General features: G+C 65.4%; 99 protein-coding genes, 1 tRNA gene and 2 pseudogenes (1 of these 102 running past the window's edge). 53 read left to right on the forward strand and 49 right to left on the reverse strand.

What is annotated here, in order from left to right; genetic code table 11:
* Window positions 1–5: 5 nt before the first annotated feature.
* Window positions 6–155 (forward strand): annotated as a pseudogene (locus AUL28_RS22445) (IS701 family transposase); the annotation flags it as partial.
* A 274-nt stretch (window positions 156–429) separates the two neighbouring features.
* Here the strand turns inward: AUL28_RS22445 and AUL28_RS00010 are convergent.
* The gene (locus AUL28_RS00010; protein WP_082640127.1) at window positions 430–1,236 is read right to left on the reverse strand and encodes an SDR family NAD(P)-dependent oxidoreductase; all 807 of its coding nucleotides are present in this window, start codon (window positions 1,234–1,236) and stop codon (window positions 430–432) included.
* 238 nt (window positions 1,237–1,474) lie between these two features.
* Here AUL28_RS00010 and AUL28_RS00015 point away from each other — a divergent pair, with 238 nt between their 5' ends.
* Window positions 1,475–2,320, forward strand: a complete 846-nt coding sequence (locus AUL28_RS00015) for an IclR family transcriptional regulator (RefSeq protein WP_244493359.1) — start codon at window positions 1,475–1,477, stop codon at window positions 2,318–2,320.
* A 23-nt stretch (window positions 2,321–2,343) separates the two neighbouring features.
* Here AUL28_RS00015 and AUL28_RS23635 read toward each other — a convergent pair whose 3' ends face one another.
* Entirely contained in the window at window positions 2,344–2,919 is a 576-nt protein-coding gene (locus AUL28_RS23635; protein ID WP_374701396.1) for a transposase, read from the reverse strand.
* A gap of 545 nt (window positions 2,920–3,464) precedes the next feature.
* Here AUL28_RS23635 and AUL28_RS00020 point away from each other — a divergent pair.
* The 5 genes from AUL28_RS00020 (at window position 3,465) to AUL28_RS00035 (ending at window position 8,577) form a co-directional block, all read left to right on the forward strand.
* Window positions 3,465–4,997 (forward strand): pyruvate carboxylase subunit B, encoded by a 1,533-nt coding sequence (locus tag AUL28_RS00020; RefSeq protein WP_202814868.1) that lies wholly within the window; start codon window positions 3,465–3,467, stop codon window positions 4,995–4,997.
* Window positions 4,987–5,493, forward strand: coding sequence for an acetyl-CoA carboxylase biotin carboxyl carrier protein (gene accB, locus AUL28_RS00025; RefSeq protein ID WP_058634462.1), 507 nt, complete (start codon window positions 4,987–4,989; stop codon window positions 5,491–5,493). The genes AUL28_RS00020 and accB overlap by 11 nt, the downstream gene beginning before the upstream one ends.
* A gap of 28 nt (window positions 5,494–5,521) precedes the next feature.
* Complete coding sequence (gene accC, locus AUL28_RS00030) at window positions 5,522–6,883, forward strand: acetyl-CoA carboxylase biotin carboxylase subunit (protein ID WP_062230082.1); 1,362 nt, start codon at window positions 5,522–5,524, stop codon at window positions 6,881–6,883.
* 461 nt (window positions 6,884–7,344) lie between these two features.
* Complete coding sequence (locus AUL28_RS21915; protein ID WP_082640129.1) at window positions 7,345–7,491, forward strand: DUF1127 domain-containing protein; 147 nt, start codon at window positions 7,345–7,347, stop codon at window positions 7,489–7,491.
* 303 nt (window positions 7,492–7,794) lie between these two features.
* Entirely contained in the window at window positions 7,795–8,577 is a 783-nt protein-coding gene (locus AUL28_RS00035) for a GGDEF domain-containing protein (RefSeq protein WP_062230084.1), read from the forward strand.
* 917 nt (window positions 8,578–9,494) lie between these two features.
* On the opposite strand, the gene AUL28_RS00045 is transcribed toward AUL28_RS00035, so the two are convergent.
* A complete protein-coding gene (locus tag AUL28_RS00045; protein ID WP_058634459.1) occupies window positions 9,495–9,755 on the reverse strand; it encodes a hypothetical protein in 261 nt (86 codons plus the stop codon).
* Between the two features lie 270 nt (window positions 9,756–10,025).
* Here AUL28_RS00045 and AUL28_RS00050 point away from each other — a divergent pair, with 270 nt between their 5' ends.
* From AUL28_RS00050 to AUL28_RS00075, 6 genes and pseudogenes are all read left to right on the forward strand, one after another.
* Complete coding sequence (locus tag AUL28_RS00050; protein ID WP_062230088.1) at window positions 10,026–11,039, forward strand: LacI family DNA-binding transcriptional regulator; 1,014 nt, start codon at window positions 10,026–10,028, stop codon at window positions 11,037–11,039.
* A gap of 38 nt (window positions 11,040–11,077) precedes the next feature.
* A pseudogene (locus AUL28_RS00055) lies at window positions 11,078–12,361 on the forward strand (ABC transporter substrate-binding protein).
* 228 nt (window positions 12,362–12,589) lie between these two features.
* Window positions 12,590–13,537 carry a carbohydrate ABC transporter permease gene (locus AUL28_RS00060; protein ID WP_062230090.1) on the forward strand — a complete coding sequence of 316 codons (948 nt, stop codon included), beginning with the start codon at window positions 12,590–12,592 and terminating at the stop codon, window positions 13,535–13,537.
* A gap of 80 nt (window positions 13,538–13,617) precedes the next feature.
* Entirely contained in the window at window positions 13,618–14,448 is an 831-nt protein-coding gene (locus tag AUL28_RS00065) for a carbohydrate ABC transporter permease (protein WP_062230290.1), read from the forward strand.
* A 5-nt stretch (window positions 14,449–14,453) separates the two neighbouring features.
* Window positions 14,454–16,223, forward strand: coding sequence for a GH32 C-terminal domain-containing protein (locus AUL28_RS00070; RefSeq protein ID WP_062230093.1), 1,770 nt, complete (start codon window positions 14,454–14,456; stop codon window positions 16,221–16,223).
* A 2-nt stretch (window positions 16,224–16,225) separates the two neighbouring features.
* Window positions 16,226–17,317, forward strand: coding sequence for an ABC transporter ATP-binding protein (locus AUL28_RS00075; protein WP_062230095.1), 1,092 nt, complete (start codon window positions 16,226–16,228; stop codon window positions 17,315–17,317).
* A gap of 274 nt (window positions 17,318–17,591) precedes the next feature.
* Here the strand turns inward: AUL28_RS00075 and AUL28_RS00080 are convergent, their stop codons facing one another.
* The 8 genes from AUL28_RS00080 to AUL28_RS00115 all read right to left on the reverse strand — a co-directional run bounded on the left by AUL28_RS00080 (window position 17,592) and on the right by AUL28_RS00115 (window position 26,356).
* Complete coding sequence (locus tag AUL28_RS00080; RefSeq protein WP_062230097.1) at window positions 17,592–18,335, reverse strand: SH3 domain-containing protein; 744 nt, start codon at window positions 18,333–18,335, stop codon at window positions 17,592–17,594.
* 102 nt (window positions 18,336–18,437) lie between these two features.
* Window positions 18,438–18,764, reverse strand: a complete 327-nt coding sequence (gene csgH, locus AUL28_RS00085; RefSeq protein ID WP_153003634.1) for a curli-like amyloid fiber formation chaperone CsgH — start codon at window positions 18,762–18,764, stop codon at window positions 18,438–18,440.
* Between the two features lie 51 nt (window positions 18,765–18,815).
* Entirely contained in the window at window positions 18,816–19,556 is a 741-nt protein-coding gene (locus tag AUL28_RS00090; protein ID WP_062230100.1) for a hypothetical protein, read from the reverse strand.
* A 39-nt stretch (window positions 19,557–19,595) separates the two neighbouring features.
* Window positions 19,596–20,084, reverse strand: coding sequence for a hypothetical protein (locus AUL28_RS00095; RefSeq protein ID WP_058598831.1), 489 nt, complete (start codon window positions 20,082–20,084; stop codon window positions 19,596–19,598).
* Between the two features lie 78 nt (window positions 20,085–20,162).
* Window positions 20,163–21,851, reverse strand: coding sequence for a hypothetical protein (locus AUL28_RS00100; RefSeq protein WP_192843363.1), 1,689 nt, complete (start codon window positions 21,849–21,851; stop codon window positions 20,163–20,165).
* A gap of 63 nt (window positions 21,852–21,914) precedes the next feature.
* A complete protein-coding gene (locus AUL28_RS00105) occupies window positions 21,915–23,546 on the reverse strand; it encodes a hypothetical protein (protein WP_062230103.1) in 1,632 nt (543 codons plus the stop codon).
* Window positions 23,547–24,494: 948 nt separating this feature from the next.
* Complete coding sequence (locus AUL28_RS00110) at window positions 24,495–25,679, reverse strand: CsgG/HfaB family protein (RefSeq protein ID WP_058598834.1); 1,185 nt, start codon at window positions 25,677–25,679, stop codon at window positions 24,495–24,497.
* Between the two features lie 35 nt (window positions 25,680–25,714).
* A complete protein-coding gene (locus tag AUL28_RS00115) occupies window positions 25,715–26,356 on the reverse strand; it encodes a curli assembly protein CsgF (RefSeq protein ID WP_202814770.1) in 642 nt (213 codons plus the stop codon).
* Window positions 26,357–27,276: 920 nt separating this feature from the next.
* On the opposite strand from AUL28_RS00115, the gene AUL28_RS00120 reads away from it, so the two are divergent.
* The 6 genes from AUL28_RS00120 to AUL28_RS00145 all read left to right on the forward strand — a co-directional run bounded on the left by AUL28_RS00120 (window position 27,277) and on the right by AUL28_RS00145 (window position 33,256).
* Entirely contained in the window at window positions 27,277–28,200 is a 924-nt protein-coding gene (locus AUL28_RS00120) for a ubiquinol oxidase subunit II (RefSeq protein WP_156419841.1), read from the forward strand.
* Window positions 28,181–30,253 (forward strand): cbb3-type cytochrome c oxidase subunit I, encoded by a 2,073-nt coding sequence (locus AUL28_RS00125; RefSeq protein ID WP_082640133.1) that lies wholly within the window; start codon window positions 28,181–28,183, stop codon window positions 30,251–30,253. The genes AUL28_RS00120 and AUL28_RS00125 overlap by 20 nt, the downstream gene beginning before the upstream one ends.
* Window positions 30,250–30,873 (forward strand): cytochrome c oxidase subunit 3, encoded by a 624-nt coding sequence (locus AUL28_RS00130; RefSeq protein ID WP_062230106.1) that lies wholly within the window; start codon window positions 30,250–30,252, stop codon window positions 30,871–30,873. The genes AUL28_RS00125 and AUL28_RS00130 overlap by 4 nt, the downstream gene beginning before the upstream one ends.
* Window positions 30,870–31,196, forward strand: coding sequence for a cytochrome o ubiquinol oxidase subunit IV (gene cyoD / locus AUL28_RS00135; protein WP_062230109.1), 327 nt, complete (start codon window positions 30,870–30,872; stop codon window positions 31,194–31,196). The genes AUL28_RS00130 and cyoD overlap by 4 nt, the downstream gene beginning before the upstream one ends.
* Before the next feature lie 109 nt (window positions 31,197–31,305).
* On the forward strand, window positions 31,306–32,166 hold the full coding sequence (locus AUL28_RS00140) for an amidohydrolase family protein (RefSeq protein WP_062230111.1): 861 nt from the start codon (window positions 31,306–31,308) through the stop codon (window positions 32,164–32,166).
* A gap of 238 nt (window positions 32,167–32,404) precedes the next feature.
* Window positions 32,405–33,256: a formate/nitrite transporter family protein gene (locus AUL28_RS00145; RefSeq protein WP_244493360.1), complete on the forward strand. Its 852-nt coding sequence runs from the start codon at window positions 32,405–32,407 to the stop codon at window positions 33,254–33,256.
* A gap of 6 nt (window positions 33,257–33,262) precedes the next feature.
* On the opposite strand, the gene AUL28_RS00150 is transcribed toward AUL28_RS00145, so the two are convergent.
* The 5 genes from AUL28_RS00150 to AUL28_RS00170 form a co-directional block, all read right to left on the reverse strand.
* Entirely contained in the window at window positions 33,263–34,522 is a 1,260-nt protein-coding gene (locus AUL28_RS00150) for a DUF2254 domain-containing protein (RefSeq protein WP_082640134.1), read from the reverse strand.
* Between the two features lie 434 nt (window positions 34,523–34,956).
* Window positions 34,957–35,940: an asparaginase gene (locus AUL28_RS00155; RefSeq protein WP_062230113.1), complete on the reverse strand. Its 984-nt coding sequence runs from the start codon at window positions 35,938–35,940 to the stop codon at window positions 34,957–34,959.
* A 154-nt stretch (window positions 35,941–36,094) separates the two neighbouring features.
* The gene (locus AUL28_RS00160) at window positions 36,095–37,924 is read right to left on the reverse strand and encodes a flavin-containing monooxygenase (RefSeq protein ID WP_062230296.1); all 1,830 of its coding nucleotides are present in this window, start codon (window positions 37,922–37,924) and stop codon (window positions 36,095–36,097) included.
* A gap of 48 nt (window positions 37,925–37,972) precedes the next feature.
* Window positions 37,973–39,046, reverse strand: a complete 1,074-nt coding sequence (locus tag AUL28_RS00165; RefSeq protein WP_062230298.1) for a 2,3-butanediol dehydrogenase — start codon at window positions 39,044–39,046, stop codon at window positions 37,973–37,975.
* Window positions 39,047–39,188: 142 nt separating this feature from the next.
* The gene (locus AUL28_RS00170) at window positions 39,189–41,105 is read right to left on the reverse strand and encodes a sigma-54-dependent Fis family transcriptional regulator (RefSeq protein WP_062230115.1); all 1,917 of its coding nucleotides are present in this window, start codon (window positions 41,103–41,105) and stop codon (window positions 39,189–39,191) included.
* A 258-nt stretch (window positions 41,106–41,363) separates the two neighbouring features.
* Here AUL28_RS00170 and AUL28_RS00175 point away from each other — a divergent pair, with 258 nt between their 5' ends.
* The gene (locus AUL28_RS00175) at window positions 41,364–42,815 is read left to right on the forward strand and encodes a deoxyribodipyrimidine photo-lyase (protein WP_082640135.1); all 1,452 of its coding nucleotides are present in this window, start codon (window positions 41,364–41,366) and stop codon (window positions 42,813–42,815) included.
* 43 nt (window positions 42,816–42,858) lie between these two features.
* Here AUL28_RS00175 and AUL28_RS00180 read toward each other — a convergent pair whose 3' ends face one another.
* From AUL28_RS00180 to AUL28_RS00195, 4 genes are all read right to left on the reverse strand, one after another.
* A complete protein-coding gene (locus AUL28_RS00180; protein WP_062230117.1) occupies window positions 42,859–43,860 on the reverse strand; it encodes a FecCD family ABC transporter permease in 1,002 nt (333 codons plus the stop codon).
* Complete coding sequence (locus tag AUL28_RS00185) at window positions 43,857–44,813, reverse strand: ABC transporter substrate-binding protein (RefSeq protein ID WP_062223601.1); 957 nt, start codon at window positions 44,811–44,813, stop codon at window positions 43,857–43,859. The genes AUL28_RS00180 and AUL28_RS00185 overlap by 4 nt, the downstream gene beginning before the upstream one ends.
* 14 nt (window positions 44,814–44,827) lie before the next feature.
* Window positions 44,828–45,631: an ABC transporter ATP-binding protein gene (locus tag AUL28_RS00190; RefSeq protein WP_062230120.1), complete on the reverse strand. Its 804-nt coding sequence runs from the start codon at window positions 45,629–45,631 to the stop codon at window positions 44,828–44,830.
* Between the two features lie 553 nt (window positions 45,632–46,184).
* Entirely contained in the window at window positions 46,185–47,963 is a 1,779-nt protein-coding gene (locus AUL28_RS00195; RefSeq protein WP_192843364.1) for a GGDEF domain-containing protein, read from the reverse strand.
* Window positions 47,964–48,231: 268 nt separating this feature from the next.
* Here AUL28_RS00195 and htpG point away from each other — a divergent pair, with 268 nt between their 5' ends.
* From htpG to AUL28_RS00205, 3 genes are all read left to right on the forward strand, one after another.
* Window positions 48,232–50,115 (forward strand): molecular chaperone HtpG, encoded by a 1,884-nt coding sequence (gene htpG, locus AUL28_RS00200; RefSeq protein ID WP_062230124.1) that lies wholly within the window; start codon window positions 48,232–48,234, stop codon window positions 50,113–50,115.
* A 457-nt stretch (window positions 50,116–50,572) separates the two neighbouring features.
* Window positions 50,573–50,740, forward strand: coding sequence for a hypothetical protein (locus tag AUL28_RS22450; protein WP_156419842.1), 168 nt, complete (start codon window positions 50,573–50,575; stop codon window positions 50,738–50,740).
* Between the two features lie 94 nt (window positions 50,741–50,834).
* Window positions 50,835–51,053, forward strand: a complete 219-nt coding sequence (locus AUL28_RS00205; protein ID WP_058598845.1) for a hypothetical protein — start codon at window positions 50,835–50,837, stop codon at window positions 51,051–51,053.
* 105 nt (window positions 51,054–51,158) lie between these two features.
* On the opposite strand, the gene ilvD is transcribed toward AUL28_RS00205, so the two are convergent.
* Window positions 51,159–53,003, reverse strand: coding sequence for a dihydroxy-acid dehydratase (gene ilvD / locus AUL28_RS00210; protein WP_062230126.1), 1,845 nt, complete (start codon window positions 53,001–53,003; stop codon window positions 51,159–51,161).
* Window positions 53,004–53,405: 402 nt separating this feature from the next.
* On the opposite strand from ilvD, the gene AUL28_RS00215 reads away from it, so the two are divergent.
* Both AUL28_RS00215 and AUL28_RS00220 read left to right on the forward strand, forming a co-directional pair.
* Window positions 53,406–54,389, forward strand: a complete 984-nt coding sequence (locus AUL28_RS00215; protein ID WP_062230300.1) for an ABC transporter substrate-binding protein — start codon at window positions 53,406–53,408, stop codon at window positions 54,387–54,389.
* A gap of 101 nt (window positions 54,390–54,490) precedes the next feature.
* Window positions 54,491–56,089, forward strand: a complete 1,599-nt coding sequence (locus AUL28_RS00220) for an ABC transporter permease (protein ID WP_082640147.1) — start codon at window positions 54,491–54,493, stop codon at window positions 56,087–56,089.
* A gap of 25 nt (window positions 56,090–56,114) precedes the next feature.
* On the opposite strand, the gene AUL28_RS00225 is transcribed toward AUL28_RS00220, so the two are convergent.
* Complete coding sequence (locus tag AUL28_RS00225) at window positions 56,115–57,227, reverse strand: ABC transporter ATP-binding protein (protein ID WP_062230302.1); 1,113 nt, start codon at window positions 57,225–57,227, stop codon at window positions 56,115–56,117.
* Window positions 57,228–57,490: 263 nt separating this feature from the next.
* On the opposite strand from AUL28_RS00225, the gene AUL28_RS00230 reads away from it, so the two are divergent.
* Complete coding sequence (locus AUL28_RS00230) at window positions 57,491–57,886, forward strand: hypothetical protein (RefSeq protein WP_062223521.1); 396 nt, start codon at window positions 57,491–57,493, stop codon at window positions 57,884–57,886.
* Window positions 57,887–58,144: 258 nt separating this feature from the next.
* On the opposite strand, the gene AUL28_RS00235 is transcribed toward AUL28_RS00230, so the two are convergent.
* The 3 genes from AUL28_RS00235 to AUL28_RS00245 form a co-directional block, all read right to left on the reverse strand.
* The gene (locus AUL28_RS00235) at window positions 58,145–60,151 is read right to left on the reverse strand and encodes a HAMP domain-containing methyl-accepting chemotaxis protein (protein WP_156419843.1); all 2,007 of its coding nucleotides are present in this window, start codon (window positions 60,149–60,151) and stop codon (window positions 58,145–58,147) included.
* A gap of 681 nt (window positions 60,152–60,832) precedes the next feature.
* Window positions 60,833–60,908: transfer RNA gene (locus tag AUL28_RS00240), tRNA-Ala, on the reverse strand.
* A 373-nt stretch (window positions 60,909–61,281) separates the two neighbouring features.
* Window positions 61,282–61,704 carry a TIGR02300 family protein gene (locus AUL28_RS00245; RefSeq protein ID WP_058598850.1) on the reverse strand — a complete coding sequence of 141 codons (423 nt, stop codon included), beginning with the start codon at window positions 61,702–61,704 and terminating at the stop codon, window positions 61,282–61,284.
* A gap of 373 nt (window positions 61,705–62,077) precedes the next feature.
* Between AUL28_RS00245 and aroA the strand changes: the two genes are divergently transcribed.
* The 9 genes from aroA to AUL28_RS00290 all read left to right on the forward strand — a co-directional run bounded on the left by aroA (window position 62,078) and on the right by AUL28_RS00290 (window position 70,885).
* On the forward strand, window positions 62,078–63,430 hold the full coding sequence (aroA, locus tag AUL28_RS00250) for a 3-phosphoshikimate 1-carboxyvinyltransferase (RefSeq protein WP_062230133.1): 1,353 nt from the start codon (window positions 62,078–62,080) through the stop codon (window positions 63,428–63,430).
* Window positions 63,427–63,879, forward strand: a complete 453-nt coding sequence (locus AUL28_RS00255) for a hypothetical protein (RefSeq protein ID WP_062230134.1) — start codon at window positions 63,427–63,429, stop codon at window positions 63,877–63,879. The genes aroA and AUL28_RS00255 overlap by 4 nt, the downstream gene beginning before the upstream one ends.
* A 69-nt stretch (window positions 63,880–63,948) precedes the next feature.
* Entirely contained in the window at window positions 63,949–65,052 is a 1,104-nt protein-coding gene (locus tag AUL28_RS00260) for a serine hydrolase domain-containing protein (protein ID WP_062230136.1), read from the forward strand.
* Window positions 65,053–65,197: 145 nt separating this feature from the next.
* Window positions 65,198–65,827 carry a (d)CMP kinase gene (gene cmk, locus AUL28_RS00265; RefSeq protein WP_062230304.1) on the forward strand — a complete coding sequence of 210 codons (630 nt, stop codon included), beginning with the start codon at window positions 65,198–65,200 and terminating at the stop codon, window positions 65,825–65,827.
* Window positions 65,828–66,072: 245 nt separating this feature from the next.
* The gene (gene rpsA, locus AUL28_RS00270; RefSeq protein WP_058598855.1) at window positions 66,073–67,770 is read left to right on the forward strand and encodes a 30S ribosomal protein S1; all 1,698 of its coding nucleotides are present in this window, start codon (window positions 66,073–66,075) and stop codon (window positions 67,768–67,770) included.
* A 103-nt stretch (window positions 67,771–67,873) separates the two neighbouring features.
* Complete coding sequence (locus AUL28_RS00275; protein WP_156419844.1) at window positions 67,874–69,268, forward strand: helix-turn-helix transcriptional regulator; 1,395 nt, start codon at window positions 67,874–67,876, stop codon at window positions 69,266–69,268.
* 121 nt (window positions 69,269–69,389) lie between these two features.
* Window positions 69,390–69,710 carry a helix-turn-helix transcriptional regulator gene (locus AUL28_RS00280; RefSeq protein ID WP_058636910.1) on the forward strand — a complete coding sequence of 107 codons (321 nt, stop codon included), beginning with the start codon at window positions 69,390–69,392 and terminating at the stop codon, window positions 69,708–69,710.
* Window positions 69,711–69,917: 207 nt separating this feature from the next.
* Window positions 69,918–70,220 carry a hypothetical protein gene (locus tag AUL28_RS00285; protein ID WP_062219729.1) on the forward strand — a complete coding sequence of 101 codons (303 nt, stop codon included), beginning with the start codon at window positions 69,918–69,920 and terminating at the stop codon, window positions 70,218–70,220.
* 77 nt (window positions 70,221–70,297) lie between these two features.
* Complete coding sequence (locus tag AUL28_RS00290; RefSeq protein ID WP_062230140.1) at window positions 70,298–70,885, forward strand: GNAT family N-acetyltransferase; 588 nt, start codon at window positions 70,298–70,300, stop codon at window positions 70,883–70,885.
* Window positions 70,886–70,897: 12 nt separating this feature from the next.
* Here AUL28_RS00290 and AUL28_RS00295 read toward each other — a convergent pair whose 3' ends face one another.
* The gene (locus tag AUL28_RS00295) at window positions 70,898–71,632 is read right to left on the reverse strand and encodes an AraC family transcriptional regulator (RefSeq protein WP_062230306.1); all 735 of its coding nucleotides are present in this window, start codon (window positions 71,630–71,632) and stop codon (window positions 70,898–70,900) included.
* Window positions 71,633–72,150: 518 nt separating this feature from the next.
* On the opposite strand from AUL28_RS00295, the gene AUL28_RS00300 reads away from it, so the two are divergent.
* Together AUL28_RS00300 and AUL28_RS00305 are read left to right on the forward strand one after the other, a co-directional pair.
* Window positions 72,151–73,062: a DMT family transporter gene (locus AUL28_RS00300; protein ID WP_062230142.1), complete on the forward strand. Its 912-nt coding sequence runs from the start codon at window positions 72,151–72,153 to the stop codon at window positions 73,060–73,062.
* 143 nt (window positions 73,063–73,205) lie between these two features.
* Entirely contained in the window at window positions 73,206–73,868 is a 663-nt protein-coding gene (locus AUL28_RS00305) for an OmpA family protein (protein WP_058598861.1), read from the forward strand.
* A 97-nt stretch (window positions 73,869–73,965) separates the two neighbouring features.
* On the opposite strand, the gene AUL28_RS00310 is transcribed toward AUL28_RS00305, so the two are convergent.
* The 3 genes from AUL28_RS00310 to AUL28_RS00320 form a co-directional block, all read right to left on the reverse strand.
* The gene (locus AUL28_RS00310) at window positions 73,966–74,811 is read right to left on the reverse strand and encodes an MBL fold metallo-hydrolase (RefSeq protein ID WP_082640138.1); all 846 of its coding nucleotides are present in this window, start codon (window positions 74,809–74,811) and stop codon (window positions 73,966–73,968) included.
* A gap of 105 nt (window positions 74,812–74,916) precedes the next feature.
* The gene (locus tag AUL28_RS00315; protein WP_082640139.1) at window positions 74,917–76,137 is read right to left on the reverse strand and encodes an MFS transporter; all 1,221 of its coding nucleotides are present in this window, start codon (window positions 76,135–76,137) and stop codon (window positions 74,917–74,919) included.
* Window positions 76,138–76,405: 268 nt separating this feature from the next.
* Window positions 76,406–77,266, reverse strand: a complete 861-nt coding sequence (locus tag AUL28_RS00320; RefSeq protein WP_202814869.1) for an SDR family oxidoreductase — start codon at window positions 77,264–77,266, stop codon at window positions 76,406–76,408.
* Between the two features lie 73 nt (window positions 77,267–77,339).
* Here AUL28_RS00320 and AUL28_RS00325 point away from each other — a divergent pair, with 73 nt between their 5' ends.
* A complete protein-coding gene (locus AUL28_RS00325; RefSeq protein WP_062230143.1) occupies window positions 77,340–77,744 on the forward strand; it encodes a winged helix-turn-helix transcriptional regulator in 405 nt (134 codons plus the stop codon).
* Here AUL28_RS00325 and AUL28_RS00330 read toward each other — a convergent pair.
* From AUL28_RS00330 to AUL28_RS00365, 8 genes are all read right to left on the reverse strand, one after another.
* Window positions 77,741–78,769, reverse strand: a complete 1,029-nt coding sequence (locus tag AUL28_RS00330) for a trans-3-hydroxy-L-proline dehydratase (protein WP_062230146.1) — start codon at window positions 78,767–78,769, stop codon at window positions 77,741–77,743. The genes AUL28_RS00325 and AUL28_RS00330 overlap by 4 nt on opposite strands.
* Before the next feature lie 13 nt (window positions 78,770–78,782).
* Complete coding sequence (gene lhpI, locus AUL28_RS00335) at window positions 78,783–80,468, reverse strand: cis-3-hydroxy-L-proline dehydratase (RefSeq protein WP_062230149.1); 1,686 nt, start codon at window positions 80,466–80,468, stop codon at window positions 78,783–78,785.
* Window positions 80,465–81,466 carry a 4-hydroxyproline epimerase gene (locus AUL28_RS00340; RefSeq protein WP_062230151.1) on the reverse strand — a complete coding sequence of 334 codons (1,002 nt, stop codon included), beginning with the start codon at window positions 81,464–81,466 and terminating at the stop codon, window positions 80,465–80,467. The genes lhpI and AUL28_RS00340 overlap by 4 nt, the downstream gene beginning before the upstream one ends.
* 45 nt (window positions 81,467–81,511) lie before the next feature.
* Entirely contained in the window at window positions 81,512–82,765 is a 1,254-nt protein-coding gene (locus AUL28_RS00345) for an NAD(P)/FAD-dependent oxidoreductase (RefSeq protein ID WP_062230153.1), read from the reverse strand.
* A 1-nt stretch (window position 82,766) separates the two neighbouring features.
* Window positions 82,767–83,489 carry an amino acid ABC transporter ATP-binding protein gene (locus AUL28_RS00350; RefSeq protein ID WP_062230156.1) on the reverse strand — a complete coding sequence of 241 codons (723 nt, stop codon included), beginning with the start codon at window positions 83,487–83,489 and terminating at the stop codon, window positions 82,767–82,769.
* Window positions 83,482–84,135: an amino acid ABC transporter permease gene (locus tag AUL28_RS00355; protein WP_062230157.1), complete on the reverse strand. Its 654-nt coding sequence runs from the start codon at window positions 84,133–84,135 to the stop codon at window positions 83,482–83,484. The genes AUL28_RS00350 and AUL28_RS00355 overlap by 8 nt, the downstream gene beginning before the upstream one ends.
* A 10-nt stretch (window positions 84,136–84,145) precedes the next feature.
* A complete protein-coding gene (locus tag AUL28_RS00360) occupies window positions 84,146–84,811 on the reverse strand; it encodes an amino acid ABC transporter permease (RefSeq protein WP_058598869.1) in 666 nt (221 codons plus the stop codon).
* Between the two features lie 75 nt (window positions 84,812–84,886).
* On the reverse strand, window positions 84,887–85,693 hold the full coding sequence (locus tag AUL28_RS00365; RefSeq protein WP_062230159.1) for an ABC transporter substrate-binding protein: 807 nt from the start codon (window positions 85,691–85,693) through the stop codon (window positions 84,887–84,889).
* A 249-nt stretch (window positions 85,694–85,942) separates the two neighbouring features.
* On the opposite strand from AUL28_RS00365, the gene AUL28_RS00370 reads away from it, so the two are divergent.
* The gene (locus tag AUL28_RS00370) at window positions 85,943–86,986 is read left to right on the forward strand and encodes an Ldh family oxidoreductase (protein ID WP_062230161.1); all 1,044 of its coding nucleotides are present in this window, start codon (window positions 85,943–85,945) and stop codon (window positions 86,984–86,986) included.
* 77 nt (window positions 86,987–87,063) lie between these two features.
* On the opposite strand, the gene AUL28_RS00375 is transcribed toward AUL28_RS00370, so the two are convergent.
* The 3 genes from AUL28_RS00375 to AUL28_RS00385 all read right to left on the reverse strand — a co-directional run bounded on the left by AUL28_RS00375 (window position 87,064) and on the right by AUL28_RS00385 (window position 90,747).
* Window positions 87,064–88,014 carry a dihydrodipicolinate synthase family protein gene (locus tag AUL28_RS00375; protein ID WP_058598872.1) on the reverse strand — a complete coding sequence of 317 codons (951 nt, stop codon included), beginning with the start codon at window positions 88,012–88,014 and terminating at the stop codon, window positions 87,064–87,066.
* A gap of 187 nt (window positions 88,015–88,201) precedes the next feature.
* Window positions 88,202–88,906 (reverse strand): GntR family transcriptional regulator, encoded by a 705-nt coding sequence (locus AUL28_RS00380; protein ID WP_058635879.1) that lies wholly within the window; start codon window positions 88,904–88,906, stop codon window positions 88,202–88,204.
* Between the two features lie 170 nt (window positions 88,907–89,076).
* On the reverse strand, window positions 89,077–90,747 hold the full coding sequence (locus tag AUL28_RS00385) for an AMP-binding protein (protein ID WP_062230163.1): 1,671 nt from the start codon (window positions 90,745–90,747) through the stop codon (window positions 89,077–89,079).
* Window positions 90,748–91,008: 261 nt separating this feature from the next.
* Between AUL28_RS00385 and AUL28_RS00390 the strand changes: the two genes are divergently transcribed.
* Entirely contained in the window at window positions 91,009–92,199 is a 1,191-nt protein-coding gene (locus tag AUL28_RS00390; RefSeq protein ID WP_062230165.1) for a M20 metallopeptidase family protein, read from the forward strand.
* 183 nt (window positions 92,200–92,382) lie between these two features.
* Entirely contained in the window at window positions 92,383–92,919 is a 537-nt protein-coding gene (locus tag AUL28_RS00395; protein ID WP_062230167.1) for a gamma carbonic anhydrase family protein, read from the forward strand.
* Between the two features lie 436 nt (window positions 92,920–93,355).
* On the opposite strand, the gene AUL28_RS00400 is transcribed toward AUL28_RS00395, so the two are convergent.
* A complete protein-coding gene (locus AUL28_RS00400) occupies window positions 93,356–93,556 on the reverse strand; it encodes a heavy-metal-associated domain-containing protein (RefSeq protein WP_062230169.1) in 201 nt (66 codons plus the stop codon).
* A 190-nt stretch (window positions 93,557–93,746) separates the two neighbouring features.
* Between AUL28_RS00400 and AUL28_RS00405 the strand changes: the two genes are divergently transcribed.
* Window positions 93,747–96,224 (forward strand): heavy metal translocating P-type ATPase, encoded by a 2,478-nt coding sequence (locus tag AUL28_RS00405; protein WP_062230171.1) that lies wholly within the window; start codon window positions 93,747–93,749, stop codon window positions 96,222–96,224.
* A 42-nt stretch (window positions 96,225–96,266) separates the two neighbouring features.
* Here the strand turns inward: AUL28_RS00405 and AUL28_RS00410 are convergent, their stop codons facing one another.
* The 5 genes from AUL28_RS00410 to AUL28_RS00430 form a co-directional block, all read right to left on the reverse strand.
* Window positions 96,267–97,088: a potassium channel family protein gene (locus AUL28_RS00410; protein WP_082640140.1), complete on the reverse strand. Its 822-nt coding sequence runs from the start codon at window positions 97,086–97,088 to the stop codon at window positions 96,267–96,269.
* Window positions 97,089–97,595: 507 nt separating this feature from the next.
* Complete coding sequence (locus AUL28_RS00415; RefSeq protein WP_244493361.1) at window positions 97,596–98,501, reverse strand: GGDEF domain-containing protein; 906 nt, start codon at window positions 98,499–98,501, stop codon at window positions 97,596–97,598.
* Window positions 98,502–98,841: 340 nt separating this feature from the next.
* Window positions 98,842–99,984 (reverse strand): AAA family ATPase, encoded by a 1,143-nt coding sequence (locus AUL28_RS00420; RefSeq protein WP_062230173.1) that lies wholly within the window; start codon window positions 99,982–99,984, stop codon window positions 98,842–98,844.
* A 568-nt stretch (window positions 99,985–100,552) separates the two neighbouring features.
* Window positions 100,553–101,272 (reverse strand): SDR family NAD(P)-dependent oxidoreductase, encoded by a 720-nt coding sequence (locus tag AUL28_RS00425; protein ID WP_062230175.1) that lies wholly within the window; start codon window positions 101,270–101,272, stop codon window positions 100,553–100,555.
* 4 nt (window positions 101,273–101,276) lie between these two features.
* Window positions 101,277–102,308 carry an aldo/keto reductase gene (locus AUL28_RS00430; protein WP_058635886.1) on the reverse strand — a complete coding sequence of 344 codons (1,032 nt, stop codon included), beginning with the start codon at window positions 102,306–102,308 and terminating at the stop codon, window positions 101,277–101,279.
* 416 nt (window positions 102,309–102,724) lie between these two features.
* Between AUL28_RS00430 and AUL28_RS00435 the strand changes: the two genes are divergently transcribed.
* Window positions 102,725–103,360, forward strand: coding sequence for a LysE family translocator (locus AUL28_RS00435; RefSeq protein ID WP_062230177.1), 636 nt, complete (start codon window positions 102,725–102,727; stop codon window positions 103,358–103,360).
* A gap of 76 nt (window positions 103,361–103,436) precedes the next feature.
* Here AUL28_RS00435 and hslV read toward each other — a convergent pair whose 3' ends face one another.
* Window positions 103,437–104,000, reverse strand: a complete 564-nt coding sequence (hslV, locus tag AUL28_RS00440) for an ATP-dependent protease subunit HslV (RefSeq protein WP_244493362.1) — start codon at window positions 103,998–104,000, stop codon at window positions 103,437–103,439.
* 353 nt (window positions 104,001–104,353) lie between these two features.
* On the opposite strand from hslV, the gene hisB reads away from it, so the two are divergent.
* Genes hisB through hisA form a run of 4 tightly spaced genes read left to right on the forward strand, consistent with a single transcriptional unit; the run spans window position 104,354 to window position 106,839 of the window.
* Window positions 104,354–104,962 (forward strand): imidazoleglycerol-phosphate dehydratase HisB, encoded by a 609-nt coding sequence (gene hisB / locus AUL28_RS00445; RefSeq protein WP_062219765.1) that lies wholly within the window; start codon window positions 104,354–104,356, stop codon window positions 104,960–104,962.
* Window positions 104,963–104,975: 13 nt separating this feature from the next.
* Window positions 104,976–105,446 (forward strand): DUF2628 domain-containing protein, encoded by a 471-nt coding sequence (locus AUL28_RS00450; RefSeq protein WP_062219767.1) that lies wholly within the window; start codon window positions 104,976–104,978, stop codon window positions 105,444–105,446.
* A gap of 5 nt (window positions 105,447–105,451) precedes the next feature.
* Window positions 105,452–106,105: an imidazole glycerol phosphate synthase subunit HisH gene (gene hisH, locus AUL28_RS00455; RefSeq protein ID WP_062230179.1), complete on the forward strand. Its 654-nt coding sequence runs from the start codon at window positions 105,452–105,454 to the stop codon at window positions 106,103–106,105.
* Entirely contained in the window at window positions 106,105–106,839 is a 735-nt protein-coding gene (gene hisA / locus AUL28_RS00460; protein ID WP_062230181.1) for a 1-(5-phosphoribosyl)-5-[(5-phosphoribosylamino)methylideneamino]imidazole-4-carboxamide isomerase, read from the forward strand. The genes hisH and hisA overlap by 1 nt, the downstream gene beginning before the upstream one ends.
* Before the next feature lie 90 nt (window positions 106,840–106,929).
* Here the strand turns inward: hisA and AUL28_RS00465 are convergent, their stop codons facing one another.
* Window positions 106,930–107,472 (reverse strand): DUF4142 domain-containing protein, encoded by a 543-nt coding sequence (locus AUL28_RS00465; protein ID WP_062230183.1) that lies wholly within the window; start codon window positions 107,470–107,472, stop codon window positions 106,930–106,932.
* A gap of 386 nt (window positions 107,473–107,858) precedes the next feature.
* On the opposite strand from AUL28_RS00465, the gene AUL28_RS00470 reads away from it, so the two are divergent.
* From AUL28_RS00470 to AUL28_RS00490, 5 genes are all read left to right on the forward strand, one after another.
* A complete protein-coding gene (locus AUL28_RS00470; RefSeq protein WP_062230185.1) occupies window positions 107,859–108,314 on the forward strand; it encodes a hypothetical protein in 456 nt (151 codons plus the stop codon).
* Window positions 108,315–108,619: 305 nt separating this feature from the next.
* Entirely contained in the window at window positions 108,620–109,450 is an 831-nt protein-coding gene (gene hisF / locus AUL28_RS00475; RefSeq protein ID WP_058598909.1) for an imidazole glycerol phosphate synthase subunit HisF, read from the forward strand.
* 77 nt (window positions 109,451–109,527) lie between these two features.
* Window positions 109,528–109,857: a phosphoribosyl-ATP diphosphatase gene (locus AUL28_RS00480; protein ID WP_062230187.1), complete on the forward strand. Its 330-nt coding sequence runs from the start codon at window positions 109,528–109,530 to the stop codon at window positions 109,855–109,857.
* Window positions 109,858–109,862: 5 nt separating this feature from the next.
* Entirely contained in the window at window positions 109,863–110,822 is a 960-nt protein-coding gene (gene coaA / locus AUL28_RS00485; protein WP_058635894.1) for a type I pantothenate kinase, read from the forward strand.
* A gap of 148 nt (window positions 110,823–110,970) precedes the next feature.
* Window positions 110,971–111,315, forward strand: a complete 345-nt coding sequence (locus AUL28_RS00490; RefSeq protein ID WP_062219781.1) for a PilZ domain-containing protein — start codon at window positions 110,971–110,973, stop codon at window positions 111,313–111,315.
* Between the two features lie 37 nt (window positions 111,316–111,352).
* On the opposite strand, the gene AUL28_RS00495 is transcribed toward AUL28_RS00490, so the two are convergent.
* Entirely contained in the window at window positions 111,353–112,483 is a 1,131-nt protein-coding gene (locus AUL28_RS00495; RefSeq protein ID WP_062230189.1) for an epoxide hydrolase family protein, read from the reverse strand.
* Between the two features lie 227 nt (window positions 112,484–112,710).
* On the opposite strand from AUL28_RS00495, the gene AUL28_RS00500 reads away from it, so the two are divergent.
* Window positions 112,711–113,564, forward strand: the 5' portion of a protein-coding gene (locus AUL28_RS00500; protein WP_062230191.1) for a glucan biosynthesis protein. 706 nt of this gene lie beyond the right edge of the window; 854 of the gene's 1,560 nt are visible here — the first part of the coding sequence; its start codon is at window positions 112,711–112,713; its stop codon lies beyond the right edge, outside the window.

Below are 113,564 nucleotides of genomic sequence, written 5' to 3' on the forward strand. Positions count from 1 at the left end.
CCTAGCGATGGGCGATCGTGAACAGCTGCGAGACGGTCAAGACCGAACTCGGCCTCGACCACAATGAAACGCGTCCCTGGCACGGCTGGCACCGCCACGTCTCGCTCGTCATGCTGGCCTTCGCCCTAATGAGTGCGATCCGTCACAAGGCCGATGGTGTGATAGCGGTTAAAAAGGAGCTCAAAGCCAAAGCCTTGAACTCCTCGATGATCCGCTGGTCCGTCCAGGAAATCCGCCGCGTCGCCTGTCGCCTGGCGAGGCGACGTATCAACGTCGGCCACGCCGCCGCGAGGGTCGCTCTGGGGAGGAACACCAAGTCGTCGCGCGTGCATCTCATATCAAACATGAAACGCAACTGTAGTTCCAACCGTCCTGCGGGAGCATCGTCCCATCAGACTTCTGCGGCAGGGGCTTAAAAGGGGTGTCGGCCTACGCGCCAGACATCTTGCCGAAGACCCTATTATCCGCGCCTGGAACACCCCCATAAGGAGCCCAGCTTCCCGCTAATGCAAAGCCCACATCGACGGGAATGGAAACACCAGTGACAGCTGACGATGCACTCGAGATTAGAAAGGCCACGACGTTTGCGACCTCGGTCGTTTCCACCATTCGGCCCATCGCCGTGTTGGCAGTCATGCGCGTCTCATCGCGCATTCCGCTGTCGATCTGCGCTTGCAGCGCGGGGGTGCGGGTGTACCCGGGCTCCACGGAATTGACACGCAATCCGCCTCTGCCCCATTCGACCGCTAGGCCCGCAACAAGGTTTGATATCGCGGCTTTACCGGGACCGTAGGAATACAGAGGTGTGGAACATCTTGCAGTAATCGAGCTGATCGCTACAAGGCTACCAGAGGCGCGCTTCAGCATATGACGCCCCATCTCTCTCAAGCACAGGAATGTGCCCCGTGTATTGATGGCATGGACGCGATCATAGATGTCCAGGGGTAACGTTGCGGCAGGAAAGGGCGGCTGAACAATACCGGCCGAGGTAACACCACCTGCAATCGGTCCGAACTCACGTTCCACCGCTTCGATGGCAGCGATAACGCTTTTCTCGTCGGTCACATCGACTTCGAAGGCACGGCCGCCCAATTTCTTCGCGACGGCTTCCGACAGATCAAGATTGCGATCCAGGATCGCTACCTTCGCTCCGGACTGCGCAAGAACGGATGCACACGCCTCGCCAATGCCGCTCGCGCCACCCGTTACGACTACTACATCGTCAGAAATATTCATTCTCCTCCCCTATTTCTTTTTCGATTGGATCAGCTTCGTTTGCTGGACGCACCCGATCTTGCAGAAACGACTTGCGCTCGCTTGGATGAAACGACAACAGCTGTTTGACAGCACAAGCTCCGAGGCTAATTTTGGGGCTGACAGTATTCGGCGAGCATATGATCAATCGATCGGGCGACCGCTTCACATTCCAACCTCTAGCTTGCTTGGTTCACCATATTGAACTATGATCGACCAAATGAACTATACTGAGGAGAAAATGACGATGTCAAGAGAGGCTCCCACAAGCCAGATCGAGGGTCGCACGGAGGAAAATGTTCCCGCACTGCGCCGAGCGTTCCAGATTCTTGACCTCGTAGCCGGCTCCGACGGATCACTGAACGCTGCGGAGATAACCCGAGGTCTTTCCTTACCCAAAAGTACCGTGCATGGACTTTTGAAAGTCATGGTTGAACTCAACGTCCTCGTGAAAAGTTCAAATGGCTCATTTAAGCTTGGCCCTCACCTGATGCGCTGGGCACACGGTTTTCTGGCAGAGGTCGATGTTGTATCGGCATTTCAAGAATTCTTTGCCGTGGATACAGCCCTTTCGCAGTATACGATTACGCTGGCGGTTCTGGATGGCGATCACGTCGTCTACATCGGATGTCGAAACTCCAATCAGCCCTTGGGTTTGACATTCAGGATCGGCATGCGTCTGCCTGCTCCCTTTACGGCAACGGGCAAGATGCTTCTCTCACAGCTGCCCGACGCAGACCTGGTTGAGATGCTGGATGGTCGTTTTCCAGCCCCCATGACGACGCAAAGCGTTTCCTCGCTTGATGAACTCAGGAAAGAATTGCAGATCATACGCCAACGCGGCTATTCTATTGATGATGGCGAGGTGCGTGCCGGAATCATCTGTATCGGCTCTGTTATCCGCGATCATTCTGGCAAGGTGATTGCAGGCATAGCGACCAGTCTGCTTCGCAGCGATTCGACACAGGACATCATTGAAGAACTCGGCGCCCGAATGATCTCGATCGCCGGCAGATTGTCACAACGCATGGGTGTTGCTGCAGGTCCAGATAGGCCAGTGGCGTAAAACGCTCCCTCTCGGGCTCTTCTCTATTCGGTGTGTCGAGGTCGAGCGCCCCTGAGCTGACGCCTCGCCTTGGCTGATGTGTGATCCCTTGGCTGTCGCGCTTCTCTTCGGATCGAACCGGGTGGGCTCTCCCCTGATGGGATCGGAATGAGCGAGGCAGTTCCATCTGTTGCGCTTCCCTGTTCAGCGTTGGGGATGATCGGCCTGTTCCTGAAGGCGCTTGTTCTCGCCAAGCGCAGCTCCTGCCGTTGCCCGTGTCCATTGGAATTTGCTCCCATCCCCAGAAGCGGTGAACGGTGACGGCCAAGCGCCGCGATAGTGCGACGATGGCTGGTTTCGTCCCGTGCCGCTTGGGGCAGGTTCGCTGCCCAGGCCCTCAGCCCTGACCATCCGCAGCCATGGGTCAGCAGCATCGGGGCCGCCTCGGACAACAGGCCGCGCATCATCGCGTGGCCGTAGTGCGAGATGCGCTCGATCCGCTTCATTTCCCCAGATGGGTTGAGCCGAGGCACCAGAGCGGACCCGACGGCCTTCCAGTTCGAGAACCGGTCGGGATCGTCGATTATGACGACAAAGGCCGGCGACAGCATCGGCCCGATGCCCCGGAGCGCTCACCAACCGGCGGCACCAAGACGAGACGCCTGCTCAGGAGCGCTAGAACCGCAGCACGCCGAATAAAGGGGAGACACCGAACACGGCATCGAGCGCTGGCGCTTCAAAAATCCACTCCGACCCAGCGCTCCCCAATTCCCCCGCCCCGGCCCGTACCCGCTGCAGGCGCTTCTCGGCGGCAGCATCCTTACCCAAGATTGGCCTCATCCGTCGCTATGCGCGAAACCACGGAAAGCCCGACCGACCAGCTTGACAATCAAGCGGCCCGCCGTATCATTCAACCTAATGATCTAAGTTCAATATATGGAACAATAACGAGAGGCGTCTTTGCTGAAGGACATTGCTCATCGGTCATATCCGCGTGCGCAATGCGGGGCGCAGCTGTCACCAATATAAAATTCAGTATCATGTAATATTAAGTGGCGTTTTTCTCCGATGCGCAGGCCGGAAAACTCCCGCTTATTCGTTAAAATTTCGGCGTCTCAGTAGTCGAGTAGCAACTCAAGACACGAGAATCTTAGAAAGGCTGCACGTGCGCACTTCGGAAACAATCGCATCGCTCATGAGCAAGGGGGGGCGACCAGCGGGGAGTCGCCGTGAGATCAAGATCGTTGATACGACGCTGCGCGACGCTCACCAGAGCCTTTGGGCTACGCGGATGCGAACCGATCACATTCTGTCCATGACAGAAGATTTCGACGCAGCGAACTTCCATCAGGTGGACCTGATGGCACCGATTCAGTTCGATGTCGCGGTTCGTTATCTCAAGGAGGATCCTTGGGAGCGGGTTCGCCTGGCTCATCGGCATGCGCCAAATGCCAGATTCCGGGCGCTCATCCGGTCGAAGAATATCGCCTCGTTCGACTTTCTGGCCGATGATGTCATTGAAGCGTGGGTGGACCGACTCTACGCTAATGGATTCCGAGTCATCGGATCGTTCGATGGGCTGAACGATATCGACAATATTGCGCCGGGTCTAATTCAAGCGAAAAAGTTGGGCGCATCAACCTTCGGTGCACTCGCTTTTTGCGAAAGTCCGGTCCACACCGATGCCCTTTATATTGAAAAGGCAAGGGAGTACCTGGAAAAGACGGATGTCGATGCGATCATGCTGAAGGATGCCGGGGGTCTTCTGACGCCTGAGCGTATTCGGACCTTGGTTCCCGCCATCAAGGACGTCATCGGTGACCGACCGCTTGAGATCCACAGCCATTGCCTGACGGGACTTGCTCCTCTTGTCTATCTCGAGGCGGTCGAACTCGGCGCTGATGTGCTTCACACGTCGATTGCGCCTCTCGCCAATGGTAACGGGCAGCCTGCAACTCAAGCCATTGTGCGCGATCTGCGTGCGCTCGGTTATGTGGTCCATGTGGATGACGCACGGATCGATGCTATCGGTAAAAGACTGACCGAGATTGCCGAGACCGAGGAGAAGCCCCTCGGAAGGCCGGTGGCCTATGACGGCCTCCACTACATGCATCAACTACCCGGCGGGATGCTATCGAATTTTCATTCGCAACTCGCGACAGCCGGGCTCTCGCATCGTTTCGACGAACTTCTTCACGAAGTCGGGCGTGTACGAGAGGAACTCGCCTATCCAATCATGATCACGCCATTCGCCCAGTTTGTGGGGACGCAAGCTGTGATGAATGTCATTTCAGGCGAGCGCTACGGCATTGTTCCAAACGAGATCAAGAAATACGTGCTTGGTTACTATGGCAAGCTGCTTGCGCCTATCGCGCCTGATCTTCGTGCTCGCATCATCGCCAACGGCGCCTCGGATATCCCGCTGGAGCCGTCGCTTATAGAGCCGATGTTGCCAAGTCTCAGAAAGCAATATCCGGACGAGGATATAGATCATCTTTTGCTGCGCGCAATGTTCCCGGGGTCGCAGGTCGATGAGATGAAGAAGACTGTAGCCTCGTACGTTTCCGGAGGCGAGCGGCAATATCCTCTGCTTGAACTCGTCCAATCGCTCTACGGGAAAATGAGCGTGGGAACGACCGCCGTTCGGTCCGCAGAGCTTTCAATCAGCCTGAAGAAGGGGTTAGAAAATGCCGGATAAGTCGCCTGATCTGAAAGAACTCAAGGCTATCGTCGACTGGATCAGCGTAACGGAAAATATTTCGCAGTTCTCACTGAAGTTCGCCGATGTCGAGATCTTTCTGTCTCGCGAGCAGCGAGTAGACTCACCACCCATCCATCAGGTAGCCGCTATCCCCCCTTCGGCGCCTGCGCCGGTCGCGCAGCCTGCCCCTGACACGAATCCGATGCCCCAAGCTGCCAAGCAAGCGGTCAAAGACGCGCTCGCCGACGACGAGGTCATCGTCAAAGCGCCTATGGTTGGAGTTTTCTACGCCAAGCCAAAACCCGGGGCGGAAGACTTCGTGGCAGTCGGCGACAAGGTCCGCGCGGATACGGTGGTGTGCATCGTCGAAGTCATGAAGCTGATGACCAATATCGAGGCGGGTGTTTCAGGAACTGTGACGCGCATTTTGGTCGAAAACGAGCAGGCGGTTGAGTTCGGGCAGTCGCTCATTGTCATCAAGCGTGATGCGTGACGGGTTCCAGGCGCAGAGGAAAGACGGAATGCCGCAGCTTTTGAAATCCGTGCTGATCGCCAACCGGGGCGAGATCGCGCTGCGCATCATCCGAGCCTGCAAGGAGCTTGGGATTCGAAGCGTGTTGGCCCATTCGGAGGCGGATGCGAACTCCTTGCCGGTGCGACTTGCCGATCAGGCCGTCTGCGTCGGCACTGCACATCCGAAGTCGAGCTATCGCAATCCGCAGGCCATTCTGGGTGCGGCGCTCGCCTTCAAAATCGATGCCATTCATCCCGGTTACGGCTTTCTCTCCGAGAACGCCGATTTCGTCGAGATGTGCGAGAAGGAGGGCGTAGGCTTTGTAGGCCCGGCCAGTCACGTCATCCGCAGCATGGGCGACAAGATTGAAGCCAAAAAGATCGCTCACCGCGCGAAGGTTCCAACGGTGCCCGGTTCCATCGGTGCTATCTCCGACTATCAGGAGGCCTTGGCGGTCGCGAGCGACGTCGGTTATCCATTGCTGATCAAGGCGGCCGCCGGCGGGGGCGGTCGCGGTATGCGCGTCGTGCGTTCGCCCGATACGCTCAAGAAAGACCTGTCGGAGATCATGTCAGAGGCGGAAGTCGCCTTCAACGATCCTTCCGTCTATATCGAGCGTTACTTGGTCGACATTCGCCATATCGAGATCCAAGTGATCTCGGATGGCGAGCAGACGTTGCATTTAGGCGAGCGTGACTGCACGGCGCAGAGACGGAACCAAAAGCTGATTGAAGAGTCGCCTTCCTTCGCCCTCAATCCCGAGTTGCGAGAAGGGTTGGCCGCGGCTGCCGTTGCTCTCTGCCGCGAGGTTGGCTATCGCAATGCAGGAACTGTCGAATTCGTCTTCGATAATATAGAGCGTCAATACTACTTTATCGAGATGAACACCCGTATCCAGGTGGAGCATCCCGTCACCGAGATGGTCACGGGTGTCGATCTCATAAAACTTCAGCTGCAAATCGCCAGCGGCATTCCGCTTGCACTGCGTCAGGAGGACATCCGTCTCAGAGGTCACGCCATCGAGTGTCGGATCAATGCGGAGGATCCCGACCATGCGTTTGCACCCAGCCCCGGGACAATTCATAATTTTCGTGCGCCCGGTGGTTTCGGCGTCAGGCTGGATACTCACATCGAGACCAACTATGTGATCCCGCCGTTCTACGACAGTATGGTCGGCAAACTCATTTGCTGGGGAAACAACAGAGACGAGGCCATCGCCCGGATGCTGCTCGCACTCGATGAACTTGTTATCGATGGCGTCACGACGACAGCGCAGTTCCACAAGCGCGTCCTTGATCATCCTCGTTTCAGAGACGGCCAGTTCAACACGGCGTTCGTTGCCTCGCTTCTCGAGGGCTCCCCGGCGTGACGAAACTCACAAGAAGTGAGTAGGTCTCTCTGTTGGAACTGGGGCTTAACCCTCGAGCGGACCGAGTGAATCAACGGCCCGCTGAGGTTTCAGCCCCAGTCCTTTTGCCGCCGCGTCTCTGCATGAACCTGTTGCAAGTATGGGTTTGCGGAGAGGGATCGGATGCGCTCCGGCACGCTGGCAAGGGATTTGCCGACATGGCAGGATGAGTCCATGGCGGCGCCGAGATCGGCGGATAGCCGAGCGAGAGGAAGCACCTTTTGCGAGATGGGATACGTGGCCCGATCCATGCGCCAGCCGCATGTCGGACGTGCGGGCACTCGATAGCGAGGGACTGCAAAGCTCCTCTTCGAGCTTTGCGCTACTGCCCGATCAGCGGAAGGCGTAGGTTCTGCGCATCGGAAGAACACGCACATGCCGGCCACCACCGATGAGAGGCCGGACACGAAAGGCAAGACATCATGTCCCTCGCTCGCTCCTTCAGCACCTGGCGCCAGTATCGCAACACGGCCGCCGAGCTGAACCGTCTCTCGCAGCGCGAACTCGCCGACCTCGGCATCGCCCGCTCCGACATCCCGGCCATCGCCCGTCAGGCGGTCCGCTCTTAAGTTTCCCCCTTTTTGCTTCAACTGGTCCTCCCCATCTGAAGCGGACTGGCCGAACGGTTCCTCCCACCTTCGGCTTCTCTCAACGCCCTTGCCGGTCCTCCCCCGGCAGGGGCGTTTTCGCTTCTCTGCCATATGAGATCGAACTTTCTCCGGACAGGCACCATCGGTTTCATGCCGTCGAAGCCCTGATCGCACGATCCCGTTCCGGCAACCCGGGTTCCCCGCCAAGACACAGCATGTCAGCGCCATTCAGGGTTCAGAAAGAGGCATGGCCTAGGATCCCTCAAACGGGGATTTCGGATCATGGCATTCAGCTTGACGGAACTGACGGCGATCCGAAGCCGCCGGGAGATGCGAGCCAAGGTCGCGTTTGCGACGTTAGTGATCGTCGCGGCGACAGACGGCGCGGATGCCTTGATCAATCTTTATACGCAGCCCGATCGGATCTGGCCGTCGTTCGTCCAGACAACTCTGCTCGCGTCAGCAATGTCGCTCTTGTTCTTGAGCCTCCTGGCACGCGCGAACCTTCGTTTGTTCGAACTCAAGGACCGTCTCGAAACGCTGGCTGTCACGGACATCCAGACAGGGCTGCTGAACCGTCGGGGCTTTTTCGCTCTTTTGGATCAAGCTCAAGCGTCGGGTGCCGACATGACGCTCGGCATCGTGGATATCGATCATTTCAAACGGATCAACGATACCTACGGTCACCTCGTTGGCGATTTCGTGATCGCAGAGGTCGGTCGCTCCCTGAGCGAAGCACTCAAGGCCCCGCATTTCGTGGGACGCGTCGGCGGTGAGGAGTTTGCTATCGCGCTCAATGGTGTGACGCCGATTGAGGCGCTTCACATATCGGATCGCTTGCGTGGACGGGTTTCACGGGTCGGCGGACCTCAATTGCCAACCAATCTTTCGGTGACCGCGAGCATCGGCCTTGCAAGGATCGGCGAAGGGGAAGTCATGGCCTCCTACGCTCGGGCGGATCGGGCGCTGTATGAAGCCAAACATGGTGGCCGCAACGTTTCAGTGAGCGCCGATTTGGGAAAGCGACCCAAGGTCGTCCTGTTGCCGCTTCAGAGCCAATCGTGACCGTCGAGGTCGGGCGATGAGGCGATAGCGTGCCGATCCTGGAAGGCTGATTTGCATGACTCTGCCCCTTTCAGCGCGGCCGCATCCACCCCGGTGCCTTCCACTGCGCCAAACTCTCACGCTCCCAATCGCCTAGAAGCGTGTAACGGACGTAGGCGGCCCGAGTCCGGCAACCTGAGCACCGCCAGTTCAACGCCTCGATGTCGGCGCCCGGCGCGATGAACCCTTGGAAATCGATGCAGCGATAGATGGTCCGCGCGTTGCACGGATCGCAGCGTATGACGAGGCCCAAGCCCTTGCGCAGCCCTTCCTCGAAACTCCGTATCGCCTGCAACATACGCGGCCCCTGTTCCTAAGCTTATGAACAACATAGGAACATGGTCTTTCCAGCAAGGCCGTTAGGCGTCATGGTCAGCGTATGGATTCATGAGGCGGGGCCATGTCGAGAATTGCGGAACGGCTCACGGTCCTTTCGTTGAAGCACGATCTGGACAAGGCGATCGATGAGGCTATCCGCACTTGTGGCGGTGACGCTCGCGTTGCGGTCGGCACGTTGATGCTGACGCGACCCCAGTCTTTCATTCAGCGGCAACCAAAGACCGACTGGTGTTGTCGCGCATGAGCGCAATTGAAGCAACGGGCGGGGTTAAACCCGCCCGTTGCTGTTCAAGTCAGGCAGCGAATGCGGCCGGGGTAGCGCAGCCGAGCGAGGAGTGCGGCCGCGCCAAATCTGAAGCGTTACGCAGCCGGTCCAAGGCGCGTTGCCGTGAGAGATGCCCTCAAAGATCGCCGCCAGCGCCAGAAGCCTGAAAGATGCGGAATGGGCCTCGCTATGGCGAGGCTCCGTTTGCCATCAGGCTTCACATCGGAACGGACTCGGGACGCCGATACGCGTCCCATGTGAGGGCCAAAAATTTCTACTTGTTGGGCACCGGCTGATTGGGAGCCTGCTGAGCAGCCTGCGCCTTTTGCTGCTGCGCCTGCTGGCGCGCATCGACCTTGGCCCGATGATGGCCGACGGCACAGCCCAGTGCCGCACCGGCCACCGAATGTCCCTTGCCGACGAAATGACCGCCAACGGCACCCACCGCCGCGCCCTTGAGGCAACCTGCGGCGTAAGACGGGCCAGCCGCGAGTGTGAGGGCGGTGAACAGAGCGATCGTCGCAGTCTTGCGCATGGGAACCTCCAAATGAAGCAGGTGTGGTTTCGTCGCACTGGAAACTCGGATGGGTTCTCCGCAGTTCCCGAAAAGTTGATGACGCTCTCCTTATGTTGATTTGTGGGCCGCATCGGTCGGCCGCTCTTGCACTCCGCTCCCCCTCATCCGACTCGGAAACACTTGCACCCCGGATCGCGAGCAGCCGGCCATCGCGAGAGGGCCTATCCATATTGACGGACATTCCGTACTCGGCTATCGAAATGAGTAATCGATAACCCAAGTTATGATATGACCCGATCCCGTGTTTCCATGCAGGACATAGCGACCCGCCTCGGCGTGTCGGTGAAGACGGTGTCGGGGGCGCTGCACAACCCGTCGATTCGCATGTCGGATGAAACGCGCCACCGCATCCGGGCTTTGGCCAACGAACTCGGCTATGTCCCGAACCTCGTGGCGCGCGGAATGCGGCAGGGAACTTTGCCGATCGTCGGCATGGTGGCGGAAGGCGTCATCACCCAGCCCTTCGCGACCGAGATCGTGCGCAGCTTCGACAATGTGCTGCGCCTCGGCGGCCTGCGCCTCATCGTGTCGAACCTGCGCGGACGGGACGATGTCGAGGCGGAGGTGGCCGAACTCAAGCGGCTCATGCCTCAGCGCATCGTCTATGCCAGCATGTACCATCGCACGGTGACGCTGCCTCCTTCGCTCACCGACACGATCGCGCTGATGGTGAACTGCCGCGAGGCGAGCGACGCCGTGCCGGCTCTCGTGCCGGCCGAGCGCGCGGCGGGGCGCATGGTGACGGCGCATCTCCTGTCGCGCGGGCGGCGTCGGATCGCCTTTCTGAACCTGCCGGGCCTCGTCGCCGCCAGCTTGCGCGAGAGCGGCTTTCGCGACGCGCATGGCGAGGCGGGTCTCCAGCCCAACGAGACATGGCTGCGCCCGGCCACCGCCGAGCTCTATTCCGACCGCGCCCCGAGCCTTGTTGGCAGCCACATCGCGGACTGGTTCGCGGGTGCGGGCGAGCGGCCCGACGCGATCCTGTGCGGCAACGACCGCGTGGCGCTCGAAACCTATAATGCGCTGCGCCGCGCCGGGCTGGATGTGCCCGGCGATGTCGCCGTCGCGAGCTTCGACAATCAGATGGAGATCGCGGCTCGGCTCGACCCGCCGCTGACCACCATGGCGCTGCCCCACCGGGAGATGGGACGGCTTGCCGGAGAGATGCTGTCCGGGCAGCGCGCGCTGCCCGCGACCGTGGAGGAAGTGCCCTTTCGCCTTGTGGAACGCGCCTCGGTCTGAGGCCCAAGCGAAAGCCTGATGGGAGAAAACCGATGCGCATTCATCAAAAGGCTCTTGCCGTCCTGGCGGGTGCCGCTTCGCTCGCGGCGCTGGCGTCAGGCGCGGCTGAGGCTGCCGACCTGAAGATCATGTTCCAGGGCGACCCGTTCGAGATCGCGGCGATCCAAGGCGCGGCCTCCCGCTTCGAGGCGGCCCATCCCGGCACCAAGATCGAGCTGATCAACACGCCGCACGACGCCTAGAACGAGAAGTTCGGCGCCATGGCCTCGACCGGCAATCTGCCGGATATCATCCAGCTCGACGCGCCCTTCCTCGCCAATTACGTCTGGTCCGGTTATCTCCAGCCCGTGACCGGCCTCGTGGAGCAGGCCCTGATCGACGACATGACGCCCTCCAACGTCTCGCAGGGCACCTACCCGCCGGACAAGGGCCTCTACGCCATCGGCCTCACCGACTCGACCGTGGTTCTCTACGGCAGCCGCAAGCAGCTGGAAGCGGCCAAGATTCGCATTCCGACTTCGGTCGCCGACGCCTGGACGCGCGAGGAGTTCGAGGGCGCGCTGAAGACGCTTTCCGCCTCTTCGAAATGGCCGATCGATCTCTTCCGCGGCTATGGCACCAAGACGGAGTGGATCACCTACGCCTATGAGCCGATCCTGGAATCCATGGGCTGCGACCTCATCGACCGCACGACCTGGAAGTCGGAAGGCACGCTCGACAGCCAAGCCTGTATCGATGCCGCGACCATGATGCAGAGCTGGGTCAAGGCCGGCTGGGTCGTGCCGCAATCGGCGGGCACCAACCAGTTCTATGCCGAAGGCCGCCCCGCTGCGCTCGCCTGGGGCGGGCACTGGGTCTATGCCGAGGCCAAGGCCACGATGGGCGACGATCTCGTGGCGATGCCGCTGCCCAAGTTCGGGCAGAAGAGCGCCAGCCCGAACGGCACCTGGATCTTCGGCATCAACAAGGCATCGGCCGAGCCCAAGCTCGCGGGCGAGTTCGTCAGCTTCATGCTGAAGGACGCCGACTACCGCAAAGCCTACGAAGAGCACACGGGCTTTCCGGGCCTGAAATCCTTCGCCGCCGCCTCGCCGGTCTATGCCGCCGGTGGCCCGATGGCGGTCGCCTTCGCGCAGGCCAGCGAAAGCGCCGTTCCGCGCCCGCCGCACCCGGCCTATCCGACCATCACGCTCGCCTTCCAGCAGGCCATGACGGACATTTTCGACGGGGCCGACCCGAAGGACGAGCTGACCAAGGCGGCCAAGAAGATCGACGCCGATATCGAGGACAATGACGGCTACGCCCCGTTCGGCGGCAACTGACGGCATCAGGACCTCACCCCCGCGCATTGGATGCGCCGGGGTGAGGTCGCGATCACCGATCGCACCGGACGATCCCAAGGCCGAACGCACCCCGTTCCGCCTGACAATGCTTCGAAAATCCAAACGGCTGGCGCGTGCCCGGTGAACCCTCGTTTCACCGGAGGCTCGCCAGTGGGCAGACGATCCCGCCGCCTGGTTCGCCGGCGGGGCGATCCACGGGGAGGAACCATGGCCAACCAGATCACAGCGGCCGGCGCTGCGCCCGGTGGGGCGCGGCCCGTCCCCAGACGCCGCAGCCGGCGGGCGAAACGGCGTCTTCAGGAAATCGGCATGTTGGCGCCCGCCTGCCTGCTCGTGGCCGGCTTCCTGCTTCTGCCATTTCTGTCGTCCTTCGAACTCGCGCTCACCAACCAGCGCCTGATCCCGCGCCCGGTGCCGACGCGCTTCGTCGGCATCGAGAACTTCACGCGCGTTCTGACCGACCCCGATTTCTGGCAGGCGCTCTGGAACGTCGCGCGCTTCACGCTGATGGTGCTGCCGATCCAGTGCGGTCTGGCGCTCGGCCTCGCGCTCCTGATCAACCAGCGCCTGCCCATGCGCAACTTCTTCCGGGGCGTCCTGTTTCTGCCCGCCATCACCTCCATGGCGGTGGTCTGCGTCATCTGGGCGACCTTGTTCCAGTACCCGTCCGGGCCGCTGAATCAGATCCTCTCCTTCGTCACCTTCGGCGCGGTGGAGCCGATCGACTGGCTGGGCGATCCACGCTGGGCCATGGTCTCGATCGTGCTCCTGTCGGCCTGGCAGGCTTACGGCTTCCAGATGGTGGTGTTTCTGGCGGGCCTCCAGAACATCCCGGAATCGCTCTACGAGGCCGCCCGGCTCGACGGCGCCAATAGCTGGCAGCGCTTCTGGAACGTCACCTGGCCGGGCCTGCGCCAGACCAATATCTTCGTGCTGATCATCACCACGATCCAGGCCTTCAAGCTCTTCGTGCAGGTCAACATCCTGACGCAGGGCGGGCCGCGCGGCTCCACCAACACGGTGGTCCAGTACATGTATTCCGCCGGCTTCGTGGATCAGCGCCTCGGCCTCGCCTCGGCCGTCTCGATCATCCTGTTCCTGATCGTCCTCGTCATCTCGCTCGTTCAACGCGCCATCGTGAAGGACCGGACATGAGCCTCGCGCAGCCCAGCCCCACCCGCCCGGCCACCGCCCCCCGCCGCAGGCCCAAGCGCGCGACGCTCTTCGGCAAGCCGATGGTCGATCTCGTCAAGCTCGCCTCGGTGGTCGTGATCGCGCTGGTCGTGGTCTCGCCGCTGATCCTTCTGGCCGTCGCCAGCCTGAAGCCCGACCGTTTTCAGATTCTGGCCGACATGGGCAGCTTCCGCGCCTTCTGGGTCGCGGACCCGACACTCCAGAACTACCGCGAGGTCGCGACCTTCGACGGGCCGCTGCCCATGGCGCGCTATCTCCTGAACTCGGTGGTGATCCTTGGCCTCACCGTCCTCGGCGGCATCCTCGTCAACTCCATGGCCGCCTTCGTGCTCGCCTGGGGCCGCTTGCCCGGCCGCGCGCTGATCCTCACCCTGATGATCGGCCTTTACATCGTGCCGCAGGAATCCATCGTCCTGCCGCTTCTGAACATCGTCATCAAGATGGGCTTGGCCGACACGTTCACGGCGCAGATTCTGCCCTGGCTCGCGAGCCCGCTCTATATCTTCCTGCTCTACCAGTTCTTCATCCAGATCCCGCGCGAGCTTTACGACGCGGCGGTGATCGACGGCGCCTCACCCTTCCGCATCTACTGGTCGGTCTTCCTGCCGATGAGCGCGCCCGCGCTCGCCACCGTCGCGATCCTGCTCGGAATCGAGACCTGGAACCAGTATCTCTGGCCGCTGATGATCACGCAGTCCAACTGGTCGCGCCCAATCTCGGTCGGCATCGCCAGCTATTTCGGCAGCGATTCCATCTACTGGAATCATGCGATGGCCTCCTCCGTGCTGATGATGGCCCCCGTGCTTCTCTTCTACGTCCTGTTCCAGCGCTGGTTCGTGAGTTCGCTGATCAGCTCGGCCGTGAAGGGCTGAGCGTCATGACCCTTCACACCGCCTCCCTCTTCCAAACCGCTCCAGCCGGCGAGTCCGTCATGATGCATTTTACCGCCCCTGTCCGTGGCGGAGACGTTCTGGACCTCTGGCTCCGGCCCGCGAAGGGCTCCCAGCGCTCCCGGCTTCTCGTCGAGCTCGGGGATATCCGGCGCGAGATCGAAGGCGGAGCGAGCGACGACTTCCAGCGCCAGACCTGCCGGCTGGAACAGAGCGGCGAGGCGCGCCTGTCCTATGACCCGGCGACCACCGAGCTCTCGCTCGCCTATGTCTACACGCCGGCCAGCGTCATGGAGGAGGGCATCCGCCTTCTCTTCACGACCGAGCGCAACCACAACGAGGGCCGACGCTTCCCGCTTCATCTCCAGCCGCCCTTCGGCTGGATGAACGATCCGAACGGCCTGTTCGAGCGCGATGGCGTCACCCATGCCTTCTTCCAGCATTATCCGCACGGAAAGCGCTGGAACACGATGCATTGGGGCCATGCGGTTTCCCGCAATCTGGTGGACTGGGTGCATCTGCCCATCTTTCTCGACCCGCCCGCCCATATGCTGGCCGACGACAGGAAGGTCGGCGGCGCCTTCTCGGGCTCCATCCAGCCGCAGGCGGACGGGAGCGTGTCCGTCTTCTTCACCGATCGCGACGACGACCGCGCGCCGCGCATGGAATGGCAGATGGGCGCGTCCTCGCGCGATCTTCTGACCGCCAGCCCGGCCGAACCCCTTCTCACGGACGCGCCACCGATCGAAGCCTTCGGCCGTGACCTGCGCGATCCCTATGTCTTCCGGGGGCCGGACGGGCTTTGGAAGATGCTGCTCGGCGGCGCGGACGCCAAGGGCGGCCTCGTGCTGCTCTATGAGAGCGAACACGCGGAAGGTATGGCCGACTGGCGCTTCGTGGGCGCGATCCATGCCGAGCCCTCCTCGCCCAGCCTGCCGGTCGAGTGCCCCTGCATGGTGCCGCTGACGGGCGAAGGCGAAGGGCTCTTCGTTCTGATCTTCGGCCTGATCGGCTATCGCGACGGGCCGACGCGCCGGCGCAATCTCTCCTTCGCGCTCACCGGCCGCTTCGACGGTCGCAGCTTCGAGCCGATCGCGCGTCAGGAACTCGATTTCATCGCCGACGCCTATGCGTTCCAAGGCTTCGTTCATGGCGAGCACGGGCCGATGGGCCTCGCCTGGGCCGCGAACTGGACCGACTTCTTCAAGGACCGCGACTTCCCGAGCGCCATGGCCTTTCCGCGCCGGCTCGTCTGGCAGGGCGGCGCGCTTCTCACCCCCCCGGTCGAAACGGTGGCCGAGCTGCGAGGCCCACTGCTTACCGAAAGCCCCGCCGCCCTTGCCGAGGGCGTCGCGCTGCCGGCGGGCCTTGGCGAAATCCTGATCGAACTCGCCGAGCCCGGCGCGCCCTTCCAACTGGAGCTGGACCATCCGACCCATCGCCTCGCCCTCATCGGCGACGGCGCGAGCCTGGAACTCCTGTTCGAGCCGCCGGGCGCGCGTGTCGTGCCGCGCTATGCGACGCCGGTCTCGAACCTGTCGCGGCTGCGCGTCTTCGTGGATGTCGGGCTGGTCGAAATCTATGCCGATGACGGGCGCAGGTGCGGCACCAAGCGCATCGACAGCGACGAGCCGGTAAGGGCCGTGCGCCTCGCTTCGGGGACCGCTGCCAGCGCGCGCGTGTTCGCGCTGCGACCGGCGCGGGCGCTGCCGCACCTGGAGACGCAGATGAGCGCAGAGCGCGCCGGGGAGGAATAATCATGGCCGACGTCGCACTGCGCAATGTGCGCAAATCCTATAGTGGCGTGGAAACGGTCCACGGCATCGACCTCGACATCCAGCACGGCGAGTTCTGCGTCTTCGTCGGCCCGTCCGGCTGCGGAAAATCGACGCTTCTGCGCATGATCGCGGGACTGGAGTCGATCACCAAGGGCGAGTTGTCGATCGACGGCGAAGTGGTCAACGATGTGGATGCCGCCGACCGAGGCGTCGCCATGGTGTTCCAGAACTATGCGCTCTACCCGCATATGAGCGTGCGCGAGAATATGAGCTTCAGCCTGCGCATGGCGGGCCGCAACAAGGCGGAGATCGCCGCGCGCGTGAACGAGGCCGCCCGCATCCTCCAGCTCGACGCGCTGATGGACCGCAAGCCCTCGCAGCTTTCGGGCGGCCAGCGCCAGCGCGTGGCCATCGGCCGGGCCATCGTGCGCGATCCCAAGGTCTTCCTGTTCGACGAGCCGCTGTCCAATCTCGACGCCGAGCTTCGCGTGCAGATGCGCGTCGAGATCGCCAAGCTGCATCAGGCGCTCGGCAACACGATGATCTATGTCACGCACGACCAGACCGAGGCGATGACGCTCGCCGACAAGATCGTGGTCCTGCGCGCGGGGCAGATCGAGCAGGTCGGCACGCCGCTGGAGCTGTACGAGAACCCGTCCAACCTCTTCGTCGCCGGCTTCATCGGAAGCCCGAAGATGAACTTCCTCAAGGGCCGCCTCACCAGGTCCGACCGTCCCCTCCTGGAATGCGGTGGGGCCTTCCTGTCCATGCCGGCCTGGCTCGCGCAAAGTTCGCAGAGCGGCGGCGAGATCGTGCTGGGCATTCGGCCGGAGCATTTCGACCGCGTGCCGGAGGCTGCGGCCCATCTTATGATCGTCGTGGATGTCGTGGAAAATCTCGGCGGCACGAGCTTCGTCTATGGCCGCACCTCCACCGGCGAGGCGGTCGTGGTCGAGAAGCGCGAAGGGCCGGCGCCCCGCGCGGGTGATCGCCTCGAGGTCGGCTTCCAACTGGACGACGCGCGCTTCTTCCATCCCGAAGGCGCGCGTCTGCGCTCGGATCAGCCCAACTGACGGCACCAGCCGGCGCATCTCGCCTGAAAGCCGGATCGGCTTTCAGGCCCGCCTCTCGCGCGAAGGCAAGGCGGCGAAACTTGAGCGGATCGAGCGGATACGCTTTCCCGGCGGATCATGCAGTCAGAGCGGTCGGCCAGAGCCCGTCCCGCCGCAGCGCTTTCGCTCCGGTTTCCAGGCCGTAGCCCGTTCACCAGAACAGCACGAAGCGCTCCCTGTCCGGCACGGGCGTGCCGGGTCGAGAGCGCTCGTCATCGTGTCGGACGAGAAACGCTCAGCGCTGGGCTTGGGGCGCGGAGCAGCCGGGGGCGTAGGTCAGGACGGGCCAGCGATTGCCGCGCATGGCCTGCTGCCGGATCCAGCCCGAGAAATTCGAAACCGAGGCCTTGCACCAGTTTCCATCAGACGCGGTGGTGCATTGATCGATCACGACGCAGGTTCCGGCGGGAATCGTCGCGACGACAGGCGCATCCGGGCGCGCTTCGGCGCGCGCGTTGAGCTGCACCAGAACGGAGGCGCGCGCCTTCTCGTCGCTGCCGCTCGGCACCGGCGTCTGGCGCGCTTCGGCCGGGGCGCAGCTGGCCGTATAGCCGTAGAAGACGCAGGTATTGGGATTGGACGCGACGGCTGCCGCCGTCGTCGCCGTTCCCGGCGCGAGGCGCTCCAGCACCAGCGTGCCACCTTTGGCCAAGGAGCCGCTCACGCGGATCTGGTTGCCGCCGAGGCGCGCCAGAACGGCCCCGTCCGCGCCGATCAGGCCCAGTTGACTGTCGACGATCTTCCAGTTGGCGAGATCCGCCAGCGCGCCGGCGCAATGGCTGGCTTGCACCTGATGCCCCGCCGCGTTGGAAGCGGCCTCGAGCGTCACCCGGCAGGCCCCGTCCTTGGATAGCGCTGGATCGAGCGTCTGCCATTCGCCCGCAAACGCGCGAACGAAGTCCGACTCGCTCTGGGCCCAGGCCGGACCGGCCAGCATCATGGCCCCTACAAGGATCGTCGCGGCTGATGTCTTGCGCATCGTGGTCCTTTGAAAAGCGCTTTGGGTCCGAGAGGCTGCCCGCCATCAGGGAGCCTTGCCGGCAAATGGTCGAAGAGAGCGCGCGCGAATGGCGCGGCGGGGTCAGGAACCGACGCTGAGCCGGCTGCGCGAGACCTCGCGCTCGCCATCCATCAGCACCAGATCGACCGTCAGATGATCGCCCGCGCCGATCGACAGGCCGACCGAGGCGACCGTGGCATCCTGCCCGGCGGCGAGATCCAGCGCACCGCCCTGCGTGGTGGAGGTCCGGCCCGACGCTCCGCCTTTTTCGATCGTCATGCGCGCATCGACATGCCCGGCGGTGACGCCCAGCGCATGGCCGGTGAGACGCACCATGCCCGCGCCGCCCTCGACCGCGATCGAGGCAATCGCGACAGGCGCATCCTGCGCGTGAAGAGGGCTAGCCATCAGAAGACAGCCGATCAGACAGGACGCAGCCGACAAACGCATGGACGCCCCTCACATCTTGCTCTGCGTGATGGTGACGCTGGCGCCGTTCGACTGCACGGTGACGGGCGTCGAGGTGCCGTTGCTGACCCCATTGGCGATCAACGCCGCGCTCGTGTTCGCGCCGGTGACGGAAAGACTGTTGTTCAACCCATTGCCGATCTGGTTGATCTGTCCGCTGGCATTGCTGCCGGTGACGGAGAGATCGGCGAAATTCCCGTTGCCCTTCTGCAGGATCGCCGCTTGGCTCGCGCCCGCGCCCAGAATGGCCTTGGCTTCGTTGTTGCCGCCGAGCTGGCCGACCAGCGCCTGACCATTGCCTGATACGTTGACCGTCGCCCGGTTGCCGGTCCCGTTCAAGGGAGATTGCTGGAGCAGCCCGACGAAACCATTCGAGCCGGAAAGGGTCACAGTGGCGCTGTTGTTCGAGCCGTCCTGCACAGCCGGCAGCTCGGCCTTTGAGGTTGCGCGCAGCACATCCATCTGCCGGGAGCCGGACGTGATCAGGGTCCCGTTCGACGTTCCCAGCGCCCCTGCATCGAGCTGCCCCGTCAAGGACAGGCTGTCCAAAGTATTGCTGATCGAAAGGCCGCCGACCTTACTATCCGATGCTTGCGACTGATCCACCGTCAGCGTATTGCCGCCGCCCTCCTGCAGGATCGACAGGATGTTCGAGTCGGCCATCGCCTGCGCTGCGGGGAGGATCGCCGCGAGAGAAGCGATCGCCAGCGTCCTGCAGATCAGAGAAGGCATACTTATCTCCCTTAGCGACATGTCGCGACGACGTGGTTCTTACCAAGATCTTTGCGTGATCGCGATCATATTCCCATTCCCGGTCTGAGAAAAGGACGCCAGATTGTTTTGTCCTGTTTGACTGATTGCCGCCCAGTTGGCATCACCCGAAATGGACGTTTTCATCACGTTGCTGGAGCCACGCTGGACGGCCGCCAGCAAATTGTCTGATCCGGTGATGGAAACATCCATCACGTTGGAGTTTCCGCTTTGGGTCAGCGTTCCCCATGGCAGATCGGCGATCAGCGTTGCTTGGCCGCGCCCCGTGCCGTTGCGATGGCCGTTGACGCGCACGTTGATCGTGTTGGCCTCGCCCTCCGAAGAGATCCGGGTCTGGGACAGAGTGAGGCGGTTGTCATCGCCCGTCAGCAAGGCATCGATCCGGTTGGCGGCGCTCGGATCGGCTGCGATCGTCAGGACGTTGCCGGAGCCAGCCAGAGCGGGCGACGCGAGCAGAAGAGAAACGACGGTCGCTGCAAGAAGGCGCATGGAACTCTCCACTTGAATGTGTTGAGTTGCAGCTTGGCCGCCGGATATTTCCAGTTTCTGTTTATTTAGACTTGTCTGCTATTGTTGCCGAACGGTCAGGTAATTCAGATCACCGAATTGTCTAAAAATTGTAACTTGATTGGCGCCCGTCTGGCTCGTATTCGCTGTGTTGGCCGTGCCTTTGACCGTGCCGGACACGATGTTCCGAGTGCCGGTCTGGCGCATCAGCGCGACATTCTCATCGCCCGTGATGTCGAGGGATGCGACATGGCCGATGCCCTCCTGCACGATCGACCGCACCAGCGCATCGCCCCTGGTGGGTAGGCGCCCCGCGCGCGGCTCGGGCCGCAGATTGTCCGAACCCTCGATGCGCAGATCGATGCGATGGCCGGAGCCGGTCTGTGAGGTCGCCAGAAGGTTGCGGTCGCCGCCAATCTCCATATCCAGGCGATGGCCCGCCCCGGACTGCTTGAGATCGGCGAGATTGTTGTCGCCGATCTGCTGAAGATGCGCCGTGTTGCCGGCGCGGGTGCTGTCTCCGGTCGAGCGGATCACACTGCTGGCCTGCGTGATGTCGAGCTGGTTTCCATCGCCATCCTGCGACAGGGCAAACTCGTTTCCGTCTCCGGTCATCAGCCCATAGGCGGCATTGTCGGAGCCGCGCTGCGCGGAGGAGAAATAGTTGCCGTCGGCGCGGCCGATCCCTTCGGCGCCGATGGTCAGCGACAGGGCGTTCCCGTCGCCATATTGTTCGAGCGACGATGCAAAAGCGCCCGCCACCGTTTCTTGCGCGCTGAGCGCGCGGTAGCCGCCCGTGCCCTCGCCGCCATTGTCGTCGCCGACGATCGACGCGGTGATCACGTTGCCGCGCCCCGCCCCCACGCCGCCGAGGCCCGCCTGAACCGTCTGGTCGATGAAGTTTCCCGAGCCGTCCACACGCAGGCTCACGCGGTTGGACACGCCGTCCTGCTCCGCATTGCCGAGCGTATTGCTCTGCCCGGTCAGCCGGATGCTGGCGAGGTTATTCTCGCCGATCTGCTTGCTGATGCGAAGACTGTTGGCGAGTCCCTCCTGCGTCAGGGTCAGGCTGTTGCCGGTGCCGGCTTGGCGCAACTGGCCGACCTCCTGCCGCTCGCCGGTCTGTGACACGTCGATGGTATTGGGCGCGACATTGATTGCCGTCGGCCTATAGGTCTGGGAAATTTCACGGATCACATGCCGCGCAACACCCGTCGATTCCCCCCGGTCGCTGCTGAGGGGACGATACTCGCCGCCGGTCTGGCGGATGGTCGCCCGGTTGGCGCTGCCGTCAGCGGGCGTCAGATCGCTGCGCGATGGCGCGTTCTGTTCGATCGCGCCGATCTGGCTTCCCTCCGCATCGCGTCGGGAGCGTTGGATAATGTCGAGCCCATTGTTGTCGCCGCGTTGGAACAGGCCGGTCGCCGTGCCCACGAGACCCGTGAGCCCGCCAGGCTGGCCGATCATGTTCCTGCGGCCGATGCCGCTATCGGCGCCAACCTGAAGAATGGTGACCGTATTACGATCGCCCAACTGGTTGAGCTGCAAGGTGTCGCTGTTTCCGCCGACCAGATGGCCGCTGCCGGTCTGAGTGATGGTGACGGTGTTGGTATCGCCCGTCTGGCCGAGAAAGACCTCGTTGGATGCCGTGCCCGTTTCGCTCGCGGCGCTCTGCGCCAGAGACGGATGGGTGGAGACGAGCGTTGCCACAAGGCCGACGCTTCCCAACAAGACCAGATGACGGCTCATGCGCATGCCCCTCAAACGGGAAAAAACCGGCCGCGATCGCTCGCGGCCGGTCGGCCTGGTATCTTACAGGGCGGGACGAGCAACCGTACCCTGGACAACGCCAAGGCTGTTGCCGTTGCCGTTCTGCACGAAGGTCGCCACGTTGCCGCCGCTCACCTGAGCGACGAAAGCCGTGTTGCGGTTGCCGCCGATCGTGCCGTCGATCTTGTTGCCGTTGCCATACTGAACGGTCTGGAAGGCGTTGTAGCTGCCCTTGACGTTCAGATCGACCTGGTTCCCGTTGCCTTCCTGGTAGACGATGCCCTTGATGGGGCTCAGGCCGAGAGAGTTCGCCGCGAACTCGGCCTGCGTACCGCTGAAGCTTGCGGAGCTGGCATCGGAGTTGTTGTAGCTTCCCGTCAGCATTGCGGTGACGCGGTTGCCGGCGCCGTTCTGAATCGTACCGAGAAGGTTCGAGTCGCCACCCTTGATGGTGATGGTCGAAGCGTTGCCCGAGCCGAACTGGGCGGCGGCCACAATGTTGCGATCCGCGCCGTTCGTGGCGTTGATCGTTGCGGTATTGTCGCCAACCTGGGTAACGCCGACCTTGTTGTATGAGCTGCCGTCGAGATTCACAAGGGCGACGTTCTTACCGTACTGGTAGGAATAGACATCATTGGAGTTGGCGTTATCGAGCGTCAGCGTCAGCTTGCTGTCCTTGAACTGCGTTGCGTTCAGCGTGTTGTAGGAGCTATTCTTGCCCTCGACCGTCGCGATGCTGGTCAGAGCCGAACCACCGAAGTTCTGGTTGATATACAGCTGGTTCTCACGCCCACCCGACAGCTGGACCTGGGTATCGTTGGCGCCATCCTGGCGAAGATCCACTTTGTTCCGGTCGCTGCCGTACAAGCCGATATAAGCCTTGTCGCCCGTTCCGTTGGCGCCCTGATCGATGCGAACGATGTTGTTGTTGCTGGCAAGACCCACGTCTCCAGAAGTAACGTAAGCGTCACCACCTCGGCCGTACTGAAGAACCGTCGTTTCGTTCGCATTGCCGAGCGCCTGAATGTCGGCGGTATTATCGGTACCGGTCTGGGTCACGATGTCGGTATTGTTCTTTCCGATCTGATATTCGTAGATATAATTTCCGGTGCCGGACTGGTCGAGGGTCGAGGTGTTGCCTGCACCCTTCTGCTCGATATGCCAAACGATATTCTTGCTGCCGTTCTGAATCACGCTCGAACGGTTCTCGTTGCCGTATTCGCTCTTGCGCTGCAGAACGTCGAGAACCTTGTTCTCGCCCGAACCCTGCTGGATGATGTTCAGCCGGTTGCGGGTTTCGTTGCCGCCCAACGTGCCTTCCTGGATGACCTGACCGACTTCGTTCGAGTTGGACGATTGGATGACGCCGAGTTCGTTGCGGGCGCCATACTGCTCCACACCCCGGCCCGACACGCCGACGAGGTTCTCATTGCCCGACTGGTCGATCGAGATGTTGCTGTCGCGACCATTCTGCAGCATGTAATTGGCTTCGCTACCAGCCTGGTTGTTGCCGCCCTGCTGGGTGATGAACGCGCCATTGTTCTGGACGGTCGCGCCGCTGCCGACCGCATCGCCCTGGTACACGAAAGTCTTGTTGTTGTCGCCGGCCAGCGCCGCGCCGGTCAGGAACGTCAGCGCCGTGGCCGCGAGAAGCGTCGTCTTGAAAACGGTCATGTGTCACCCTTTGGTATGCGTCTCGCGGGCCGCACGGGCTTCACGCAAGATCGAAGCTTCCCTCCGGCGGATCGAACGATCGCGCCAGCCTGCATGGCAATCGCCCACAATCGGGCGTTGCAAATTCGTGATGGATGGACGCTTCGGCCAAGCTTGTCCGTGGCGCGTTCGATGCGCGCATCCAGACAAGTTGCTCCTCTGCGACTAACCCTCCCTATGACAACCACTCGTCTGGCTTCGGCGGCACCGATCCGGCGAAAACCGGGAACGGGACCGTCGCGCGATCGTCCAATCCGCAACCTGGGGGAGCATCCTGAACTTAGCGGGTCGTCTTAACAATTCATTTACGATAACATAGCCGCTTACGTCAATGCATAAGGGATCACGCAGCGCGACAACGAAATCATAACGTTAACAGTGGCCCTAAAGCCATGACCTTGCGTCATCCTGATCATTAAAATGCAACCTGAATCGAGATGGCGCGACAAAGCTTCCCGCGACTGGAAACCCCGGCACAGCGGGCTTTTCAGGAACCGGGTTCCTTCGAATTTTCTTCAAAACGAGGTGGCGGTCGATTCCGGCAAATTGTCGGCGCGCCTGTCGCCCCCGCGCCGAATCACCCAATCGAGGCGTGTGTTCGATGGGGGGAGCGCAGGAATGCCGGCGTCAGCTTGCCGGTGAACGGAGATACGCTGAATCGCCATGAGGGCTCGGCGCTGACCGAACCCTCGCGCCTTCCATGAAGTGAATCAGGCAAGCACGTATCAGCTCTCCAGGGAGCGAGGCCCCCATGCCCCGGTAGTCTGCCCGCGCCGCTCGCTGCAGCACCGACCGGCCAAAGCAAAACCGCGCCGAAACCCGTTGTGGATTTCGACGCGGCGGAAGAACGGGCCGATGAGGCACTGACGGGCGAGGCGCGGCGAGATCGCCCGCTTCGGCTGGACGAACTTAAAGGCTGGCGACGCTCTTCGTGTCCGTCGACGGGATCGAGCCCAGCGAGGGTTCGTTCGGTGTGGGAGCCGGCGGGAGTTGTGGCGGCTGGTTCTGATCGGTCGGAACGGGGCCGACGCCTGGAACCTGTCGGATGCCGGTCTGCCCTGCGGGCTGGGGCGCAGCGCGCGACACGGGCCGCGTCGTGCTGGTGACCGCGCCGGGCGACAGGGTGCGGACGGTGACCTGCGGGGGCTTGGAGGGCACGGTCGGGGTTATCTTCGCGGCGTTCTCGGTTGCGGGACGGGGCGGTGGCGGGGCCGTCGGGTCGAGATAGTCGCCATATTTGGACGCGCGGTAAGCCGCGACCGCCTCAGCGCCGGCCTGCGGGTTCGCGAAGGACCAGATCTTGAGTTCCGACCCTTCCACGATCAGCGACAGAACCGCTTGCTCGATGGCGGATTGGACGGCGATCTGCTTGGGCTCGTTATAGGTCACGCCTGCTTCGGCTTCCAGAAGGCTGTCCAGCTTGACGTAGCGGAAGGTCCCGCCTGTCAAGGAATAGGACACGACCGCCTTGCGGCTGGTCACGCTGGCCAGGACTTCGCCGGTCTTGGTGGACACCGCGCGCAGGGTCACGGTCACGACATCGTTGATATATTTGGCGTCGCCGCCGATCCCCAAGAGACGCGCGCCGGCGCCGCCTGTCGTGATGTTGGTGTCGTAGCCGATAATGCCGCCTTCGATGATGATGCCGGCATGAAGCAGAGGCGGGAGGGCCGAAGGGTCCACCGCCGTTTCGTTCTTGTAGATGCGGCGCATCTCGGTGACGATCTGGCGCTCGCGCAGGAGGTTTTCCAGCGCCTTGCGCTCCAAGACGGTGAACCAGCGGCGCTCGCCGGCATCCTGCATGGCCTTGATGAGAATCGCCGCGCCGCCTTGCGTGACCGCCCGCGAGAGCGACTGAACGTTGTCGCGCTCCTTGAACTGGCCTGTCAGGTCTTCCATGTCGTAGACGGCGACCACGGTCTTCTCGCGCGGCGGCGGCAGGCTGCGCAGGAGGTCGCCTTGCTTGGTCACCGGAGCCACGATGGGCGCGGGGTCCAGCTTGGACTCGTTTGTGACGCAGCCCGACAGCGTAACCGCAGACGCACCCAGAAGAAACGCACGCGAAGCGAGCGCCAAGCGGAAACGCATGGCCATCAGAAGATTCCTACAAAGCCGACTGAACGCGTGGCTTAATTGATGCCGAGCGGCGTGAGAGCCGATTGGTTCAAGAGAGATGAGACACTGGACCGCGACGACGTGCCCGTGCCTGTTCCCGTCGATGACGTGCCGGTTGACGATGTCCCCGTCGAAGCCGTCGTCGTGGGAGAGGACGTCACGAGCTGCGGAACCACGATGTCCGTAACGGTGCCGTCCGTCGAATTCTCGATGCGAAGACGAATGGACGTCAAAGTGCGCTCGAAGGTCACCTTCGTATCGCCGAACTGAACCGTGCCATTGTCCTGCGGATTCTGGCCGAAGATCGCGTCCGTCACCTGGCTGGCGAGGGCCGAAAGGAGGCGCCCCTGAAGTTGGCGCACGAAGAGATCGGCATCCGAGTCTCTTGAATTGGTCAGCCCGGACCCGGTCGTGCTCGAGGTATCGACCGGCTTCTTGTAATCGCTCGCCGTCGCGTTCTTCTGCGCGCCAGCAATTGATAAGAGATGCGAAGAATTCAACGGATTGCCGCCGAAGGAAGGATTGATCGGCGTGTAAACCAAATCTCCCGCCAAAGCCGGCCCAAGACAGAGGCAGGTTACGGAAAGCAAAACAAAAGATTTTAAATACAGGTGGGGCATAGCTTTCCCTTCCGGAAACGCCGCGAGATTAGACATCCCAGTGTGACCGTCGCAAGATCATGCAACAGAAACCTTGCGGAAACATGCCCGGTGCGACTTTGAGGCCACGGTTCCCTTGGCTTCTCTTTTCGGTGTTCTAAAGTCAAGCTTTCCCAAACCTATCCGCGCACCATTTCACCGCCGATGCTTTCGGGTTTCACCCGTTTTCGGCCTAGACTCTCGATGATCGCCGCACCGGGATCGCAGAAGAGACTTGCGTCGTCATGGGGTTCGGTTGCGCGCACCGCCCCTCATGGCTCTGCGATGAGCAGGGGCTCGGTCCCTGCGTTCGGGTGACAGACTCTGGCAGCCAGGCCTTACCTGGGCCTCACAAGACCGCAGCGGGTCCGCGAGCCAAGGAAGGGCTCCGTACCATTCAGGCACTATTCGATTGCTATGGATACTAACTCAGCAAACCATGGGAACTCTCAAAGCCGGTATCCACGCCCCGCCTCATCAAAGGGCGGAGCGATCATGTCGCACCATCGCCGCTCACCAAATTTTCGCGATACCTTCTCACTATCTACATGATGTATATATGAGGAAATATATTTATTTATCCATTATATAACTTGCTTTGGCCTACAAAAGGGCAATCAAACCGATCCTGCTGCAATCGGGTTCCATCATTTTTGCTCGACCTTGAAAACGCATATGCCCAGCCAAGTTAGGCACGGGGTCGGTCGCACTTATGGATCGGGTCGGGCAGAGAAGATGACGCGCGCCACTTTACCTCAAATTGTCCATGACATCAGGCAGCCGAGATTGCGGCGATCGCCGTTGGATGCGCTCCGGCACTGTCCGGCGGCAGGTCCCATACGGCTGTGCTCACCCTCCCTGCCCTGCATGTGCCCCAGGCGCGCCCGAGTATGACGGCGAAGGATCGGTATCGTCCCAGGTTCTGGCGCATCGACCCATTGCGGTCTCTCTGGGCGTTGGCGCTTCTGGCGCCCTTGGTGCTCCTGTCGGGCTGTGGCTCCGGCATCAGCTTTCTCGACCCCCATGGACCCGTGGCCGCCACGCAGCGCGATCTCTTCTTTGAGGTCACGTTCTGGATGATGGTGGTGGTTCTGCCGGCACTGTTCCTCGTGCCTTTTGTGGCCTGGCGCTACCGGCGCAAGGCGACGCGCTCGGCCTACAAGGCGGACTGGCAGTTTTCCTGGGGCCTCGAGATCGCGGTCTGGGTCATTCCGATCGCGATCGTGGTGATGCTGTCCGGGCTGATTGCCGGCAAGGCGCGCTCGCTTGACCCTTACGCTCCGATTTCTTCCAGCCAGCCGCCGCTGGACGTTCAGGTGATCGGCCTCGATTACAAATGGCTCTTCATCTACCCCGAACAGAAGATCGCGAGCCTCGGCGTGATGGCGCTGCCGGTAGGCCGGCCGGTGCGCTTCCACCTGACGAGCGATACGGTGATGCAGTCCTTCGCCATTCCCGCGCTCGGCAGCCAGATCTACGCCATGGCCGGCATGGTGACGCAGTTGAATCTTCTGGCCGACCGGCCGGGTGTGCTTCTGGGGCAGAACACCCAGTTCAACGGCTTCGGCTTCCAGGCGCAGAAATTCGACGCGCTCGCCCTTCCCCCGGCCGATTTCGACCACTGGGTGACAAGCGCACGAGAAGCCGGCCGTACGCTGGATCAGGGCGCCTACGCCATCGTCTCGCAGAAGGGTGAACTCAAGGACCTGCGCTCGCGCTTCCCCTTCGACCCGGTCAAGGGGCTCCTCTTCTCGGACCTCGATCCGAACCTCTTCTCTAGCACCGTCGCGCGCTATCGGCCCGAGGCCGCCCATCGCCACGAAAACAACGACAACAAGGGACATGCTCATGCCGGCCCATGACGGATGGTGGGGCTTCGTGTTCGGGCGTCTGTCCTATGACGCCTTGCCCTTCTACAGCGCCATCGCCACGACGGCCGCCTCGCTGGTGGTGATCGGCGCGCTCGCGGTGGCCGGTCTCGTGACCTGGGCCGGGCGCTGGGGCTGGCTCTGGCGCGAATGGCTGACCAGCCTCGACCACAAGAAGATCGGCATCATGTATGTCGTCCTGTCGCTGGTCATGCTGTCGCGCGGCGTGATCGAAGGCGCGATGATGCGCGCGCAGCAGGCCATCGCGCTCGACAATCCCGGCTATCTCCCGCCCGAGCATTTCGCGCAGCTCTTCTCCACCCATGGCTCGATCATGGTCTTCTTCATGGCGATGCCCTTTCTCACGGGCATCATCAATTTCGCGCTGCCGCTTCAGATCGGCGCGCGGGATGTCTCCTTTCCGCTGCTGAACTCCATCTCGTTCTGGCTGACGGCGGGCGGCGCGGGCCTCATCATGATCTCGCTGGTGATCGGCAAGTTCTCGACCGGCGGCTGGACCGGCTATCCGCCCTATACGGACATCACCTACAGCCCCGGCGTCGGCCCGGATTACTGGATCTTCGCCATCACGCTCGGCTCCATCGCCTCGACCATGACGGGCATCAATGTCGCGGTGACGATCTACAAGAAGCGCTGCGGCGGCATGACGCTGTTCCGGATGCCGCTCTTCTGCTGGACCTCGCTCTGCACGGCGATCCTGATGATCTTCGCCATGCCGCCCCTGACGGTCGCCACCGGCCTGCTCGCGCTCGACCGGTATGCCGGAATGCATTTCTTCACCAATGACGGTGGAGGCAATATGATGAACTTCGCCAACCTGTTCTGGCTGTTCGGTCATCCCGAAGTCTATATTCTGATCCTACCGGCCTTCGGCGTCTATTCGCAGGTCATCTCCAACTTCTCGTCCAAGGTTCTTTATGGCTACGATTCGCTGATCGTCGCCACCATGTGCATCGCCGTCCTGTCCTTCACGGTCTGGGTGCATCACTTCTTCACCATGGGCCAGAGCGCCGATCTCAACGCCATTTTCGGCATCGCCACGATGACGATCGGTATTCCGACCGGCGTGAAGATCTACGACTGGATACTCACCATGTTCCGGGGCCGGGTGCGGTTCTCCGTGCCCATGCTCTACTCGCTCGCCTTCATGGTTCTCTTCACCATCGGCGGCCTCACGGGCATTCTCCTCGCCAACCCCGCGATCGACTATCAGGTGCACAACTCGGTTTTCCTGGTCGCGCATTTCCACAACATGCTGATCCCCGGCGTGCTCTACGGCATGATCGCGGCCTATACCTACTGGTTCCCCAAGGCCTTCGGCTTCCAGCTGGACGAATGGTGGGGGCGTGTCTCTTGCGGCTGCTGGGTCACGGGCTTCTGCCTCGCCTTCCTGCCGCTCTATCCGCTGGGGCTTATGGGTATGCCCCGGCGCTCGCAGGAATTCTTCGAGCCGGCCTATCTGCCCTTCACGATCGTTGCCGGCATCGGCGCCCTGTTTCTTCTGGCGGCCTTGGCGAGCCTCTTCATCCAGCTCGTCGTCTCTGTTCGTCGCCGCGCGGAACTCGCCGTGCCGGCGGGCGATCCCTGGAACGGCCGCACGCTGGAATGGGGCATCCCCTGCCCCGCGCCCGAATATAATTTCGCGGTCCTGCCGATCGTCGATGCGCGCGACGCCTTCCACGCCGCCAAGAAGGACGGCACGGCCTATCCTGCGCATCGCTTCTATTCGCCGATCGAGCTGCCGAAGAATTCGGGCATCGGCGTCGTGTTCGGGCTGGCGCTGGCCGCGGCCAGTTTCGGCCTGATCTGGTGGATGTGGTGGCTGGTGGTGGCGGGCGGCCTTGTGGCGCTGGGCGCGCTCGTCGCGCGCTCCTTCAACCTTGATACGATGCGCGTCATCCCGGCCGAGGAAATCCGGCGGCAGGACGAAGCCTTCCTGGCGCTCGTCCATCGCACGCCGCAGGTCTCGCGCGATGACGAAGCCACAGCAACCAATATGGGCCTCGCGGAGCCAGCCGGCGTATGAGTTCCTCCCTCAACCGGCATCCCGGCATCAATCTCGGCGCGACCGATCCCAAGACCCACATCGACGCGGAAGAAACCGTGTTCGGCTTCTGGGTCTTCCTGATGAGCGATCTCGTCCTGTTCGCTCTTCTGTTTGCCACCTATGCCACCATGCTCGGTGGGACGGATGGCGGCCCCGGCCCGCGCGACATTTTCGAGATCGGTGGCGCGGCGCTGGAAACCGGCGTTCTGCTTCTCTCCAGCCTCACCTTCGGCATGGCCTCGATCGCCATGAAATATGGCGAGTCCCGCCAGCGCCTGATGCTCTGGCTGGGCGTGACGCTGCTGCTCGGGCTGCTCTTTCTGGGGCTGGAACTCAAGGACTTCGCGCAATGGGCCGCGCAAGGCGCCGTTCCCTCGCGCAGCGGCTGGCTGTCCGCCCTCACCGCGCTTCTGGGAACGCACGGCCTGCATGTGGCGGCGGGCTGCCTCTGGATCGTGGTGATGATGATTCAGGTTCAGGTCTTCGGCCTGCGCAGCGAGGTCAAGCTGCGCATCATCCGGCTGGCCCTGTTCTGGCACCTTCTCGACATCGTCTGGATCGGCATCTTCTCGGTCGTGTATCTCGGAGGGCTCGCATGAGCGCGACACAAGACGAGACGCGGGCCGAGAAGGCGCGCGAGCTTCGCTCCTATATCACCGGCTTCGCCGCCGCCGTGGTGCTCACCGTGATCCCGTTCTTGTCTGTGGCGACGGGCTGGGCCTCCTTCGACACGGTGGTGCGCGTCATCGGCGTCTGCGCCTTGGTGCAGGTCGTCGTTCATTTCCGCTTCTTCCTCCATATTGGCTGGAACCGCTCGACGCGGGACGATCTGCAACTGATCCTCTTCACGACGCTGATCATCCTCCTGATGGCGGGCGGGACGATCTGGGTGCTGGCCAATCTCCATCACCGCATGATGTGAGCCGGCCAAGGCGCGCGGGAGTTCTCAGGCCCCCACATCTCATGTGCGGGGGCTTGCGCCGGGGCGCGCGGCGGTTTCAAAGGGAGCATCCAGACTGGGAGGTCCCCCGATGCCGAGTGTTCCGATCATCGACACGCATGTCCATCTCTACGATCCGGCGCGGCTCGACTATCCCTGGCTGGCCTCCGTGCCGGCCATTCAGGGTGCGTTTCTCATGCCCGAGTTCGACCGGGCGCGCGGCGCCATCGCGGTCGAGGGAATCGTCTTTGCGGAAGTGGACGCAGCACCCGGCCGGGAGTTGGACGAGGCGCGCTTCGTCGATGAACTGGCCGAGGCGGACAACCGCATTCGCGGCATCATCGCCTCCGCGCCGGTGGAGCGGGGCGCGGCCGTGGCCGAGGATCTGGAGCGTCTTGCCGCGATCGGCCGGGTCAAGGCCGTACGCCGGTTGATCCAGGGCCATGCCGACCCCGCCTATTGCCTGACGCCGGCTTTCGTGGAGGGCGTGCGCGAGGTCGGCAAGGCGGGCTTCGCCTTCGACATCTGCATCTACCATCATCAGCTCGCCAGCGCGACCGAGCTGGTGCGCCGCTGCCCCGACATGCAGTTCGTGCTCGACCATATCGCCAAGCCGCCGATCGCGGCGGGCGGGCGCGAGCCCTGGGCGAGTGAGATGCGCGCCTTGGCCGAGCTTCCCAATATCACCGTCAAGATCAGCGGCGTCGTGACCGAGGCCGATCATGCCAACTGGCGGCCGGACGACATCCGCCCCTATGTCGATCACACGATCGAATGCTTCGGCTTCGAGCGCGTGATGTTCGGCAGCGACTGGCCGGTGGTCAATCTCGCCTCCAGCTATCAGGCCTGGGTGGAGATGCTGGACGGGTTCCTCGCCGGCGTCTCCGACGCGGACCTCCGCCGCTTCTACCGCGAGAACGCGCTCAAGACCTACGCGCTCGCGAACGCTTGAGTCTGTCCAGCGAAAGACAAGAGCCAGAAGCGTTTGGGGCGGGCCTAAAGCTCGGCCGAAACGCTCCGGCCGCGAGCCAGCCAAGGACTCGCGGCCCGCTTGGGGCGACGAACATGGATCGTATGGCCCGGCAGGGGCGTTGATGTGAGCCTGCCCGGCTGCCCCTTCTTTCCTGAGGGGCAAAGCCGCCGCAGGAGCCGGCTGGGTTGAAACCGGCCCATCCGAAAGCGATCCCCCTTTGTCAGACCCCGCCTCCAGCGCGCCGACGCAGCCCTCCGGCACCCTGTCCGAAACCGAGAAGACATCCGTGAAGGCGCTAGGCTCGGGCTCCGCCAAGGTGGTGCACGAGGTCGTGCGCCTGCGAGGCGAGGAAGAACTGGACCGCCCGCTCCGCTCGCTTCTCCTGTCGGGCTTCGCGGCAGGCGTCGCGATCAGCGCCTCGGTCCTGACGGAGGCCTTCCTGCACCAACGCCTGCCCGACGCGCCCTGGCGCGAGCTCATCGTCTCGCTGGGCTACACGGTCGGCTTCGTCATCGTCATCCTCGGCAAGCTCCAGCTGTTCACCGAAAGCACGGTGACGGCCGTCCTGCCTGTCGCCACACGCCCGAGCGTGCGTAATCTGGCGCGGCTCCTGCGCCTTTGGGCGGCCGTCTTCACCGCCAATATGGCCGGCACGCTGCTCGTCGCCGCGCTGATCGCGCACCGCGTCATCATCGGACCCGAAACGCTCGGCGCGGCGCTGGACATATCCCGCAGTCTTCTCACGCATGGGCCGGGAGAGACCGTGCTCTTCGCCATGCCCGCCGGCTTCCTGATCGCTTCGGTCGCCTGGATTCTGCCCAACGCGAAGGGCAGCGAGTTCTGGGTGATCGCGCTGATCACCTATGTCATCGCGCTCGGCGGCTTCAGCCATGTCGTCGCCGGCTCGGTCGAAGCCTGGCTCCTGTTTCTTGTCGGCGAAACCGACCTTACGGCGGCCCTGACCCAGCTCATCCTGCCGGCGCTTCTCGGCAATCTGATCGGCGGCACCGGCCTGTTCGCGGTGGTGGCGCATGGGCAGGTGCGCGCCGAGATCGAAACGGGGGCGTAGTCGCCCTCAGGCGCGCTCCGCCCCTGCGTCCCAGAGCGCTTCATGCACCTGATGAAAGCGCAGGAGCGCGTCGCGATCGTCCTGCCGCGCTTCGACGCGCTCGCTCAAGCGCCGCGCCATGGCGCGGACCGGCTCGCGCGCATGGGGCAGCGCGTCGGCGAGCGCCTTGAACGTCTTGGTCAGGCGGAGCGACACCTCGACCTCGACCACGCCTTCGCGCAGGATCGGGTCGAAGGCATCGCGAAGGAAATCCTCCATCACCGGCCGCGCGACATGAACGCTCGGCGCATCGCGCAGCGCCTCCGCGTCCGGCTCTTCGGCGGGCAGATGAAGCAAGACACGCAGCAGCGCGTTCGACACCTCGATCGCCGTTCCCGGATCGTTGGTGGCTGGGGCCAGCGCCCGGCTCGCCACTTCCGACAGGGCGATGAGCCCGAGGCGCGGGTCATGGTCGAAGGTGCGATGCCGGTCGATCGTGAACGCGTCGAGCAGAGCGGCCATATCGGCCTCGTCCAGCTCGCCCTCCACATGGAGCACCGGCCGTCCGGGATGAACGAGCGTGCCCGGCAAAGCCGCGACATGAAGAACGAGGCCGCGCTCGGTCGATATCTGCCCGAGCGTCGGGACATCCAAATGGTGCACATAGCCCGTGCGCTTATGATAGAGCACCCGCGCTTCCGGCGGCACCGGCACCGCAGGCCGCCCGCCTAGGTGCGGTGCTTGCGCAAAGCGCTCCATCGCACTGGCGGCCGCATCCTCCAGCCGATCGATCACGTCGGACATGCGCCCGAACGTGGTGATATGCGAAATCCAGCGCAGCAGCGTCAGCACCACGACGAGGATCATCATCAGCGTGCCGGCGAACAGAACGAAGCGCCCTTGGCTGCCGTAGATGCCCGCTTGAAGCCCGATAATGCCGACCACCGAGAAGACGAAGGCGCCCAGAAAGGTCGAGAGGGCGTTCTGCGAGGTCGGGTCCTCGCGCAGCAGCTGCGTGGCGCGGGGCGTCGCGAGCTGGGTCGCCGAGCCATAGGCCGTGACCATGGCGGTCAGCGAGAAGGTGGTGACCGCCAGCATGCTGGAGGCCAGGATTTCAAGGATCGTTCCGACCGCGTCCTGCCCGACATCGGCTGGAAACTGATAGGGAAAATAGCGCCCGACGAGACCCGACACCGCCGCCGTCACGATGCCCGCGGCGCTGATCACGGCCGCTCGAAACCAGATTTGGCGGCGCAACCGTTGCAGAACCCAGGACCAACGTCGCATCGCATTCCCCCTTCGCTCGTCCCGTCCCAATTGGATCAAGGCGGGGCAAAGCAAAGGGAGGCGAGAGATAGCGAGGGAAGAGCGAGGCGATTCAGTCCGTCTAGGGCAGCACCTGAATCAGAGCAGAGGACAGAATCTTGGGTCGCAGGGCTGTCAAGGGATTTGGTTTTAGCTCGAGGAGCGGAGCACAACCCTATGCAGCGCAGGGCCAAGCATCGGCAACGACGCCATGGAGCCGAACCACCGACAGACCGACCCTGCGAGATTCTGTGAGACGCTCGAAGCCTTCCTCACGAGATGGGCTGCGGAGGCGATCCGAGATCGGCGGCAGAGGGCGAAGCGCCGACCGGCCCATAATCGAAGGAGTTCGCCCCGCCGACTTTTATGCCAGGAGACGGCATGATTGCCGTCGCCTGCCGGCTCCGACAGCGGTCTCACCCGCCGAAGAACTCCACGTCCGCGCGCAGCCGCTCCGGCCCTTCGCCAAGGCCCAGCAGCACGGCGGCGAGAATGCGCGCTTTGACGCCCGCCAGATCGCCGGCGAAGATCCCGCCATTGCGCGCCACGTCCTTGCCCGCGCCATTGCCGTAGATCGGCTTCACGCGCCCTTCCGGGCAACGCGAGCACATGATGACGGGCACGCCGCCCTGCACGATCTCGCCGATCGCCTCCGTCACGACAGGCCTGCAATTGCCGCGCCCAAAGCCCTCGATGACGAGCGCCTTCGTGCCGCCGGCCACCAGCGCGCGGATCAGCCGGTCGCCCGTGCCGATACCGAGCTTCACGAGATCGACCTCGCTTTCGAGCCGTGCGGGCATGGGATAGGTGCGGCGGATCAGCGGGCGGCGGTGGACAATCACATCCTCCCCGTCCACCTCGCCGAGCTTGCCGTGCTCGCCCGAGCGGAACGTATCGGTGCGCGAGGTGTGCGTTTTCGATACGTCGCGCGCGGCGTGGAACTCGTCTTCGAAACAGATCATCGCGCCGAGCCCGCGCGCCTGAGGGGCGGCCGCGAGGCGCACGGCGTTGGCGATGTTGCGCGGCCCGTCCGTATCGGGCGCATCGGCGCTCTTCTGCGCGCCGGTGAAGACGACGGGCTTGTCGCCGGGCACCAGAAGATCGGCCAGAAAGGCGCTTTCCTCCATCGTGTCCGTGCCATGGGTGACGACGACGCCGTCGCAATCGGGCCGCGCCACATGCTCGGCGATGCGCCGCGTGAGCGAGAGCGCGAGCGGCAGATCGATGGCGGACGATCCGACGCGACAGAAATCGTCCACCGCCAGCTCGATCCCCTCCAGCGGATCGTGAAGGCTGGCGCGCAGGTCCGCGCCCGTCATCTCGGCCACGACATCGGCCCGCGCCCCGCCCGGCCGCGAGGCGATGGTGCCGCCGGTGGTGATGAGTTGGATGCGCGCCATGCCCTGCCCTTTCGCCCTGTCGAAGCAGCGTGAGGGATAGGGTCAAACGCCCGCCGCGTCCATGCGCGGCGGGCTGGTTTCGATTGGCCTCGGTCAAGACCCGCTGAGTCCGAAGGGGCCGGATCGCCGCCCCCCTCTCTTCCTCTTTGCCGGCTTATTTCAGGTGATGGACCTCTTGCAGCCCATAGACCGGCGTCTCCAGACCCTCCATCCGCGCCTTCAGCTGCAAGGCGAGATAGAGCGAATAGTGGCGGGACTGGTGGAGATTGCCGCCGTGGAACCAGAGCGCTTCCTGCTGCGTCGGCTTCCACATGTTGCGCTGCTCGCCTTCCCAGGGGCCGGGGTCCTTCGGCGTGTCGGAGCCGAGGCCCCAGACCTTGCCGACCTTGTCGGCCACCTCCTGGCTGATGAGATCGGCGGCCCAGCCGTTCATCGAGCCATAGCCCGTGGCATAGACGATCAAATCTGCGGGCAGTTCGGTGCCGTCGTCGAGCTTCACTCCGGTCTCGGTGATCTCATCCACCTGCCCGGCCTTCAGCTTGATGCGCCCGTCGATGATCATCTGGCTGGCGCCGACATCGATGTAATAGCCCGAGCCGCGACGCAGATATTTCATGAAGAGGCCGGACCCGTCCGCGCCCCAGTCCAGCCGGAAGCCGGCCTTTTCGAGGTCGCGGTAGAAGTCCGCGTCCACCTCGGCGATCTTCTGGTAAACCGGAATCTGGAACTCGTGCATGATCCGGTAGGGCAGCGAGGCGAAGATCAGGTCGGCCTTCTGCGTCGTCACGCCATTGGCGAGCGCCCGCTCCGAGTAGAGATCGCCGAGCCCATGTTCCATCAGCGATTCCGAGCGCACGATATGGGTGGTCGAGCGCTGGACCATGGTGACGTCCGCGCCCACCTCCGCCAGGGCGGCGCAGATGTCATGGGCGGAATTGTTGGAGCCGATGACGACGACGCGCTTGTCCTTGTAGGCGTCGGGGCCGGGATGATCAGAGGAATGCTGCTGCTCGCCCCGGAACCGGTCCATGCCCGGAAAGCTCGGCCAGTTCGCCTTGCCCGACATGCCGGTGGCGAGCACCAATTGCTTGGGGCGCAGCGTCACCTCCTCGCCATGGCGGTCCACGACGACGGTCCACTCGCCCTTGGCCTCGTCGTAGCGGGCGGATTTGGCCGTGGTGGAGCCCCAATAGTTCAGCTCCATCACCTTGGCATACATTTCCAGCCAGTCACCGATCTTGTCCTTGGGGGCAAAAACCGGCCAGTTCTTGGGGAAGTCGATATAGGGCAGGTGGTCGTACCAGACGGGGTCGTGCAGGCAGAGCGACTTGTAGCGCTTGCGCCACTGGTCGCCGGGCCGCTCGTGCCGGTCGATCACGATGGTCGGCACGCCCAGCTGGCGCAGGCGCGCCGAGAGAGCGATGCCGCCCTGCCCGCCGCCGATCACCAGGACATAGGGCTGCTCGCTATAGCCGAGATTGCGCGCCTCCGCCTCGCGCCGCTCAGCCCAGGTCTGGCGGTCGGCATGGACGCCATGCTCGGCGCCTTTCGGGCGCCGCTCGTTCATCGGCTCCTCGAAGCCTTTCAGCTCATGCAGCGTCGTCAGAAAGGTCCAGGCCTTGCCGTCCTTGAGGCGCAGAAGGCCTCGGCCCCGGCCCTGATCGGTCTCGAAGCTGAACCAGGCGGTGACGACCCCGCCGTCCTCGCTCGGCTCCTCGTCCAGCTGAAAGTTCGAAGCCGCAATATGCGGCAGCTGCTCCTCTAGCATCTCCCGCACGCCCTCCGGCCCCTCCACCGTCTTGAGGTTCCAGGTGAAGGACACGAGATCGCGCCAATAGCTTTCGGTCGCGAACAATGCGGCGGCGGCTTGTGCGTCCTTGGCGGTGAGCGCGGCTTCGAAGCGATAGAACCAGTCTTCCGCCTTCTGGCGGGCTGGAGCCTTGGCGGCGCGCTCCGCGGCGGGGCGTTCCAGAGTTTCGCTCATATCGGTCATTCCTCCCAAAACGAACCAATGCAGAAAATATAAGCCGGCTTACTTCGTGAGATCGATCATGATCTTCAGCTGCGTTCCGGCGGGGTCCAGCAAGGCGTCGAAACCCTCGCGCACGGCGTCCTTCAGCTGGATGCGCTTGGTGACGACCTTCGAGGCCGGCAGGCGGCCCGTCGCGATCAGATCGATGACGCGCGGCCAGGACGTCGTCGGATAGGCCCACGATCCCCGGACATCGATATCCTTACAGGTGACGGAGAACCAGTCGAGCTTGGAGGGGCCGGGATGCAGGCCGACCTGCACCACGACGCCCTGCCGGCGCACGGCCTCCACGCAATTGCCGAGTGCCCGCTCGTTGCCGACGGCCTCGATCGCCACATCGACGCCGACGCCATCGTCCGTCCCCGTGCGCACACGTTCGGCGACGCTCTCCTTGGTCGGGTCGATGGTCACGAGATCGGGGTCGATGGTACGGGCCAAGTCCAGCCGCTTGGCGTTGGGGTCCGACAGGAACACCCGCGTCGCCCCGGCCGCGCGGGCGGCGAGCACGGTGAGAAGGCCGATCGGCCCAGCGCCGGTCACGAGAACGCTGGAGCCGGCGCGCACGCCGCCCCGGTCGCAGGCATAGACCGCGACGGCGGTCGGCTCCACCAGCGCCGCCTCCTCCTCACTCATCGCGTCGGGAATGCGATAGACATTGTAGTCATTGAGGATCGACGCCTCGGCCATGCCGCCCCATGGCCACGAGAGGCCCGCCAACGCCAGCTTCTCCGACAGGAAAAACAGGCCGCGATCGGCGTAATATTCGTTGTCGCGCGGCATGATCAACGGTTGGACGGACACGCGGTCGCCCACTTTCACCTTGGTCACGCCCTCACCGATCTCGGTGACGGTGCCGCCGAACTCATGGCCGAGGATCTGGGTGCCCGAAACGCCGGTGAAGGGATGGGGCTCCTTGGGAACGAAGATCGGGCCATAAGCATATTCGTGCAGATCGGTGCCGCAGATGCCGACGCGCGTGTTGCGGATGCGGACCTGGCCGGGGCCGGGCCGGCCCGGCGCCTCGATCTCCTCGACGCGCAGATCCTTGGCAGCATGAAAAATTAGGGCTTGCATGGTCATGGCGTTCCTCCCGCCGCAGGGTTTGCAAGCGCGATGCCAAGTGGCGAAAGCCGGGTGCGCCGGGCCTTTGCCGCGAATCCGGGCTCTGCTGCGCGCCGCAGCCTGTGGCGGATGCCGCAGGTGTGGCGCACCAACGCTATTGCGGCTGCGCGAGGCCGAGCCGGCGCATCCGGCGATGAACCGTGGTGCGATCGCAGCCGAGCCGGCGGGCCGCTTCGGAAACGTTCCAGCGGCAGGCGAGAAGAAGCGCGCGCAGCGTCTCGGCGTCCTCCGCCTCGCTTTGTGCGGGCGGCGCATCGGAGGCGAGCGAAGGCACAGACCATGGCTGTGGCTGTGCCTCGCCCAAGGCTTCGGGAAGATCGGCCAGACGGATCGTGCCGTCTTCTGCCAGCGCCGCGCCCAGCTCCAAGGCGTTGCGCAGCTCGCGCACATTGCCCGGCCAGACATGGCGCAGGAGCGCCGCGCGCGCGGCGGGGTCGAGCTTCGCGCCGCCGCCCAGCCGCTCGATCAGCCAGCCCAGATCCTGTCGCTCGCGCAGCGGCGGCAGGCGCAGGGTCGCGGCGTTCAGGCGATAGAACAGGTCCTCGCGAAACGCGCCCTGGCGCACCAGCGCGCCGAGATCGCGATGCGAGGCGGACATGACGCGGATATCCAGCGAAATCGGTTTGAGCGCGCCGACCGGCACGATCTCGCGCTCGGAGAGAACCCGCAGGAGGCGGGATTGGAGCGACAGCGGCATGTCGCCGATTTCGTCCAGAAACAGGGTGCCGCCATTGGCCGCCTCGATCAGGCCGGGCCGCCCCTTGGCGCTGGCCCCGGTGAAGGCGGAGGGCGCGTGGCCGAACAGCTCGGCCTCGATCAGGCTTTCGGGCAGCGCCGCGCAGTTCAGCGCGACGAAGGGCTTGGCGTCGCCCCGGCTGCGATGAATGGCGCGGGCGAGAACCTCCTTGCCGGTTCCCGTCTCGCCTTGGAGCAGGATGGAAAGCGGCGCGCGGGCGAGCCGTGCGGCCTTGGCCAAGAGCGTATCCATCGCCGGGTCGCCGCCGCTGAGGTCAGCCAGCGCCGGGGGCAGCGCACCGGGCGAGGGCTTCAAGGCGCGGGGCGAAGCGCGCGGCGGCGCGATGGCATGGGCGAAGACGCGGTTTCCGTCCCGCCCCGCCAGAAGCCGGCTTTCGCTCGGCCGGTCGCGCGTGAGATCGGGCAGGTCGTCGAGGCCGAGTTGGAGGAAATCGCCGATCGGGCGGCCGAGCACGGCGCCGGGATCGCGCCAGTCGACCCCAACCGCGCCGGCCAGAAGCTTCTGCGCGGCATGGGTCAGCCCCGCCACGCGGCCCGAGGCGTCGAGCGAGACCGCGCCGTCGGGGTCGACGTCGAGGAATTCGGGCGAGCGGCTGAAACGGATCACCCATTCGCCCCGCGCGCTCGCCATGAGATTGGCCAGTTCGATGCGCCGCGCGGTGGCGGAAACGAGATGCAGGACGAGGTTCTGGCTGATCTTGGCTTCCGGCGAGCGCAGGGCCGAAATGTCGAGAACGGCGGCCAGCGTCCCGTCCGTGTCGTAGATCGGCGCGGCCGAGCAGGTGAGCGGCGTGTGCGTCAGGTCGAAATGGTCGCTCTGGTGGATGCAGAGCGCCTCGCCCGTCGCGAGGCAGGAGCCGACCGCGCAGGTGCCCGCCCTCGGCTCCGACCATTCCGAGCCCAGATAAAGGCCAGCGCGGCGCAGCTGGTTGTCGAAGGTCGGATCGCCGATAAAATCCACCGTGACGCCAAGCGCATCGGCCAGGAGCAGGACATAGCCCTGCCCCGCCATCTGCCCGTGCAATGTTTCGAGGCCGAAACGAGCGGTGCGGATTAGATCTTCCGAGCGCTGTCGATGCTCGCGCAGGCGCAATTCCGGCAGGATATAGGCCTCGCAGGCGCGCGAGGGGTCGAGACGATAGGTCTCGATGCAGCGGCGCCAGGAATGGCTGACCACCTCATCCCGCCGCGAGGCCGCGCCGAGCGCAACGGTCTCGATCTCGTGGATATGCTGATGCGCGGCCGCAATTGCCATGCTCGAACGCGGCGCCGGTCGCTCAGGACAGGACCGCCGGCCACCCCATCGAGGGCCTCCCGCGACGATCCCGGGCCAAGTGCCGATACGCCGTCCTCCCGTTTTGCCCGGTAGTCTGGCACGGGACCAAGCCAGCGCCAAGAGGCGGGCGGCGAACGCGATGGGCCTTGGAAAGCGACAGGTCGCCGCGAGGCCTGCCGCCGGTCCCGAGCCGCCCTACAAAGATCGCGAGGCCCTGATTCAGCGAGACTCCTGCCCATGACGATCGAGCCGGCGCGCATTCGCGTTCTCAACGAAGCCGATCCGAACGCGGCGGGGCGCTATGTCCTCTATCTCCTGCAACAGGCGAACCGCTCGCGCTTCAACCCGGCGCTGGAACTCGCCATCGAGGAGGCGAACCGGCTCGGCCTGCCAGTCGTGGCCTGCTTCGGCCTGCTGGACGGGTCCAACGGATTTCCCGAGGCCAATGCGCGCCACTATGCCTTTCTTCTGGAAGGGCTGGCTGACGCAGCGAAGGGCCTTGCCGAGCGCGGCATCGGCTTCGTGTTGCGCAAGGCCTCACCCGCCGCGATCGCGCTGGACCTGTCGCGCAAGGCCGCGCTTCTCGTGCTCGACCGGGGTTATCTGGCGATCCAGAAGCAGTGGTACGCCGAGATCGTGAAGGGCGCGAAGACCCGCGTGGTGCAGGTGGAGGGCGATGTCGTCGTGCCTGTGGATCAAGCCTCCACCAAGCACGAGCACGCCGCGCGCACCCTGCGCCCCAAAATCCGCAAGCAGCTGGACGAGTTCGTGAACCCCCTGCCGCATCACAAGGTGAAGCACTCCGCCGAGGGCTTGAGCTTCGCCCACGCCATCGACATCTCGGACCCCGAGCAGGTTCTGGCCGGCATGAGCCTCGACCGTTCCGTGCCGCCGGTGAAGCGCTTTCGCGGCGGCGAGAGCGAGGCGCGGCGGCGGCTCAAGGCCTATCTCGACGGCCCGTTCGCGCGCTATGGAGCCGAGCGCGGAAAGCCGGAAGCGGGCGCGGCCTCGCATATGAGTCCCTATCTCCATTTCGGCCAGATTTCGCCGGTCGAGATCGCGCTGGCCGTGCGCGCGGCCAAGACCGGCAGCGCCGAGGACAAGGACGCCTATATCGAGGAGATCGTGGTGCGGCGCGAGCTGGCGATGAACCATGTCCACCACACCGAGCATTACGACCGCTACGAGAGCGCCGTGCCGGCCTGGGCGCGCCAGACGCTGGAGGAAAAGAGCGGCGACATCAGGCCCCATCTCTATAGCGACGACGAACTGGCGGAAGGGCGGACCCACGACCATGCCTGGAACGTCGCCATGGCCGAGATGCGCGAGACCGGCTTTATGCACAATCACCTGCGCATGTACTGGGGCAAGAAGATCCTCGAATGGTCGAAGACGCCGGAGGAGGGCTTCCAGCGCACGCTGCGCCTCAACAACCGCTACTTCCTCGACGGGCGCGACGCCAATTCCTTCACCAATGTCGCCTGGGTCTATGGGCTGCACGACCGGCCATGGGCACGGCGACCGATCTTCGGAACGGTGCGCTATCAAAGCGAGAACTCGATCCGCAAGATCGACGCCAAAGCCTATGAGCGCACGGTCGAAGAATTATGCGCAGCGGAGCGGGACGACGCATCAAGCAAGCCAAAGACGCCGCCCAAGCCGAAGCGAACGAAAGCCAAGGCTATCTGAAAGCAGCCGCCGCGCGTTTCACGTGAAACAAAAGGCGACCCGCCTATCGCCGTAGGACGAGAGCGAGAACAAAGGCGGCGCCCAGAGCCGAGGTGACGATGCCGACGGGGAGTTCCTGCGGAGCAAGAACGACCCGGCTGGCGAGATCGCTCGCCAGAAGCAGGATGGCCCCGATCAGCGCCGAGGTCGTGATCAGACAGGCATGGCGCAGGCCCACCAAGGCGCGGGCGAGATGGGGCACCATCAGCCCGACAAAGCCGATGACGCCGGACAGGGCGACCAGCGCGGCGGTGGAGAGCGCCGAAAGCGCGAAGATGATGAGGCGCAGGCGCGCCACATCGATCCCGAGCGAATGGGCCGTTTCCTCGCCAGCCAGAAGTGCGTCCAGCCGGTTGCGGCAGGCCAAGCCGGTTCCGAGCGCCAGCGCGGCGCCGAAGAGGCCCAGCGGCAGATTGCTCCAGCTGGCGAGCCCCAGGCCGCCCGCCGTCCAGAACAGAACGGAATAGGCCGCGCGCTGGTCTCCGGCAAAGACGAGCCAAGTGGTGAGCGCGCCGAAGAGGAAGGAGACGGCAAGGCCCGCGATCACCAGCCGCTCCGGGGCCTTGCCGCCCTCGCGCGCCAGAAGCGCCAGAACCGCGGCGGCCGAGAGAAGTGCGCCGGCAAAGGCCGCGACCGGCAGCGTCCAGACGCCGAGCCGATCCCCGAACAGGGTGATGACCGAGACCGCCCCCGCCGCCGCGCCCGACGACAGGCCGAACAGGAACGGGTCGGCCAGATCGTTGCGGGTCGTCGTCTGAAGCAGCGCCCCGACCACCGCCAGACCCGCGCCGACGCAGATCGCCAGAAGCACGCGCGGCAGGCGCAGGTCGAGAACGATGCGCGCCACCGGCCCCGATGCCTCGGAGCCCAGCCCCACCGCGCCGGCGAGCGCGCGCGCCACGTCAGCCAGCGGCAGCGGCGTCGAGCCATAGGCAATGCCGGCGAGCGCCAAGGCGAGGAGGAGCGCCGTCCCGACGCCCCAGAGGCCGATGACCCGGCGCGTCATTTCGCGGGGAAGCGCGCGGGATGCAGCGCCTTGGCCAGCGCTTCCACCGCGTCGATATTGGCGGGACCCGGCGTGATCTGCTCGTAGCGCAGCGGCAGGAAGCGCTCGTTTTTCACCGCGTCGGTTTCCTTCATCGCCGGATGAGCCTTGAGGAAGTCCAAAAGCTTTCGGTAGCCCGCGCCGTCCTGATAATCGAGAAGGATCAGGAATTGCGGGTTCTTGACGGCGACATCCTCCCAGGAGGTCGTGCCCCAGCTCATGTCGAGATCGCCAAGGATATTGGTGCCGCCCGCCGCCTCGATCAGCGCGGTCGGCATGGCGAACTTGCCCGCCGTGAACGGCTTGTCCTCGCCGGAATCGTAAAGGAAGACCGAGACCGGCGCTTCGCCCTTCACAGCCTCCTTCACCTTACTGATGCGCGCTTCCCAGCCGTCAACGAGTTCCTTCGCCTTGGCATCCTTGCCGAAGATCGTACCGAGGGCCAGTTCGTCCGTGTAGAGAAGGTCCATCGAGGCGCGGGGCCGAGCCTTGTCCACCTGCGCGCAGCTTTCGGTCAGGACATAGGTCGGAATGCCCTTGGCGCTCAGCGTGTCGGGCGTCACTTCGCCGCCGGGCTTCATGCCGTAGTACCAGCCAGCGAAGAAGAAATCGGCCTGGGCCGCCAGAAGGGTCTCCATCGTCGGATATTTGGGCGCGAGTTCGGGGATCGAGCCCTTGGCGGCGTCGAAGGCCGGCGTCGTCTTGTACCAGCCCGAAACGCCGGTGACGCCAGCCATATTGGGCTGGAGGCCCAGGGCGAAGGCCATCTCGCTCATGTTGAGATCGTGAACGACGGCGCGTGTCGGCGCCTTGTCGAATGTCAGCGTGCGCCCGCAATTCTCGACGCTCACAGGAAAGGCGTAGGCAGAGGTGGCGGCGAGCGCGGCGGCAAGGCCGGTCAGAAGGGCGGAAATCTTCATGCGTCGTCCTATCGTGAGGAAGCGTCGGGCGGCGTGTCGAACACGAGGAGCGACCGGCCCGTCGCGGGATTGGTGAAGGGAAAGCAGTCCATGGCGAAGACGGCGCGCACCGTCTCGGCCGACAGCGCCTGCATCGGGGGGCCATGGGCGACGAGCCGCCCGGCGCTCAGAACGGCAACCCGATCGGCAAAGGGCGAGACAAGCGCGAGATCGTGCAGAACGGCGACCACGGTGATGCCGAGGTCGCGCGCCAGCGCCAACATGTCGGCCCGCGCGCGGGGGTCGAGATGGTTGGTCGGCTCGTCCAGAACGAGGATCGAGGGGCGCTGGGCCATCGCCCGCGCGATGCCGGCGCGCTGGCGCTCGCCACCCGACAAGCTGTCCAGCCGCCGGCTCTCGAGACCGGACAAGCCGACCAGCGCCATGGCATCGCCCACCGCCGCCCGATCCTCGCGCGCCGTGGCGCGAGCACGATGGGGGATGCGGCCAAGCCCGATATAGTCGGCGAGGGTCAGCCTCCCGTCCGGCAGGTCGCTCTGGCCGACCACCGCGATCCGCCGCGCCCGCTCGAGCGGCGCGATCGCCTGGAGGTCGCGCCCGTCGATCGAAACCCGGCCGCGCGTCGGCTGAAAGCGCGCAAAGACGAGGCGCAGAAGCGAGGTCTTGCCCGCGCCGTTGGGCCCGACCACGGCCAGCCGCTCGCCCGGTTCGATCGCGAGATCGAGACCTTGTAGGATGCCGCGCCCGTCTCGCGCGCAGAAGTCGATACCGGCGAGATCGATGCGGCCGGGCGCGAGCGGGCTGGATGACATGGCACTGCGAACTTCAGATTTTCGAGCCTGAACGAGAGCGCGTCAGGGACGAACAGGGGGGTGAGGCTGGGTGCGAGGAATGAACCTCGACCGGCAAAAGGGCTTTACGATGTTATATTATAACATTGCAAGCCCCTGCTCGGTGCGAGGAGACCACGCCTTCGGCGAGAAACCTGCCCCACGCAGACGGACGCCGCATGGGGGAACCGCAGCATCGAGGGAATCGAAGCCATCAGGGGGGATCGCGAAAGAATCTCTGGGAAGCCGATCCTTTCGGCGCTGGGGGTCGGTCGGCGCAGAGCCGGGTCGGATGAGCGAAGCCGAGTGATGCCTCTCACCCGGCAGGCTCTATCCCAGAGGTCGCGCGGCGCAAAGCGCGGCCCGATCACGGCTTCGTTCGAGAGCGGCGGAAACGCTCGGCAACGGGCCGGAAAGAGGACGCCGACGTCGAGCGTCACCTTTCGCCGTCCGGTCGGGGAGACGCGCTCGGGCAGGTCCGGGGAGTGTCGACGAACCCGATGCAATCCTGTTCGACGCTGATCGGGGCCAAGCGTCACGCGGCGGCGTTGAGGCCGCCACGCTCGTGCTCCATTCGTGCCGCCTGTTCGATCGCTCGTTCGCGAAAAGCCATCTCCATGCGCGGATGGAAGACGCGGAACCCGTTGCGCCCCTGTGCCTTGGCCTCGTAGAGCGCCATGTCGGCCTGCCGACAGAGCGTTTCGAAATCGAGATGCGCACCGCGCCAGATGGCGATGCCGATGCTGACGCCGATATGCGTGCGATGGCCGTCGATCTCGAACGCTTCGGCCAGTCGGCCGACGATGCGCTTGGCGAGCCCGCGCTGCTCGCCCTCGTCCAGCCCCTGAACCAGGGCGGCGAACTCGTCCCCGCCGAGGCGAGCCAGGCACACGCGGGCATCGCACTGGCTGCGCAGCCGGTTCGCCACTTCGACCAGAAGCGCGTCGCCGGCTTGATGCCCCAGCTTGTCGTTGACGCTCTTGAAGTGATCGAGATCGAAATACATGATCCCGAGATGCCCCGCCCTGCCATGGCGCAACGCATCTTCCGTCATGCTGTCGAAGCCCCGGCGGTTGGCGAGTTCCGTCAGCCGATCCGTTTCGGCCTGGACGCGCAGATCCTCCATCAACCGCCGACGCTCGTTGATCTTGGTGGCCAGCACGGACACGGCTGAAAAGAGCGTGCGCATCTCGCTGATCGAACTGTCGAGGCTCATGCGTTCGATCGAACGATTGCCGGCCAGCGAGACGACCGCCTCCTGCGCGGTCAGAAGCGGCAGCAGGATCTTGCGCCGAACCGAACCCAGGAACCAGAAGGCCGCGCCAAGGCACAAGAGCGAACCCAGAAGGGTCAAGCCGAGGCGGCTCAAAGCCGTCGCGCGGCGCTCCTCGAACATGCCGATCATGTGCGACAGGTAGAGATTGCGCATGTCTTCGAGGGGTTTGAGATGCGGCACGTAAAGCGCCGTCAACTGGCTCGGTTCGATGGAATAGGACGCCCCCGCCTTCCCTTCCGCCACGATCCGCCGCAGAAGTCCCAACCCTTGCCCGAAGAACTGCTGGCCGATGTCCTGGGCCAGCGGCTGAAACTCGGGATCGGCAGAAAACAGCCTTTGCGTACCGAGCAGGCGATTGATCTCCAGAAGCCGTCCCTCAGCGCGATAGAAGCGTTCGATCTCGTCTTCCGTCAGCCTTTCGCCGCGGGAGACGGATGGAATGATATGGGAGGCGATGCGCCCGCCGAACTCGCGCAGGTCGCTGACGCTTTGGGCCACCATCGTGGAACCGGCCACGATCGGTCCCAGAAGCGCAAGGGCTTGCGCCCCCGTGTCGAGCGCGGTCTGGTAATGGTCCACCACCTCGATCATGCCATTCACGGCTTGGCGCACGTCCTCGCGCGAGCGGCTGCCGGCTGGCATGGCGGCGATCCGATCGACCTCGGCACGGGCGGCCACCAGTTCGTCACGGGCGTCCGAAATGGTCTGAGCGATCGCCTGGAAGATGAAGGGCTCCGCCCACTGCCGATCCATACCGAGCGCGGTGTCCAGCGACAGATCGGTCACGGCACGAAACTCGGTCAGTCGACGGGTTGCGGCGGCGTCCGATCCCGGTTCGATCGACATGACGACGTTGGATGGGCCCCGCTCGGCCGAGATGCGATTGGCGGTCGTCAGAAGCAGATGGTAGGCTTTGATGGCATGGAGATTGCGCTCGCCCTCCTGAAATTTCAGCAGAAGGGGCCAAACGCCCCAAGCCATAGCCAGGATGAGACTGGCCGCAAAGCCCGACAGCGACAGCCGAAGCCATCTCTTCAACGATACGGGCTTGCGGGAAGGGCCGAGCGGCATACCACCTTCGAGGTCTAGAGAGCGTTCGATAATTTCAACAGCAGGCTTGAAATTTTCCTGAATCCAAGCGGGCCCGAGCGCCATTTCCCCAGAATGAGAAGCCCGCGCCGCCTTTGCAACATAGGCCTTTCGGCGCGACGACGCGGGCCGCGCCTCGCGCCCCCGCTTGAAAAGCGCGCTCCGTACCGCCATCTCGCGCCACGACCCCCCATTCGGAGGCTATTGGAACGCGACCATGACTGTTGAAACCGCTGCGCCCGAAACCCGCCCGTTCGAGGCCGATGTCGCCAAGCTGCTGCACCTCATGGTGCACTCGGTCTATTCCGACAAGGATGTCTTCTTCCGCGAGCTGATCTCCAACGCGGCGGATGCCTGCGAGAAGCTGCGCTTCGAGGCCCTGAGCGACGCATCGTTGATGCCGGGCGAAGCGCCGTTCCGGATCGATGTCACGCTTGACCCCGAGGCCAAGCAGTTGACCATCGAGGACAATGGCATCGGCATGAGCGAGGCGGACCTGTCGGAGGCGCTCGGCACGATCGCGCGCTCGGGCACCAAGGCCTTCATGGAGCGGGTCGCCGGCTCGAAAGAGGCGGAAGGCAGCCATTTCATCGGCCAGTTCGGCGTCGGCTTCTATTCCGCCTTCATGGTGGCGGACGAGGTGGAGGTCGTGACGCGGCGCGCGGGCACGGATCAGGCGTGGCGCTGGCGCTCGGACGGGCTCGGCACCTACACGATCCAGCCGGTGGACGTGGCGGAGGCGCCCGCGCGCGGCACCCGCGTCACGCTGCATCTGAAGGAGGACGCGGCGACCTACGCGGACGCCTACACGGCCGAATCCACGATCAAGTCGCAGTCCGGCCATGTGCCGGTGCCCATTTGGCTGAAGGAGAAGCCCGATGCCGAGCCGCGCCAGATCGCGGACGGCGCGGCGCTTTGGATGCGCCCCAAATCCGAATTGAAGCCGGAGGATTACACCGACTTCTACCGCTCCTTCGCCGGACAATACGACGAGCCCGCGCTGACGCTGCATTACCGCGCCGAAGGCCTGCACGAATATTCCGTGCTCGCCTTCGTGCCGGAATCGAAGCCCTTCGACCTGTTCGACCCCGACCGCGCCGGGCGCTTGAAGCTTTATGTCCGGCGCGTCTTCATCACCGACGAGGCGGAGATCCTGCCGCGCTATCTGCGCTTCGTGCGAGGCCTCGTGGACTCGGCCGACCTGCCGCTCAACGTCTCGCGCGAGATGATCCAGGAAAGCCCCGCGCTCTCCGCCATCAAGAAGGGCGTCACCAACCGCGTCCTGTCGGAGCTGGAAAAGCTCAGCGACAAGGAGCCCGAGCGCTACCTGAAGATCTGGGACACATTCGGCCCGGTGCTGAAGGAGGGCCTCTACGAGGATTACGGCCGCCGCGCGGCGCTGCTGTCGCTCGCCCGCTTCAAGACCACGGGTTCGGGGAGCGAATGGCGCTCGCTGAAGGATTACGTCGCCAACCTGAAAGAAGGTCAGGACGCGATCTACTACGCGGTCGGCACCGATCTCGACCGGCTTCTCGCCTCGCCGCAGCTGGAAGGCTTCCGAGCGCGCGGCATCGACGTACTACTCCTGCCCGATCATGTCGATAGTTTCTGGGTCACGGGCGGCATCGAATACGAGGGCAAGCCCTTCCGCTCGGTGACGCAGGGTCTCGCCGATCTCGGCAAGATCAAGCTGACCGAGGGCGAGGCGGACAGCGCCGATATGTCCGACGAGGTTGGCGGCTTCATCGCCTTCGCCAAGACGGTGCTCGGCGACAGCGTGTCGGATGTGCGCGCGTCCGAACGCCTGCGCGAAAGCGCGGTCTGCCTCGTTGCGCCCGACACGGGGATGGACCGGCAGTTGGAGCGCCTTCTGGCGAGCGCCGGTCGCGCGCCCGCCCCGTCGAAGCCCGTCCTGGAGATCAACCCGCGCCACGAGCTGGTGGAACGACTGAGCCGGCTCAGCGAAAGCGAGACAAGCCTTCGCGAGGACGCGGCCCATCTCCTGTTCGACGAGGCGCGCATCGCGGACGGCGAAGCGCCCCTCGACCCGCGCGGCTTCTCGGCCCGTCTCGCCCGCGTTCTGACCCGCGCTGCGGGCTGAGGCGGATCAAAGAGACGAAGCCGGCTAACGGCCTCTCCATAAGCGGCGAGCGCTTCGATGCGCTCGCCGTTTCAGCATGTAAGCGTTGCGCAAGATGCCGTTGGACGGGAGCGCCCTTTTCATGGCGTGCGCATTCGAAATCTTGCATGACCCCGCCCGCTTCGACGCAGGAGGCAGCGCGTCTTATACACCAGACCGGATTGAATGATTCTCCGCGGCGCCGAGTTGAACATGCGGCGAGCCTGACCGACCGTCGCGCCATAGGCCGGGCTTATGCTCCTCTCGACGCCGAGATCACAACCGCCCCGGACCGCAAGGCGAAAGCCCGTCCATCATCCCGCACGATACGTCGCAGCCTGGGCGGATGATACGATCCGCAGCGGGATGTTCGATTCGAATAGCAGGTCCGCGTCCGCGATCTCCGCTTTCGCTTCGCGGCGGCGCCAACAGATTTTCAGTGGCCGTACACGACATTGGTGAGCACGGCCTTAGCGACAGGCATGGCTACCGCGACGTCATCGACATCCGCGACACAAAACGGCGCATCAACGGCTCGCATGGCGCGGGCAGGGTCTACCGCATGGCGGATCTCAAGCTGACGCAACGTCACACCGAGAGCTTGTAATCGGTGGCCAACCACCGTCTCGGATCGCAACGATCGGGCGGCATTTTCGTTAGGACATCATGAGGTTAGGGATTCAGAAGGAGCCTTGGAACTCATGTCACGAACTGTTCGCATCGTTCATCGTCCGTCCACCGTCTGGGAACGCAACCAGGCCGAGGGCGGCATCCGGCACCATCAGATCGCGGCCTATCGCGAAGTGACGCGTGTCTTCGTGCATCCTCGCCGATCAGATGCAGCCCTGCCCAGCGCGGCGGTCGCATCGGCGGCCCTCGAAGCCAATGCCACCGAACAAGGGGCCTGCGTCAGCGCCTGATCGAAGCAGACTTATGTCATGCGAAAGGGCCGGTCCACTCGCGGCGGACCGGCCCTTTCGCATATCTCAAGGTAAGCCACGCTCTGTCGGCGCGGCTTTAAGGGGTTAGTCGAGCTGGCGCACCGCGCCCTTGGCGGCGCTGGTGGTCATCGAGGCATAGGCCTTGAGCGCGGTCGTCACCTTGCGCTTGCGGATCTCGGCGGGCTTCCAGGCGTCGCGGCCCTTGGCTTCCATCTCTGCGCGGCGGCGCGCGAGTTCCGCGTCCTCCACCGCGAGATGAATGGAGCGGTTCGGGATGTCGATCTCGATCCGGTCGCCCTCTTCCGCCAGCGCGATCAACCCGCCTTCGGCCGCTTCCGGCGAAACGTGGCCGATCGATAGACCCGAAGAGCCGCCCGAGAAGCGCCCATCGGTGACGAGGGCGCAGGCTTTGCCGAGGCCCTTCGACTTCAGATAGCTCGTGGGATAGAGCATTTCCTGCATGCCCGGCCCGCCACGCGGGCCCTCGTAGCGGATCAGGACGACATCGCCCGGCTCGATCTGGCCGGACAGGATCGCCTTCACCGAGGCGTCCTGGCTTTCGAACACGCGGGCGCGGCCGGTGAATTTCAGGATCGATTCATCGACGCCCGCCGTCTTCACGATGCAGCCGTCCTCGGCGAGATTGCCGTAAAGCACCGCCAAGCCGCCGTCGCGCGAGAAGGCATGCTCGAGATTGCGGATGACGCCCGCGTCGCGGTCGTCGTCCACCGTGTCGAAACGACGGTCCTGGCTGAAGGCGACCTGCGTCGGCACGCCGCCAGGCGCGGCGCGGAAGAAGTCACGAACGGTCTGGCTTTCGGTGCGCTTGATGTCCCAGCGGTCCAGCGCGGCGCCGAGATTTTCGGCATGGACGGAGCCGACCGAGGTGTCGAGAAGGCCGGCGCGGTCGAGCTCGCCCAGAATGCCCATGATGCCGCCGGCGCGGTGCACGTCTTCCATATGGACGTTGGCGATCGAGGGCGCGACCTTGCAGAGAACGGGAACGCGGCGCGACAGGCGGTCGATATCGGCCATGGTGAAGTCCACCTCGGCCTCGTGCGCGGCGGCCAGCAGATGCAGCACCGTGTTGGTCGAGCCGCCCATGGCGATGTCGAGCGTCATGGCGTTTTCGAAGGCGGCGAAGCTCGCGATGGAGCGCGGCAGAACCGAGGCGTCGTCCTGCTCGTAATAGCGGCGCGCGAGATCCACCACGAGATGGCCGGCCTCGACGAAGAGGCGCTTGCGCTCGGCATGGGTGGCGAGCGTCGAGCCATTGCCCGGCAGCGACAGGCCGAGGGCTTCGGTCAGGCAATTCATCGAATTGGCGGTGAACATGCCCGAGCAGGAACCGCAGGTCGGGCAGGCCGAGCGCTCGATGGTTTTGACGTCCTCGTCCGAGATGCGGTCGTCGGCGGCCGCGATCATCGCGTCCACGAGGTCGAGCTTCTTCTCGGTCATGTCGGGCCAGACGACCTTGCCCGCTTCCATCGGACCGCCCGAGACGAAGACGGCGGGGATGTTGAGGCGCATGGCGGCCATCAACATGCCCGGCGTGATCTTGTCGCAGTTCGAGATGCAGACCATGGCGTCGGCGCAATGCGCGTTGACCATGTATTCGACCGAGTCGGCGATCAGCTCGCGCGAGGGCAGCGAGTAGAGCATGCCGTCATGGCCCATCGCGATGCCGTCATCGACGGCGATCGTGTTGAACTCCTTGGCGACGCCGCCGGCCGCCTCGATCTCGCGGGCGACAAGCTGGCCGAGGTCTTTCAGATGCACATGGCCCGGCACGAACTGCGTGAAGGAATTGACCACGGCGATGATCGGCTTGCCGAAGTCGGAATCCTTCATTCCCGTGGCGCGCCAAAGGCCACGGGCCCCGGCCATGTTGCGGCCATGGGTGGTCGTGCGGGAACGATATGCGGGCATGAAAACCTCCTGTGCCCGGGTGGGCGTACCCGCCATTACACCTATTCCTGAATCATTCCAACTGTCTGTGGCCCGATGTTTTTCTTGTCGGCTGAAGGTGACCGGCGCGCGGCGGCGCTCTTCGCGGGGCCGAGGGTGGTTCTGCAAACCCTTTCAAGCATGAGCAGCGCGCTTTAACCCATGCCGGCGCGGTCGTGCGTCCCGACCATGCTGTGTGTAATCGGATGCGGCCCGGACCCAATGGCCTTTCCCCGTGCTATCTCTTGCCTTTGAGTGGACCCGGAGCGCGTCGATCACGCCCGCGTGAGGTTCACGCTGATGTCATGCGGGCTGCGTAAGGCCGCCGAAACGATCCGTTTGCCCCCGCTTTCCGGGTGCATTCGACCTATGGGGGACTTGTCCATGTCACGCCTCTTCGGCCTTGCCGCCAGCCTGTCTCTTGCCGCCCTCGCTCTTGCCGGCCCCGCCTTGGCCGAGAGCAAGCTCACGCTCTACACGAGCCAGCCGAACGAGGACGCGCAGGCGACCGTCGATGCCTTCAAGGCCGCGCATCCCGACATCACGGTGGAATGGGTGCGCGAGGGCACGACCAAGGTGATGGCGAAGCTCCAGGCCGAGTTCGCCGCCGGCGCGCCACAGCCCGATGTGCTTCTGATCGCCGACAGCGTGACCATGGAAGGCCTTAAGCGCGACGGACGCCTCCTCCCCTTCCCCGAGGCCGACACCAAGGGCTTCGACGCCGCGCTGGTAGACAAGGACCATACCTATTTCTCCACCAAGCTGATCACCACCGGCCTGGTGGCCAACACGCGGGCGGGCGAAGCGCCGCGCGCCTGGAAGGATCTGCTCAAGCCCGAGATCGCCGCTAAGACCACCATGCCGAGCCCGCTCACCTCAGGCGCGGCGCTGGTGCATGTCGCGACGCTGGCGCAGAATTCCGAGTTCGGCTGGCCCTATCTGGAAACGCTCGCCAAGGAGGGCACGAGCGCCAGCGGTGGCAATGGCGCGGTGATGAAATCGGTGGCCGGCGGCGAAAAGGCTTACGGCGTGATCGTCGATTATCTTGCCATCCGGGAAGCGGCCAAGGGCGCGCCGGTGAGCTTCGTGTTCCCGACTGAAGGCGTGTCGGCGGTGACGGAGCCCGTCGCCATCCTGAAGACCGCGAAGAACCCGGACGGCGCCAAGCTCTTCGTCAACTTCCTGCTCAGCGAAGCCGGCCAGAAGCTGGCGGCTCGCCAAGGCTATCTGCCCGCGCGCAGCGGCATCGAAGGCCCGGCGGGCTTCCCCGCGCGCGACACGATCAAGCTCCTGCCCTTCGACGCGGCCAAGGCCCTGGCCGACGAGGCCGAGAACAAGAAGCGCTTTTCCGAACTCTTCGGCGGCTGAGGCAAGACGCGTTGAGAGCCACGCCCGCCGAGCGCTGGACGATCGGGGCGCTCGCCCTGATCGTCGCCCTTCTGTCGATCCTGCCGCTCGTCCGGCTGGCGATGGAAGCCGTTCTGCCCGGTGGGCGGGTGGATCTCGGCCCCGCGCTCGGCGTGCTCCAGGCGCGCTCGACCTGGATCGCCACCGGCCACACGCTGGCGACGGCCTCTGTCGGCACGCTGATCGCCGTCCTGATCGGCCTGACGCTGGCGCTTCTCGTCGGGCTGACGGACATTCGCGGTCGCAAGGTGTTGACCTTCTGCGCGCTTCTGCCGGCGATGATCCCGCCGCAGGTGACGGCGCTCGCCTGGGCGCAGCTGTTCGGCCCGGCCAGCCCGCTTCTCAACACGCTGGGCCTTGCCCCCGAACTCGGCTCGCCCAATCCGCTCTACAGCGCGGGCGGCATCATGGTGCTGCTCGGCGTCCAGCACGCGCCGCTGGTCTTCCTGTCGGTGCGCGCAGGCCTGCGCGCCCTGCCGCGCGATCTCGTGGAAGCGGCGCGTGCCTGCGGGGCCGGCCGGGGCCGCGTGCTCGCCACGATCATCCTGCCCGTCATGACGCCGCCGCTGGTGGCGGGTGCGGCCATCGCCTTCGTGTCGGCGGTCGGCAATTTCGGCATTCCCGCGCTTCTCGGCATTCCCGCCGGCTACACCGTCCTGCCGACGCTGATCTACCAGCGCCTTGCCGGCTTCGGCCCCGCGATCATCGGCGAAACGGCGGTTCTGTCCGTTATCGTCGGCCTCGTCGCCTTTAGCGGGCTGGCGCTTCAGGGGCTCGCCCTGCGCGGTCGGGACTATCGCCTGTCCGGCTCGGGCGCGGCGTTGGAGCCATTCCGCCTCGGCCGATGGCGCGGGGCGGTGGAGGCGCTGGTGGTGGCTCTCATGCTGGTGATGGTCGCAGCGCCCCTCGTCGGGCTGCTGGCGACCTCCCTCGTCACGGCCTACGGCGTGCCGCTCGGCCCGGCCACGGCGACGCTCGGCAACTATGCCGAAGTGCTGCTGCGCCAGGACATGACGATCCGCGCCTTTCGCAACTCGGCGGCTTTGTCGCTCGGCGCGGCGCTGCTTCTCGCCTGTCTCACCGTCCCGCTCGGCGTGCTTCTCGTCTGGCGCAGGAGCCGGCTGCTGCGCCTCGTCTCGACCGCCGCGGACATTCCCTATGCCCTGCCCGGCATCGTGCTCGGCATCGCGGCGATCCTTCTGTTCCTGAAGCCGCTGCCGCTTCTAGGTTTCGGCCTCTACAACACGATCTGGATCATCTTCCTGGCCTATCTCGCGCGCTTCCTGGTTCTGGAACTGCGCCCGGTCGTGGCGGGCGTCAGCCAGCTCGACCCCGCGCTGGACGAGGCCGCGCGCATGACCGGGGCGGGCTTCCTGTTTCGCCTGCGCACCATCGTCCTGCCGCTCGTCGCGCCCATGGCGGCGGCGGGAGCCATTCTCGTCTTCATGACGGCCTTCAACGAGCTGACGGTTTCGGCGCTGCTCTGGTCGGCCGGAAACGAGACGCTGGGCGTTGCCGTGTTCAATCTGGACGATGCCGGCCGCGCGCCGCTCGCCGCCGCGCTCGCCAGCGTGACGGTGGCGGTGATCCTCGCCGTCATGGCGCTCGGCTCGGCGCTGGCCCCGCTTCTGCCCAAGGGCGCGCTGCCCTGGACGGATTGAGCGCCGGCTCTTCGAGCCCCGCCGATCAGGCGAGCGCGGCTTCCCGCACCGGCAGGGTCGCGGCCTCGCCGCCCTCCGGCAGCAACCAACCGCCCTTGAGGCCGACGCGCAGGCTCTCGCCTTCCGCGTAAGGCGCGTCGGCATGGACGGCCAAGCGCAGGCCGGGAGCGGTCAGCGGCTCCACCACAAGGCGCGAATGCGCGCCCTTGAAGGTCGAGGACAGAACACGGGCGGGGAACCCGCCCGGCGCGTCGGCTTCCAGATCCTCGGCCCTCAGGCAGACGCGCCCGCGCGCCCCGGCGGGCAGGCGCAGGCCGGGGCGGCAGCGCAGATCGGCTTCGACACCGAGCAGCCGGGCCCGCGCATGGCCCTGCCCCGGCGAGAGAAGGATGTTGGCTTCGACCACATGGCCATGGCCGATGAAACGGGCGACCGCCTCGGTTGCAGGCTCGCGGTACAGGGTCGCCGGCGCGCTGACCTGAAGAATGCGCCCGCGCTCCATCACCGCGACCCGGTCCGCCATGGCCATGGCCTCGGCCTGATCATGGGTGACATAGACCATGGTCGCGCCCGTGCGCCGGTGGAAGGCGCGGAAGGTTTCCTCCATGGAGGCGCGCAGATGCATGTCGAGATTGGCGAGCGGCTCGTCCAGAAGCACGATGCCGGGCTCCATCGCGAGGCACCGGGCGAGCGCCACGCGCTGGCGCTGGCCGCCCGACAGATCGGCCGGACGCCGCCCTTCGAAGCCGGAGAGATCCACCGCCGCCAGCGCCTCGGCCACCTTGCGCGCTCGCTCGGCCCCACGCAGGCCTTTGACGCGCAGGGGATAGCCGACATTCTCGCCGACGCTCATATGCGGCCAGAGCGCATAGGACTGAAACACGATCGCGACCTGCCGCGCTTCGGGCTGCACGAAACAGCCCGGCCCGGCGACAAGCCGTTCGTCGAAAGCGAGCGTGCCGTCGGTCGGCGCCTCGAACCCGGCGATCAGCCGAAGCAGCGTCGTCTTGCCGCAGCCCGACGGCCCGAGCAGAGCCAGGAACTCGCCCGCCTGGATGTCGAGCGACACGTCATCCAGCGCGGCAGGCCCGTTCGGGAAGCGGCGCGTCACGCCGCGAAGGTGGATCGAACGCGCCATACCGGCCTCAAGCGTTTGCATCATCGTGCGTTTTCCCGGCCTGCCACACATCCATGACACAGCGATAACAGAAGCGTCCGCTGTGTCGCTGGCCGGAAACCCATTCGAAGGCCTTTCTCCGAAACGTGATCGGACGCCACTGATGGCCGCGCAAAAAGCTTGCGCACGTCTGGAACCAAGATCGGCTCTCCCGCCTTTTTGTCGCGAAGTTCATGTCGGCGCGGTGACACACCAAGCGCCTGTTTCCAAGATCGGATTTTCCAATGAAGACGCTCGCTCTGACCATTTCGGCCCTCGCCCTCATGGGTGGCGTTGCTTCCGCGCAGATGATGCCGGCTCCTCCGGCTGGCACGCCCGAGTCGGTCAGCAAGGTGCCGGTGCCGGGCAATGATTCCGGTATCGATTCCACCATGCCGGCCGATGCGGCTTCCCGTGTGATCACCCGCATGGATGCGCCGGTCGCGACCGACCAGACCAGCACCAGCTCGGTTCCTGTGCCGGGCAACACTTCGGGCATCGACTCCACCGTGCCGGCTGACGCAGCCTCCCGTGTGATCACCCGCACCGACGCCGTGCCGGCCGACACCGCAGCGGGCCGCAGCAGTGTTCCGGTCCCGGGCAACACGTCGGGCATCGACTCGACCGCTCCGGTTCGCTGAACGCAGCATATCGTCAGCTAAACGAGAAGGGATGCGCTCGAACGGGCGCATCCCTTTTTCATGGACGACGAGACACGCCGCCGTTCGCGTGATCCTCAATGCGCGATCGAAGGTGGGGCCGCCTTGTGGAACCATGGCCCTTTCCGAAAACGGGAAGGCCGTTTCGAAACGCAAAGCCTGTTCTGGGCGGTCCAGTCCGGCAAAACCGGGTCGGTTCGGTGCCCCGCCCTGCCTCAACCGGCCATGCCCCGCTGAGCTTCAGGCCGCTTGTCGAAGCCTCTCGCCATCGTGCCCGCGCTCAGCCGGCGCATTCTGGGCGACCTTCTCCGCCATGGCCGGCATAGGGCGAATGGTGTGGCCGCCCTCCAGCCCCTGCAGCACATCCTGCGCTTCGCTCGTGTTGAGCTGGAACTTGCCGACCTCATGGCGAAGCCGCTCGCCTTCCGTCGAAAGCTGCTCGGCCGTCTCCGCCATCGTACGGGCGCCGCTGGCATTGGATTGCGTCACCTGATCGAGCTTCTGAATGGCCTGGTTGATATGGTCGATGCCGATCGACTGCTCGCGGCAGGCGGCCGAAATCTCGGACACGAGTTCAGCCGTCTTCCGGATATCGGGCACCAGCCGCTCCAGGCGCGAGCCGGCGTCTTCGGCCACCACCAGCGTGCGCATCGACAGATCGCCGATTTCCATCGCCGTCCTCTGGGCCCGCTCGGCCAGCTTGCGCACTTCGGAGGCCACCACGGCAAATCCCTTGCCATGTTGGCCGGCGCGGGCCGCTTCGATCGCGGCATTCAGCGCGAGGAGATCGGTCTGGCGCGCGATCTCCTGTACCATGGCAATCTTTTCGGCGATGTCGCGCATGGCCTGCGTGGATTGCGCCACCGCTTCGCCCGTCGTGCCGGCATGTTGGGCCGCCTGCGCCGCAATCTTCTCCGTGGTCGAAGCGTTGTCGGCATTCTGGCGGATATTGGCGCTGATCTCCTCGATCGCGGCCGAGGCCTCTTCGGACGCAGCCGCCTGCTCGCACGAGCCTGACGACAGCTGTGCCGCCGTGGATGAGGATTTCTGCGAACCCGCCGAAACCTGCGATACCGACATCTGCACGGTATGGATCGTCGCCGACAGGCGGAGGCGCGTATGGCACAGGCGCGTCAGCACATCGCCCAGTTCGTCCGTCCGTCCATGCGCGATGCTCTGCGACAGATCACCCTCGGCGATCAAGTCCAGATTGTCGTTGAGCTGGCGCAGGCCTCGGGTGAGTGAGAGCGCGACCCAGCCGGCCACCCCGATCCCCAGGATCAAGGTCACCGCCAGAGCGGCGATCGCGCCGTTTCGCATGGCGACGTAGCGCGCCTGCGCGTCGGCGGCGAACGCGGTCGCCATCTCGTTCGAACGATCCACCATGTCGTCGATGCGCTTCTTCATGGCGAGCGCGGCGGGCCGCTGCTTGGCGCCCAGGAAGGCCAGCGTATCGTTCAGCGAATTGTCCTCGCCCTTCCGCTCGGCCGCCTGCATGGTGGCGGCGACGCTCGTCCAGGCCTGGGCAAGGGCGTCGACACGCGGCGCGAGGCGCTCCGGCGCGGCGCTGCGAAGCGCCTGGATGTGATTCTGCGCCGCGTTCAGCGAGGCGACGAAGCGGCGCTTGGCCGAGGCGGTAACCTCAGGCTCGCTATGGGTCAGAATGTCCACCATATCGAGCCGCGTGCGCAGATAGGCTTGCTCGGCCTTGCCGAGCAGCAGCGGAAGCTGGCCGGCGGAGCCATCCTTCGGCAGGGCGGCCCTCAAGGCGCCGAGCGCCGTTTCAAAGGCGGCATTGTCGGCTTCGATCCGCTCGACAGCCTCTTCCGTCGAATGAATGTCGGCGGCCTGCGCCAGGTCCAGCGCCTGATCGGACACCGCCCGCAGGGCCGCGACAGCGGCCTTGAGATCGCTGAAATCCTGCTCGGCCTCCGCCGACGTCACGGACGCGGCATAGGAGGCCATCGCCTTGTCGATGCGTGCCCAGGACTCGGCGTAGCGTGCACGCTCCGCCGGCATTTCATCGCGCGAAACGGTGATGGTCGAACGAAGGGCGTTGCGCACGCTTTCGAGCTGCGCCGACAGCTCCTTGAGGTTCTGGACCTGCTGGAACGGGTGCTCGACGAATTGGGAGAATCGGTCTGCGTTTTCGGAAAGCGAGGTGATGCCGAAGGCGCCGAGAGCGCAGGCAAAGACCAGAATTGAGCCAAATCCTGCAATGAGTCGGCCTTTCAATGAGAAACGCATGATCAAGACAACCCAAAGGAGGATACTACGATGCCGTATCCTGACACGCGATCGTTTGACATAACGTGTCCCAAAGCAGCCCCAAGACTCTATCTCTCACGATTTGGTTTTCTCGTAGTAAATAGCTCGGATAGACTGACAGTTCGCAAGAATGTGCATTAGCGCATTCCGAACCGGTACAATCCCAACGTTGGGCCAGAGCCGCTCAAGTGATGGTCGCAGCCTCACCCGCCCTCTCGTACGCGGAACATTCCTACACGAAGGCTAGGAAAGCCGACCGCAGAAATCAGGATCGTCGGGTCGAGCGTCCGCTTCACACGAAGACGACCCCGTCTGTGTTTCTCGTCCGCGAGCTATCGCGTGCAGTTCCCGCAGCGCCTAAAGCCCAGAGGAAACCGACGATCGATGCCGGCAAATCCTGCTGGATGCTTCAAAGCAGCCGACTCGCGACCGCGCCGCGCCCAACAACAAGGGCCACAGCGGACGGTGCGAAAGGCTCGCACCGAAAGCCCTGCTCCCACAGCGGGCAAACCGACAGACAAAGACCAGAGCCCACCACGCCCCGAAGATCGCCGACCCGGTATCAACGAGACACATGAGCGTCGAAACAGGAACAAGCCCGCACAGCAAGCTGGCAGACTACCATCTCATTCGGTGATTATCAGATGCGGAGGTTTAGGGTGGTGGAGCCAATCGGGATCGAACCGACGACCTCTTGAATGCCATTCAAGCGCTCTCCCAGCTGAGCTATGGCCCCAGTGCCACTTTCGTGGCAACCTCGTCAGGGCCGTTGGGCCGGCCCCGCATCTGGTGTGAGCGCTTTCTAGGAGAAGGCCCGGGGGAACGCAAGCGAAAAAATCGAGGCACCGACACGAAAGTGAAATCGGACCGTCAAGCCTCTGTCATGACTTGGTTTTTAGCTGACCGACTGTGAGTCTCCACGGCTCCGCACGCGGCGAATCGCCAGGGATCGACAGGCCTGCCGGCTCGAATCATCGGCCCTTTGGTTTGGCGAGGCCGGGTCAAAAACAAGGAACCGGGTCGAAGACAAGAAAAAAGGGAGGATCGGCCGATCCTCCCTTTCTCGTCGCGTTACGAACCCGCGCCGCGCGCGGCGTCTGCGCCGGAGATCAGACGTCGTCCTCGTCGTCGCGACCGCCGCCGATAATGTCGGTCATGTCGTCGTCTTCGTCTTCGTCGTCGGCCAGGAACGTGTCGTCGTCATCGTCGCTGTCGTCGTCCACGACATCGTCGTCCTCGTCGCCATCGACATTGGGCAGATCGTTCTTGGGTGCGGTCGCGCCGCCCTCCTCGTCTTCCACGTCGTTGATCGAGACCGTCTCCTCATCGGTCTCCGCGACCTCGGTGACTTCCTGCTCTTCGGTCTCTTCCTCCTGCTGGACGCGGCTGCGCGAGGCCTTCACCGTCTCGAAGAAGGACAGGGGATAGGACTTGCCGGTATAGGGAGAGACGATCGGGTCCTTGTTCAGGTCGTAGAATTTGCGCCCCGTTTCCGGGTCGACGCGCTTCGTGCCGAGTTCTTGTTTCGCCATGGGTTCGCCTTTCGAAAGGGAGCGGGATCGCCCGCATGTGTCGGGCGCCGACCGGGCCGGGTCATCCCATATCGCCGCAAGGCCGGCCGGTCGAGGGGTAGGAAAAAGCGGAAGGTCCCATACGGCCTGCGCCGGGGCTTGTCAAAGCGACGCCATTTGCCGCGTGTCCCCGATAGCCGGTCCGCGCCTCCGCGCGGTGTCGTCACGCAGGGCGAGCGTCCGGCCGCCGCCATCGCGCCCGGCCCCTCCCGCCCCGGCGCTGGCCTAGGCTCTTCCCCTGCGCGCGGTTTGGATGGTAGGCGAGCACCAGACAGATCCCAGGAGAAGACGAGCAGGCCCACGCGCCCCGGCTCGCGACGAGGACGAAGCCGCCATGACGGGTCACGCCGCCGCCCCCCGCCCCCTCCAGAGCCGCCGCAAGGGCGCCCTTTCCGGGCGCGTGCGCGTGCCCGGCGACAAGTCGATCTCGCACCGCGCCTTTCTGTTCGGCGGCCTCGCCGCCGGGCGCACCCGCGTCACCGGCCTTCTGGAAGGCGAGGACGTGATCGCCACCGGCCGCGCCATGCGCCAGATGGGCGCGCGGATCGAGCGCGAGGGCGAGGCCTGGATCATCGATGGCGTGGGCAATGGCGCGCTCCTGGAGCCGGACGGCGTTCTCGACTTCGGCAATGCCGGCACCGGTGTGCGCCTCACCATGGGTCTCCTCGGCCCCTATGACTTCACCACGACCTTCGTGGGCGACGCCTCGCTGTCGCGCCGGCCCATGGGCCGCGTGCTCGACCCCTTGCGCCAGATGGGCGTTCAGGTTCTGGCCCGCTCCAAGGACCGGCTGCCGCTCTCGATCCGCGGCCCGCGCGTCGCCGCCCCGATCGAATACCGCGTGCCCATGGCCTCGGCGCAGGTGAAGTCCGCCGTGCTGCTCGCCGGCCTCAACACGCCGGGCGTCACCACCGTGATCGAGCCGGTCATGACGCGCGACCACACCGAGCGGATGCTGGAAGGCTTCGGCGCGAAGGTCTCGGTCGAGACGGATGCATCCGGCATCCGCACGATCCGCCTCGAAGGTCAGGGCGAGCTGAAGGGCGTGCCGGATTTCGTGGTGCCGGGCGATCCGTCCTCGGCGGCCTTCCTCGTCGTCGCCGCGCTGCTCGTGCCGGGCTCGGACGTGGTGATCGAGAACGCGCTGATGAACCCGACCCGCACGGGCCTGATCGAGACGCTGCGCGAGATGGGGGCGTCCATCGAGGCCGTGAACCCGCGCCTGTCGGGCGGCGAGGAGGTGGCGGACCTCCATGTGCGCCATTCCGCGCTGCGCGGCGTCACCGTGCCCCCCGAGCGCGCGCCGTCCATGATCGACGAATATCCCGTGCTCGCCGTCGCCGCCGCCTTTGCCGAAGGCGAGACGCTGATGCAGGGGCTGGACGAGCTGCGCGTCAAGGAATCCGACCGTCTCGCCGCCGTCGCCGCGGGCCTGAAGGCCAATGGCGTCGTGCATGAGGAAGGCGAGGACTGGCTGCGCGTCACCGGCCGCCCGGACGGCTCGGGCCTCGGCGGCGGGCGGGTCGAGACGCATCTCGACCACCGCATCGCCATGAGCTTCCTCATCATGGGTCTGGCCAGCCAGCATCCCGTCAGCGTCGACGACGCCACGATGATCGCGACGAGCTTTCCCGAATTCGAGGGGCTGATCGAAACGCTCGGCGGCGAACTCCAGCCGGCGGAATGACGGCATCCGAAGGGGCCGTTCTCGCGCTCTTTCTCGCGATCTTCGGCCCCCTCGCCTTTCTTTACGGACGAAGCCTCGCGCATCGTGTTCATGCGCAGGCGCGCCGCTACGGCGGCTCGGCCCTCCACATTATGGCGGCCAAACTCGTGCTGCCGGCCCTCGTTGCCCTGTCGCTCGCCTTGCGCTTCTCCGGTTCGGAACTGGACGAATGGCTGGCCTGGACCGCCAGCGGCACCCTGCGCGCTGCGATCTCCGCGCTCTGGTTCATCGGCTCGATCGCGGGCATCCTGTTCTTCGCGGCGATCCCGTTCGTCTTCGGACGATGCTTCGCCTTGATCGCCGTGGCCTTCGGCTGGTTCCAGCATCTGGAGCACCAGCCGTCCCGCTCCGGCGCGGCCGGGTTCCGCGAGCGCGCGGCGCGCGCCGAACCCGAGGACGACGAGGGTTGAGCGCCCCCGCGCAGGCTTGAGCCCCCCGCCCGTCTGGGCTCACAATGAGCGCCGGGGAGGACATCCATCATGATTCGAGCCGAACGCATCGACCGGGTGATCGATGAGGCCATCGCGGCGCGCCGCCTCGTCGGCGCCGTCGTGATGGTGGTCGAGGGTGGAGCCATCACCTATCGCCGCGCAGCCGGGCTGGCCGATCGGGAAGCCGGCATTCCGATGCGCGAGGACACGCTGTTTCGCGCGGCCTCTCTGACCAAGCCCCTGGTGGCGGCCACGATCCTGGCGCTGGCCGAGAAGGGGCGGCTCGCTCTCACCGACCCCGTGACGAAGTCCCTGCCCGAGTTCCGGCCGAAGCTCGCGGACGGCCGCGAGCCGGCGATCACGCTGGCGCAGCTTCTGACCCATACGGCGGGTCTCACCTATTCCTATCCGCGCGACCGCGCGATCACCTCGGGCCTGCCCGACACGGCCGTGACGCTGGAGGAGACGCTGCGCCGCATCGCCGCCCAGCCGCTCGCCTACGAGCCGGGCACGGCCTGGGCCTATTCCATGGCGACGGACGTGCTGGGCGCGGTGGCGGCCGCCGTCCACGGCTCGACACTGGCCGAGGCCGTGCGCGCGCATGTGACCGGGCCGCTCGGGATGGCGGACACGGATTTTCCACCGGTCGACGCCGCGCGCCTCGCGGTGCCCTATGGCGACGGCGAGGATGAACCCGTGCGTATGGGCGAGCCGCATGTGATGGCGAGCCCCTGGGGCGATCGGCTCACCTTCTCGCCGTCCCGCATTCTCAATCCATCCGCCTTCCAGTCCGGCGGCGCGGGCATGGCGACCACCGCGCCCGACTATATCCGCTTCCTCACCGCCATTCTGTCCGGCGGCGGGCCGATCCTCCAGCCGGACACGGTGCGCCGCGCGCTCGCCAACCAAACGGGCGAGATCGAGCAGGCACCGGGCAAGCGCTTCAGCTATCTCGGCTCCACCACGATCGACCCGGCCATGGCCGAGCTGCCTTGGCCGGCGGGCACCAATAGCTGGGGCGGCATCTACGGCCATATCTGGTCGATCGACCCCGCGAGCGACATCGCGATGGTCTCGCTCACCAACACCGCGCTCTATGGCGGCGAAGGCGCCTTTCCGCTCGCGCTGCGCCGCGCCCTCTATGACGGCTGAATGTCAGACCTCTTTTTCAGCCAAAGCCATGTCCGCCTTGGGATAATCCGCGGACCGGGGCCGGGAGCCGTTGAGCTTGACCTTCGTTGACGGCAAGAAGGAGAAGCGCGCGCAGCTGTCGCGCGCAGAAGCATTAAGAGGGACCATGGCGCTCGTGATCGCGATCGACGGACCGGCGGCCGCCGGCAAGGGCACGCTCGCCAAGCGGCTCGCCGCCCATTACGGCCTGCCCCATCTCGACACCGGGCTTCTCTACCGCGCGGTCGGGCGCCTGGCGCGCGAGCGCGGCGTCGATCTGGACGATCCCGAGGCCGCCGGGGCGGTGGCGCGCGATCTCGTGCCCTCGCATCTCGACGACGGCACGCTGCGCGGCCACGAGGCCGGAGAACTCGCCTCGCGCGTCGCGGCCCATTCGCCGGTGCGTCAGGCCCTGGATGCCTTCCAGCGAAGTTTTGCCGCGCAGCCCGGCGGCGCGGTTCTCGACGGGCGCGACATCGGCACGGTGATCTGCCCCGATGCGCCGGTGAAGCTCTTCGTCACCGCCTCGCCGGAGGTGCGCGCGCGCCGGCGCACGGACGAATTACTCGCCAAGGGCCGGCCCGTGGATTACGAAACCATCCTCACCGAGGTGCGCGAGCGCGACCGGCGCGATGCCGGGCGCAGTGTCGCGCCGTTGAAACCAGCGGCCGACGCGCGCTTGCTGGATACGAGCGAACTGGGTATAGAGGATGCGTTCCGGGCCGCTTGCGCAATCATCGACGCTGCGCCACATTAACGGAACACGAAGACGTCAGGCCGCCGCTTTCGAACCTTTAGGGGTTGGAAACGCGCGGTTTTAACGTATTCAATGTGAACGAACCATCGCCGAAGGCCGGTCCACCGCGCCGAAACGGGCCTGGCCCGTCAGCCTCGATGATCGATCCAGAGCGGATCGGCACCGGGGCGGGACCGCCAGCGGTACACGAAACGCGAACCCCGGCGCGCCGCTCCTCTCACGGAGAGGAGCCTCAAGGAGAACGAATGTCCAACGCAGCAGTCTCGCGCGACGATTTCGCCGCGCTTCTCGAAGCCTCGTTCCACGATCAGGATATCGCCGAAGGTTCGGTTGTCCGCGGAACGGTCGTCGCGATCGAGAAGGACATGGCCGTCATCGATGCCGGCCTCAAGGTCGAGGGCCGCGTCGCCCTCAAGGAATTCGGCGGCAAGAGCGGCACCGAGCTCAAGGTCGGCGACACGGTCGAAGTCTATGTCGAGCGTATCGAGAACGCCCTCGGTGAAGCCGTTCTGTCGCGCGACAAGGCTCGCCGCGAAGAGAGCTGGGTCAAGCTCGAAGTCAAGTTCAACGCCGGCGAGAAGGTCGAAGGTCAGATCTTCAACCAGGTCAAGGGCGGCTTCACGGTCGACCTCGACGGCGCCGTGGCCTTCCTGCCCCGTTCGCAGGTGGACATTCGTCCGATCCGCGACGTCGGCCCGCTGATGAACACCCCGCAGCCGTTCCAGATCCTCAAGATGGACAAGCGCCGCGGCAACATCGTCGTCTCGCGCCGCACGGTTCTCGAAGAGTCGCGCGCCGAGCAGCGCTCCGAGATCGTCCAGAACCTCGAAGAGGGTCAGGTCGTCGAGGGCGTGGTCAAGAACATCACCGATTACGGTGCGTTCGTCGACCTCGGCGGCATCGACGGTCTGCTCCATGTCACCGACATGGCGTGGCGCCGCGTCAACCACCCGACCGAAATCCTGCAGATCGGCCAGACCGTCAAGGTCCAGATCATCCGCATCAACCAGGAAACCCACCGCATCTCGCTCGGCATGAAGCAGCTCGAGGCGGATCCTTGGGAAGGCATCGGCGTCAAGTACCCGATGGGCGTGAAGGTCTCCGGCCGCGTCACCAACATCACCGACTACGGCGCCTTCGTCGAACTGGAGCCGGGCATCGAAGGCCTGATCCACGTTTCCGAAATGTCGTGGACCAAGAAGAACGTCCATCCGGGCAAGATCCTTTCGACCTCGCAGGAAGTCGAAGTGGTCGTACTGGAAGTCGATCCGGTCAAGCGCCGCATCTCGCTCGGCCTCAAGCAGACGCTCCAGAACCCCTGGGAAGCGTTCCGCGACCAGTTCCCGGTCGGCACGATCGTCGAGGGCGAGGTCAAGAACAAGACCGAGTTCGGCCTCTTCATCGGTCTGGACGGCGACGTGGACGGCATGGTCCACCTGTCGGATCTCGACTGGAACCGTCCGGGCGAGCAGGTCATCGACGAGTACAACAAGGGCGACATGGTCAAGGCGCAGGTTCTTGACGTGGACGTCGAGAAGGAGCGCATCTCGCTCGGCATCAAGCAGGTCGGCGGCGACACGTTCACCGCTGTGGCCGAGAGCGGCGACATGCGTCGCGGCTCGGTGGTCACCTGCGAAGTGACGGCCGTCAACGAGGGTGGCATCGAAGTCCAGATCGCCGATACCGATCTGACCAGCTTCATCCGCCGCAGCGACCTCGGCCGCGATCGCGACGATCAGCGTCCGGAGAAGTTCTCGGTCGGCCAGAAGGTGGATGCTCGCATCACCCAGTTCGACAAGAAGGCCCGTCGCATCGCCGTCTCGATCAAGGCGATGCAGATCGCCGAAGAGAAGGAAGCCGTGGCGCAGTACGGCTCGACCGACTCCGGCTCCTCGCTCGGCGACATTCTCGCCGCCGCGATGAAGAACCGCGAAGAGCAGTAATCATAAGGCAAGGGCCGCCCACCGGCGGCCCGGCCCGATCGAACGCTGAGCCCGCGCCGAGAGATCGGCGCGGGCTTTTTCGTGGCCACCCCTGAATGATCAGGTGACGGGGCCACGATCGTGCCGACGCGAAGAATGGATCAGTTCGATTTCGAATACCATCCGCGATGGAATCTTCGAGCATCCTTTCTCTGGTGAGTTGCATTCCTGCTCCATCGGGACGACACTGACGCAGGGGCGCGTAAGCAAAACCCCACCCATGCCCGAACGCAATGCGCAGCGCGACCGAAGGGGGATCGGTCGTTTCTGTAACGATCGATCGTTCACCTTAAGGAAATTCATGGCGAGCCATGACGACAGGGAGGACGATCTTCACGATCTGATCGTGGAGGCGTCCGGGAGGCCCGAACTCTGGGACGAGGTTCTGACGGCTTTGATCGAGCAGTTCGGATCACACGCCGGCGCGCTTTATCTTCATTATAATTCCGGCGCTACGCGATCAGCCCCGGTCGTAACAGAGGTCATTCCCTTCCAGGGCTATGGTGCGGGTATGCTCGAACGCTACAACGAGCACTACCACGCCTTGAACCCATTCCATGCCAATGGTTCGCTCTTCACACCCGGCCGTGCCCTCACCGAAGCCAATCTGAAGGAAATCTCGCGAGACTTCGACATCGCCGAAACGGAGTTCTTCGTCGATTGGTGCCGCCCGCAGAACTTCTACTATACGATGGGGGAAATCCTTTTGAAGGATGATACGCCCCTAACCCTTTGGTTGAACCGGGGCCAGCGCTCGCGAGCCTATGGTTTGGATGAGCAGCGGCGTTTCCACCGCCTGTCGCGCAGCGTACTCTCGGCCATTCGCACAGCCGAGCGCCTCGGCGAGGCGCAAGCGGAACTCGCGCTGGCTCATCGAGCTCTGGAAATCCAAAGGGTGGCGGTGCTCACGCTCGACCGCGCGATGAAGCTCCGCGATGCCAATGCGCTGGCCGAGGAGGTGCTGCGCCGCGAGGATGGATTGAGGTCCCGTCAGGGCCATATCGAGCCGACGGACCCGAAAGACGCCATCGCGTTTCGCCAGGCTGTTCATCGGGTCACGATGCCGCTCCATGGCTTGGCCTCACCCGACACCAGCTTGACGATCCGCAGACCAAACAATCAGTTTCCCTATCAGGTTTTCGTAGCGGCAACCCGTGGCCGGAAAGCACTCCTAAGGTTTTCTTCGGCGGAGACGGCCGTTTTGACCTTCCGGGCCACATCACGAAATTGTGCTCCTGATCTCTCCTCGTTCGGGGCGCACTTCCACCTGACGCCCTCCGAACTGCGTTTGGCGGAAGCTTTGCGGGATGGCGCTCCTCTTCCCGTAGCGGCCAAGGCGTTGGGTATCGGCTACGAGACCGCGCGTAGCCAACTCAAGGCTGTTTTCGCCAAGACGGGAACACAACGACAGGCCGAACTAACGCTAATCATAAGCCTATGGTTGAATTCCGGAACGTAGAGAAAACTCAAAGCTCAACCATGAACAACATTTCACCCGATTGGGTGACGACGCATTCACCTCCGGCGTGCACAACATGTTATAGTTCTTTTCCGATAGTTACATATGTAAGGACGCCATAATGGATGCCGCCCCCAACGATGAACAGAGGGTTGCCTTCACCCGTCGCAAGGTTGAACATCGAAAGACCTTTGAAACGTTTCAAATCGATGAGGGATTTGCTCGAAAGCTGCGCGCGTTCGGCGACCGTTACCAGTTGACCATGGCGGAGCTTCGGCTCGTGATCGTCCTGCAGGAAGGGCGTGGCCTGAAAGCGGCGGCCCGGCGCATCGGCGTCGGCTACGAAACCGTCCGCACGCAGGTCAAATCCGTTTTCATCAAAACCGGAACCAAGCGACAAGCGGACGTCGTGACGCTGCTCGCGTCCTTTTCGGAAAGCTGAGCGCTCCTTTCGCCCTTCACGCTCATACGCCGCCTGTTTCGCATGCCGATCGCCGAGCCGGCGGCCTGCGACCTTTTGGACTTTCAACTTGAAGGCGCGGCTTCATTTCTGCAAGTTACACTTACGATTAGCAAAGGACCGATCGCTATGATTCCGTGGCGCTGCGTTCCAATCCGTCTTTCTTTCTCGTGAAGCGAGCCGAAGAGCATGTCACCCCGTCTGGACGATAGACCCCATGTCCTCGGATCGGCCGCCTCGACGCCGAAACTCGGATCCCAAGCGAAGCAGGGTGAGGCGCGGCCGCGCGACCCCCTGGCCGAGGGCGAGCCGCTGGAGCGCTCGCCTTGGCATGTCAGCCTGTTTCTTCGCCGCTTCCTTCTGGCGCTCGCCGTCGGACTGCCGGCCATCTTCCTCGTGTCGGACAGTTGGGGCGAAGCCTTTCTGCTGAGTGCCGTGTTCGTGGTTGCGCTTCAGGCGATCTATCTGGTTCTGGCCTTCCTGTTCATCTGACCCGCTTTGGGCTTGTCGGCGCTGTCAGCCTGTGCGACCTGCGCTCATCGAGCCGCAGTCGAGGGAGCGCCACAGGCATGGAACGGTTTCACGAGATCGGACGCGGCAAGATCGCCGCCATCGCGACCTCGCTCGAGATGCGGCAGCGGCCGCCCTTGCGGCCCGCACCCGAAGCGCTGATAGGCGAAATCGTCCCCTGGACGCAGCCCGATACCGACACCTATCTCGCCCTTTACCGCAAGGTCGGCGCCCCGCATCTCTGGTTCTCGCGCCTCTATATGAGCCAAGCCGAACTCGATGCCGTGCTCCAGAACACGGCGACAGCGATCTTCTCCTGGCGTGTGGCGGGCGAGGACGAGGGGCTTCTGGAACTCGACTTTTCCGAGCCGGAGAGCTGCGAGATCAAATATTTCGGTGTCTCCGAGAGCCAGCAGGGAACGGGCGCGGCGCGCGCGCTGATGAACCACGCGATCGAGACCGCCTTTGCCCGGCCCGTGCAGCGTCTCTGGCTGCACACGAACACGATCGACCACCCCCGCGCCCTCGCCTTCTACCAGCGCAGCGGCTTCGTCCCCATCGGCCAAAGCCTGGAGATCGCCGACGATCCGCGCCTCAACGGCGCGCTCCCGCGCGATGCCGCGCCTCATGTCCCGATCTTCGACTGATCATTCTGTTCATCAGGCTTTGGCTGCCGCGCGATAACAGGCGGGCGTCAAGCCCGTCTCGGCCTTGAAGACACGCGTCAGGTGGCTCTGGCTGGTGAAGCCGCAGGCGAAGGCGATGTCGGCGATCGCGCCCGCGCCCGCAAGGAGGTGCCGCGCCCGTTCCACCCGCCGCCGGCGAACATAGGAATGGGGTGAAACGCCGAAGCTTTCGCGGAACATGCGCTGGAAGTGGAAGGCGCTGAGCCCGGCCGCGTCGGCCAGATCGTCCAGTCGCAGCGCATCCTCCAGCCCCGCCTCGACATGATCCGCCACGCGCCGGCGGAGATGCGGTGCGAGGCCGCCTTTCAAACACGGTCGCGCCCCCACACCGGCCGACAGGCAGAGGCCCAGCGCTTCGCCCATCGCTTCCTCGGCCGCCAGAGATTCGCCAGAGCGGACCGCGCCTGCCAGACGCTCCATGGCCAGTGCCAGACGCGGCTGTTCGGAAAAGGTCGCCTCCGGCAGAACCATCAGCCGCGCATCGCGCTCGAACGCTTCGGCAAAGTAGCGGCGCGCCTCCGCGTCCGGCAGATAGAGATGGACGAATTCGAACGTGTCGGAAATCTCCCATTCCGAGGAATGGCCCTGCGGCAGGACGCAGACCGCGCCTGGCCGACCACTTGCCATCTGACGGCCGAGACGGCGCGTCCCCTCGCCGCCCCTCAGATAGAGGCTGATCGTATGTCCCTGCGGCCGCTCATAGTGCACGCGGTCGCGCGCATTGGTCCAGATCGCAGCCGACCGCCCCGAGCCCAGATCGAGCCGATGCGTCGCGCGGGCGCTGGGCGAGGCCGAAAGCGCGTCGAACACGGAAGGCGGGGCGGAGAGCGACATGGAAGGTGTCCGGGCGATCCCCTCCTGAAGGGGCTTTAGCGCCGATCTTGCGCGCGAGCAGCGGGTTTTCGCAAGCTCGTTCCACCGCAAGAAACGGCAAGAGCGTCGAGTGCGGAGCGCGTAAAGGAGATGGCGAATGAAAGCGCCGAACGATCGCCCGCGTGTGAACGGACAAGGGGGGACGAGCGGCGGCGAGGTTGAGCCGGGGCCGAGCGGGGCCGTGCCGTCCTACACGAACGGGCAGGCATGGGCTGCGTGCGGAACCGGTTCCAGCCTGATGACGCGGGCGGCCAGTCTCGCCGCGTGGCAGGCGCCCCCCGCACCCGTCAACCCGCCCTGCGAACCACGCGGCTCCTTGGGACGCTCCCATTCTTTGCGACCGGAGACGCACCATGAACGCCGCGCTTTTTCTCTCCACCGTCCTGATCTGGGGCACGACCTGGATCGCCATCGCCTTTCAGGTCGGGCCGGTGCCCGTGCCGGTCTCCGTCTTCTATCGCTTCGCGCTGGCCGGGCTCATCCTTCTGGCCGTCCTGGCCGCCATGCGCAGGCTGACGATCCCCAAGCGGCGCGATCAGCCCTTCGTCCTTCTCCAGGCGCTTTGCCTCTTCAGCTGCAACTTCCTCTGCTTCTACAAGGCGGCGGCTTACCTGCCCTCGGGGCTGATCTCGGTGATCTTCTCGCTGGCGACGGTCTATAACGCCGTGAACGCGCGGCTCTTCTTCGGTGACCCGATCACGCCCCGTGCGCTGCTCGCGGCGGGTCTCGGCGCATCCGGCCTTCTCGTTCTGTTCGGGCCGGACATTTTCGTGAGCTTCGATGCCGAGACGCTGAAGGGCGTCGGCCTCGCCGCGATCGGCACGCTGTTCTTCTCCTTCGGCAATATGGCGTCGCGGCGAAACAGCGCGGCAGGCCTTGCCCCGGTCACCGCCAATGCCTGGGGCATGACCTATGGCGCGCTGATTCTGCTTGCCCTCGTGGCTCTGACGGGCACCCCGCTCATCGCCCCGCCTGACAGCCGCTATGTCGCGGCGCTGGCCTATCTCGCCGTGATCGGTTCCGTGATCGGCTTCACGACCTATCTCATGCTGGTCGCGCGCATCGGCTCGGCGCGGGCGGCCTATGCCACCGTCTTGTTTCCGATCGTCGCGCTGACGCTCTCCAGCGTCTTCGAGTCCTATCACTGGACGCTGACGAGCCTGATCGGCCTCGCGCTGACGCTCGCCGGCAATGCCGTGATCTTCTCCGGGCCGAAGGTTTCCGCGCCCGTTTCGCCCCCATCCCCTCGGGCAAAACTCGCTTGATGGAGCCTGTGACGCTTCGGCCACGCCTGTGGAAAAACCGGAGCGTCAGCCCCAATCAAGCCCAGACTGTTTTCTAGCGCATTCCGAACGATCCTGACGGGCGCCCGTAGAATGGCCCCGACCATCGGAAGGCTGGAATTTCCATGAAGAAGCTTCTCCTCGTGCTCGCCGCCGGCTCCCTCCTCGCCGGCTGCACCACCGATCCCTATACCGGCGAGCAGAAGCTCTCCAACACGGCCGGGGGTCTGGGCATTGGCGCGGGCGCCGGCGCGCTCGGCGGCTATCTCGTCGGCCGCGCGACAGGCACCGATCCCGGCCGCGCCGCGCTGATCGGGGCCGGCATCGGCGCCATCGGCGGCGGCGGCATCGGCGCCTATATGGACCGCCAGGAGGCGGACCTGCGCGCCCAGCTCCAGGGCACCGGCGTCTCGGTCACGCGCAATGGCGACCAGATCATCCTGAATATGCCCTCCAACATCACCTTCGACACGAACCAGGATCAGGTGCGCTCGCAGTTCTACCCGACGCTTCAGTCGGTCGCGATCGTGCTCAACAAGTATGATCAGTCGATCGTGGATGTGGCCGGCAACACGGACAATGTCGGCAACCAGAGCTACAATTTCGCCCTGTCGCAGCGCCGCGCCGGCTCGGTCGCGCAGTTCCTCCAGAGCCAGGGCGTCAACCCGCGCCGCCTGAACGTGCAGGGCTACGGCATGTCGCGCCCGGTCGCCTCCAACCAGACGGAAGCAGGCCGCGCCCAGAACCGCCGCGTCGAAATCTCCATCTCGCCGCTCCGCGCTGGCTAAGTCCAAGTCTTGGCCTTGGACGGGCGATTCCGCCCGCTGCCTCGATCCCGAAGGGCCGTCCGTCAGGGCGGCCCTTTTTTCATGCGCGCGTCAGGCGTCAAAGGGCCGTTCGCCGCGCCTCGGGCGGCGCGATCGCGTCGAACCGATCGGCCAGTTGGTCCAGCGCCTCGCGCATCGCAGCGCCTGCCAGGGCCCGCCCATGGCCGGTGACGATCAGCTCCGGCCGCAGCGCCGCGATCTTGCGCACCGAGTCCCGCGCGGCCGTCCAGTCCGGCGTGAAGTAGCGCGGCGGCCCGTGCATCTCGAGCGCCTGCACCGCCACCTCATAGGCCGATTCCTGCCCCGTCGAGATCACGGCATCGCCCGCGATCAGCGTCCGGTCCTCGTCGCGGAAGAGCGAGACATGGCCGGGTGTGTGACCCGGCGTGTGGAGCCAGCGCCAGCCCGGCAGAGGAGGTACGCTGCCATCATCCGGCAACAAACGAAGGTGGCGGGAGATATCGACCGGCGAGCGCGGGAAGAGCGGCGCGAGCTTCGGCATGATCCCGCCATCGGCGCTCGTATCCGGCGGTGGATAGCTTTCGCGCCCGGTCAGGAACGGCGCTTCGAGCGGATGGGCGAAGACCGGCGCGTCCCATTCGGCGGCGAGATCCTCGAGCGCGCCGATATGGTCGAAATGCCCGTGGGTCTGAAGGATGGCGGCGGGCCGCGCCCCTTCCCCGAAGCGCGCGGCGGCGGCCTCCTTGATCTGCCCCTTGGTGCCGATGATGCCGCAATCGATCAGCACCCAGGCTCGGTCGCCCGCCTCGGGCAGGCCGACAAAGGCGACGTTGACGAGGATGGTTCTGAGATAGGCGAGGTCGGGGCGCACCTCGCGCACGTCGTTCGCCAGCACCCGTTCGGGCGCGCGCGCTTCCTCGCCAAGCGGTATTTGGACGGCCATGCCGGGTCTCTCCGTTCGAGGGATGACCCCAGCGCAACGAGAGCCGCCGCTCCTTCGCTCCCGCCCGAGACCGGCTGATCCCTCAGCCGGCCAACGGAAGACGCCTCAAGCCTCCATGGTCCCGCGCTTGTCGGCGCGGTGGCTGATGATCGCGATGAGGCACGCGAGGCCGGCCAGAATGGCCGAGGCCACCGGCAGCATGGCGTAGGAAATGCCGTAGGCGATCAGCATGGCCCCGATCCAGGCGCCGAACGCGTTGCCGAGGTTGAAGGCGCTCTGGTTCACGGTGGAGGCGAGATTGCGCGCGCCCTTTGCCGTCGCCACGATCCGCATCTGGATGGGCGAGGCCAGCCCGAAGACCAGCGCGCCCCAGATCAGAAGCAGCGTCAGCATGGGCACCGTGTCGGCCGCCCAGAAATGCATGGCGACGAGAACGAGGCTCATGGCGGCGAACATGCCGATAATGGCAGGCATCAGCTTCCAGTCGCCCAGCCGCGCGCCAATGACGTTGCCGAAGGTCATGCCGACGCCGAAGATCAGGAGGAGATAGGGCACGCGCTCGGGCGCGATGCCCGTCACCTCCGAGAGAAGCGGCGAGATATAGGTGTAGAGCGTGAAGAGCGCGCTGGAGGCGAGCACGCTAAGGCTCATGGCCATGAGCACTGGCCCCCGGCCGAGCGCGCGCAACTCGTCCTTGAAGCGCACACCGGAGCGCGGATGGCTTTGCGGGGCGAAGAGAAAGAGCGCCAGCGAGGTGAGAAGAGCCAGCGCCGTCACGATGAAGAAGGGCGCGCGCCAGCCATATTCCTGGCCGATAAAGGTGCCCAGCGGCACGCCGAAGACATTGGCGAGCGTCATGCCGACGAACATCATGGCGATGGCCTGCGCCTCGCGCCCCGGCCGGGCGATCTCGGTGGCCAGCACCGCGCCGATGCCGAAGAACGTGCCATGCGCCAGCGCCGTGAAGACGCGCGCAGCCATGAGCAGGCCATAGGTCGGGCTGAGCGCGCAGGCGAGATTGCCGATCACGAAGACCATCGACAGGAGAATCAGCGCCCGCCGCCGCTCCCAGCGCGAGGTAAGAACAGCCAGCAGCGGCGCGCCGAAGACGACGCCGAGCGCATAGCCCGTCACGAGAAGTCCGGCCTGCGGGATGGTGACTTGGAGATCGTTGGCCATGTTGGGCAGAAGGCCCATGATGCCGAACTCGCCGCAGCCGATGGTGAAGGAGCCGAGCGAAAGGGCGGCGAGCGTCAGGCCCGCGCGCGGCGCGGGAGAAGCCGCCGCGCCGCCCTCCCGCACGGAGGAGGGAACGGAAAGGTCCATGAAATGCCGCCTGATAGGGTTCGCGTCTCTCAGCGACACCATGGCGTCGCCGCCTTGACGACCCCGAAAATTGCAAGCCTGCCATGCAGATAGGACGTGGCGGAGCTAAAACTTCGCCAACCTTACCAAAGAGGCGATATGAGCACCGCTGGATCGAAGCCGGAGAACGGAGCACCCACGCCTGCGGCGATCCGTCGCCCCATTGTTTCACGTGAAACCCTTCGCGGCGGGCGCGGCGCGAGGATGTCGCCTCGCGCCACGCCTGATATCACGCAGCCTGCCGCAACGCTTCCGCCACGCTGGCGGAGAGCGGCGTGGTCGGGCGGCCGATGAGGCGCGACAAGACGCGCCCGTCATCGAACAGCGCACCCTCTGCCGCCTTGGCGTCGTAGCTCGCGAAAGCCTCTGCCATCGCGGCAGGCAGCCCCGCGCCGGTCAGGGCGCCGGCATAATTGGCCTCCGGCATGTCGATATAGGGAATGCTGCGCCCCGACTGGCGGGACAGCTCGGCCGTGAGGTCGCTGAGCGTATAGGCTTCGTCGCCGGCGAGTTCATAGACCTGCCCTTGGTGGCCGCTTTCGGTCAGCACCACGGCTGCCGCCTCGGCATAATCCCGCCGCGCCGCCGAGGAAATGCGCCCCTCGCCTGCGCTGCCGATGAAGGCGCCATGGGCCAGCGCCGGGGGCACGGAGGCCATGTAGTTTTCGGTGTACCAGCCATTGCGTAGGATCGTGTGGTGGATGCCGGAATCCCGCAGCGCCGCTTCCGTCGCCAGATGCTCGGCCGCCAGCGACAGGGCCGAGCGGTCGGCATGGAGCAGGCTCGTATAGACGATATGGCCGACACCGGCCGCCTTGGCCGCCGCGATCACCGCGCGATGCTGCGCCTCGCGCTGGCCAACCTCGCTGGAGGATATCAGCAGCAGCGTGGACACGCCCGCCAGCGCCGGGGCCAGCGTCGACGGGTCGCTGTAGTCGAAGCGCCGCGCCTCGATGCCGGCCTCGGTCAGCTTCTCGGGCGAGCGCGCGAGGGCGAGCACCGTCTCGTTCGGGCGGCGGGCGGCGAGGTCTTGAAGGACGAGGCGTCCGAGCGCGCCGGTGGCGCCGGTGATGGCAATGCTCACGATCAATCTCCTTGCTGGATCGATCGCCAAGACCTAAACAGGATGCTTACGAAAGATAAGTACGCACAAAAAGGTTCGTATGGAAATTTCCTCCGAGGCCGGCTCCACCCTGTCCGACAGGATCAGGCGCGGCGATGTCCTGGCCGCCGCCTGCCCGTCCCGCGCGGTGCTCCGTCATCTCACCAGCCAATGGGGCGTTCTGATTCTGATCGTTCTGGAAGAAGGCACGTTCCGCTTCAGCACGCTGCGCCGCCGGATCGACGGCGTGAGCGAGCGGATGCTGGCCCAGACCCTAAAGGCGCTGGAAGGCGACGGCCTGGTGCGCCGCACGTCCTTCGACACGGTGCCCCCGCATGTCGAATATTCGCTGACGGATCTGGGCCGTCAGGCCGCCCGGCGCGTTCGCGATCTGGTGGACTGGGTGGAAACCAGTCTGCCCGCGATCCTCGGCGCGCGGGATGAGTCGGGGCGGCGAAGCGCCTAGCGCGCGCCCCACGTATCCGTCAGGCGATAGCCTTCCGGCCAGGGGTCGGCGGGGTCGAGCATGTGCTGGTGGATGCCCGTGATCCAGCCGCGCCCGGAAATCTCCGGCCGGATGGCGGGTCGGCCGCCCACCTGTGCCGGACCCAGAATGCGGCCCGTGAAGGTCGAGCCGATCAGCGACACGGCGGTGAGGCTATCCGCTTCCGTCATTTCTCCCCGCGCGTGGAGCACGGCCATGCGGGCCGAGAGCGCGGTGCCGGTGGGCGAGCGATCCACCTTGCCGGGTCGGATGGCGACCGCCGCGCCCGCGCGCAGGCCCTCCGCCGTCCGCTCCACGCGCCCGGCAAAGAGGCAGAAGGAGAAATGCCGCCAGTCCGGGTTCTCCGGGTGGTGGAAGCCGAGCTGTTCGTCGGCGGCCTTTGTGATGCGCACGCCGAGCCGCGCGATCTCGTGCGCTTCCTCGGGCACCAGCTTGAAACCCAGGGCCTCGGCATCCACGATCACGAAACTGTCGCCGCCATAGGCGGTATCGACGCGGAGCGTACCCAAGCCCGGCACGTCGAGCGAAGCGTCCAGCTTGTCGGCGAAGCTCGGCAGGTTTTCCACGAAGATGCGCTGCGCCTTGCCGTCCCGGCACTCGGCGCGCACGGGGACGAGCCCGCCCGGCGCTTCCAGCAACAGGCGCGTTTCGGGCTCGGTCATGGGAATGATGCCGCCGTCGAGCAGCACGGTCGCCACGCAGATCGAGTTGGAGCCCGACATGGGCGGCGTGTCCTCCGGCTCCATGATGATGAAGGCGGCATCCGCCTCAGGGTTCTTCGGGGGAACGAGCAAGTTCACATGGCGGAAGACGCCGCCGCGCGGCTCGTTCAGCACGAAATTGCGCAAGCTGTTGTCGCTGGCGATGAAGCGGCTCTGCGCCCAGAGCGTGTCGCCCGGCGGAGGCGCGACGCCGCCGACGATCACGTCGCCGACCTCTCCTTCGGCATGGGCCGAGATGACGTGAACCGTCTTGATGCTGCGCATCGCTTCGCTCCCCTCAATTCAACCAAGCCGGCAGGCGCGGCAGGGCGCGGCCGGTCAGCGCGGCTTCGACGCAGTCTTGCAACGTGCCGAGTCGGACGGTGCAGCCCGACAGGCCCGGCCCGTAATGGGCGTATTTGCCGGAATCCGTCAGCACCACTTTCGCCCGCTCGGGAAAGACCGGCCGCGAAATCGAGCACCAGCAGAGATCGGGCAGGACCTCGACGCCGCTCGACGCGAGCCGCGCCAGCGTGCCGTCGGCGCGGGCGGCCGCGATCGTGTCGCGCCCGGCCGTGACGATCACCGACACACCGTCCGCGCGCTGCCGCCCGTCCAGCGCTTCGGCCAAGGTGCGGCACTCATTGATCGAAGCATGAGGGCTGCCGAGCGCGACGAGATCGATTGTGGCCGGGCCGCCATTCAGGCGCTCCCAGGCTGTCGCCAGATCGGCGCGGGTGATGGTGAGGTGATCGGCTTCGGGCAGCGCGGCACCCTCGGCCTCGGGCGTCACGCCTTCCACATGCAGCATGGGCGCGGCGGATGTCGTGCCGAAGGCGGCGCAAAGCGCCTTCAGATCGTCCGGCGTCGGCGCAAGAGATGCAAGGCCCGTCAGGAGGGGAATGCGGTCGGGCGAGGCGAGCCCCGCGAGATAGCCGACCACGGGCCAGAATGCCCCGCCCGCCCCATCCGGCGCGTCCACATGGAGAACCCGGCGGGCGCGGCGATGCTCGCGGAGGTAGACCCCTGAGAGTGGCGCGCGGCCGGTCAGCGCGATGCAGAGATCGAGAAAGTCCGGGTGCTTGGCCGTGCGCGCGCCGAGCACCGAGTTGGCATAGATCACGGCGTTGGATTCCGACCAGCCGATGGCCTCGCCCTCCTCCGGCGCATCGGGCAGCAGATAGGGCGCGCAGGTGAAGCTCGCTCTAGCCCCCATGCGCACATAGGCGTCGGCGAGGCGCGCGGCGGGCAAGCCGAAGGCATCGGGCACGCCCTGCCGCTGCCAGTTCTCGCGGTCCACCGAAATGGCGTTCATCGTGGTGGGGATGGCAACGCGCGCGCCAAGCGCTTCCATCTTTTCGGCAAAGGTCAGGTTGGCGGGGCTGGCATAGATGCAGCCGTCGATATGGGCGCGCGAGACATTCGTGAGCGCCTCGGCCCCCTGCTGGCGCGCCACCGCGCAGAGAATGCGCATGGCCTGCCGCGCCGCCTCGCCCCGCTCGCCCGCCAAGCAGGATCGGTCATGGTCGCTGAGGGTGAGGTCCGCGGCGGACAAAGGCTCGACCGCAAGGCGAAGCCCCTCGGCCTCGATGCCCTCCGGTCCGAGCCGCGCGCACGAGGCTTTCGCGAGAGCCGCGAAATTGGCCTCGGACAGGCGGAACACCGGTAGCGATCGGCCGAACAGTTCGCCCGCCACCAGCGCGCCCAGCGTCAGCACGTCCTCCGACCCGGAGAACACCAGCGCCGCCGGGGCGCGCCCTTCCAGCACGAGATCGAGAAGCACGCCGGAGCCGGTGCAGGAGCCCCGGCTGGTCGGCATCATCAGGACCGCGCCAGACACTGAGGCGCCATGGGCGGGATGATGGACGTCGATGATGCGGCCCGTCGCCGGGTCCACCCCGCCCCAGAAGCTCAAAGGCTCGGAGAGCGCCAGGACCGGGCCGTCCGCCCGGCCGTCGAGGATGGCGAGGGCCGCGCCGCTCATTTCACCACGAAGCCATGCGCGAACGGATCGCGATCGTCGATGAAGATCGTGTTGATGCCCGTCTGGCGCGCCCAGCCAGCGATGGAGGGGATGATGGCCGGGCGGTTGGCGACCGTCACCGCCGCCTCGACCCGGCCCTTGAACAGCGAGCCGATGATGGATTCGTGGACGAACTCGTCGCCGACTTGGAGCTTGCCCTTGGCCGCCAGTTGCGCCATGCGCGCCGAGGTGCCGGTGCCGCACGGTGAGCGGTCGATCGCCTTTTCGCCGTAGAACACGGCGTTGCGCGCGTGCGCGCCCTCGACCGTCGGCACGCCCGTCCACTGGATATGGCTGAGGCCCTGAATCTCCGGGTGCTCGGGATGGACGAACTCATACTTGGCATTGAGCGCTGCGCGGAGCTTGGGCGAGAAGCCGACCAGCTCGCCGGCCGTAAAATCGGCCATGTCCCGGAAGTTCTTCTGCGGCTCGACGATGGCGTAGAAATTGCCGCCATAGGCGACATCCACCACGATCTCGCCCAGCCCCTCGACCTCGGCCGTGAGCCCTTCGGCATAAAGGAAGCCCGGCACGTTGGTGAGGCGCACCTCCTCCACGAAGCGGCCTTCCTGTCGGTAGGTGATATCCACCTTGCCGGCGGGCGCGTCGATGGAGAGCTTGCCGGGTTCGCGCGGCTGGATCAGCCCGTTCTCGATCGCCATGGTGATCGTGCCGATCGTGCCGTGGCCGCACATGGGCAGGCAGCCGGACGTCTCGATGAAGAGCACGGCGACGTCGCAATCGGGCCGCGTCGGCGGATAAAGGATCGAGCCCGACATCATGTCGTGGCCGCGCGGCTCGAACATCAGCCCGGTGCGGATCCAGTCGAACTCGGCCAGGAAATGCGCGCGCTTCTCCAGCATGGTCTCGCCCTTGAGAAGCGGACCGCCGCCCGACACGAGGCGGACGGGATTGCCGCAGGTGTGACCGTCGAGACAGGAAAACGTATGGTTGGCCATGGGCCGGACCTCAATCGATAATGTGTCGGGCGCGCCGCGCGCGGATCAGAAGCGTTGCGGCGAAAAGGGTGTCGGATCGATGACGGACGGACGCCCCGAGACGAGATCGGCCACCAGCCGCGCCGTGCCGGCCGACTGGGTAAGGCCAAGATGGCCGTGGCCGAAGGCGTAGGTAACGTGCCGCGAAGCGCGCGCCGGCCCGATGGCGGGCAGCGAGTCCGGCAGCGACGGGCGGAAGCCCATCCATTGCTGTCCGCCCTCCGTCCGCAAGCCGGGCAGGAACTGCTTGGCCTTGGCGAGCATGGCCTCGGAGCGCTTGAAGTTCGGCGGTAGCGATAGACCGCCGAGTTCCACCGCGCCGCCGACGCGCACGCCGGAGGACAGGCGCGTCACGACAAAGCCATGGCCGCCGAAGGTGATTTGCGTGCGCAGGTCGAACGCGCCCGCCGGCAGCGTCGTGTTGTAGCCGCGCTCGGTTTCCAGCGGGATGCGCTCGCCGAGCGTCTGCGCGATGCGATGCGAGAAGGCCCCGGCCGCGACCACCACATGGCCGGCGCGCTTCGTGCCGCCTTCGGTCTCGATCGCGACGCCAGCCGCGTCGGGTTTCACCGCCGAAACGCTCGCGCGCTCGATCACGCCGCCGCCCGCCCGAAACCGTTCGGCCAGCGCCAGCACGTAGTCCTTGGGATCGGCGATGGAGAACCAGCCGGGCGTGAACGTGCCATGCGTGAAGCGCGGTGACAGGCCGGGTTGGATCGCCGCCATCTCGGCGGCCTTCATATGCCGGAATTCGATGCCGTGCTTGGCCCGCGCGTCCCAGCCGGGCTGCGAGGCATCCAGTTCGGCTCGGGATTCATAGACCTGGAGATTGCCCTCCTTGCGCAGCATCCCAAGTGTGCCCGTCGCCTCCAGAAAGGGCTCCAGCTCGGCCTTGGAGAAATCCATCAGCGCGGTCTGCGCCGCGGTTGCGGCCTCCACGCGGTCCGGCTGGCAGGCGCGCCAGAAGCGCAGCATCCAGGGTGTGATCTCCAGCGCATAGCGCGGCGGCACGCTGAGCGGCCCGAGCGGGTCAAGCAGCCAGCGCGGGGCCTTCTTGAGGATGCCGGGCGAGGCGAGCGGCAGAATGTCGGTGAAGGCGAAGGCACCTGCATTGCCGGCCGAAGCGCCGGCCGCCGGCCCCTCGCGGTCGAGAACCGTGACGCTGAGGCCCCGCGCTTGAAGCGCCAGCGCGATCGACAGGCCGATGACGCCCGCACCGATGACCGCGACGTCCGGCTGGGCGGAAGAAGGCTGGCTCATGTCAGTGCGTCGCCGCCAGGAAGGTCTGCGTTTCCGGGTTCTTCGGTGCGCCGAACAGCTCTTCGGGCGGCGCGATTTCGGCCATGACGCCCTTGTGGAAGAAGGCGACTCGGTCCGACACTTCGCGCGCGAACTTCATCTCGTGCGTGACGCAGATCATGGTCATGCCTTCGGAGGCGAGCATCCGCAGCGTATCGAGCACCTCGCCGACCAGCATCGGGTCGAGCGCCGAGGTCACCTCGTCGAACAGCATATATTCCGGGCTCATGGCGAGGGCGCGGGCGATCGCCATGCGCTGCTGCTGGCCGCCCGAGAGACGGCCGGGATAGACCTTGAGCTTGTCGCCCAGACCCACATGGCCGAGCTGCTTGACCGCAATGGCCTCGGCCTCGGCCTTGGAGAGGCCCAGAACCTTGCGCGGCGCGAGCATGACGTTCTCGATGACGGTCAGATGCGGGAAGGCGTTCCACTGCTGAAACACGATACCGACCTTCTGGCGCAGCTTGTCGAGATTGGTGCTCCTGGCGTGAACCTCGGTGCCGTCGATATGGATGGAGCCGGAATCGATCGGCTCCAGCCCGTTGATGCAGGTGAGAAGCGTCGACTTGCCCGAACCCGAGCCGCCGATGATGGTCAGCACCTCGCCCTTGGCGACGGTGAGGTCGATGCCCTTCAGCACTTCCAGCGGGCCGAAGGATTTGCGCACGTTCCGGATCTCAATCATGGGGAGACCAGCGCCTTTCGAGATAGGCCCCGAGCCGAGCGACCGGGAAGCTCAGGAGGAAGTAGATGAGGCCGCAGATCATGAGGATGAACAGCGGTTCCTGAAGGCGGGTGACGAGGATCTGCGAGGCGCGCAGAAGCTCGATCAGGCCGAGCCAGAGCACCAGCGCCGAATCCTTCATGACGCCGAGCGTCAGCCCGATCCAGGAGGGCAGCGCGACACGGGTGGCCAGCGGCGCGACGATATAGCGAAGGTCCTGCCCCCAGGTCATGCCCAGCGAGCGCGCCGCGCGGCGCGTGGTGGGCGGCACGGCTGCCATGGCCCCGCGCACGATCTCAGTGCAATAGGCCGCCGCATAGAGCGAGAGCACGACGCAGGAGGTCGTGAAGGGCGGCCAGCCGAGCTTGGCGATGGACTGGAAAGCATTGGCCAGCACGAGCTGGATCAGGAGCGGCACGGAGCGGAAGATGTCGAGGACGAAGGTCAGCGGCGCGAACCAGATGGCTCCCAGCTGAAAGCGCAGGACGCCGAACAGGATGCCGAGCAGCGTGCCCGCCGTGACGGCGACGCCGGTGACGGCCAGCGTCATGCCCGCGCCTTGGGCGAGAAAAAGGAGGTCGTTGAGGGTCAGAGCCGTATCGAACATGGCGCGACCCTCAGGACCGGAACAGGCGCCAGGCGACGAGGCGCGCGGCGAGCGTCACGGCCTTGGCGATGACGTAATAGATGACGGCGGCGATGGCGAAGAACTCGAAGGTGCGGAAGGAGCGCGCGTTCAGCTCCTGCGTGATGCCGGCGAGATCGGTGTTCATGCCGACGGTGACGCCGAGCGAGGTCATGAGAATGGCCCAGACCATCTGATTGGTGATCGGCAGGAAGGCGATGCGCAGCATCTGCGGCAGGACGATGAAGCGGAAGGCCTGAAGCGAACTCATGCCCAGCGAGCGCCCGGCGCGGGCCTGCGTCTCGGGGATCGCCTTCAGCGCGCCCCGGAAATTCTCGGCGAGATAGCCGGCATTGTTGAAGGCGATGCCGGCGAGCAGCGAGAGATAGGGGCTGAGATGGATGCCGAAGGCCCCGAGGCCGAAATGCGCCATGTAGATCTGGAAGAGCGCGGGCGTGTTGCGCGCCACTTCCACCCAGGTCGTCGCGAAGCCCTTGAGGATGCGGCTGTCGGAGCGGCGAAACAGGGTCAGCAGAATGGCGAAGGCGAGGCCGATCGCCATGGACAGGAGCGCCACCTGAAGCGTGACGAGCGCGCCGTCCAGCATCTGCGGCAGGGCCTTGAGGGCCTGATTCCATCGAAACGAATAGTTGAACATGGCCGTCGCGCCCTCGGGAAAAAGCCGGCGGCGCGAGGGGGAGGCCCCCACGCGCCGCCGGGCAGAGGCAAGAGCTTAGCGGTAAACGCCGGGCACGGTCAGGCTCGGAGCCTCGCCGCCGACCCACTTCTCGTAGAGTTCCTTGTAGCGGCCGGTGCGAACCTGCTGATTGATGAAGAGGTTCAGGTAGTTGATCATGCCGTATTCTTCGCGGTTGGTGAAGAGCGCGACATAGTCGATGTCGAAGGGCGCCTTGCCGACCACCGAGATGCCGGGAAAATTGCCGGTCTTCACATTGGCCTGCGCCACTGTGGAGGTGGAAACGGTCGCGTCGAGCTGGCCCTGGCTCAGCGCTAGGAAGACGTCGGCCTGCGTCTGATAGGGGCGGAACGTGCCCGTGCCCCACGCCTTCACCTGCTTCTCCAGCGCGATGGCCTCGTAGGTGCCGGCGGTCGCGCCGACGGTCTTGCCCTTCATGTCCTCGAAGGACTTGACGCCCGACTTGTCGTTGGCGGTCACGGCCATCTCGAAGGCGAAATAGGGAATGGTCATGCCGACCGTCTTGGCACGCTCCAGCGTGTCGGAGGTCGAGGCGACGCCGACATCGACGCGGCCCGACATCAGCGCGGGAATGCGCTCGGGGAACGGGGTCTCGACGATCTCGGCGGTGACGCCGAGGGCTTTTGCCAGATCGTTGCAGTAATCGACGTCGAAGCCGACCGGGTTGTTGGCCGCGTCGCGCGAGCCCATGGGCGGGAAGTCGAGAACCACCGCGCAGCGCAGCGTGCCCGAACCGATGATGTCGTCCAGCTTGTCGGCCTTGGCCGCGCCAGCGAAGGCAGTGGCAGCCAAGAGGCTGAGTACGATGGCCTTGGTCTTCATGCGCTGTCCCCTTGTTGTGTCGGCCTCAGGCGCTGCGGATCGCCGGCCCCCGAATGGGGACATCAAACAGAAAATACAACAAGTGTGCAAGACCCCCTCCCTGCTCGAATTTTTTGCACTTGCGAAGGAAATCGGCAGGGCGGGTTCTTGTGCAGTGCACAGCGCGCCAAAGCTCCCGTTTTCGATATTCTTTCTGTATGCAAGATTCACTGCCGGCGATGTCCGGCCTCAGACGCCAAGGATCGGCCCATGACCGCAAGCCTAGACGCCCTGTCCGTCCCCGCGCTTCTCACCCGCGTCGAGGCGATCTTCCGCAAGGGCGGCTTGAACACTGTACAGGCCGGCGCGCTGTCGCGCGTCATCGTGGCCGGCGAGCGCGACGCCTGCAAGTCGCACGGCATCTACCGGATCGAGGGCGCGCTGCGCACGGTGAAGGCCGGCAAGGTGCAGGCGGACGCCGTGCCCGAGCTCATGCCCGACGATGGCTCGGCGATCCTTCGGGTCAACGCCAAGGGCGGCTTTGCCAACCCGGCCTTCGAACTTGGCCTGCCGCATCTGGCCGAGCGCGCGCGAACGCTCGGAATGGCCGCGCTGGTGATCAACGATTGCACGCATTTCTCCGCGCTCTGGCCAGAGGTGGAGGCGGTCGCGGCGCATGGGCTCGCCGCGCTGGCGCTCTGCCCGAGCTACGCGACCGTCGCGCCGACGGGCGGCAAGGAGCCGCTGCTCGGCACCAATCCCCTCGCCTTTGGCTGGCCGCGCCGGGACGCCGAGCCCTATGTCTTCGATTTCGCAACCTCGGTGGCGGCGCGCGGCGAGATCGAGCTGAAGCGGCGCGCCGGCGAAACGCTGCCCGAGGGCTGGGCGCTCGACGCCGCCGGCCAGCCGACGCGCGACCCCGAAGCGGCGCTCGCCGGCGCGATGCTGACCTTCGGCGGACACAAGGGCTCGGCCATCTCCACCATGATCGAGCTTCTGGCCGGCATCATGATCGGCGATCTGACCAGCCTCGAATCGCTGCGCCAGCTCGGCTCCACCAATCTTTCCCCCAGCCATGGCGAGCTGATCCTCGCCTTCTCGCCCGAGCGTTTCGCGGCGGGCCGCGAGGGCGATCCCTTCGCGCGGGCCGAAACGCTGTTCGAGGCGATTGTCGGCCAGGGCGCGCGCCTGCCCTCGCAGCGCCGCTTCGCCGCGCGGGTGGTGTCGGAGCGGGACGGCATCACGCTCTCATCCAGCGAACGCGCCCAGCTCGACCGGCTCGAAGCCGAAGGGCTCGACGCCGTGGCGCTCTGAGGCAAACGCAAGCGAAACACAAAAAAGGGCGGGCCTCCTGCGAGACCCGCCCTTTCGAATTCACGGTGCAGCGACGATCAGGCCGCGAGGCCTTCGCGCTTCGACCAGTCGGCATACCAGGTGTCGAAGAGCTTCAGCTGCGCTTCGACATAGCCGCGCTGGCTTTCGCTGAGTTCGTCGCTCTCATTGAAGTGGAGCGTGTATTCGGCAAAGCCCTTCAGCACCATCATGTGCTTGAAGTAGAGAACCAGGTCCGGGCCTTCGTCGAAGGAGGAGAGGACGGCGAGCGCCTCTTCCAGCTCCTTGGCCTGCCGGCGGGCGAGCGCGTCGCCGGTGGCCGCCTTCTGGGCGAGGGTGCAGAGCTGGATGACTTCCTTCGGCAGCACATTGCCGATGCCGGTGATCGCGCCCGTTGCGCCGCAATTGATGAAGCCATGGGTCACAGCCGTGTCGACGCCGATCATCAGCGAGACGCCATCGTCGCGGCTGGTGATCGTCTCGGCGGCGTAGCGCATGTCGGCCGGGCCGCCGAACTCCTTGAAGCCGACGAGATTGGAATGCTCGGCGCGCAAGGCGAAGAAGAGATCGGCGCGGGTCGCAAAGCCATAATAGGGGCTGTTGTAGATGACCGCCGGCAGATCCGGCGCGGCCGCGAGGATGGCCTTGAAATGCGCGCGCTGGGCCGGGATCACCGAGCCGCGCGAGAGAACGCGCGGGATCACCATGAGGCCCTTGGCGCCGACCTTCTGCGCATGAGCGGCATGGGCGACGGCCGAGGCGGTGTTGACCGCGCCGGTGCCGACGATCACCGGAATGCCGGCGGCGGTCAGGCGCGCGACGCCTTCCATGCGCTGCTCGTCGGTCAGGAGCGGCCAGTCGCCCATCGAGCCGCAATAGACCACGGCCGACATGCCGGCCGCGATCAGCTCCTGACCCTTGCGCACCAGCGCATCGTAGTCGGGCGTGCGGTCGGCCTTGCAGGGCGTCATCAGGGCGGGAATGACGCCGGAAAAGATCTGAGCCTTCACCTGTAAACTCCTCGTGGGACCCCAGCGGTGAGCTTCAAGCCATCGTTCCCGCCGTTCTGGCGTGACTATCGCGTATTGCATTTTATTTGTCGACAAGATTTTGATGGGTTGCGCAGTCCCCGAAAGCAAAAAGGCCGCCTCGCGAAACGAGACGGCCTTTGTGGCATCCAAAACGGAAGGCAGAGATTCAAAGCGCGATGTCGAGCTGGCCGCCGCGCGAAAACAGCGTCTGCACTTGGCGCACGATCTGCTCGGCGTGGATGCGGGCGAGGCGGTCGGCGCCCTCCTGATCGCGCGCGGCGATCTTGAGGATGATCTCCTCGTGCTCGTCCACGAATTGCTGCGGCAGGCGGTCCTCGTAGGAATTGTAGTAGATGCGCAGGATGCGCCGCCCCTCGTCCAGAATGCGGTTGAACAGGCCGAGGAAATAGGGATTTCGCCCCGCTTCCGCGATCGCGGAATGGAAAGCGGCGTTGGTGGCGATCATGGCGAGCGCGTCCTGATCGGCCACCGCGCGGGCGAACTCGGCCTGGCGCGCGCGGATCGGCTCCAGGTCTTCGGGCCGATGATGCTCGGCGGCCAGCCGCGTGGTGACGCGGTACATCAGCACCAGAGCGTCGAAGAACGTATGCAGGTTCAGAAAGTCGATATGAGCGACGACGGCCGAGCGGTTGGGCAGCGTGTGCACCAGCCCCTCGCCCGAGAGGCGCACCAGGGCCTCGCGGATCGGCGTGCGCGACATGCCGAAGCGCTCGGCCAGTTGCACCTCGTCGATCGGGCTCCCCGGCGGCAGGACGAGGTCGAGGATCTCGTCGCGCAGGAGGTCATAGACCATTTTCACGCCGGAGCCGCGCTTGCGCTCGGGCGCGGGCGTGTCGGCTGGCTCGCTCATGGCAGGTCCTCGTGTGGCGGGTCGCTTCGGGCGGCTCTCCGCCGAACCGGCGCGCAAGGCCCATTCCGCGATAGCCGCTTCGGCGCCTGCATACAAACCTTATCCAATGGATGAAAGAAAGTCCTAGGTGCGTCGTCAGCCCCGTCCGCCGCCGGCCTGCGCAGAAAATGTCAGTCGCGCAGCGCCCGGCGCAGCACCTTGCCGACGCCGCTCTTGGGCAGTTCGTCGCGGAACTCGATCTCGCGCGGGCGCTTGTAACCGGTCAGGTTCTCGCGGCAATATTGCTTCACCGCCTCCGCGCTCAAGCCTTCGTCGGAGCGCACGAGAAAGAGCTTCACCGCCTCGCCCGAATTCTCGTCGGGCACGCCGACCACGGCCGCCTCCGCCACGCCCGGCATCCGCGTCACCACATCCTCGATCTCGTTGGGATAGACGTTGAAGCCCGAAACGTTGATCATGTCCTTCTTGCGATCCACGATGCGGATTGCGCCCGTCTCGTCCATGATGCCGATGTCGCCGGACTTGAACCACCCGCCGGGTGCGAAGGCGCGGCGCGTGTCCTCCGGGCGGTTCCAGTAGCCGATCATGACCTGCGGCCCGCGAATGGCGATCTCGCCGGCCTCGCCCGGCAGCAGATGCGTCTCGTCGTCCGACAGGATGGAGAACTCGGTGGACGGCAGCGGATAGCCGATCGTGCCCGTATAGTCCCGACTGGTCACGATGTTGCAGGCGGCCGAGGGAGAGGTTTCCGACAGGCCATAGCCCTCGCAGATCGTCTTGCCCGTCAGTGCCAGCCATTTTTCCGCCGTCGCCCTCTGCACGGCCATGCCACCGCCGAGCGACATGACCATATGGCTCCAATCGACGCTGGCGGCGTCCTTGTGCCGGGCGATCGCGCCGAACAGCGTGTTGACGGCGGGAAAGAGATGAAACGGCCCGCTTTTGAGCGTCTTGATGACAGCGGGAATATCACGTGGATTGGGGATCAGGAGATTGCAGCCGCCCTGGCGCAGCGACAGCATCATGTTCACGGTGAAGCCGAAAATATGGTAGATCGGCAGCGCGCAGACGGTCACCACCTGATCGCTCGCCGGCACGAGGCGCGTCGCCGGCCGGTTCCAGAGTTCGGACTGGAGCACGTTGGAGACGATGTTGCGGTTGGTCAGCACCGCGCCCTTGGCGACACCCGTCGTGCCGCCGGTATATTGCAGGATCGCCGGCTCCTCGGCCGTGCGCCGGATGGGCATGAAGCGCCCGCCCGCGCCCTGGCTCAACGCTTGGCGCCAGCGAACCGCGCCCGGCAGGCGATAGGCCGGCACGGCGCGCTTGACGTAGCGCAGCACGAAATTGACGAGATGCCCCTTCAGCCCCGGCAGCATGTCGCCGACTGAAGTCACCACCACATGCTCCAGCGCGGGCACCTCGGCGCGGCACTGCTCCAGCGTATGGGCCATGTTTTCGAGCACGACGATCGCCCGAGCGCCCGAATCGTTCAGCTGATGGGCCAGTTCGCGCGGGGTATAGAGCGGGTTGGTGTTGACCACGACCAGACCCGCCCGCAGCGCGCCCGCGACGGCCACGGGATACTGGAAGATATTGGGCATCATCAGCGAGATGCGATCGCCGGGCTGAAGGCCGAGGCCCTGAAGATAGGCCGCAAAGCGCGTGGAGGCGCGGTCGAGGTCCGAATAGGTGAGATCGACACCCATGAGGCGGAAGGCGGGACGCCCGGCGAAATTGCGGAACGCCTCGTTCAGGAGATCGGCCAGCGTCTCGTAGGGCACGGGGCCGAGCTCCGCCGGCATACCCTCGGGATAACGCGCCAGCCATGGCTTGTTCATATCCGCCTCCTCCCATGCCCCGTTCCGTCTCTCGTCTTCTCCCAAAGACATGAGGCGGGGCAAGCGCGAACAGACTACTCTTCCGTAAACGTCAATGTCATCTCCTTTTCTCGTGATATGGCTTCCTTCCTTCTGCCGCTTCGCACTGGAAAGCGCGCGCGAAACGCGGGACAAGAGAGAAGGAGACCCGGCGCGGTGCCGTCATGGCCCGGCGGGGATGCGAGCCCATAGGCGGGCACGAACAGGACTGAAGAGACGCCGATGACCAGCAATCATATCGGACCCCGGATCGAAGCGATCGCCGGCGAGATCGAACCCGCCCTCATCGACATCCGCCGCGACCTGCACGCCCATCCCGAACTCGCCCACGAGGAAGTGCGCACCAGCGGCGTGGTGGCGCGCGAGCTCGCGCGCATCGGCGTGCCCCATCGCACCAAGGTCGGCGGCACGGGTGTCATGGCGACGATCGACACCGGCCGCCCTGGCCCGACCGTGCTCCTGCGCGCCGACATGGACGCGCTGCCGATCCAGGAACAGACCGGCCTGCCCTATGCCTCGACCATTCCCGGCAAGATGCATGCCTGCGGACACGATCTCCACACCGCGACGCTGATCGGCGTCGCCGAAGTGCTCCAGCGCATCGCGCCCGATCTCTCGGGGCGCATCGAGCTGATGTTTCAGCCGGCCGAGGAAGTGTCGGATAGCGGCGCGGCGAAGATGATGCGGGACGGCGCGCTGGAGGGCGTCGATCTGGCGCTCGGCTTCCACAATTACCCCGGCGAGCCGGTCGGCAGCTTCTCCTTCGTGCCGGGCGTTGCGGGCGGCTCGTCGGACGAGTTCACCATCACCGTCTCGGGCCGCTCCGGCCACGCCGCGCGCCCGCATCTGACCGCCGATCCGATCGTGGGCGCCGCGACGCTGGTCCTGCAACTCCAGACCATCGTCTCGCGCGAGATGAACCCGATGCGCCCGATCGTCCTCACCATCGGCGTCATCGAGGGCGGGCTCGCGCCCAACATCATTCCCGACGCGGTGCGCCTGCGCGGCACGGTGCGCACCCATCTGGACGCCGACCGCACGGCCATGGAAGCGGCGATCCGGCGTCATTGCGAGGGCGTCTCCACCTCGCTGCGGCTCGAATGCCGCCTCGACTGGGAACGCGGCACGCCGCCGCTCGTGAGCGACGAGCGCGTGATGCGCGCCACGATGCGCGCGGTGGAGAATCATTTCGGCCGCGAGGCGCTTCTGGAGGCCAGCCCCTCGCTCGGCGCGGAGGATTTCGCGCTGATCGGAGAGAAGGTGCCCGCCTTTCAGCTCGGCATCGGCTCCATGACGCCGGGCCGCCGGGACGAGCTTCACAATTCGGACTATCAGCCGGACGAGCGCGCCATCCGCAACGGCGTCGTCGCCCTGTCGCTCGCCGCCTGCGAGTTGCTGAGCCCCAGCGTCTGACTAAGAGTGCCTAACAAAACCTCCGGGCGGAGGCTGGTGGAGGGATTTTCGTCAGTCCGCGCGGAGCGAAGCGCAGTCGATGCTAGGTCAGCATCGGCGAGCATTCGGGACAAAGCGGCTGACGAAAAGACCCGACAAGCCGACCCCGCGAGGTATTGTTAGGCGCTCTAAAGGGAGGTTTCCATGCCCGTCTATGCCCTCGACGATCTCACGCCCCGCCTCCCCGCGCCCGACCGCCTCTTCATCGCGCCCGATGCGCATGTGATCGGGGACGTCGCGCTGGGCGAGGATGTCGGCATCTGGTTCGGCGCGGTGCTGCGCGGCGACAAAGGCACGATCACGGTCGGCGCGCGCACGAACATTCAGGAAGGCGCGATGCTCCATGTCGATCCCGGCTTTCCGCTCACGATCGGCGCGGACTGCACGATCGGCCATCACGCCATCGTCCATGGCTGCACCATCGGCGACAACACGCTGATCGGCATGGGCGCGACGGTGCTGAACGGCGCGCGCGTCGGCCCCAACTGCCTCGTCGGCGCGGGCGCGCTGGTGACGGAAGGCAAGGAGTTCCCCGAAGGCTCGCTCATCATCGGCGCCCCGGCCAAGGCCGTGCGCCTTCTGGACGAGGCGACGCTCAAAGGCCTCAAGCGCTCGGCCGAGACCTATGTCGAAAACGCCCGGCGCTTTCGCGGGGGCCTGCGGGTGGTCGAGGGGTTTTGAGGGCAGGGCGCGCGGGCAAACACCGCCCTGCGCTGAACGCCGCTCGGGCCTCTGCGTAGCGCTGCGATGACGTGGGGGTGCGGGCGACTGATCTTGAAAGAGCCATCCTGGGTCGGCCCGCGATCCATCACTCCAAAGCAACCGCCGCATAAGCCTGCCGGGACGCGGCTCGAAACAGCGCCGGGAGAGGCCGGCGATAGAGGCCCCCTCTTATCCAGCTTGCAGCGCGGCCGACGCCTGCCATCAGCGCAAAAAGGCAGCCAAGCGGCCAGCCGATACCATCCGGCTGGGCTGGCCACTCTACGCTTCCGACATTGCGCGTATGATCTCATACTCCAACGCAAAGGCCGGATCATTTGCAACGGTGCGAATGGAGACCATTCATTGCCTTTAAGTCTGTCGCCTCAGCGCCCAAACCCAGCCTTCGCCGAGCGTGCTACGCCGCCAGAATCTGCGCGGGATAGCCGGCCTTCGCCAGCGCGCTCACCAGCGCTTCGCCTTCCGCCTGCGTCGTCACATCCGCCGTGCCGCCCGGACGGTCCACCTGTACCTGTGCGCCGGGGTCGAGGCGCTGGATGGTGCGGGTCACCGCGCGGGCGCAGCCCTCGCAGGTCATATCGTCGATCCGCAGTTTCATGATCCGTCTCCTTGAGGCCTGTCGATAGGGGCGGGAATTTCCCCTGACATGGGGCTGCGCGGACGGGCTTGGCAAGGCCGGTCTGTTTTCGACAAGGCCCGGCCTTGACCTTCCCGCGCGGGAGGCTTCCATTTGAGGAAGGCAGCGCTTTTCGAGAGCGTGCGATCGCGACAATGTCGGACGCCCAGCCATGAACGAGACCCTTCCTGCCCGTTTGATATCCTCCAGTCTCACCCTGCCGGTCGAGGGAATGAGTTGCGCCTCCTGCGTCGGCCGCGTCGAGCGCGCGCTTCGCGCCGTGCCCGATGTCACCGAGGCCTCGGTCAATCTGGCGACCGGCGAGGCGGCCATCCACTTTGCCGGCGAGGCCGATGCCGCCGCCGCCGTCCGGGCGATCGAGGATGCCGGCTATGACGTGCCGCCGCGCCGCCTGACACTCTCCGTCGAGGGCATGAGCTGCGCCTCCTGCGTCGGCCGCGTCGAGCGCGCGCTCCGCGCCCTGCCTGACGTGACCGAGGCCTCCGTCAATCTGGCGACGGGGCAGGCGCATGTCACGGCGTCTCCCGCGCTCGCGCCGGCCGATCTCGTCGCCGCCGTGGAAGAGGCCGGCTACGACGCACGTCTGGACAGCGACACGCCACCGCAAGCGAGGCGGGACGAGCGTGCGGCCCGCGCCGAGGCCGAGACTGATGGCCTCAAGCATCGCGCGCTTCTGGCGCTGGCGCTCGCCGCGCCGCTCTTCGTTGTCGAGATGGGCGGCCATCTCGTGCCCGCCCTGCATCACACCATAAAGGGCGCGATCGGCATGGAGACGAGCTGGCGCATCCAGGCCGCGCTGGCGACGCTCGTGCTCTTCGGCCCCGGCCTGCGCTTTTATCGCATCGGCCTGCCGCTCCTCCTCAAGGGCGCGCCCGACATGAACTCGCTGGTCGCGATCGGCACGCTCGCGGCCTATCTCTATTCGCTGGTCGCCACCTTCGCGCCCGCGCTCCTGCCGGCCGAGGCCGTGCATGTCTATTACGAGGCGGCAAGCACCATCGTCGCGCTGGTGCTCATCGGCCGCTGGATGGAAGCGCGCGCCAGAGGGCAGACGGGTCAGGCGATCCGCGCGCTCGCCAAGCTTCAGCCGGCCGAGGCCGAGCGGATCGACTCTGGAGGCCAGACCCAGCGCGTTCCCATATCCACCCTTCGCCCCGGCGATCTCGTCGCCATCCGCCCCGGCGAGCGCGTGCCGGCCGACGGTCGTGTCGAGGAGGGCGCGAGCTTCGTGGACGAGGCCATGCTGACCGGCGAGCCCGCCCCGGTGCGCAAGGAGCCGGGCGCGGCGCTGACGGGCGGCACGGTGAACGGCGCGGGCGCGCTGACCCTGCGCGTCGAGAAGGTCGGCGGAGACACGGTTCTGTCGGGCATCCTGCGCATGGTGGAAGAGGCGCAGGGCGGCAAGCTGCCGATCCAGGCGCTGGTGGACCGGGTGACGCTCTGGTTCGTGCCGGCCGTGATCGCCGCCGCGCTCGCCACCTTCGCGCTCTGGCTGGCGCTCGGCCCCGCGCCCGCCCTGCCCCATGCGTTGAGCGCCGCCGTCGCGGTTCTGATCATCGCCTGCCCCTGTGCCATGGGTCTGGCCACGCCAACCTCGATTCTCGTGGGCACCGGGCGCGCGGCGCGGCAGGGCATTCTGTTCCGGCGCGGCGAAGCCTTGCAGGCGCTCGGCGGCGCGCGCATCGTCGCCTTCGACAAGACGGGGACGCTGACCATAGGCCGCCCCGCGCTGGGCGAGATCCAAGCCGCACCCGGATTCGACACGGACGAGGCGCTGCGTCTGGCCGCCTCCGCCGAGGCGCGCTCGGAGCATCCGATCGCTCATGCGCTGGTGGAGGCTGCCAAGGCTCGTGGCCTCGCGCTCGCACCCGTCAGAAGCGCGGAGGCTCTGCCCGGCTTCGGCCTGCGCGCCGAGGTGGAGGGGCGGCGCGTCGAGATCGGCGCGCGGCGCTTCATGGAGCGGCTTGGGCTCGACCCCGCCCCGTTCGATGCGGAATCAACGGCGCTGGCACAAGGCGGCGCAACACCGCTCTTCCTGGCGCTGGACGGCCAGCTCGCCGCGCTTCTGGCCGTCAGCGACCCGATTCGAGAGGACGCGGCCGAGGCCGTCGCCGCGCTGAAGCGCGAGGGCCTGCGCACGGCGCTCGTCAGCGGCGATGATCGGCGCACGGCCGAGGCCGTCGCGCGCAGGCTTGGCATCGACGAGACCGTGGCCGAGGTTCTGCCCGAGGGCAAGGTCGAGGCCATCCGGCGGCTTCAGCGCGATCACGGGCCGGTTCTGTTCGTCGGCGATGGGATCAACGACGCGCCCGCGCTCGCCGCCGCCGAGATCGGCATGGCCATCGGCTCGGGCACCGATGTCGCCATCGAGGCGGCCGACGTCGTGCTCGTCGCTCCCTCGCCCGGCAACGTGCCCCGCGCCATCGCCCTGTCGCGCTCCGTGCTCGGCAACATCCGCCAGAATCTCGGCTGGGCCTTCGGCTACAATGTGCTGCTGATCCCGGTCGCCGCCGGCGCACTGTATCCCGCCTTCGGCCTTCTGCTCTCGCCCGTCTGGGCCGCCACCGCCATGGGCCTGTCGAGCACTTTGGTTTTGCTCAACGGGCTGCGCTCCGGCCGGGGTGTCTGACGTTTCAGACCGGTTTGACGTTTCACGTGAAACAGGGGGCGCTTACTGCGCTCCCTCGTCGGGAATCGCGAGCATGTGGCCGCAGGCCTTGCAATGCACCGCATCGGGCTCGTGCCGTTGCAGGGCGCATTGGGGGCACGGGAAGAAGACCTTGTAGGGTTTGAACAGGGCCTGCGCCAAGCGCACGAAGAGCGAGATGCCGACGATCATGGTGACGATCGAGGTCAGCTTGCCGGCCGTGCCCGGCAGGGTGATGTCGCCGAAGCCCGTCGTCGTCACCGTCGCCACGGTGAAGTAGAGCGCGTCGACATAGCCCTCCATGCCCGATCCCTCGCGTGCGAAGGCGGTGTAGATGAAGCCGGTGATCAGGAAGAGGCAGGTCAGAAGATTGATCGCCGCCCGCCCGACATCCTCCCATTCCGGGTAGCCGCGCCGGCGCAGCGAGCGCCAGAAGAGATCCTTCTGCGAGAGCGTCCAAAGACGCAGGATGCGCAGGAAGCCGAGATTGGCGAGCCAGAGCGGGGCAAGCAGCGTCGCCAGGACGATGAAATCCACCCAGACCGTCGGCCGGGCGATCCAGTGCCGGAAGGAGCGCGCGGCCAGCGCCCGCGTGCCGAGATCGAGGATCAGAAGCGCGGCGACGGAATAGTCGATCCAGAGAAAGCTCGGCTCCTGCTCCAGCACCGGGGCGAAGATGAAGAAGACGATGATGGCGATATCCACGATCCCGACCGCCCATTGGAAGCGCACGGCTTTGGGCTCGTCGCCGACATAGAGCGCGCGCAGCGTCTCGCGCCAGGCGGCATGGCGAATGGCCGGTTCGGGCGGCGTGGAGGACGGGCGGTGGGTAAGCGGCTTGACCATGGTCTTCCAAGAGAGATGACGACCGGAGACTGTCCGCTCCCGTCCCGACGCGGGTTTGATCATGAAGCGTCGCGGGAGGATAGGGACAGAGAGTTGAGCAATTGCCGAGGTTTCGCGCCGTTCGGCGCTCAGATCGAAGTGTCGCGGCTTCTGATCGCATATGGCGGGAGGAGATCGCAGCCCTCGTTAGCCGGGGCGACAGCCGAAGGGGCTTTTCATGTCCTCGCAAGAGGATCCCTCGTTTTCCCTCCGCCGCCGCGTCTTTGATGGGCCCGTGCGGCTTTGCGCTCGCCTCCTGACGATGGCGGAAAGCTGATGGGCGGCTCGCCCGTACAATGCGCGCGAATGGTATATCAGCGCGCCAAGCGCCGAACGTCGCCCATATCGGCGGCATGGCCGGGCCTGCGAAACGTCAGGCTTGCGCGTTATCCAACAGGACCACGGACGGTTTGCCCTGCCTCGCGCGGTCGGCCTGTCCTGATGCTGCCCCAGACCTCCGGCAAGGCCTCACGATGCCAGCATCAGGCGATTGCGCCCGCCGCGTTTGGCGTCGTAGAGCGCCCGGTCGGCGCGCGAATAGGCCGTGTCCGATCGCTCTCCCGGCTGAAGCTCCGTCGCGCCGGCGGAGCAGGTGAGCACATAGTCGGGGTCCTGCGCGATCTTGCAGGAGTGACTGATGAGAGAGAGCAGCCGGTTCAAGATGGGCTGTGCCGCTTCTGCGCCGACGCCCGGCAGGATCACCATGAACTCCTCGCCGCCCAGCCGCCCGAGCGCGTCGCAGGTGCGAAGCCCCGCGCGCAGGGTCCTGGCGACATCCACCAGAACACTGTCGCCCGTCACATGGCCGAAGCGATCGTTTACCGTTTTGAAGAGGTCGATATCGAGAATGCAGAGGCTGCCGAGAGGGCGGGAAAGTGGGACGTCGGTGGTCAGAACCGTCTCCAGCACATCCATGATATGCCGCCGGTTGGAAATGCTGGTCAGCGGGTCGGTCTGCGAAAACCGAACGGCGATGTCGCGCTCCTGGCGCAGTTCACGTTGCGAGCAGCGCTGGCGCGTGATGTCGGTTCCCACGAACAGCATAAAGCCGTCCGGCATGGTGGATTCCACGATCCAGAGCCAGCGACCGTCCAGCAGATCGGTTTCCGCGCTGAGGCTTGCCACCTTGCCGCGGCGCGACAGGGTGGACTGCAACCAGTCCTCGAAACAGGGATGGGAAATCCGCACGCCCCGGCCCGCATGATAGTTCCGGCGCATGAGGTCGCACCAAAGGGGAGTCTCGCCGGGCTCGATGAAGAAGGCGGTGCAAAAGGCGTCGTTCGCGTAAACCAGCCGCCCCGAGGGATCGTAGATGCCTATCAAAGCCTGCGTGTGGCCGAGAAGAGCCCAAATGTCTGGGGTCAGGTCCTGCATCCCTGTTCCGTTCGGTGCCATGGCCTTTTGGGCCACTGAGCCTGTCTGTGGGCTCTTAGCTGGAAACAGATCAAGTCCTTCCTAACGGCCGATATGCTCTTTGCCGTCAGTCACCATGTCGCAGAGCCGGTCTGGGATGCTCAGCGAAGGTTTCAGACATTCAAGCGGCGAGCGGCGCTGCGTCCTGTTGGAATGCGGCGCCGGCCGCATCGACCCTCTTCCAAAACTGTTCGCTCCTTTGCGGCCGGAGCGAGCCATGGTTCTGCGGGGCGACAAGGACAGACGGTAGCCGGTTCGATGTCTCGAAGGCAGGATGAAGTGGCCAGCCTCCCCCTTGCCCCTATCGCTTGGGCCAGGTCCAGGCAGGGCCTTCGCAGTCCGGGGCGGCCGTTTCGCCGAAGCTTTTTTCCAGCCGCACCTCCTCGCAGCCGCCGGCCTCGCGCAACGCCGCGATCAGTGCCGCGCTGTGGCTGACGAGCACGATCTGCGTCTGCCGCGCGGCGGTCTTCAGGAGATGCGCCAGCGGGGGCATCAGCGACGGGTGGAGGCTCGCCTCCGGCTCGTTCAGCACCATCAGCTCGGGCGGGCGGGGCGAGAGAAGCGCGGCGACGAGCAGGAGAAAGCGCAGCGTGCCATCGGAGAGTTCCGTAGGCCCGAGCGGACGCAGGAGCCCGTGCTGGCGAAGCCGGAGGCCAGCCGGATCGTCCAGGAGGCGCGATCCCGGAAAGGCCGCCTCGATCGTCTCGTCCAGCGTCCGCGCGTCGCCGATCACCCGAATGGTGGCGAGGGCTGCGGCGAGATCCGCTCCGTCGCTCGCCAGAACCGGCGTATAGGTGTGGATGCCGGGGCGGCGGGCCGGCGCGTCCGGGTCGGTGCGCAGCGCGTCGTAGAAGCGCCAGTCGCGCATCCGCTCGCGCATGGAGAGAAGCTCGAACCCGTCGGCCGGATCGGCGCAATGCGTCACCATGGAATCGAAGGGCGACAGCGCATCCATCGCCTCGCGCCAGACGCCGCTGTCGGACATGCGCAGCCGCACCAGGGCATTACGGCGCTCGGCAAAGAGCGAGCTGCGCGACAGGCGCTCGCCCGTCCACATCGCCTCCCCCTTGATGACAGGGTCGAGCGGAAACGGGTTTTCCGGGCTCGGCATTCCGAGATCGATCGCATAGCCATAGGCATCGCTCGCAAAGCCCAGCGCCAGGCTGATCGGCTTCGAGCGCGGGCCGCCCTGAATGGGAACGCGGCCCTGGCGCATAGTCCGGCTGATCGTCTCCGGCCCGGCCCAGAGCGTGGAGGTGAAGCCGCCCTCCTGCGCCAGCGTCGCGATCAGCCGCCCCTGCGCGGTCTCGGCCAGCAGCCGCAGCGCGCGGTAGAGGCTGGTCTTGCCGCTGCCATTGGCGCCCGTCACCAGCGTCAGCCGCCCGAGCGGGATCACCAGATCGCGCAAGGACCGATAGTTGGCGACAGCCAATGTGGTGAGCATCAGGGGACCTCGTGCCCGTCCGTCCGAGCCGGCTTTCTAGAGGCTGTTATGGACCATAGACCAGTTTTGTGCTGCCCACCGCGATCCGCCGGGTAGAAGGCGGGCGCAGCCGGTAGCGGCGCTACCGGCAAGACCGACGACGCCCTCCGGCGGTTCGAGGCGGGCAGCCCGAAGGGTCGGGTGAGCGAAGTCATCCGCAGCGTCGGCCAGAGCGGCCAAGACCACCAGTCTTGACCGATCTTCCCTGTCCGTTGGACGGGCGAGACCCATGCTGCGCAAGCGCAGCAGGGCTCGCCCTCGGGCGGCCTGTTCTTCGCTCGCCCGACACAAGACTGGTCTATGGTTCATAACAGCCTCTAGCACCAATGCCCGCGCCCAGCATGGCCCCACGCGGTTCGCCGGATGGGCCGAAGACCGTTCGGGTTTCCCGATGTCGGCCGATACGTGGGCCGCTGGCGCGAGGGGCTCCACCCCCTTGTTCAGCCCGTTGTAGAGGCGCCCCACTCCCTTGCGGTGGGATCGGGGCCGCGTCTTTTCGGACGGCTCGAACACCACCTGATGAAACCGTTCACGCGGGAATGCGCTGCCCGTCCCAGGCAAAGCAGCCGCCGCTGTCGTCCGGCGCAAGAGTAGAGAGGACCCGCAGCAGGTTGCCGGCCGCCGCCTCGGGCGTCACGCGCACGGCGTTGCGCGAGAACGGATCGCTCAGCGCGGTTTCCACCGTGCCGGGATGCAGCGCGACGCAGAAGGCGGCGGGATGGGTGCGCTTCAACTCCAGGCTCAGCGTCTGCACGATCATGTTCAGCGCGGCCTTGGACGCGCGGTAGCCGACCCAGCCGCCGAGCCTGTTGTCGGAGATCGAGCCGACGCGGGCCGAGAGCGCGGCGAAGACCGCCCGCCCCTCGCGCGGCAGAAGCGGCAGAATGTGCTTGGCCACCAGCGCCGGCCCGGTCGCGTTCACCGCGAAGAGGCGCGCGAAGGCGTCCGGCTCGATCTGCCGCCAGGTCTTTTCCGGCTGCACGCCCTCGCCATGCAGAAGCCCGGTCGCCACGATCACGAGATCGGGCGCGCCGCCCGCCTTCACACGCGCAGCCGCCGCCGCGATCGAAGCTTCGTCCAGAAGATCGAGCGTGCCAGCGCGGATCGCAGGATGACCCGGCGCGCGGCCGGAGCGCGAGAAGGCCTCGACCTCGGCCCCGCTTTCGGCGAGCGCCAAGGCCAGAGCGCCGCCGACGCCGCCGGAGGCCCCGACGACGACGGCGCGGGCGAAAGGCGGGGCGGCGCGCAAGGGCTTACCAGCGCGTCGGCTTGGGGTTGCGCTCGTCGAAATCCTTCTGGTGCCAATAGGGATAGACGGGTTCGCGGTGCGAGGCCTTGTCCAGCCGCTCGATCTGGCCCGGGGTCAGGCTCCAGCCGACCGCGCCGAGATTTTGGCGAAGCTGCTCCTCGTTGCGCGCACCGACCACGATGTTGCACACGCCCGGCCGTTGCAGCAGCCAGTTCAGCGCGACCTGCGACACGCTTTTGCCCGTCTCGGCGGCCACCGCGTCCAGCGCGTCCACGACATCATAGACGTAGTCGTCCGAGACCGGCGGCCCGCCGACCGCGCCGCCCGAGGCGATGCGCCCGCCCTTGTTCTCCTGCCCGCGCCGGATCTTGCCGGTGAGGCGGCCCCAGCCGAGCGGACTCCAGACCATGAGGCCGACGCCCTGGTCGAGCCCCAGCGGCATCAGCTCCCATTCATAGTCGCGCCCGATCAGCGAGTAATAGCCCTGATAGGCGACATAGCGCGCGAGCCCGTATTTCTCGGAGGTCGCCAGCGACTTCATCAGATGCCAGCCGGAGAAGTTGGACGCGCCGATATAGGAAATCTTGCCGGCCGTGATCAGATCGTCCAGCGCACGCAAGGTCTCGTCCACCGGGGTCGAGGCGTCGAACCCGTGCATGAAGTAAACGTCGATATGGTCGGTCTCCAGCCGCTTCAGGCTGGCCTCGCAGGCGCGCACCAGATGGTGGCGCGAGGAGCCGACCTCGTTCGGGCCCTCCCCGTTGCGGAACGTCCCCTTGGACGAGATCAGCACGCGCTCGCGCTTGCCCTTCAGCGCCTGCCCCAGCACCTCCTCCGACACGCCCCCCGAATAGATGTCGGCCGTGTCGAAGAAGTTGACGCCATGATCGAGGCAGAGATCGACCATGCGCGAGGCATCGGCCACATCGGTCGCGCCCCAGCGCTGGAAGAACTCGTTCGAGCCGCCGAAGGTCGCCGTTCCCAGGCTGAGAACGGGCACTTTGAGACCCGATTGTCCGAACCGCCGATACTCCATGGGGAAACTCCTTGTTCCGGGCCGGCCTGCGAATTCATCCGCCCGGCGCTGGCAAGGCCGACTTAGCGCCGGGGGCGCGGCGGGAAAGGGTGAGGGTTGGGTTATGGCAGGCTGGAACCTGAAGCTGGCTCATAGACTCCCGAGCACCGTCGAGGCCCATCCGGTCGGCGCGAGACAGCCCGTGGGCTGGGCCACGCTGGGGCGAGACACGCGGTCGGTTCGTGCGATCGAGCCAGCCTCGGCTCGTCTCAGGTCTTACGCGGACCCCCTCGGTCGTACCCGAGGCGTTCGCCGATCCTTTCCCCTTGTAGACCGGCCTCACCGGGCTCCATCTCGTCAGCCAAATCGTAGCCGGCAACACTCTTGCCAAATCTTCGAATCGATGGATGGCTTCGGCGTCCAACCGGAGAAATCGCATGTCTCTCGAGCATTGGCTGGCCTTCGTCGCCGCGTCGGCGGTTCTTCTCGCCATCCCCGGACCGACCATCCTTCTGGTGATTTCCTATGCCCTCGGCCATGGCCGCAAGGCCGCGACCTCGACGGTCGCCGGCGTAGCGCTCGGCGACTTCACCGCCATGACCGCGTCCATGCTGGGGCTCGGCGCGCTTCTGGCCGCTTCGGCCGCTGTCTTCACCGCGCTCAAATGGATCGGCGCGGCCTATCTAATCTATCTGGGCATCAAGCTCTGGCGCGCGCCAGTCTCGACCGGAGTCGTGAACGACGCCGCCGAAGTGCCGAACGAGAAGCCCCTGCGCATCTTCCTGCACACCTATGTCGTAACGGCGCTGAACCCCAAGAGCATCATATTCTTCGTCGCCTTCCTGCCGCAGTTTCTCGACACGACGCGGCCGCTCCTCACGCAGATGATCATCTTCGAGGTGACGTTCCTGGTTCTGGCCACGATCAACGCCGCGCTCTACGGCACCCTCGCCTCCATGGCCCGCCAGACGATCCGCCGGCCGAGCGTCCAGCGGACGGTCAATCGCGTCGGCGGATCGCTCATGATCGGTGCGGGCCTGCTGGCCGCCGGGTGGCGCCGGTCGGCCGCTTGATCGACAAGACTGGCGGAAATCGACGTTCCAGCCGGCCTGATCCATGAGGTAGCGTTTCGAACTTGCGCTTTACGCCTCACGCGTCCGCGTCGAGGCTTTCCAGCACCACATTGCCATTGGTGTAGATGCAGATTTCGCCCGCGATCTTCATCGCGCGGCGCGCGACCTCTTCCGCGCCGAAATCCGTGTCGGCCAGCGCCCGCGCCGCCGCGAGCGCATAATTGCCGCCCGAGCCGATCGCCATCACGCCGTTTTCCGGCTCCAGCACATCACCATTGCCCGTCAGCGTCAGCGTCACGCTCTTGTCGGCGACGATCATCATCGCCTCCAGCCGGCGCAGATAGCGGTCCGTGCGCCAGTCCTTCGCCAGCTCGACACAGGCGCGCGTCAGCTGGTCCGGGTACTGCTCCAGCTTGGCTTCCAGCCGCTCCAGAAGCGTGAACGCATCGGCCGTCGCGCCCGCGAAGCCCGCGATCACCTGCCCGTTCTTGCCGAGCCGGCGCACCTTCTTCGCGTTGCCCTTCATCACCGTGTTGCCCAGCGAAACCTGCCCGTCGCCCGCCACCACGACCTTGCCGTTCTTGCGAACGGTCACGATCGTCGTGGAATACATCTGCGCGGGATCGTGCCGCTCCATCATGGTCTCATGCCCTTTGTCTCGAACTCCGGCCCCATATGGGATGCGCAAGGCCGGTGCGCCAAGGGGGCGCGATGGCGGATGGCGAAGAGCAGGGGCGCTGCCCCTGTACCCCGGCAGGGGAAATGATTTCCCCTGCACCCCTCGTTCGTTTGGATCGTGTCCGAGATCGGGGAGGGCCGCTGGCCCTCCCCGATCTCGGAAAAGGTCCCAAAAGACAGGAAGGGTTCGGGAAGTCCTTCCCGAGCGGGGCTCGGGGCGGCAGCCCCGCCTTTCACATCCACCATCACGCCCCTTGGCGCACAGGACCTTGCGCCTGTATGAAGCCCGTGAGTTTAAGACGAAGGGTCAGGAACATGGGCGTGACGGCGGGTCGGCGCGACGGGGCGGTGGATCGGGCGACGAAGGAGACGCAGATCCGCGTTCACGTGGATCTCGACGGGCAGGGCCGGGCAACCGTGCAGACGGGCGTCGGCTTCTTCGATCATATGCTGGATCATCTGGCGCGCCATTCCTTGATGGACATCCGGGTCGAGGCCAAGGGCGATCTGCATGTGGACGACCACCACACGGTGGAGGATGTCGGCATCGCGCTGGGTCAGGCGATCCGGCAGGCGATGGGCGAGCGGCGCGGCATCCGGCGCTATGCCTCGCTGGATCTGGCGATGGACGAGACCTTGACGCGCGCGGCGGTGGACGTGTCGGGCCGGCCGTTCCTCGTGTTCCGCACGCGCTTCCCAACCGAGAAGATCGGCACGTTCGACACGCAGCTGGTGCGCGAGTTCTTTCAGGCCTTCGCGATGAATGCTGGGCTGACCCTGCATATCGAGACGCTCTACGGCGAGAACTCGCACCATATCGCCGAAACCTGCTTCAAGGCGGTGGCGCGGGTCTTGGGCGACGCCTTGCAGATCGACCCGAGGCAGGCCGATCTCGTGCCCTCCACCAAGGGCATTCTGGCGTGACGGACGAGCGGTCATGAAGCGGTTTCGCGTCTTCGAGCCGCCGGGTAGTGTGGAGGCCAGCGAGAAGGCGTTGTTCGTGCGCGACGGGTTTTCGCTGGTCGCGCTGCTCGTGCCCGCGCTCTGGCTGCTTTGGCACCGCCTGTTTCTGGCCGCCATCGCGGTCTTCGCGCTGGATGTCCTGTTCGGCTGGCAGGCGGGCACGAAGGGTTTCGGACTGGCGGCCGCCGCGCTGCCGCTTCTGATCGGACTTCTGGTCGCGCTGGAAGGTCCGAGCCTCAAGGCCTGGAAGCTCCGGCGGCAGGGCTGGCGCGAGACGGCGGCCCTGATGGCGAGCGACCGGGCCGAGGCCGAAATCCGCTATTATGCGGGCATGAAAGCTGGCGGAGGGAGCGAGATTCGAACCCACGACACGTCACCCGCCGCGCCCCAGAATTCTGACGAAAGCCGCCCCTTCGGGCCAGCGCCCTCCCCCCTTTCGGACTGAAGCTGATGCCGACACTTGCGATCATCGACTATGGCTCGGGCAATCTGCGCTCGGCCACCAAGGCTTTCGAGCGCGCCGCGCGCGAGGCCGGGCTCGACATGGACATTCGCCTGACGGACGACCCGGAGGTCGTGCGCCGGGCCGACCGCGTGGTGCTGCCGGGCGTCGGTGCCTATGCCGATTGCCGCGCGGGCCTGCATGCGGTTCCGGGCATGGAAGACGCGCTGCTCCATGCCGTGGAAACGCAAGGGCGGCCCTTCCTCGGCATCTGCGTCGGGATGCAGCTCATGGCAGAGCGCGGGCTGGAAAAGACGATCACGCAAGGCTTCGGGTGGATTTCCGGGGATGTCGAACCGATCGTGCCAAGCGATGCCAAGCTGAAAGTGCCGCAGATCGGCTGGAACACGATCGAGCTTCGCCACCCGCATCCGCTTCTAGAGGGCATTGCGACCGGCGAAGGCGGGCTGCACGCCTATTTCGTCCACTCCTACCATCTCGTGCCGCGCGACGAGACCCAGGTGATCGCGACCGTCGATTACGGCGGCCCGGTCACGGCGATGGTCGCCAATGGCAACAAGGCCGGCACGCAGTTCCACCCCGAAAAGAGCCAGACGCTGGGTCTGGCTCTGATCGCCAACTTCCTGAAGTGGAAGCCCTGATGCCCATTCTCTTTCCCGCCATCGACCTGAAGGATGGCGAATGCGTGCGCCTGAAGCTCGGGCTGATGGAAGAGGCGACGGTCTATAACGCCGATCCGGCCGCGCAGGCCGAAGCCTTCCGCGCGCAGGGCTTCACGCATCTTCACGTCGTCGATCTCAACGGCGCCTTCGAAGGGCGCGCGGTGAATGCCGGGGCGGTGGACGCAATTCTGAGTGCGGTCGGGACCGACATGAAGGTGCAGCTCGGCGGCGGCATCCGTCGCATGGAGGATATCGAGCGCTGGCTGGACAAGGGCCTGTCGCGCGTCATCCTCGGCACGGTCGCGGTGCGCGATCCCGAGCTGGTGCGCGAAGCCGCCAAGCGTTTTCCCGGGCGCGTCGCGGTCGGCATCGACGCCAAGGGCGGCTATGTCGCGGTGGAAGGCTGGGCGGAATCCTCGACCCTGACGGCGATCGATCTCGCGCGGCGCTTCGAGGACGCGGGCGTCTCGGCCATCATCTACACCGATATCGACCGGGACGGCATCCTGGCCGGCATCAACTGGGACTCCACTATCGAACTCGCCGGCGCGGTCAGCATTCCGGTGATCGCATCGGGCGGCTTGGCCTCGATGGACGATATCGAGCGGCTGGCGAGCCCGGAGGCGGCCGCCCTGGAAGGCGCGATCAGCGGTCGCGCGCTTTATGATGGACGGATCGACCCGGTGACGGCCTTAGCGCGGCTCGCGCGCTGACCGGCCAAGACTGGCGAACACGAGGCTCGCCGGCATAGGAAAGGGCAGGTGCCACCAAGGCCCCTGCCCTCGCCCGAACCCTCGCTTTGATTACGAGGCTTTGACCTTGCCGAGCATCTGCTGGTGCATTTCCAGCGTCGGCAGCGTCTTGGCGGCGAACTCCTTCACCGGGCCGGCTTCGCCATTCATCGAATAGCCCTGGAACAGGCCGATCGCTTCTTCATGCGCGGCCTGCTGCTGTTGCATGTAGAGCGCATTGAACTGCGTGCCGGAGGCGGCACGAAGCTCTTCCAACATGCGCTCATGCTTGGGGTCGAGGCGATTGGGCATGTCGCTCTTCGGGCCAGCGGCCAGCGCCGCTTGGAGATCAGCCCCCGCCTTGGTGTGGTCGTCGATCATATGCTGCGCGAAGCGCTTCACCTCGGCATTCTCGGATTTTTCGAGTGCCAAGCGGCTCGACTGGATTTCGAACATGTTGGACGAGACGGCCATGGTCACGAACTCGGCCTGCGTGGTCGCGGCCTTCATCATCGTCGGCGTGCCGGTGGCCGGCGCAGCGGCCTGCTGCGCCTGCGCGGCGATGGGCAGGGCGAACAGGGTGGAAAGCGCCATGACGGCGATGGTCTTTTTCATGATGTCCTCAGAGGTGGGAGCCGACGGGTCGGTCAGCGGTCGGAAAGGCAACGATCCCTTCGAGGCCCTGTTCCCATCATCGGGTCCTTAAATCGTCAGTGTGCCAAACAATAGTGCGTTTCGACGTCGAACCATTGACGTCGAGGACCGAGCTTGTTCCTGATAATGCCGGCGGAACAATCGTGAGAACGTCTTTGGCGAACCCATCTGAGATGGCCCTATCGAGCGGCCCCAAGCGAGAGCGGATGTTTAGAACCTACGTTCGAAGCCTTCTTTGGATATCGATATTATTCACCATCCTGTATTCTATAAAAAATATAACATATCTCGTCCTTTTCGACTTTATTCATTTAAATCCATATCGGCCACAGTCAAACGCCATTCTAATGATGTTTGTTTTTATTCCTTCAACCGCGATTCTGGCTTTAACCGATTCTTTTCTGGTCTTCGGCCCACCGCTGGCGATTCAGTCCATCGCCTATGCGCTATGGGCTCGCAGTAAGCGCCTCGACGCTTATTTGGTAGTTCTGACATTACTGCCCGCTCTGTCTGTTTTAACGTGGTATTGCTGGGACTATCTGACCCCATCAGACTTCAACCTGGGAATTAACGAGGGTGCAGAGTGGCAGCCGTATCAGCATGGTATAAGCCTTTCTCGTTACCTTTCGACGCTAGCGTTTCAAGCTCCGGTCAGTCTCTTCTCACTTATCTACGTCGATCTAAAAAGCATCAGATTCAGAAGAATCTTTATTTGCTTCAGCATATTCATAGCGGCAATGATCGGCATTGTAGAGGGTCAGCATGAGGCCGAACAGCAGTACAAATTGACCACTCAAGAATAGCGTCAGCATGTATCCAGCCTCGCTTCTTTGACGGCCCTTTCAGCGAACCACCTGCGGAAGGGGTCATCCCTGAGCCAAGCCCGTTCCGCAATCCGTATCGCTATGCTCCCATGAGCTGGAGCCCGCTGGTAGGTTGATTTCAGCCGGCGGGACGACCCAATCTTGTTTCACGTGAGACAGGTCGGACAACGCCTGTTTTCCCCGACTTGCGAAGCAGCGCGCCTGCGGCGATAAGCACAGCGACGGCGTGGCATGGACGCGCCCATTCTCCCCGCCGGCTCGCCGGACTGGATAAGGTTCGTCCGATGACGCTCAAGGCCCGCATCATTCCCTGTCTCGACGTCAAGGACGGCCGCGTGGTCAAGGGCGTCAATTTCGAGGGGCTGGTGGATGCCGGCGATCCGGTGGAAGCCGCGCGCCGCTATGATGCGGCCGGGGCGGACGAACTCTGCTTTCTCGACATCACCGCCTCCTCCGACAATCGCGAGACGATCTTCGACGTCGTGGCGCGCACGGCCGAAGCCTGCTTCATGCCGGTGACGGTGGGAGGTGGCGTGCGCGAGGTCGCCGATATCCGCAAGCTGCTTCTGGCGGGCGCGGACAAGGTGTCGATCAACACGGCGGCGGTGAAGCGGCCGGAATTCGTGGCGGAGGCCGCCGACAAGTTCGGCAACCAGTGCATCGTGGTGGCGATCGACGCCAAGCGCGTCGTGGGGGATAGCTCCGCCAAGCGCGTGGCGAGCCCCGAGGGCGCGCCACGCTGGGAGATCTTCACCCATGGCGGCCGCACGCCGACCGGCATCGACGCGGTGGAATTCGCGCGCCGCGTCGTGGCGCTGGGCGCCGGCGAAATCCTGCTCACCTCCATGGACCGCGACGGCACCAAGGCCGGCTTCGACATCGGCTTGACCCGCGCCGTGTCGGACGCCGTGTCCGTGCCGGTGATCGCGTCGGGCGGCGTCGGCTCGCTCGACCATCTCTCCGCCGGTGTGCTGCAGGGCGGCGCGGCGGCGGTGCTGGCGGCCTCGATTTTCCACTTCGGCACCTATACGATCGCTGAGGCCAAGCAGCATATGGCCAAAGCCGGCATTCCCATGCGCCTCGACGCGGCCCCCGCCGCGCCCCGCACTCACTGACCCCGCCCGGTGGACCGCCCCCCGCGATCCGCCAGCGGTCCGAACTCTTCGCCCGAACTGAGATGACGATAGTTGAGATGACGATGTTCACGCTGGCCGATCTCGAAACCATCGTCGCCGCCCGTGCCCGGTCGGACGACCCGACCTCCTACACCGCCAAACTCGCCGCGCGCGGCCTCTCCAAGGCCGCACAGAAGCTCGGCGAAGAAGGCGTTGAAACCGTGATCGCGGCGCTCACCGAAGACGACGCGGCGCTGACCGGCGAGGCGGCGGACCTTCTCTATCACCTCCTCGTCGTCCTTCATCTGCGCGGCCTGCCGCTGTCGTCCGTCATGGACGAGCTTCAGCGACGCACGGCCCAGACGGGTCTCCAGGAAAAAGCCTCGCGGCCGCAGGCGGCGAGCTGAGCACGATGGATAGCCGCTTGCCCAACCCCGCCTCGTCGCCCTATCGCTTCTTCACCGCGGCCGAATGGGCGACCTTTCGCGGCCGGGAGGCGCTGACGCTAAGCGCGGACGAGGTGCGACGGCTGCGCTCGCTGGGCGATCGGATCGATCTCGAAGAGGTCGAGCGCATCTATCTCGCCATGTCGCGCCTTCTCTACGCCCATGTGGAATCCTCGCAGACGCTGTTTCGCCAGCGGCGGCGCTTCCTGCGCGGCTCCGACCAGACCAAGACACCCTTCGTCATCGGCATCGCCGGCTCGGTCGCGGCCGGCAAGAGCACCACGGCGCGTATCCTGAAGGAGCTGCTCGCCCGCTGGCCGGGCACGCCCAAGGTCGATCTGGTGACGACCGACGGATTCCTGTTCCCCAACGCCGTGCTGGAAGCCGAAGGGCTGATGCAGCGCAAGGGCTTTCCCGAGAGCTACGATGTCGGCGCGATCCTGCGCTTTCTCTCCGACATCAAGGCCGGGGCGCGCCATGTCTCGGCGCCCGTTTATTCACATTTCGTCTATGATGTCGTGCCCGGCGAGGAAGTGACGGTGGACCAGCCGGATATCCTCATCTTCGAGGGGCTGAACGTGCTTCAGGTCCGCGACATGCCCAAGGACGGGAAATTCATCCCCTTCGTGTCGGACTTCTTCGACTATTCGATCTATATCGACGCCGATATCGACGACCTGCACCGCTGGTATGTCGCGCGCTTCATGCGCCTGCGCGAAACGGCCTTCCGCGAGGAAGCCTCCTTCTTCCACCGCTATTCCAAGATCACGGACGAGGAAGCACTGGAGGTGGCCAACCGGCTCTGGACCACGATCAATCAGCGCAACCTGTTCGAGAACATCCTGCCGACGCGCCCGCGCGCCGACCTGATCCTGCGCAAGGGCGGCGATCATCTGGTCGAGGAAGTGGCGCTGCGCAACATCTGACGGCTCGCAGAATGGGCCCCCTGTCCGCCGCCCTTAACGCAGGTTAACGCCATTAACCCTAAACATTTGTTAAGCTTGCCCGATGTCGGCTCATGTTTCATTTAGGGGTTGTGGAAACACCCTCTTCCATGAAACCGAAGGAGCGGACATGCTGGAGAAGAGACAGGCCAAGCGGCGGCGTGTATGCCTTCATGGATCGGTGACCTCCGGCCTGACCCATGCGATCATTCCCGTTCAAGTGCGCAACGTGTCCGCGACGGGCGCGCAGATTCGCGTCGCAGACGGCGCTCTTCCCGGCCGCGAGATCGCCTTCCGCGTGGATCGCACGGGCGAGGTTCAGGAGGCGGAGGTGGTCTGGCGCTCCATGGAGCTTTACGGCCTTCGCTTTCGCACGCCGGAGGCGCATCAACCGGGTAGTGTAGAGACCGAGACGCCGACCGACGATCACGATTCCAGGCTGGCCCGCTGGCTTGAAGCGCAGCCGACGCTCTGACAGGCGACCGATCGGGCGCTCTGCCATCCGAAGCGCCCTACCCGCGCGCCCAGGCGCGCAAATCCGCCACCAGATGATCCGGCGCTTCCAGCGCGGTGAAATGGCCGCCTTCCGGCATCTCGCTCCAGCGCGACACGGCAAAGCCCTTTTCCACGAAGGCGCGCGAGGGCCAGGGGTGGAGCGGGTCGGGGAAACAGGCAAAGGCGGTCGGCACCTCGACCCGCTGCCCCGGCTTCAACTGGCGGAAACCGGCCTTGGCCGCCGCGCTGTAGTAGCGGATGGAGGAGTGGAACGCCCCGGTCGTGTGATAGATCATCGCCGTGTCGACCAGTTCGTCCAGCGTGAAGATCGCCTCGAACGGGCGCGAGCGACGGTCCGACCAGTCATGGTAGCGCTCGATGATCCAGCTCGCCTGACGCATCGGATCGTTGCCGACGAGCCATGACAGGCTCTGCGGCCGTGAGCCCTGAAGATGGCGATAGGCCCCCATCTCCGCCTCGATCTCGCCCATCCGTCGCTTCCACGCGCGATCCTCTTCGCTCTCGGGCTCGGCGCCGGGATGGGGAAACATCATGGTGAGATGGATGCCCTCCAGCGAGCCGGGATGGCGCAGCGCCAGAAGCGAGGTGACCAGCGCGCCCCAGTCGCCTCCATGGGCGCGGTATGTCCTGTATCCCAGGACATCGCGCATCAGGGCGTCGAAGAGATCGGCCGTCCGCGCCTGATCCACGGTCTCGGCCGGATGGTCGGAAAAACCGAAATTCGGCAGGCTGGGGATCACGAGATCGAACGCGTCCTCCGCCCGGCCGCCGAAGCGCGAGGGATAGGCGAGCGGCTCGGCGACGCGCCAGAACTCGCGAAAGGAGCCCGGCCAGCCATGGCTCATCAGGAGCGGCCGCCGCCCCTCCGCCTCGCCCACGATATGGACCACATGCAGCCCGACGCCCTCTACTTCGACCCGGACTTGCGGGAAGCGGTTGAGCCGCGCGAGCGCCGCCTCGCGCTCGTAACCCTCCAGCCAATGCCGCTGGACCAGGCGCAGGAAAGCGGGATCGCAGCCCAGGCTCCAGCCTTCGCCCTCCGGCGCTGGGGCGAACTCGTAGGCTGCGACACGCGCGCGAACGCGCTCGAACAGTTCGGGCGTCCAACTCACTTCGAACGGGGTCATGGCGTCTGGTCCGCTGATGTCTTTGGAAGGAAGACGCCGACGACCGCAGGGCGGTTGCACGAAAAAGGGCGTTCGCTGCCGCACCGGGGTCTCGCTCCGCCAACCATGCCAGCCCCGCCATATCCCCGCCGCCTCGCTGTTGCAGAGCGGAAAGGCTTGGCGTCCAGTTGACAGGACCGCATGATGGCTCCTACTGCCGCCCGACTTCGAAAGGGATCTGACCGCGCATGACGATCGACCTCACCCGCCGTGACCTGATGATGGGCCTTGCCGCGCTGGGCCTTGCGGGCCAGACCAAGCTGGCCTTGGCGCAGGAGAAGGGGCTGACCTTCGACGCGCCCCAGCCCTTCTCGTTCGACCGCCTGGTGGAGCGCGCGCGCCAGATGGCCGCCGAGCCCTATGTGCCCGAAGTACCCCGCGCGGCCGATATTCTGGAGCGCATCGACTTCGACCAGCACTGGCGCATCAAGTTCAAGTCGCAGGATACGCTGGAGCTGAACAACGGCAAGGCGCCGATCCGCTTCTTCTTCCTCGGCCGCTATTTCAAGCTGCCGGTGGGCATCCATGTGGTGGAGAACGGCGAGGCGCGCACGCTGCGCTACGACCCCAATCTGTTCCAGATCCCCGATGACAGCCCGGCCAAGGAATTGCCCGATGATATCGGCTTCGCCGGCTTCCGCGTGCTGGAGCCCGGCTCGGAGGCCGATTGGCTGGCCTTCCTGGGGGCGGCCTATTTCCGCACGTCCGGCGAGGACAACCAGTTCGGCATGTCGGCGCGCGCGCTCGCCATCGATGTCGCCATGCCGACGCCCGAGGAATTCCCGCGCTTCACCGACTTCTTCCTGGAGCCCTCGAAGGATGGGCAGCTCGTCATCACCTGCCTTCTGAACTCGCCGCGCGTGGCGGGCGTCCTGCGCATGGACGTCAAGAAGGGCGGGCCGATCGTCATGGACATCCAGGCCCGCTATTTCGCGCGCGACGACATCGCCCGTTTCGGCATCGCGGCGCTGACCTCGATGTACTGGTATTCCGAGACCGACAAGCAGCGCCGCATCGACTGGCGGCCGGAAGTCCACGATTC

Source organism: Aureimonas sp. N4, from assembly GCF_001463925.1.
In the GTDB taxonomy this organism is placed as follows: domain Bacteria; phylum Pseudomonadota; class Alphaproteobacteria; order Rhizobiales; family Rhizobiaceae; genus Aureimonas; species Aureimonas ureilytica_A.

What these genes read in the sequence shown, in the direction of transcription:
- AUL28_RS00010 (WP_082640127.1), bottom strand. Translation starts at nt 1,236, where the DNA reads ATGAATATTTCTGACGATGTAGTAGTCGTAACGGGTGGCGCGAGCGGC.
- AUL28_RS00015 (WP_244493359.1), top strand. Translation starts at nt 1,475, where the DNA reads ATGAACTATACTGAGGAGAAAATGACGATGTCAAGAGAGGCTCCCACA.
- accB (WP_058634462.1), top strand. Translation starts at nt 4,987, where the DNA reads ATGCCGGATAAGTCGCCTGATCTGAAAGAACTCAAGGCTATCGTCGAC.
- accC (WP_062230082.1), top strand. Translation starts at nt 5,522, where the DNA reads ATGCCGCAGCTTTTGAAATCCGTGCTGATCGCCAACCGGGGCGAGATC.
- AUL28_RS21915 (WP_082640129.1), top strand. Translation starts at nt 7,345, where the DNA reads ATGTCCCTCGCTCGCTCCTTCAGCACCTGGCGCCAGTATCGCAACACG.
- AUL28_RS00035 (WP_062230084.1), top strand. Translation starts at nt 7,795, where the DNA reads ATGGCATTCAGCTTGACGGAACTGACGGCGATCCGAAGCCGCCGGGAG.
- AUL28_RS00045 (WP_058634459.1), bottom strand. Translation starts at nt 9,755, where the DNA reads ATGCGCAAGACTGCGACGATCGCTCTGTTCACCGCCCTCACACTCGCG.
- AUL28_RS00050 (WP_062230088.1), top strand. Translation starts at nt 10,026, where the DNA reads ATGACCCGATCCCGTGTTTCCATGCAGGACATAGCGACCCGCCTCGGC.
- AUL28_RS00060 (WP_062230090.1), top strand. Translation starts at nt 12,590, where the DNA reads ATGGCCAACCAGATCACAGCGGCCGGCGCTGCGCCCGGTGGGGCGCGG.
- AUL28_RS00065 (WP_062230290.1), top strand. Translation starts at nt 13,618, where the DNA reads ATGGTCGATCTCGTCAAGCTCGCCTCGGTGGTCGTGATCGCGCTGGTC.
- AUL28_RS00070 (WP_062230093.1), top strand. Translation starts at nt 14,454, where the DNA reads ATGACCCTTCACACCGCCTCCCTCTTCCAAACCGCTCCAGCCGGCGAG.
- AUL28_RS00075 (WP_062230095.1), top strand. Translation starts at nt 16,226, where the DNA reads ATGGCCGACGTCGCACTGCGCAATGTGCGCAAATCCTATAGTGGCGTG.
- AUL28_RS00080 (WP_062230097.1), bottom strand. Translation starts at nt 18,335, where the DNA reads ATGCGCAAGACATCAGCCGCGACGATCCTTGTAGGGGCCATGATGCTG.
- csgH (WP_153003634.1), bottom strand. Translation starts at nt 18,764, where the DNA reads ATGGCTAGCCCTCTTCACGCGCAGGATGCGCCTGTCGCGATTGCCTCG.
- AUL28_RS00090 (WP_062230100.1), bottom strand. Translation starts at nt 19,556, where the DNA reads ATGCCTTCTCTGATCTGCAGGACGCTGGCGATCGCTTCTCTCGCGGCG.
- AUL28_RS00095 (WP_058598831.1), bottom strand. Translation starts at nt 20,084, where the DNA reads ATGCGCCTTCTTGCAGCGACCGTCGTTTCTCTTCTGCTCGCGTCGCCC.
- AUL28_RS00100 (WP_192843363.1), bottom strand. Translation starts at nt 21,851, where the DNA reads ATGAGCCGTCATCTGGTCTTGTTGGGAAGCGTCGGCCTTGTGGCAACG.
- AUL28_RS00105 (WP_062230103.1), bottom strand. Translation starts at nt 23,546, where the DNA reads ATGACCGTTTTCAAGACGACGCTTCTCGCGGCCACGGCGCTGACGTTC.
- AUL28_RS00110 (WP_058598834.1), bottom strand. Translation starts at nt 25,679, where the DNA reads ATGGCCATGCGTTTCCGCTTGGCGCTCGCTTCGCGTGCGTTTCTTCTG.
- AUL28_RS00115 (WP_202814770.1), bottom strand. Translation starts at nt 26,356, where the DNA reads ATGTCTAATCTCGCGGCGTTTCCGGAAGGGAAAGCTATGCCCCACCTG.
- AUL28_RS00125 (WP_082640133.1), top strand. Translation starts at nt 28,181, where the DNA reads ATGCTCATGCCGGCCCATGACGGATGGTGGGGCTTCGTGTTCGGGCGT.
- AUL28_RS00130 (WP_062230106.1), top strand. Translation starts at nt 30,250, where the DNA reads ATGAGTTCCTCCCTCAACCGGCATCCCGGCATCAATCTCGGCGCGACC.
- cyoD (WP_062230109.1), top strand. Translation starts at nt 30,870, where the DNA reads ATGAGCGCGACACAAGACGAGACGCGGGCCGAGAAGGCGCGCGAGCTT.
- AUL28_RS00140 (WP_062230111.1), top strand. Translation starts at nt 31,306, where the DNA reads ATGCCGAGTGTTCCGATCATCGACACGCATGTCCATCTCTACGATCCG.
- AUL28_RS00150 (WP_082640134.1), bottom strand. Translation starts at nt 34,522, where the DNA reads ATGCGACGTTGGTCCTGGGTTCTGCAACGGTTGCGCCGCCAAATCTGG.
- AUL28_RS00155 (WP_062230113.1), bottom strand. Translation starts at nt 35,940, where the DNA reads ATGGCGCGCATCCAACTCATCACCACCGGCGGCACCATCGCCTCGCGG.
- AUL28_RS00160 (WP_062230296.1), bottom strand. Translation starts at nt 37,924, where the DNA reads ATGAGCGAAACTCTGGAACGCCCCGCCGCGGAGCGCGCCGCCAAGGCT.
- AUL28_RS00165 (WP_062230298.1), bottom strand. Translation starts at nt 39,046, where the DNA reads ATGCAAGCCCTAATTTTTCATGCTGCCAAGGATCTGCGCGTCGAGGAG.
- AUL28_RS00170 (WP_062230115.1), bottom strand. Translation starts at nt 41,105, where the DNA reads ATGGCAATTGCGGCCGCGCATCAGCATATCCACGAGATCGAGACCGTT.
- AUL28_RS00175 (WP_082640135.1), top strand. Translation starts at nt 41,364, where the DNA reads ATGACGATCGAGCCGGCGCGCATTCGCGTTCTCAACGAAGCCGATCCG.
- AUL28_RS00180 (WP_062230117.1), bottom strand. Translation starts at nt 43,860, where the DNA reads ATGACGCGCCGGGTCATCGGCCTCTGGGGCGTCGGGACGGCGCTCCTC.
- AUL28_RS00190 (WP_062230120.1), bottom strand. Translation starts at nt 45,631, where the DNA reads ATGTCATCCAGCCCGCTCGCGCCCGGCCGCATCGATCTCGCCGGTATC.
- htpG (WP_062230124.1), top strand. Translation starts at nt 48,232, where the DNA reads ATGACTGTTGAAACCGCTGCGCCCGAAACCCGCCCGTTCGAGGCCGAT.
- AUL28_RS00205 (WP_058598845.1), top strand. Translation starts at nt 50,835, where the DNA reads ATGTCACGAACTGTTCGCATCGTTCATCGTCCGTCCACCGTCTGGGAA.
- ilvD (WP_062230126.1), bottom strand. Translation starts at nt 53,003, where the DNA reads ATGCCCGCATATCGTTCCCGCACGACCACCCATGGCCGCAACATGGCC.
- AUL28_RS00215 (WP_062230300.1), top strand. Translation starts at nt 53,406, where the DNA reads ATGTCACGCCTCTTCGGCCTTGCCGCCAGCCTGTCTCTTGCCGCCCTC.
- AUL28_RS00220 (WP_082640147.1), top strand. Translation starts at nt 54,491, where the DNA reads ATGGAAGCCGTTCTGCCCGGTGGGCGGGTGGATCTCGGCCCCGCGCTC.
- AUL28_RS00225 (WP_062230302.1), bottom strand. Translation starts at nt 57,227, where the DNA reads ATGGCGCGTTCGATCCACCTTCGCGGCGTGACGCGCCGCTTCCCGAAC.
- AUL28_RS00230 (WP_062223521.1), top strand. Translation starts at nt 57,491, where the DNA reads ATGAAGACGCTCGCTCTGACCATTTCGGCCCTCGCCCTCATGGGTGGC.
- AUL28_RS00235 (WP_156419843.1), bottom strand. Translation starts at nt 60,151, where the DNA reads ATGCGTTTCTCATTGAAAGGCCGACTCATTGCAGGATTTGGCTCAATT.
- AUL28_RS00245 (WP_058598850.1), bottom strand. Translation starts at nt 61,704, where the DNA reads ATGGCGAAACAAGAACTCGGCACGAAGCGCGTCGACCCGGAAACGGGG.
- aroA (WP_062230133.1), top strand. Translation starts at nt 62,078, where the DNA reads ATGACGGGTCACGCCGCCGCCCCCCGCCCCCTCCAGAGCCGCCGCAAG.
- AUL28_RS00255 (WP_062230134.1), top strand. Translation starts at nt 63,427, where the DNA reads ATGACGGCATCCGAAGGGGCCGTTCTCGCGCTCTTTCTCGCGATCTTC.
- AUL28_RS00260 (WP_062230136.1), top strand. Translation starts at nt 63,949, where the DNA reads ATGATTCGAGCCGAACGCATCGACCGGGTGATCGATGAGGCCATCGCG.
- cmk (WP_062230304.1), top strand. Translation starts at nt 65,198, where the DNA reads ATGGCGCTCGTGATCGCGATCGACGGACCGGCGGCCGCCGGCAAGGGC.
- rpsA (WP_058598855.1), top strand. Translation starts at nt 66,073, where the DNA reads ATGTCCAACGCAGCAGTCTCGCGCGACGATTTCGCCGCGCTTCTCGAA.
- AUL28_RS00280 (WP_058636910.1), top strand. Translation starts at nt 69,390, where the DNA reads ATGGATGCCGCCCCCAACGATGAACAGAGGGTTGCCTTCACCCGTCGC.
- AUL28_RS00285 (WP_062219729.1), top strand. Translation starts at nt 69,918, where the DNA reads ATGTCACCCCGTCTGGACGATAGACCCCATGTCCTCGGATCGGCCGCC.
- AUL28_RS00290 (WP_062230140.1), top strand. Translation starts at nt 70,298, where the DNA reads ATGGAACGGTTTCACGAGATCGGACGCGGCAAGATCGCCGCCATCGCG.
- AUL28_RS00300 (WP_062230142.1), top strand. Translation starts at nt 72,151, where the DNA reads ATGAACGCCGCGCTTTTTCTCTCCACCGTCCTGATCTGGGGCACGACC.
- AUL28_RS00305 (WP_058598861.1), top strand. Translation starts at nt 73,206, where the DNA reads ATGAAGAAGCTTCTCCTCGTGCTCGCCGCCGGCTCCCTCCTCGCCGGC.
- AUL28_RS00310 (WP_082640138.1), bottom strand. Translation starts at nt 74,811, where the DNA reads ATGGCCGTCCAAATACCGCTTGGCGAGGAAGCGCGCGCGCCCGAACGG.
- AUL28_RS00315 (WP_082640139.1), bottom strand. Translation starts at nt 76,137, where the DNA reads ATGGACCTTTCCGTTCCCTCCTCCGTGCGGGAGGGCGGCGCGGCGGCT.
- AUL28_RS00325 (WP_062230143.1), top strand. Translation starts at nt 77,340, where the DNA reads ATGGAAATTTCCTCCGAGGCCGGCTCCACCCTGTCCGACAGGATCAGG.
- AUL28_RS00330 (WP_062230146.1), bottom strand. Translation starts at nt 78,769, where the DNA reads ATGCGCAGCATCAAGACGGTTCACGTCATCTCGGCCCATGCCGAAGGA.
- lhpI (WP_062230149.1), bottom strand. Translation starts at nt 80,468, where the DNA reads ATGAGCGGCGCGGCCCTCGCCATCCTCGACGGCCGGGCGGACGGCCCG.
- AUL28_RS00340 (WP_062230151.1), bottom strand. Translation starts at nt 81,466, where the DNA reads ATGGCCAACCATACGTTTTCCTGTCTCGACGGTCACACCTGCGGCAAT.
- AUL28_RS00345 (WP_062230153.1), bottom strand. Translation starts at nt 82,765, where the DNA reads ATGAGCCAGCCTTCTTCCGCCCAGCCGGACGTCGCGGTCATCGGTGCG.
- AUL28_RS00350 (WP_062230156.1), bottom strand. Translation starts at nt 83,489, where the DNA reads ATGATTGAGATCCGGAACGTGCGCAAATCCTTCGGCCCGCTGGAAGTG.
- AUL28_RS00355 (WP_062230157.1), bottom strand. Translation starts at nt 84,135, where the DNA reads ATGTTCGATACGGCTCTGACCCTCAACGACCTCCTTTTTCTCGCCCAA.
- AUL28_RS00360 (WP_058598869.1), bottom strand. Translation starts at nt 84,811, where the DNA reads ATGTTCAACTATTCGTTTCGATGGAATCAGGCCCTCAAGGCCCTGCCG.
- AUL28_RS00365 (WP_062230159.1), bottom strand. Translation starts at nt 85,693, where the DNA reads ATGAAGACCAAGGCCATCGTACTCAGCCTCTTGGCTGCCACTGCCTTC.
- AUL28_RS00370 (WP_062230161.1), top strand. Translation starts at nt 85,943, where the DNA reads ATGACCGCAAGCCTAGACGCCCTGTCCGTCCCCGCGCTTCTCACCCGC.
- AUL28_RS00380 (WP_058635879.1), bottom strand. Translation starts at nt 88,906, where the DNA reads ATGAGCGAGCCAGCCGACACGCCCGCGCCCGAGCGCAAGCGCGGCTCC.
- AUL28_RS00385 (WP_062230163.1), bottom strand. Translation starts at nt 90,747, where the DNA reads ATGAACAAGCCATGGCTGGCGCGTTATCCCGAGGGTATGCCGGCGGAG.
- AUL28_RS00390 (WP_062230165.1), top strand. Translation starts at nt 91,009, where the DNA reads ATGACCAGCAATCATATCGGACCCCGGATCGAAGCGATCGCCGGCGAG.
- AUL28_RS00395 (WP_062230167.1), top strand. Translation starts at nt 92,383, where the DNA reads ATGCCCGTCTATGCCCTCGACGATCTCACGCCCCGCCTCCCCGCGCCC.
- AUL28_RS00400 (WP_062230169.1), bottom strand. Translation starts at nt 93,556, where the DNA reads ATGAAACTGCGGATCGACGATATGACCTGCGAGGGCTGCGCCCGCGCG.
- AUL28_RS00405 (WP_062230171.1), top strand. Translation starts at nt 93,747, where the DNA reads ATGAACGAGACCCTTCCTGCCCGTTTGATATCCTCCAGTCTCACCCTG.
- AUL28_RS00410 (WP_082640140.1), bottom strand. Translation starts at nt 97,088, where the DNA reads ATGGTCAAGCCGCTTACCCACCGCCCGTCCTCCACGCCGCCCGAACCG.
- AUL28_RS00415 (WP_244493361.1), bottom strand. Translation starts at nt 98,501, where the DNA reads ATGCAGGACCTGACCCCAGACATTTGGGCTCTTCTCGGCCACACGCAG.
- AUL28_RS00420 (WP_062230173.1), bottom strand. Translation starts at nt 99,984, where the DNA reads ATGCTCACCACATTGGCTGTCGCCAACTATCGGTCCTTGCGCGATCTG.
- AUL28_RS00430 (WP_058635886.1), bottom strand. Translation starts at nt 102,308, where the DNA reads ATGGAGTATCGGCGGTTCGGACAATCGGGTCTCAAAGTGCCCGTTCTC.
- AUL28_RS00435 (WP_062230177.1), top strand. Translation starts at nt 102,725, where the DNA reads ATGTCTCTCGAGCATTGGCTGGCCTTCGTCGCCGCGTCGGCGGTTCTT.
- hslV (WP_244493362.1), bottom strand. Translation starts at nt 104,000, where the DNA reads ATGATGGAGCGGCACGATCCCGCGCAGATGTATTCCACGACGATCGTG.
- hisB (WP_062219765.1), top strand. Translation starts at nt 104,354, where the DNA reads ATGGGCGTGACGGCGGGTCGGCGCGACGGGGCGGTGGATCGGGCGACG.
- AUL28_RS00450 (WP_062219767.1), top strand. Translation starts at nt 104,976, where the DNA reads ATGAAGCGGTTTCGCGTCTTCGAGCCGCCGGGTAGTGTGGAGGCCAGC.
- hisH (WP_062230179.1), top strand. Translation starts at nt 105,452, where the DNA reads ATGCCGACACTTGCGATCATCGACTATGGCTCGGGCAATCTGCGCTCG.
- hisA (WP_062230181.1), top strand. Translation starts at nt 106,105, where the DNA reads ATGCCCATTCTCTTTCCCGCCATCGACCTGAAGGATGGCGAATGCGTG.
- AUL28_RS00465 (WP_062230183.1), bottom strand. Translation starts at nt 107,472, where the DNA reads ATGAAAAAGACCATCGCCGTCATGGCGCTTTCCACCCTGTTCGCCCTG.
- AUL28_RS00470 (WP_062230185.1), top strand. Translation starts at nt 107,859, where the DNA reads ATGATGTTTGTTTTTATTCCTTCAACCGCGATTCTGGCTTTAACCGAT.
- hisF (WP_058598909.1), top strand. Translation starts at nt 108,620, where the DNA reads ATGACGCTCAAGGCCCGCATCATTCCCTGTCTCGACGTCAAGGACGGC.
- AUL28_RS00480 (WP_062230187.1), top strand. Translation starts at nt 109,528, where the DNA reads ATGACGATGTTCACGCTGGCCGATCTCGAAACCATCGTCGCCGCCCGT.
- coaA (WP_058635894.1), top strand. Translation starts at nt 109,863, where the DNA reads ATGGATAGCCGCTTGCCCAACCCCGCCTCGTCGCCCTATCGCTTCTTC.
- AUL28_RS00490 (WP_062219781.1), top strand. Translation starts at nt 110,971, where the DNA reads ATGCTGGAGAAGAGACAGGCCAAGCGGCGGCGTGTATGCCTTCATGGA.
- AUL28_RS00495 (WP_062230189.1), bottom strand. Translation starts at nt 112,483, where the DNA reads ATGACCCCGTTCGAAGTGAGTTGGACGCCCGAACTGTTCGAGCGCGTT.